This is a genomic window from Atopobium sp. oral taxon 199 str. F0494 (assembly GCF_000411555.1).
Taxonomy (GTDB): domain Bacteria; phylum Actinomycetota; class Coriobacteriia; order Coriobacteriales; family Atopobiaceae; genus Lancefieldella.
The window spans coordinates 57,672-173,014 of record NZ_KE150486.1 but is presented as its reverse complement, the minus strand read 5'-3'; the positions used below and the strand labels follow the sequence as shown (position 1 = coordinate 173,014).

Genomic DNA, 115,343 nt, shown 5'->3' with positions numbered 1-115,343 from the left:
GGCGCTCAAAACACAAGCGCCGGCTCGCCAATCCATAACAATACGCAGGACAAATACGCTAATTAATACCCATAGTCCCCAAGGGGAAGGTAAGCGCCATGATAACGATGCAAATAATAAAAATTGCAGTGGTGATAACAGTCAGACGGTCAAGATTTTTTTCAAGAATGCCGGTGCCCGCATTGGAATTGTACATGGACGCGGCAATCATGTCCGAGATGCCCGTTCCCTTGCCTGAGTGCGCCAGCACCAGAAAAACGGTCAGAATGCCGGAAATGAAAAGCAGCACAAGCAAAATAGTATTCAGTACGCCCACGAAAAGTCTCCTTTTGATGCTTACATTTTTGCCGCGCAGGCCGGTCGGCGAGAAGCTCGTACATCGGCAAGCGCAAACTGACGTAATAGAATAACACATGCCGTGCCCTTTTGAGACACGACATGTGTGTATTTACGCAAAATGCGTATGTCCACGCTTCAGTGCGTAGCACCTTAGGCTCGCAGCGCATAGCGCCTTAAGCTCGTGGCGCATAACGGCCTCAGACTCGCAGCGCATAACAACCTTCAGCGCATAGCGCCTTAAGCCCAGTGCCTACGCCGTCCCGTCCTTAGTTCATGGCGCTCTTTACCATAGCGGCAAAGGAATCGGTCTTGAGCGACGCGCCGCCCACCAAAGCGCCGTCGACGTCCTCCTTCTCAAGGAAGCCGTTGATGTTCTCGGGCTTTGCCGAGCCGCCGTACAGAATACGGATGCTCTGTGCCGTCTCAGCGCCAAAGATCTCGACGAGCGTCTTGCGGATAGCACCGCAGACTTCCTGCGCGTCATCAGCCGTAGCGGTCTTGCCGGTGCCGATAGCCCAAATAGGCTCATATGCGATAACATACTTGGACGGGTCAGTAATTGTAAGACCTGCGGTATCAGCCTTGATCTGCTCGACGACAAACGCAACGTGACCACCGGCTTCACGAACCTCCAAAGGCTCGCCACAGCAGGAAATGGGCGTAATGCCGTGAGCCATCAACGCCTTGGCCTTGCGATTGACGTCCTCGTCGGTCTCACCAAAGTAGCCGCGACGCTCAGAGTGACCAATGATGCAGTAGGTTGCGCCAACAGATTCGAGCATCGCCGGAGCAAGCTCGCCGGTATACGCGCCCGACTCTTCCCAATACACGTTCTGCGCGGAAAGAGCCACAGAAGAACCGGCCTGATTGAGCACCTCCGAAACGCCCTTGAGGTCGACCGCGGGAGGAGCAATGACAACGTCAACGGCGCCGGTCCCTCCTGCAAGCTCGTCGACAATGCCCTGAGCAAGGACAACGCCCTCGGAGAACGTCTTGTTCATCTTCCAATTGCCGGCAATCATACGGTTACGCATCGAGAAGCGCCTCCACTCCAGGAAGAGCCTTGCCTTCAACGAGCTCCATAGAGGCGCCACCGCCCGTGGAAATCCAGCTCATCTTATCGGCAAGACCAAACTTATTGATAGCGGCAACAGAATCGCCACCGCCGATGATGGACGTACAATCAGAATCCGCGATAGCACGAGCAACCGCTTCAGTTCCTTTTGCAAACTGATCAAACTCGAAAACGCCCATCGGACCGTTCCAGAAAACGGTTTTCGCGCCCTCGATGGCATCGGTATACAGCTGCACGGTCTTAGGACCGATGTCCATACCCATGCGGTCAGCGGGAATGTTGTCAGAATTGACAGCCTCCCCTTGCGCGTCCTCGCCAAAGTGGTCAGCCACAATGTTGTCAACGGGGAGCAAAATCTTACAGCCCTTAGCCTCTGCTTTTTCAAGCATCTTCTTTGCCGGCTCAACCCAGTCGGGCTCCTGAAGAGAAGTTCCCACGGTATAGCCCTTAGCGAGGAAGAAAGTGTACGCCATGCCGCCGCCGATAATGAGCGTATCGGCAGAGTCAATCAGGTGATCGAGAACGCCAATCTTGGAAGAAACCTTAGAGCCGCCGACAATGGCGACGAAAGGACGGGCGGGATCCGCGAAGATAGAGGTCAGTGTATCTACCTCTTTTTCAAGCAGGAAGCCGGCGTAAGCAGGCAGGTACGCGGCAGGTCCAACCACAGAGCCCTGCGCGCGGTGAGCGGTACCGAAGGCGTCGAGGACAAAGATGTCGCCATAGGAGGCAAGAATCTTTGCGATCTCCGGGTCATTTTTCTTCTCGCGCTTGTCAAAGCGGACGTTCTCAAGAACGAGAACCTGGCCATTCTCAAGGGAATCAACGGCTTCTTTGGCCTTCTCGCCATAGGTATCTTCCACAAACAGAACGGGCTTGCCCAAAAGCTCGGAGAGCTTCTCGGCGGCAGGACGCAGTGAAAGCTCGGGCTGGAAGCCGGTACCGTCAGGGCGTCCGAGGTGGCTCATCAAAATAACCTTGGCGTTGTGATCAAGCAGATACTGAATAGTAGGCAGGGCTGCACGGACACGGGTGTCATCGGTCACGACGCCGTCCTTCAAAGGCACGTTGAAATCAACGCGCATCAGGACACGCTTACCGTCGACATCGGCGTCACGAACGGTCTTCTTTGTGAAAGCCATGTCAATCCTCTTTCTCTCAAAACTTTTTGGACTCCGGCACGTCTTATCTCGCGAGAAGCGCCCGCGGTCCATTATTCACAGACAAACAGTTCTAAACAGTTCTAATAAAAAGGCGCAGTCGCGGCAGATGCTGCGACCGCGCCAAGGCGTCACATATGCGTGCGCTTACGCAACGAACTTCTCGAAGTACTTGATGGTACGGACCATCTGAGAAGTGTAGGAGTTCTCGTTGTCGTACCAAGAGGTAACCTGAACGAGAGTCTGGCCGTTGCCAAGATCGTTGCACATGGTCTGCGTAGCGTCAAAGATGGAACCATGGGTCTCGCCGACGATATCGCGAGAAACGATCTGGTCCTCGTTGTAGCCGAACGTCTCAGGAATGGTCTGGGCATACGCCTTCATAGCAGCGTTGACCTCATCAGCGGTGACCTTCTTGTCAACAACGGCATAGAGGTTGGTAAGGGAGCCGGTAGGCGTAGGAACGCGCTGAGCGGCGCCAATAAGCTTGCCGTTGAGCTCAGGAAGAACAAGGCCGATTGCCTTGGCGGCACCGGTGGAGTTGGGAACGATGTTCTCAGCGCCCGCACGAGAGCGGCGGAAATTGCCCTTGCGCTGCGGACCGTCCAAAATCATCTGATCGCCCGTGTACGCGTGGATGGTAGTCATGATGCCGGAAACGATGTGGGCAAAATCATTGAGGCCCTTTGCCATAGGAGCAAGGCAGTTGGTGGTGCAGGAAGCCGCGGAGATGATGTTGTCATCTGCGGTCAGGGTCTCATGGTTGACGTTGTATACGATGGTTGGCAAATCATTGCCCGCAGGAGCGGAGATGACGACCTTCTTGGCGCCAGCGTTGATGTGGGCCTGTGCCTTCTCTTTGGAAGTGTAGAAGCCGGTGCACTCAAGTACGACGTCAACGTTGAGATTGCCCCAAGGAAGATTGTTTGCGTCCGCCTCCTTGTAGATGATAATCTCATGGCCGTCAACAACAATGGAGTGGTCGGTGGACTCAACCTTGTGGTCGCGAGCGTAATTGCCCTGAGTGGAGTCATACTTCAGAAGGTAGGCAAGCATCTCAGGGGATGTAAGATCGTTGATAGCAACAATCTCGGAACCCTCATGGCCGAACATCTGCCTGAAAGCAAGACGACCAATGCGGCCAAAGCCGTTAATAGCAACCTTTACTGCCATATGTAATGCTCCTTTCGATGACGTCAGGGCTTCTCCCCAACGACCATACAACATTTACACCATACACCGTTTATATTACCGCACTCGCCGAAAAGTTAAACGGAGTTATTGAAATTTTCTGCGTCTTCAACAATTTTTTCCAAGCGCAGCAGCCGGTGGTACATGGCTGATTTTGAGACAGGTGGCACAAAAGAGTCACCTAACGCTGCAAGAGACAGTTCGGGGCTTTCACGGCGAGCGCGGCAAAACTCCTGAAGCGCAGGGGGAAGGTTCTCGATACCCACGATTTTCTCGACACGCTCAATCAGACGAAGCTGAGAGGCGGCCGCGTCGGAGGAGCGCTTTTGATTTGCCACTTCAGCGTTGACGCCGCGATTAACATTGTTGCGCACGAGCTTCATCTGACGCGCCGCGAACACCACCTTTGCCATGTTTTCGGCGCCGATGAGGCGTAAAAAAGCGATAATGTCGTCGGAACTCTTCAGGTACACCGCATACAGTTCTTTCGTCCGATCCAGTCGCTGTACATGGCGGTTGCGGTGATTGAGTCGTGCGGTAATGCCTGCGGTAGCGATAAGTGCCACAAGGTCGCGAGCAAAACGCTCGCCTGTCACCGCAATCTCTAAATGAAAATCTTTGCGCGGGTCGGCAACGAAACCTCCCGCCATAAAAGCGCCCCGTACAAATGCTGCCCGAGCCTGCTTGGTATACAAAAGCTGGCGCGGAATTCCCTGTTGAATACCTGTTTCGGGCGTCAAAATGCCAAGAGCCACCAGAGCGTCTCCGAGCGCCTGCTGATTGGAAATCTCCAATAGATAGTTGCGTTTTTTATGCATGATAGAGCGTCGATACTCAATCGACGTGCCCAAACCAAAGAGCTGACGCGCAAGCGCTACCACAGTGCGGGCAACAGTACCTGTCTCAGTTACGATGCGCACGGTATAGTTGCGAGCTCCATGAAAGGACAGCGTGCCCGTAACGCGCATGAGCGCTGAAAGCTGCGCGAGATCAGCTTCCTGTGACGAGGAAGGCACACGCGAAAGTTCGTTTTTCACCTCAGCGGTAAATGACATAGACCCTCTTTATCGCTCCCCTTTTGCTGCTTTACCAACGTGCGAGCGCAATCGCGCACACGTTGTCGCTGCCGCACGCGCGCTATCCGCTATCCATCTGTTCGCGTATTGGCGCGTGCAAGATCACGATGTGAAAGTGTAGCACGGTACCCCGCCTGCAGAAGATGCTCGGCGGTCGCCTTTGCGATAGCCACACTCCGGTGCTGACCTCCCGTGCAACCAACGGCGATAGAGAGGTGCGACTTCCCTTCAGCGACATAGCCCGGCATAATTACGTCTAAAAGTTCAAACCACGATTTCAAGAATTTCTTGGCCGTCGGATTATCGAGCACATAGGCGGCAACGCGCTTGTCAAGCCCCGTCATCACACGCATTTCCGGATCGTAAAACGGATTGGGTAAGAAGCGCACGTCAATCATAAGATCCGCTTCAACGGGCATGCCATGCTTAAAGCCGAACGAGAAAACGCTTACTTCAAGAAGCTGCTGGTCGGAAAGTTTCGAAAAGATACGGCGCAGACGATTACGAAGCGTTGTCGTGCGCATGGTAGACGTATCAATCACCACATCGGCCGCTTCACGCACCGCTGCAAGCTGCTTGCGCTCACGCCTGATGGCTTTTTCCAGTGTTTCTCCCCGGTGCGCCACCGGATGCCGGCGACGGTTCTCGTCATAGCGGCGCATGATGACCTCGTCGGTCGAGTCGAGAAAGACCATGCTGTAGGTCAGCTCATGATCAGCAAGCGAATGCAGGACCTCAAGCATGTCGTCAAAGAGACCCTGTGAGCGTAAATCACAGGTAACGGCCAGATGTCGCCCGATGCTTGAATTGATTCCCACCACATGAGCAAGCTGCAGGATGAGCGCCGGCGGCAGGTTATCGATGCAGTAATAGCCCATGTCTTCAAAGACATGCAGCGCCTGCGTACGCCCGGACCCCGACATGCCGGTAATAATCACGATGTCGGGCACGGAAACCTTCCCCGCTGAGACAGGCTTGTCTTGGCTCATGAGTCACTCCCTCTTTGAAAAGGTTGACGGCGAGAAGTACTTCTCGCCAACGCCTACGCTTCAATCGCCGCCTTGAACCACGAAGTAATTGAGGTTGGATGTGTGATGCCTGTACCGGAAACGACCGCCCACGCGCCGGCGTCAATGGCAGCCTTCGCATCCACGGGTGTATGCACATGCCCCTCACAAATGATGGCAATGCCGGGGAATTCGGTTGTTGCCTGGCGGAGCAGCGGCAAATCGGGACCGTCATCGAGGGTGGTATCGATTGCCGCCTTGTTATGCGAAAGCGTGGTTGAGACCAAGTCGCAACCGCACGCTACGGCGCGATGTATATCGTCCATAGTCATGCAATCAGCCATGACGAGCGCATCGGTTGCCTCACGGAGCGAGCGAATTGTCTCTGCAAACGTCCTACCGTCAGGACGCGCGCGATCGGTCGCGTCCAGCGCCACCACATCTGCTCCGGCATTGACAACCGCGAGGGCGTGGCGCAGGGTGGGCGTGATGTAAACGCCTTCGTGTCCCTCCTTCCAAAGACCAATGACGGGGATTTCCACCCGCCCTTTAATGGCGGCGATATCAGAAAGCCCCTGGCACCTGATGGCAGCGGCTCCTCCCAGCTCACAAGCGCGCGCCATTTGCGCCATGGTCTCGGGGTGGCGAAGCGGCTCTCCAGGATAAGCCTGCACACTGACTATGAGTTTGCCTTTGAGAGACTGTACAAGCGGATTTAATGACATGTGTTTCTCGTTTCAAAATACGCGGGATCAAAGAGATTTTCGACAGCGCCTATAAGCGGGGCTTCGGCACCCAGCGCTCCTTGTATGATGGGCGTCGTCTTGACCGGAGGCATCGCCTGGCTCTCAAACGCCGCATGCAAAGCGTTGTGCCAATACGGTCCGCACTCCGCCACAGAGCCTGAAAGAATGATGGCTGAAGGGTCAAGCATATTGCACATACTGCCCAAAACCTCCCCCAGCGCCCGTCCGGAGAGCTCCTCCGCCGCTTGGGCGCGTATGTCTCCATTGTTTGCGCGAAAATCAATTTCCGCGCCGTCTATAGGAGAACCGTCATCGCGGCTGTCAATACCTCCCAGCCGTACATATTCGCGGATGATGCCGGGGCCTGCGGCGACAGGTTCAAGGTGTCCTGTAGCTCCGCAAGAACAAGCCACGCCCGCGGCTGCCAAAGCGGCGACGTGTCCTATATGACCGGCTTCGTCATGAGCGCCGAGCATGATGGTGCCGTGGTCTACGAATGCGCCGCCGATACCCGTTCCCACGGCGACCACCAATACGGAAGATACGTCTTTGCCGGCACCATGGCGCGCTTCGCCAAGCGCATGGGCATGCACGTCATTGAGCACCGTGCACGGAAGACCGCACGCTTCGGTGACGGCGCGGGCAAGAGGAGTACCGCCCCAACCGGGCATCAAATTATTGGCGAAGGTAATATCGCCGCTGCGCGGATCCACGACACCTGCCGAAGAAATGCCGACCCCCACGGGCTTCTCGCCGCGCTCTGCCGCACGGGAAAGAGCGCTTTTAACCGACTCAATCACCAGCTCAAGCACATGGGCGCCACCTTGATCCGCCTCCGTGGAAATCTTTGTGACATCGTGCACCCGCGGGACCTCTTTCGCACTCAGATCAACAAGACCGCAGGCAATCTTTGTGCCACCGATATCAACGGCCACAGCAATTTTTCGAGCATCGCATTCGTAAGACACAGCTATCCCTCCCTGAAAGGTCAAAAAGGTTACAGCAGCTCATTTTTAACAAGAACCGCGCGGATCGCCTCGACGTTCTCAGCAGAAAGTGGCTTCACGGGGCGAGGCATCTGCGGCGTGTCAAAAATTCCCATAAGGTGAAGAGCGCACTTGAAGGCGCCAACGCCGGCGCCGTATCCCTGTACGCCCGAAGTAACGTCAAAAATGTGGGATATTTCGTTCAGCCGATCCTGTTCGCGCTTGACCGAGGTCCAATCCTCCCTCTGCGCAGCCTTCCACATACGGACGTAGCCTTCGGGCTCAATGTTGGCAAGACCCGGAACGGAGCCGTCTGCGCCAGACAAAAGCGCGCCATCGACCACAATTTCGTGACCGGTCAGAAGCGCCATAGGATGGCCGTTCTTTTCGTTTTCCTGCACCAGATAACGGAACGATATGTCGTCACCGGACGAATCTTTTACGCCCGCGAGAACCCCTTCCGCGCCCAAGCGCGCAAGCAGCTTCCAGGGAAGCTTCGTATGCACGCACACGGGAATGTCGTAGGCAAACAGGGGCGCACCCAGCTCGGCGTGGATGATGCGGAAGTGTTCTTCCGTCTCGACCTCTCCTTCCAGGGCATAGAATGGCGCTGTTGCCACAAGCGCATCGGCTCCCAGCTCAAGTGCACGATAACCGTGCTCAAGCACGCGCTCAGTTTGCGTATCGATAATGCCCACCAATACCGGAACGCGGCCTGCGACAATACGGACCGCCTCGCGGACAATCTGATCGCGGCGATCATCGGTGGCAAAAACAACTTCCCCTGACGAACCGAGGAAAAACAAACCATCAACGCCGGCGTCAATCATGCGCTCAATGGAGCGCTCCAGTGAAGCTACGTCAAGCTGACGGTCTTCGGTATCCGGAGTAACAACGGGGGGAATGACTCCTCTGAATACAAAATCTGTGGACATGCACCGTATCCTTTCCTGTTGAACGCTGCTTACCCAGACAGTTAAAGTCTACCGCCTGAGCGCGTCAGCAAAAAGTCAATTTGCAAGTTTTCAAAATCGTTGATGCGCTCATGCGCATGTTTGGGATACACCGCTATCCGCTTGCACGTCGCAGGAATGCGATTGTATGCCGCAAACGTTCCTTCAGGTGGAGACGCCTGATCTTCCAGCGAGCACGCCATAAGCGTCGGGCAGGTGACTTTTTCCGCGAAACTAGTCGTGTCGAGAAGACTGAAAGCGGAGATAACCTGCGCGTTCTTCAGCGCTGCCTCAGCGCCAAAGAGCTTCTCCGCCGCGATGTCCACGCTGTCGGCAAAGAAGGGATTTTGCGCCATCATTCCCGCACATTCGGGGCCGAGCAGAGCCGCGATGTCCAAAGCAAGCGTGCCACCAAGTCCTTCTCCCCAGGTCATAAGACAGTCGGCAGCAACATATGGAAGCGATTGCGCCGCACGAGCCACTGCATACGCGTCAGATATCAGCTGAAAGAGTGGGGTCGCACGCGCGAGCTCAGTGATGGCGGCGTCCGTTGCGGCTGCCGCGCTCATCGCGCCTGCCATGTCCATCGCGGCTGGCGCGTCCTCCGCGCCCGCCACGCGCGTTGCGCTTGTACTGAAGCCATATGCCGCCAATTCAGGGGCACTAACCTCGCCTTTCCATGCTTTTTCGAAAAGCGCGTGCGCCTTTGCGGGAAGTTCTCGAGTTTCGGGGGCCACAACGGCAAAGCCCAGAGAAGCGAAGCGCGCCAGGTGTAACCAGCCGCGCGCTTTTCGGCCAAGATCGGTATAGAGCACAACGGTTGGCCTAGGAGTCGCTCCAGCAGGACGCAGCGTATGCACTTTGAGAAAAACGCCGTCAGAAGCGCGGCAGGTGAACTCTTCGCATACGAGGCTCGCAGAGCTCACAGGGGCCTTCTGCACCTCTGTCACCTCCGGCTCATTGAGCGAGCAGGTCTGCGCCCAAAACGCATCAAACACATCTGGCCGTGAAGCGCGCCCGCGATAGTTTTGAAGCATTTCCCTATATGACGAAACGGTCCTCATGAGCGCGCCTCCTCTGCAAGCCAGGAGCGCGCGTCCTGCGCGTCAAAAAAGCCGATGATCCTGTCGTCAAAGGCTTGAATTTCCTCATGCCCATAGCCTTCAAACAACAGATGCCGCTTGGGACATTCCAGCGCGTTATACACCGCAAACTGCGTAGGCAAAGGGCATACCTCGTCATCAAGACCGGATCCAAAAAGCACCGGACAGCGCACAAAACGCGCGAAGTTTGCGCTGTCTACATACGCAAGCTTGCCAAAGATTTCATCTACGCGCTCCCCGCGCGGATCAAACCAATGTGTGTAGTAGCGAATACCCTCGTAGGCCTGCTTGTCGGCGCCCAGCTCCCAAACGGCTCTGAAGTCCGAAAGAAACGGGAAAAGAATGGCTGCACGGTTGACGAGCTCTTGGTTGAGAGCACAGCACGCGATACCCATGCCGCCTCCCTGTGACTGCCCGTTGACAAAAACGCGCTTCAGATCGATACCATCCATAGCACACACAATACGGCAGAGAATCCGAACGTTTTGATAGAGGCGCACGTAGTAGAGATCCTTCGCAGGACCGTCAAGTCCTGCAACAAGATGACCCGCTACGGTTGTTCCTGCATACCCGTCTCCGTCATAGCTCCGCCCGCCCTGTCCGGGATTATCAAGCGCGAGAAGCGCGCAGCCTGCGCCTACAAAAGACGCCTGCTCAAACCAGGAGCGAGAAGCACCTGGATACCCGTGGAACTGCAGTACCAAGGGTACGTTCTTCTCGCCATGCGGATAGAGAAATTTGGCGTAGAGCTTCGCACCTTTCATGCCGTCAAACCAAAGATCGCAAAAGGCGCACGTTTTTGCCTGCGCTACCTCATCAGAAGGCTCAAGCCGCCAGCTCAGCGGCACAGCGTCAGCCTCAGCCATACGAGCTTCCCAGAATTCGCTGAAGTCAGCCGGCATCGGCGTCAGCGCACGGGCGGCGCGCAGCTCCCTATAATCAAGCTTTGAAAGAGACATCCGGGTCCTTATCAATCGTTTGAGATACAAGGAGGGCGCATCCTTTCGGATACGCCCTCGACATGTGATTATTCGCCAAGCTTCGGATGAAGCAGCGAGGGCGCGGCTCCAAGGAGCGTCTTGGTATAGGGGTCTTGAGGGTGTTCAAACACCTGCTTCGCAGAACCGTCCTCCATGATCTGCCCGTGATTCATAACGATAATACGGTCGGACACGTAGCGTACGGTCTGAATATCATGCGAGATGAAAATCATAGAAAGCCCTAGGTCTCGCTTGAGATCGGTAAGCAGGTTCAGGATTTGCGCTCGCACAGAAACGTCAAGCGCCGATGTAGGCTCATCAGCAATGATGGCGGACGGATTGAGCGACATGGCGCGCGCGATGGCTACGCGCTGGCGCTGACCGCCCGAAAGCTGTCCGGGAAGCGCACGAAGCGCCGATTTTGGAAGCCCGACAAGACCCACAAGTTCGTTAATGCGTTTTTCCCGCTCGTCAGGCGTTCCCACCTTGTGCACCAAAAGCGGATCGAGGAGCTGGTCGCGCACGATCATCCGAGGATTTAAGGCTGTAGCGGGATCTTGAAAGACCACCGAAACTACACGCCCAATCTGTTTGCGCAGCTCAGGCGTGCGCTTGGTAACATCGTGCCCCTTGAAAAAGACTTTACCTGACGTTGGCGACTGAAGTCCGCACATCACGTTAGCCGTAGTGGACTTGCCGCATCCCGACTCGCCGACAATGCCGATGGTTTCGCCGGGCATCAGTTTAATTGTCACGTGCTGAACCGCGTGGACCTTATGAGGATGAAAAACGGAGCCGGTACGCGTCTTAAACGTCACGGAAATATCATCGAGGAAGATGATGGGCTGCTGTTCGCTCACTTACTCCACCTCCTTTTTCTGTACACGCTCAAGATACGGCACAAGTCCATGCTCTTTCAGATACTCGTCGGGCAACTCCGAGAAGCTATGGTGGCGCCCGGGAATCTGCTTGAGCAGCGGATGAACCTCAAGACCAAGTTCCGGATGGCTTGAGCGAGGCGCGAAGCGGTCTCCTCTTGGAAAATCCTCGGGAGAGGGCACCGAGCCCGGAACCTGATGAAGACGCGTTCCATCCTGAGCGCCTTCCTCGATGGAAAGGACGGAGCCTAAAAGGCCGCGGGTATATTCGTGCACCGGATTGGTCAAAAGCTCCGTTGTCGGCGCCTGCTCAATTACCTGCCCGGCGTACATAACGGTAATCTCAGAAGCTACCTCCGCCACAAGCGCAAGGTCATGACTTACAAAGATCATGGCAAAACCAAGACGGTCCTGCAAATCATTGAGGAGCTTGATGACCTGCTTTTGAACGGTCACGTCAAGCGCGGTTGTAGGTTCATCGCAGATGACCAGCGATGGATCACGCGTCAGAGCCATAGCGATAAGCACACGCTGACGCTGACCGCCAGAAAGCTCATGGGGATAGGATTCCAAGGTGCGCTTAGGGTCAAGACCTACCAGCTCAAGAAGCTCTTCGGCCGAGCGTGTACCGCCTCGGCTTGTCAGCTGTTTCATCTGAGAAGCGATAAGCATCGAGGGGTTGAGCGAGGACAGAGCGTCCTGATACACCATGGCAAGCTCATGGCCAAGCAGCCTGCGGTGTTCATCTTTGGATATCGCTACAAGATCCTGGCCTTTATAGAGCACCTCGCCAGTAATAGTTTCTTTCGGATCCGTAAGACCCATAATTACTTTTGTGGTAATTGACTTGCCGCAGCCCGACTCACCCACCAGCGCCATACACTGACCGGGGCGGACGTCAAAGCTCACGCCGTCAACAACCTTTACCTCGCCGTGTGACTCAAAGCTGATGGAAAGATCCTTAACTTGCAGAATCGGGTCAACCGTGAAGTTGGGCTTATGCCTGTCTGTTCTCGCTAGCTCGACCACCTTGAGATCAGACAGACGCCGATTTAGGGATTTCTCCTGTTCAGCATAGGCGCGCACGGGGTCTGAAGCGAGAATATCGTCAGCTCGCCGAGACTCCGAGGTATCCGCGTCAACAGGAGCTCCCGGTGCCGCGGCCATGGCATCGGTCAGACCCTCGGAGAGGATGTTGAGCGCCAGGCAGGTCAGCATGATGGCAAGGCCGGGGAAAAACGCCTGCCACCAGCGGCCGGCCAGAACGCCGCCGCGAGCATCAGCCAGGATATTGCCCCATGTGGGAGTGGGCTCTTGAATGCCGGCTCCGATAAAGGTAAGCGACGCCTCAAAGATGATGGCATCTGCTACCAGCGTAACCGTAAAGACCATAATGGGTGCGATGCAGTTCCGAAGCACATGCTTCCACAAAATCCAGGGCGCACGGGCGCCGGAAACGATGGTGGCGCGCACGTAATCCTCGCCATATTCGCTCACGATATTAGCGCGCACGATGCGGGCAATCTGAGGCGTGTACATAAACCCAATCGCGAAAATAATGGACGGAATGCTGTTGCCGAGAATGGAGACGAACACCGCGGCAAGCGCGATGCCCGGAAAGGACATGATGATATCGAGCAGGCGCATAATAACTTCGGAAACCGCTTTTCTCGACACCGCCGCAACGGCGCCGATAATAGATCCGAGCACCAGCGCCATACCGGTAGCGCCAAAGCCGATGACCAACGAATACCGTCCGCCGTACAACATGCGGGACAGGATATCGCGACCCTTATCGTCAGTGCCGAAGAGAAATCCGTTGCCGGGAGCCTGTCGAGCATTAAAGATGTCAAGCGGATTATGAGGCGCGAGCAGTGCGGCAAGCACTGAAGCGAGCACTACAAGTACCAGAATGGCCAGAGCGATTTTCGAGGTGGTCCTCATGTTTTTGAAGCCGCCGAACTTGAGTCCTTTTGCCGCGGCCTCCTCAAGCTTTTCAGTCTGTTTTTTTCGTATCTCAATCATGGCTACACCGTCCTGATACGCGGATTGATGAGGATGTAGAGCATGTCAACCACGATATTGATAATGATGAAGGACAGCGCGACAACGATAACAACACCCTGTACAAGCATGGTTTCGTTGCCCTGAATGCCCTCGAGGATGGCCATGCCCATACCCGGTAGGTTGAAAATAACCTCAATAACTACGGCGCCGCCCATAAGATAGCCAATCTTGAGTCCGAGCGTAGTGACCGGAGTAATGAGGGCATTGCGCAAGACGTTACGCGCGATGACGATGGGTTCTGGGATACCCGCGCCGCGAGCAGTGCGAACGTAATCGCGGTCCAGCTCTTCTACCATCGCCGTACGGACAATACGCGTCATTTGACCAGTCAGCGGAACGGCTAGAGCGACAGCCGGCATAATCATGCGCGCCATGTAGCCACCGAAGTTTTTGGAGGGGTCGGGCAGCATGCCTGACGCGGGAAGTACTCCGAGGGTAGTTGCAAAGAGCAGGATGAGAAGAACCGCAAGCCAGAACGAAGGCGTCGCGAGTCCCGCGATGGAAAACACTCGAATGATTTGGTCGGGCCATCTGTCTCGATAGAGCGCCGCAAGGACGCCGAATAAAAATGAAACAACGGCGCCGATGATGAGGCCGATAAAGGTGAGCTGCATGGTTACCGGAAGCGCCCGCGCGATGCGATCCGCCACCGAATAGCTGGCGGCTCCATAGGAGCCCAGGTCACCATGGAGCAGGTTGCCCATGTAGCGCACATACCGGACTGGCCACGGATCGTCTAAGCCGTGCTCGGTGTGATACTGCGCAATGGCCTCCGGAGTAGCGCTTTCTCCCAGCGCGTTGTACGCGGGATCTACATGTGAAAACGACATCAGGAAGAATACGAGAAACGTGACTCCCAAAGCCATAATCGGCAACGCGATAAGACGACGACCGATAAGTCGAAGCAGGTTATTCACAGTCTCCCCTCTCTTGAACGAAATGAAACCGAACAAAAGGGCTCGAGCGAAGCTGCGTCCGCCCGAGCCCCACAAATCACCCGCAGCTGGTTCCCGCAGTTATTTCTGGGTTACCGTATTGACGTCAATGAAGGACATGCCTGTGGTGCCAATGCCCTTGAAGCCCTGAAGCGCCACGCCGTTTCCGTTGGGCTTCTCGCTCCAGGAAGCCGTAGAAGTCTTCGCAAAGAGTACCGGATAGAGAGGCACGTTCTCCGCGATAATATCGAAGCACTCGTTCCAGGTAGACTGCTGATCGGCGCCGGACTGAGTCAGAGCCTTGTCCATGAGCTCATGGAGCTTCTTCCACTCATCGGAAGCACCCCACGGGCAGCGCGTCTTCATCCAGATATTATCGCCGTACCACCAGTTGAGAAGCAGGTCGGTATCGCCGCCGAAGCAGGAAGGATCTCCCGGCGCCAAGAGCATGTCCCAGGATCCGTCAGCGGCGTCAATGGCGGAATAGGTAGCAGGCGAAGTATCGGTCTGAATGGTGACCGTAAAGCCGAGCGCGTCAAGATCGTTCTTGACCTGCGTGGCCATATTCTTAACCTGCTCGTTGTCGGTCGTGCGCAGGACAACCTCGCCCGGCGTGATGCCTGAATCTTTGATAAGGCTCTTCGCCTTATCAGTGTCATGCGTATAGACCGTGGCGGCCTTGTGGTAATTGGAGAACGAAGACGGCAGATAGCAGGTAGCGGCTTCAGCCTGACCGGACAGGGCGTTGGAAATCATCTTGTCGGTATCCAGAGCGTAGAGCACCGCCTGGCGAACCTTGACGTTATCCCAGGGAGCCTTGGTCACGTTATACATCAGGAAGCGAACACCGAAGCCCTGCACGGTATCAACGGTGCAGCCGGCGTTTTTAAGCTGGTCGATAGCGTCAGCGGGAACCATCTCCATAGCAAGCGTGGTGCCGTCGGTCTGAGCGGTCAGACGAGCCGTCGGGTCCTTCAAAATGTCATAGTGAAGCGCCTTATCCTTGGCGGGAGTAGCGCCGTTGTAATTGGGGTTGGGCTCAAGATCAAGTGTGTTATCCGAAATCGTCTTATACATCCACGGACCGGAGCCGACCGGCATCTTCTTCATGTCTTCCTGATTCGATGACGCAGGAACAACACGAACGATGGACAGACGCTCTTTCAAAAGCGAGAAATTAGGCACGTTAGTCTTGATGGTAACCGTAGCGTCATCTTTCTTCTCAATGGACGCAATGGGGGTCAGCATAGAAACGTAAATGTTCTTTTCGGCTGTTGCGCGCTTGAAAGATTCCACAACGTCATCGGCGGTAACTGCCGCGCCGTCAGAGAACTTTGCCTCTTTTCTGATGCTCACTTCAAAGGTAGTATCGTCGACCTGCTGAGGATCTGCGGTAGCAAGCTCGTTAAAGGTGTGGTAGTCATGGTAATTCATGCCATACAGGCCCTCTGAGACCTGCCAGTTGACACCAAGTGCAAGAGCAGATGACGTGGAGGATGGATCGTAGTTCTGCGTCGAGTACGCCGCTCCGGCGCTGATAGTACCGCCGCCGGCCTCGCCCTTTTGCTCGGTACCTGAAGTATTGTTAGCGTTGTTGTTGCCACCACACGCCGTCAGGCCCAATCCAGCAGCAGCAGCTCCACCGAGGAAGGTTCGACGTGAAAGCTGACGACCGAAAAGTTTGCTCATTTCTGCCTCTTTCTTAGTGCTATCAAGCCACAGACGTGGCACCGCGCCACAACCGTGGCTTTTACCTTTTTTATCATACGCACAGGTGAACGGGAAAGAAATGATCATTCGGCCGAACGGATGCTTTTGAAATGCACTCAAGAGAAGCACTATCACAGACGCCGGCGCCTACGCTATAATAGTAAGATTACCAGAAAACTTGCCGATCAAATAAGTCGCTGTACAGCGGGTTTATGCATTTGCTACCAAGCTATATATCAATAAGTTAACTAAGCCGTTTACAGAATAGTAATACCAGTCCTACCGCTTACCGAAGGAACTATACCGTTTACCGCCATATATCGGGTTACCTGGTTTCAAATTTAATACCAGGTGGTTTTGAATAAACATACCAGATTGCAACATTTAGGATTGCGGCAGAGCACCGTAAAACAAGAAGTGAGCCCTTCTCGCCACGCGAGAAGGGCCTTAAAAATCGCGTATCTATTCTCTGCGAACGGCGTCGAGCAAATCGTCGACTCGATTGGTCTGCTCCCACGTGAAGTCATCATCATTCCGGCCAAAGTGCCCGTAGGCGGCAGTCTTCTCAAAGATGGGGCGACGCAACTTGAGGTCACGAATGATGGCACCCGGACGCAGGTCAAAAACCCTTTGAACGGCGGCTTCAATGACCTCGTCAGAAACCGTGCCGGTGCCGAAGGTGTCCACCATGACCGAAAGCGGACGCGAAACGCCAATGGCGTAGGCAAGCTCAATTTCACAGGTATGCGCAAGACCCGCCGCAACCACGTTTTTGGCTACCCAGCGAGCAGCGTAGGCCGCCGAACGGTCAACCTTGGTGCAATCTTTGCCCGAAAAGGCTCCGCCGCCATGACGACCCATGCCGCCGTAGGTGTCCACGATAATCTTACGACCTGTAAGACCGGTGTCACCCATCGGACCTCCAACGACAAAGCGACCCGTCGGATTAACGTAGATGTCGGCTTTATCCCACGCAATGCCGACTTTGGCGAATACAGGCTCGATGACATGAGAAATCATATCCTTCTTGATAACGCTCATGTCTTCAATCTCAGGCGCGTGCTGCGTTGAAATAACAATCTCCGTTACCTCAACGGGCCGGCCTCCCTCATAACCAACTGTCACCTGTGTCTTTCCGTCAGGCCGCAGGTAGTCAAGCTCGCCGGTTTTACGCACTTCCGCCAGACGTTCGGCCAGCCGCTGCGACAAATACGCGGGCATCGGCATCAATACGTCAGTCTCATCGGTGGCATAGCCGAACATCATGCCCTGGTCGCCAGCACCGATACGATCAAGAGGGTCGGTCGTGTGTCCTGCCTGCACGTCATAGGATTCATCAACGCCCTTGGCGATATCGGGACTCTGCTCATGGATGAGGTTCAGCACACCGCACGTCTCGCAGTCAAACCCGTACTTGGCGCGGTCGTAGCCGATACGCTTCAGCGTCTTGCGAGCGATATCCTGCACGTCGATGTAAGCTTGCGTGCGAATCTCACCGGCAATGATGATGGTGCCGGTCGTCGCGAAAGTCTCGCACGCGCAGCGAACATGATCCACATTAGCTGGCTCTCCGGTCGGCGAAATGTAACCGCGCTCCTGCAGCGCTATCTCCTTTGCCAAAATAGCGTCGAGCACGGCGTCGGAGATTTGATCGCACACCTTATCGGGGTGACCTTCCGTAACCGCTTCAGAAGTAAAGTAATACCTATTGCGAGCCATGACCGTTCCTTTCTTACGCGGTAGTATTCGAAAAGGGAATTGCGAGAAGAACTCACAATTCCCTGTGGTATAACACCTGACACGAGGTATGTATACCCCAACTAGGCTGATAATTTTGAATCAATTCCTATTCCGTTCAAAATCATTGCCAGCAGATGATCGACAAGCTCATCAACGGTCATCTCGTGGCCATGATGACCCATCAACCCGATGGCGGAAAGCACAAGCGAACCCGTTATCGCGCAGGCAGCAAGCCTCGTATCCGCGTCTTCCCTGATGAACTTCTCGCTTTTTCCTCGCTCAAGCTGAGCCGCAAGCAACACGATGACACGGGACAAATGGGAATCCATCGTGGGAATCAAGTCTCGCTCAGAGCCTGCGAACTTATTGATGAGGGCAAGCACCAACGGAGAGCCAGGCATAATATGAGACGCAAGCTCACACATGATTGCACGAAGCGAATCAACGGAAGCGGAAACTCCTACCGATACCTGGGCCACCGCTTCAGTCAAATCATCAACCGAGCTGTCAAAAATCGCTTGGACAAGCGCATCGCGATCAGCAAAGTAATAATACAGGGCGCCTTTGCTAAGCTGCGCGCGAGAAGACACTTCGCTCATCTTAAAATCGGTATTTCCCCGCTCCGTCATAATCTTGGTTGCCTCGGACATAATGCGCCGCCGCGTCTCGATACTCTTTTTTGTACGGTTCTCCGCACGCTTATGCGTTACGGCAACTACGGCGTCGTGGACAAGCTCATGCGCCTGGGCGTGAGCGGCAACAATATGCGCGCCTGCCTCTTCCAAAGGATGAGCGTCTCTTTCAATCATGGCAAAATCCCCCAGTGTCTATCGGTCGGTCGCAACGGTTCAAAATAGAAATTTTGAACATTATTTAAAAAACAGTCAATTCTTCTATTATGATGACGGTAGGTAGGGTAAAGTTCAACAGTCAGCCAAACGGTACCAAAGGGGCATCTGTGAAAAACATAGCTCGCATTTTTATACGAGACCTTAGCAGGATCCTCAAAAATCCCATCGCAGTCATCGTTACAATTGGCGTCTGCATTATCCCCTCGCTCTACGCATGGTTCAATATCGCCGCTAACTGGGATCCATACAAAAATACTCAAACGATGCCCGTGGCTGTCGTAACGGAAGACAAAGGCGCTGAGGTGGGCGATCAGGGTCATCTCAATGCGGGCGCCATGGTCATCGATAAGCTTAAGGAAAACAACCAGCTCCAGTGGACGTTCGTATCCAAAGAGGAGGCGCTCCAAGGCGTTTCTTCCGGCACCTACTACGCCGCCATCATTATTCCAAAGAATTTCACCGCTGAGCTGGCATCCGTTCTTTCAGGGAATCTGGAAAAGGCCCATATCCAATACTACGTCAACGAAAAGCTTAATCCCGTAGCTCCCAAGGTCACTGATTCCGGCGCAAAGACAATTACCACACAGATCAACGAAACCTTCATATCAAAAGCCAGCGAAGTCGTTTCCGAGAAGTTCGTCGGTGTCGCCGAAACCGTAACATCCAAGGCAGACGGCGCCGTTGAGACAATCTCCTCTGAGCTCGGCGGTACCAAACAAGATCTCGACGGCATTGCAAAGAGCATTGAGTCTTCTCAGGCCACTATCGACAGCGCGCGCAACGCCGTTGCCAGCGCACAAAACACCGTTGACGCGCTTATAACAAGCGTTGACGCCTCCTCAGAAACCCTCGCTCAAGCAACCTCGCAGCTTCCTCAGGTAAAAAAAGATACCAATACGCTTTCAGCAAAACTCTTCTCGTCACTGACGCAAGGCGGCGTCTCAATGAGCAACGTCGCAAGCCACGCTAACTCCGCTATCGGCCAGATTACCGGATCGGTTGGTGGCGCGCTCGGTACCGTTGACAGCACGCTTGCCTCCGTAAGAAGCCTGATTGCCACCAATCGGCAGCTCGTCGCTGACCTTGAGGCTATACGAGACACGCTACCCACAACTGCTCAGAAACATCTCAATAATCTGATCGATGAGCTCAAGAGCTCCATTTCTCAAGAAGAGACTCTTCTCGCCCGCCTGCAGACGGCTTCAAACGACGCGCATGCGAACAATGACGCGCTGGCCGGCGTATCGAGCGCGCTGAACTCAACGGTCACGACAAGCGTTGACGCTCTCAATACAACAACTTCAACGCTTTCCGCCACGTCCATTCCTGAGCTCAACGATTCGCTTGATTCGTTCAGCGACGCCACCGGGAGCCTCGCTTCCGCCGTGCATGCAATCAAGCCGACGCTCGTCCATCTCAAAGGCATCCTGACTCAACTTGACAACACGCTCTCTGAAGCGAGAAAAGCAACCGCCCTGACGCAAGAATCACTCTCTTCTACCGCGTCAACTGTAGGAAATCTCGCCTCTGACGTGGAGGTTATTCAAAACTCGCAACTCATGGGACAACTCAGGGACGTCACCAATCTTGACTCGAAAAACATCGCCGCATTCATGGCATCTCCCGTTAAAATCGCCGATGACGCGGTCTATCCCATAGCCAATTACGGTTCAAGCGTCACGCCGTTCTATACGAACCTCGCGCTTTGGGTAGGCGGCTTTGTGCTGATAGCCATCTATAAGCTTGAGGTAGACAACGAAGGTATCGGCCGATTCGCGCCTTGGCAGGGCTATTTTGGCCGCTGGCTCCTCTTGATGGTCCTCGCGGTGCTCCAGGCGCTCATCTGCTGCGTAGGCGATTTGTTTATGGGCATTCAGTGCGTCAATCCCCTCGCCTTTCTTTTCGCGGGTGTCGTTGAATCCGTGGTGTACGTCAACATCATCTACGCGTTTTCCGTCGCCTTTAAGCACATCGGCAAAGCTCTCTGCGTTCTTCTGGTCATTCTGCAAATCCCGGGAGCCGCGGGTCTCTATCCTATCGAAATGATGCCCGGCTTTTTCCAGGCCATCCATCCTTGGCTGCCCTTCACCTACGGCATCGCTGCCATGCGCGAGTCTATCGGCGGGTTCTATGGAACGTTCTACGGCTGGAACCTCTTCATGCTCTCGCTGTTCATTCTTCCCTCCCTGGTTATCGGTATCGCGCTTCGCCGTCATCTTCTCAACATCAACTTCCTCTTTGACCGCCGCCTCGCCGCGACAGGCTTCATGGCGCACGAGCGTGACGGCATCAGCGTTGAGCACTATCGCCTTTCCTCCCTTGTCCGCGCCCTTCAGAACAGCGATGACTACGCGCAGGATGTCGAGAAGCGCGCTCAGCAGTTTGAGAAACGCTATCCCACCTGCGTGCGCCTGGGGCTTATAGCGCTTCTCGCCCTTCCGATTGGCCTGCTCCTTGTTATGTTCATCGCTCACAACAAGCTGCCGTGGCTCATCACATGGGTCGTTGTTCTGGTACTTATCTGCGCTTACCTTATCGTCCTTGAATACCTACACGAAACCATGAGGAGAAGAAAATCAATGGTAGGTCTTGGCAAACAGCAGATGACCGAGATGATCAGCTCTCAACTTGAGCGAGAAGAACAGGGTGAGTAACATGGAGAAAATCAAAACGCTCTTCCTGCATGACTTCCGCGCCGTTTCACGCAATGTCATCGCCCTTGTTGTATGCGTGGGTCTTATCGTTCTTCCCTCCCTGTACGCCTGGCTCAATATAGAGGGCAGCTGGGACCCCTACGGACACACCAACGAGCTTAAAATCGCCGTTGCAAATGACGACGACGGCTATAAGAGCAAGCTCGTTCCCGTCAGCGTCAACATCGGTGAGCGAGCCGCGTCAAAACTTCGTGAAAGCACTTCCATCAGCTACGTGTACACCACCCACGACGACGCCGTGGAGGGAGTGCGCAGCGGCCGCTATTATGCGGCGCTCATCATTCCGCCGGATTTCTCCCAAAAACTCCTTGGCGGCCTTGGCAACGCTCACAGCGAACCCGCGACAATCACCTACATAAGTAACGAGAAAATCGGCGCTATCGCACCTATCGTTACCGATAAAGCGGCGGAATCCGCACGCACGGAAATTGAATCCGGCTTTACCGACGCCCTAACCGAAGTCGGAGCCGGCGTGCTTGACGAAATGTCAACGTCTCTTGACGATCCTCATCTCATGAACGCCGCGGCGTCCTTAGACAGTGCGCTGACGCGGGGCAGCACCGACCTGAGGGGCGTTTCGCGCCATATGAAACTCTACGGAGATCTCATCACTTCCGCTCAGTCCATCGTTTCGAGTACCTCCGATCTTATGAACTCAGACAACAGCGCGACGCAAGACGCGGGCGATGCACTCAATGCCGCCTCAAGTGGCGTCCATAAGTTGAGCGGCAGCGTGCAAAGCGCCGGAGATACCGTTGACAGCGCGCTTGCCTCAACCCAGTCAAGCTTTGACACGCTTGGTAACGCGATTTCCACCTCACTCGACAGCGCCACCACAACCGCTCAACACACCTCATCTGATATGCGCGACCTTTCGGGAAAAGTCAGCTCGGTCGCTTCGGGGTATGAATCGCTTTTGAGCGACATGAAGGCTGTGCAGGCGGCGCTTCCGTCAGGAGCGCAGTCCCTTCTCGATTCCCCCATCGCACGCATACAGAACGTCGTTGATACGCAGCGGGCTTTGCAGAAGCACCTTGATGCCGCGGCAGACGCCATTGACAGCGGAGTTACCCTTTCCCAAGACGACCGCGCCGCTATAACGTCTTTGGTTACGCAGGCTCAAACAGACGTCTCTTCCGCGCGCACGGAGCTCAAAGGCACCCTTGACGCACAGCTCGATTCCCTCTCCGTGTCACTTGACAGTGTCAGCGGCGACACATCCGCCATCGCCGGTTCTCTGCAAGCTACCGTATCGCAGCTCAAGGACGTGTCGGCTTCCACTAATACGAGTCTCGACGCTCTGAAAAACGACTTCGCGCGCGCCCAAAATCGTATCAATCTGCTTGCCGATAAGCTTGACGCTATACACACCTCTCTCTCCGAGGCGCTTGCAAGCAACGATCTTGTCACCGTTCGCCGCATTCTCAGCGCCAACAGCGAAGACCTCGCGTCGTTTGTGGCGGCGCCGACAACGCTTGATCGTACGGCTGTCTATCCGGTTGAAAACAACGGCTCGGCTATGGCCGGTTTCTACACTACGCTTTCTCTTTGGGTAGGCGCCATTATCCTCGTAGCCATGCTTCTCACAGGATCTGACCAGGCACTTCTCGACTCAATCGGCGCCCAGCCTCGTCATGCCTATATGGCTCGCCTTCTTACCTTCAGCGTGTTCGGATTCCTGCAAGCTACGCTGGTTGGTCTCGGCGACCTCTATTACCTGGGAATTCAATGCGTTGATCCCGTGCGTTTCATGCTGACGCTTTGGATATCGTCGTTTGTCTTCGTCAATATCATGTACGCGCTTACCTATTCTTTTGGCGACGTAGGCAAGGCAATCGCGGTGTTTCTTCTCGTCATTCAAGTTGCGGGCGCCGGCGGCACGTTCCCAGTGCAAATGCTTCCGCAGAGCTTCCAAAACATCAACATTCTGCTGCCCTTTGTGCACGCCATCAACGCCATGCACGAAACGATTGCCGGCTATTACGGTACTATTTGGCTGCAGGAACTAGGCATCCTCTGCGTCTATCTCGCCTGTGCCCTGCTCTTGGGACTGGTGCTCCGCAAACCCGTGGCGCGAGCCAACGCGTGGATTATCGAAAAGCTGGAATCGACCAAAATCATGTAGACATCGCGGGCGTCAAGAGGGCGAGAAGTGCTTCTCGCTCATTGGCAACCTCACTGGCAAGGTAGGCTTCAAAAAGCTGCCTGAGATACATGCCTACGGCAGGTCCAGGGGCAAGGTCGAGCGTCCGCATGACATCATCGCCTGAAACGGCCAGGTCGCGAGGGCTTTGCACGGCGCCAACGCGAATCTCGTCATGCAGCATGCGTGCAATGACGTCAAGCTTGACGGCATAAGTTCGACAATACGGCGTCTTTGCCAGCGCGTCGGCTCGCTTGAGTTCAATGATCTGCGTAGCCAGGCAGGCACCCCTCCCCGCGCAACCCTCATCAAGCGTCGCGATGAAGCGTCGAATGGACGAAGCGCTTGCGCTGACCTCCAAATCATGCCAGCGGATAAGCTGCGCGGCTTGAGCTACCAAAGACTGCGGCACGCCCATAGGCTCAAGAATCTCGTGAGCCATCCGGGCGCTCTCTTCAGGATGCCCGAAGAAATGACCGCGGCCGCCCTCGTCTTCGGAAAAGGTCATAGGCTTAGCAATGTCGTGGAGCAGCGCCGCCCAGCGCAACGCGCTCTGTGCGGTGCCGGCGGTAAAAGCCTCAACTCCCGCGCACACGCGAGCCGTATGTTCGCGCACGTCATAAGCATGAAAGGGACTTTGCTGATCAAAATCGTCCATGGGTGCGAGCTCGGGAATGGCTGCCGCGAGGGCGGGAAAACCAATACGAAGCGCGCGAGCGGTACGCCCCGTCTCTACGATAGCGCGCGTCTCCGCGCCGATGCGCTCACGCGCAATGGATGCAAGACGAGGCGCGCAAACCGCGAGCGCATGATCCGTTGCAGCCTCGATAGAAAAATCCAGTCGGCAGGCGAAGCGCACGGCCCTCAGCACCCGAAGCGCGTCTTCTTCAAAGCGCTCCCGCGCGTCTCCGACCGCGCGTATCAGACGCAGGCGAAGGTCACGCTGGCCCAGATACGGATCGAGCAATCCACGCGATGGATTAAACGCCATGGCGTTTACGGTAAAGTCGCGACGCGCGAGATCCAAACGTATGCTGTCGGAAAACCGGACATCGTCGGGATGGCGACTGTCGGAATACGAACTTTCTATACGATAGGTTGTAACTTCAAGAGGATGATTCTCAATGACAACCGTAACGGTGCCATAAGCGCTGCCCGTTTCATACACCGCGTATCCGGCACGCCTGAGCACCTCAGCCGCCTGTTTCCAATAAGCGTCCGTAGCGATGTCAACGTCATGAGCCGCGGATCCTAAAAGCGCATCGCGAATCCAACCTCCCACAACCCAGGCCTCATATCCAGCGCCTTCCAGCACGGCAAGAGCGTGCTTCGCATACCGTGGCAACACCTCGGACAGGGAAAGAGCAAGTGTATCTGCTGTGGTTTGTGCGTGGAGCGGCGCATCCATCACGACTCTCCCGTTTTCTCATCGTCCAAATACGTTGACAGTACGAGCATACAGAAAACGCTGTGGAACTGCAAAATAGAAAATTTGTTCTGTTTTTCTCCCTGTCCGCGCCGAAAATGCGGTACAGTATAGATAGAACTTATGTTCTATCTGACGAGAAGGGCCTCGCGTGGATACCTTAGACAAGCTTTCCATCCTTGCCGACGCTGCGAAATATGATGCCGCCTGCACTTCCTCCGGCGTCAACCGCGCGCCACAAAAAGGCAGCCTTGGCATGGCTTCGGCCGCCGGCTGCTGTCACTCTTTCGCGCCTGACGGACGCTGCATCACCTTGCTGAAAGTACTCTTCTCAAATGCCTGCTCATACGACTGCGCATACTGTGTCAACAGGCGTTCAGCCTCGTGCGAGCGCGCGTCGTTTACACCGCAAGAACTTGCCGATCTTACGGTCGACTTTTATAAACGCAACTACATAGAAGGGCTCTTTCTTTCGTCCGGCGTTGTAGGAACGCCTGACCACACAACGGAACTCATGATTGCCTGCCTGCGCATTTTGCGCGTACAGCACCGTTTTCGCGGCTACATTCACGCCAAAATCATTCCGGGAACCGCGCCGGAGCTTATCGGCACCATCGGCCTTCTGGCCGACAGGCTCAGCGTTAATCTGGAGCTTCCAAGCTCCAAATCGCTGCAGCTGCTTTGTCCGGATAAAGACGGCAAAGCGGTTACGGAGCCCATGAAACTCATACACCGCACCCGCGTAGAAGAAGAAACGTCTCTCTTGGAGGCTACGCAGAACAAAACATCAACGCTCGCAAAATATGCGCCGCGCCAACGCGCGCTTTCGGAAGGCCGCAAGCTTTATGGCAACGCGGCAGCCTATACGCTCCGCCCTCGACCCCGCGTTTCTTCCGCAAAGAGGTCCTTCTCACCAGCAGGACAATCAACACAAATTATCATCGGCGCCACTCCGGAAAGTGACAACCAGATACTTCGCCTTTCGCAGGCGCTCTACGAACGCTACGACATGAAGCGCGTCTTTTTCTCGGCCTATATGCCCATGCTGGACGATAAGCGTCTGCCCGCGCCCGATACGCCCGTGCCACTCAGACGGGAGCACAGGCTATATCAGGCAGACTGGCTGATGCGCTACTACGCGTTCACTCCTGACGAGCTTGTTTCTCCAGAAGCTCCCTGGCTTGATTTAGACGTTGACCCCAAACTCGCGTGGGCGCTTGCCCATATTGACCAATTCCCTGTCGAGATTATAGACGCCCCACTTGAGCTGCTCCTTCGCATTCCCGGGGTAGGTCCTGTAGGCGCAAGAAGGATTATCGCCGCCCGCAGGAAGCGCCCGTTGAGTTTTGAGGATCTCGCGAGACTCAACATTACCTTAAAGCGGGCGCGGCATTTCATGTGCTGCCAAGGCAGGCGCGACCGCAACTTCCCGCTCGACGCCGAGCTCATCAGAAAGCTGGTGATAGAAGATGCCAGAAAAAGCTCCTATAACAAGACGAGAAGAGCAATTGAATACTCACAGCCAACGCTCTTTTGATGACGGCTCTCCCCTTCTTGCGCACGCCATACGTCAGCTTCGCGAACTCGACTCCTCCTCCAACGTGGCGCTGACCTGCGAGCCCTCCGTTGAAGGCGTCGTTTCCTCGGTCGGCCTTACTTATTTGGCACGCCTGCCGCCTTCTCGCGTTCGTCTTGTGAGAGAAACCGGGTGCCAGGCGCGCCTTGGTGAAGTCATCGTGCAAGGTCTTAATCCATCTTGGGATGAAACGGTCGTCTTGGCGCGCCGGGTCCTTGTGGGGTTTGAACAGAAACAAAATCGCGAAGCCGTCAGGCGTCTGGTACTGGCCTGCGCGTCAGATGATCCTCGTATGCCTGAAACGGTCCATCGCTTTATGAGAGCGGGCTTTTCACGGTCAACGCTCCTCGTTGAAGATCCTGCGGACGAAGTCTGCCACGCGCTTAACGCGTTGGCTCGACAGGTTGACAATGAGCGCGAGCATATGCGGCAATTCGTACGTTTCTCGCGCATGGCAGACGGTTCGTTCATGTCGGTATTTCGGCCTAACGCAAACGTGCTACCTCTGACAACCGGCTACTTTGTCCAACGCCTTGGCAACGAGCGCTTTCTCATCGTTGACCCGCTGCACCACATCGCCACGTTCTACACTCCCAAGCAGAAACGCTTTGGCACTGTAAAACTTGATCAGAGCGGCATTGATAAGCTTGTGGCGCGCAGCGACCTTGCTGACAACGAAGCCTCTATCCAGGCCCTGTGGCAGTGCTTTTACGAGAGAGTTGGGCTCCCCGGCAGAGACGCCTCACAGCGTGGATACGACTTGCGGACACACTGGATGCCTCAGCGGTTTTGGAGCGAGCTTACCGAGCTTGCTGTGAACGTCCACGAAAAAACGGCACCAGGCGTAACCCGATGCCGTCGTATTACTTCGTAGAACTGTTGCTACATGCCACCGCTCACGTCGGCGTTCATATCGCCACGGTCGTACTAGTCAAGATCGCTGAAATCAGTTGCCGAAGGCGCAGGAGCGTTTTGCGCAGGAGCTCCGGCAGGTGTTGTTGCAGCAGGAACCTCAGGCGTATGCGCATTGTTGAGCACGCCCTGCGGGAAAACGGAATCGGCATCGTCCATGAAGTGCTGGAGAAGCTTGCGGTACTCGGCGCGGAAATCCTCGCGGGACTGTTTGAGACGATCAATCTCATCAAGCTCGGTTTGCTTCTCGGCAAGCGCCTGACGAATGACCTCACGAGCCTTCTGGTCGGCCTCGTTGCGAATGCGCTCGGCATTGTCGCGAGCGTCAGCTACGAGCTTGTCAGCAGAAGCCTGCGCCACAATAAGCACCTGGGAAATCTGGTGCTCGGAGGCAGCCACGGCCTGAGCGTTTGTTTTGTCTGCCGCAGCCTTCTCTGAATTCTCCTCAAGACTTGCCACCTGAGCCTGAGCCGCAGCAAGTTGCTGCTCGGAGTTGGTCAGACGACCCTTGAGATCGGCGATTTTCTGGAGCATTGCGTCAATCTCAGAAGAAACTTGCTCCAAGAAGGAATCCACTTCTTCAGGATTGTAGCCAAGCTCAGAGGGAGAGAAAGACTGTTTTTCGATGTCTGCCGGTGTGATTGCCATTCTTGTTCCCTTTCGTTGTGCGTAGTATCGCAAATACCTGCAGTTAGTAAAACCCCTATCGAGGCACGCAAAGAAGCTGCCTAGACAAGTATATTCCAAATAAGGCGTTCAGCCACCTGAAGCACGAGTAATGCCACAATCGGCGAAAAATCCATACCTGAAAACGTTGGAATGATGCGCCTGAAAATCGAGAGGTACGGCCCGACAAGAACGCCAAGAGCATCATGGAACGATCTGATTTGACGGCTGTTTGACGGAATCCAAGACAGCACACACCAGATAAAAACCAGCAGTTCATATACTTCTATCAGACGCACGATAAGTGACGCCAGCCGTAGACCAAACACGTAAAACCTCCGTCGAATCCTTCGTAAACAAAATTATCTTGTAATATCCCCATCGGCGGCAAGTTTATCCAGATCGGCCTGAGAAAGTTCCATTCCCTGCGGAAGGACTACGAAAACGCGCTCTCCTATTGCCTCAACCGCGCCTTCAAGTCCATATGAAAGACCAAAACTGAAGTCAAGGATTCTTTTAGCGATCTCGGTATTGGTGTTCTTAAAGACAAGAACTACCGGCTGTCCTGTGCGTACACGGCGCACTACAGACTGAACGTCTTCATAGGCAACGGGACGCAGCACGTAGGGCGGCAGCTGCCCGGATCTCATGCGGGAAACCGGTCTGAGGCCGGCATCGCCCGGCGTCTGCACCGTGGTTCCGGAGGCAAACTGAGTAGTTGGCTGCGGGCGCTGATATTCATGAGCCGCCGCGGACGCAGGAGCTGGAGACACCGGACGGCCGGAACGGGTATACACAGAAACGCTCTCCGCCTCAGGGCGAGAAGGATTGCCTAAAAGCCTGTTGGACGAAGCTGCCTCACGGGTATGTGGCTGACCCGCGCCCTCCTCGTCAAACTCATCGTCCTCATAGTACTCATCGTCATAGTAATCGTCATCCTGCGGACCTCTGAACCGATCCCGTAATGTATCAAGAATGCTCATCTCTACACCTTTCGCTTGTCATAGAGCAACACTGCAATCAAATCATTTCTATTGTAGAACGCTTGCCATAGTATGTTCGGGGCTAAATACCAAGCGACCCAGCCGAATCATGGTCGAACCTTCCTCAATAGCCAACGGAAAATCATCACTCATACCGCAGGAAAGCGCGGGAAGCGTGTGTCCTGTTTTTTGCGTAAGCTCATCTCTAAGCTCACGCAATCCGGAAAACGTTCTGCGCGCCGCGGAAGCGTCATCTTTTGGAGCCATCGTCATCAGGCCGCATATCTCAAGGCCGGGAAGGCCAAAGAGCTCATCTGCCGCAGCTCGTATATCCTGGGGAGAAAATCCCGATTTTGACTCCTCACCGGAGACATTGACCTCAAGCAAAACCTTACACGTCAGACTCCGCGCTTGAGAACGCACGGATATCGCATGAGCCAGGTGGGCTGAAGAAACAGAATGAATAAGTCCCACCCTGCCGATGACGTGATTGATTTTATTCGTCTGAAGATTGCCAATCATGTCAAAGCGGGCGTCACTCATGTCGGGCCAGGCCTTGAGCGCCTCAATCTTTCTTCCGAGCTCTTGAGGGCGATTCTCGCCAAAGATACGATACCCTACCTGATAAGCGCCTCGGACCGCCTCAGGCTGAACGGTCTTTGTCACTGCCACCAGTTCAATCTCTGAAGCATCGCGTCCGGAGCGTTTTGCGGCGTTGGCGACAACCTCAAGAATCTCTGAGCGGCGCTCGGCAAGAAAAGACTCGTAATCCACCTTAGCTCCTCAACTTCACGGCAACCGCTCCATGACGGCCGCACTGCCCCTGCTCGGCGCGATAGGAAAAGAAGCGATCCGTATGGGCTGCCGTAGATTCCGTAACTTCAGCGATGTTTTCGGCGAGAACACCCGCCTCTGTCAGGCAAATGCGAACCGCGGCGCCCAAATCAAGGTGACGGCCACCTGCGTCAGGCGCCACTATTCCCGATCCAAATTCACGCGTAAAGCGGTCGATAACTTCTTGAGAAACCTCATACTCACGCGGTCCTATATGAGGCCCGATATAGGCGAGAAGGTCCTCAACGTTTGCACCCGTCTCCGCCGTCAAAACATGAACCGCCTTTGACGCAATGCGAAGGAGCGTACCTCGCCAGCCCGAATGAACGACTGCAAACCCCTTGGGCGCCGCCAATATGACAGGCACGCAATCGGCAAAACACAAAAGAACCGGTACGTTTTCCGCACAACAGACAATCGCGTCAGCGCCCTGGACGCATTCGACTCGTACGGCCGCCAACTCATCGGCGGCTGACGTGCGGACGACAAGAATCTTATCACCATGAACCTGATGAGGATTGATTAGATTGTCCGCGCACGCGTGCGCGTCAAGCGCTGAAAGGACGCGCGACCTGTTCTCACGCACCGCCTCAGGCGCGTCTCCACAGGCGCCACCCAAGTTAAGGGATGTAAAAGCACCCTTTGACACCCCTTGCTGCCGCTCGGTAAAAGCGAGCGTGACCCCGTACGGACGCCTCACGTCCGTAATCAGAGCCACGCCTTGCCTACGCTGTGTCTCCAGCGCAATCATGCTAGATTCTGCTACGCTTCAGAAAATCAGGAATATCAAATTCCTTGTCGTTTGAAGAAGCGGCGGGACGCGAGGGTTCCGGCGCAGGAGCCGGACGGGACGGCTGCTGCCGAGCCGCAGGACGCGCGGCGCGAGTACCGGGACGGGAAGCCGTCACATTGCGAGCCGTCGGCAAAGACCCCTGCTGCACATTGTTGTCGTTGAAGCCAGTGGCAATGACCGTCACACGCACCTGATCGCCAAGGGACTCGTCCACAACCGTACCGAAGATGATATTCGCTTCAGGGTCAACGTTTTTGGCGACAAGGTCGGCAGCATCGTTAATCTCCTGAATACCCAGATCCTTGTTGCCGGCAACCGAAAGCAGCACGCGCGTCGCGCCATCAATGGAGCTCTCAAGCAGGCGGCTGGAGATGGCCTCGGTAGCCGCGTCAGCAGCGCGATTGTCGCCGGCGGCGATGCCGATGCCCATCATTGCAGTGCCGGCGCCCTTCATAATGGTGCACACGTCGGCAAAGTCGAGGTTGATGAGGCCCGGAACGGTAATCAAATCGGTAATGCCTTGGGTTCCCTGGCACAGCACGTCGTCAGCCATGCGGAACGCCTCAAGCATGGTGGTCTTCTTTTCGGAAAGATCCAGCAGACGGTCGTTAGGGATTACGATGAGCGTGTCAACGTTCTCGGAAAGGTTCTTGATGCCGTCAGAAGCAGACTGATACCGGCGGCGACCCTCAAAGGTAAAGGGCTTGGTGACTACGCCTACCGTAAGAGCGCCGACATCATTTTTGGCGATATCCGCGACAACAGGAGCAGCGCCGGTGCCGGTGCCGCCGCCCTCGCCCGCGGTGATAAAGACCATATCCGCGCCAGCAAGCGCAGCCTTAATCTCATCACGGGAGTCCTCGGCTGACTCTTTGCCAACCTCAGGATTTGCGCCCGCGCCAAGACCCTTGGTGATATCAGTTCCGATGTGAACCTTGATATCCGCGTCGGAAATGGCAAGCGCCTGCGCGTCGGTATTGATTGCAACAAACTCAACGCCGCGGATGCCTTCCTCAATCATGCGGTTCACGGCGTTCGTACCGCCGCCGCCAACGCCTACAACTTTAATGACAGCAAGGTAGTTATTAAGGGTGTCAGTGTCCTTAACCATCTTTCCTCCTCGTGGCATAGTACCTCTATTCCTTCGGTCGTGAGCGCGTGTGCGCTTTCTTGCTACATTTTCGTGCGCTCGCAGGAACCGCAGGTAATAACCCTGAACCTCAAGTTAAGGCTTACGCTTCATGCAAAGCGGGGTATGATTGCATAACTTGAGGGTTTTCGTCAACAATTATGTAAAAATAATGGAAACAGCCGGTAAACGGTTAGTTTTTCTCGCTGGACGACGACGTGTCCTGCGTGTCATGATCCTTGAGATCAGTCAATGAGTCAGAAGAAGACCCCTGCTCTTGTGACGTAGCGTTGGAGATGCCTGTGCCGTTTTGCGTATTTCCGCTTGTGACCCTCCGGTAGGTGGGGCTTGCAGGTACGCGCACGTTCAGGTAGGTCATCTCGCCGGCATACTGGCGCACCATACTCAAGATGACTTTTTCCTTATCTTCAATTTGCGTGGGAGAACCAAGGGCTACCTGAATACCGTTGGACAACGTTATGTTAATGCTGTCCGCACTTGCCGCGGAATAGCTGACAATCTGAGAGGTAAGCTCTGACGTAAACGTCGATTGATACGCCAGTACGGCCTCAATCACTTCATCTGTCGCCTTCGCGCCTGCCACGGGGCTGACTGTCGCGGGCACGTCGCTCACCAAAAGCACGCCGTCCTTCTCGGCTTGCGCAAGCGCGGCGACGCCCACAGAGTTGTTCTCCCCTACAGACAGGTTGATCTGCTGCAGCCAGGTACCCTCATCGCTGAGATACCACGCCGTGGGACCAGTGGACATGGCTACAAGCGCGGAGACTTTATGCTCCTGTATGGTGATGTGCAGCGTATTGGGAAACTGACGCTCATAGGTAACCGACGCGACCCAGGGATCCTTTTTGAGGTTCTCCGTTATCTGCTGCTCATCCATGTTAAGAAGGGTTGTGCCTTCTGGAACCGCAACTAATTTTTGAATGTCCTCATTGGTCACGTGGGCAGTCGGCTCAACAGTAATGTTGGTAATGGCAAATACCGGAGCGCTCCGCAGGATAAAAAAGGCGATAAGCGCGACGATCGCGCAGGCCGCAAGACCTATGAGTACGTTTCGTACGGTCTTTCCGTTCCACCGGCGCGCATTGCGCTGCCGGGCGGCGCGCGCCTCAGACGGCGTGACGCGTGCCGCGCCGTTTTTCGTTCGCATCCGTGCGGAGACGCTCGCAGGAGACGTCTTCGTTGCGCGAGACGGCTTACTCGTGCGGGAAGCTCGCGTTGAGGCGCTTCTCTGCTCCTGAGATTTGGGCGCTTTTTTTGTGTTTGCCTTGCGTGGCGTACCACGACGGCTGGTATCGCGTGCCATAAGTGCTACCTGAGCCTTACCGTTCTCCTGTGCGCTCGGACAGCGCTTTGATATATGCCGGACCAATCTGGGTAACGTCTCCCGCTCCCTGCGTGATGACTAAATCACCCGGTTGACACAGCTCACAAAGCGTATCGACGAGCTTATGACGAGAAGGAATATAGCGAACGTCCGGCACATTGCCCGCAGCTTCCACGCGGCTGGCAATCGTCTTGCCGGAAATGCCGGGAATGGGCAGCTCTCCTGCGGAAAAGACATCCATCACCAGCAACTTGTCTATCCCATCAAAGGCATGCGCGAAGCTGTCCGCAAGGTCTTGAGTACGACTGTAGCGATGCGGTTGAAACACGCAGATGACACGCTTGAATCCCAGCGGAAGCGCGGCGGAAAGCGTCGCCTTGATTTCCGTGGGATGGTGTCCATAATCATCAACTACCGTAATACCGTTGCAATCGCCAACATGGGTAAAGCGGCGGCGGGCGCCCTTGAACTGAGAAAGCGCTGCGGCAGCGTCTGCAGGATCGTATCCCAAGCAGTCAGCCGCAGCGATGGCCGCGCAGGCGTTCGCAATATTGTGCTTGCCGGGATTTGCCGGGAGCGTCAGGTCAACCGTTACACCTGACGGAGTGGTCACTGACAGAGGATTTTCGATGCCCTTCTCGCGCTTACGAGGACGACATACATAGTCGCACTGCTCGCTAAAGCCATATGAGACCGTCTTGCGCCCTGTGGATTTCGCCAAATCGACCCAATGAGGATTGTCTCCGTTGATGATGACCGTTTCATCCTCATCCAGAAGGCCCATGAAATCGCAGAAGGCCTTCTCGATATTTTCAAGGGTGCCATAATGGTCAAGATGGTCAGCCTCGATGTTGGTAATCACAATCAAACTGGGATTGAGATACATAAACGAGCCGTCTGACTCATCGGCCTCGCATACGAAATAGTGACCCGAGCCGTTGCGACCGTTTGTGTCGTACCCCTCGACCACCCCTCCAATCAAAAATGACGGATCCGCGCCGAGTTTGTCGAGCATTGTGGCAATCATCGATGACGTCGTAGTCTTGCCATGCGTACCCGCCACGGCCACGGTCGTGCAGCCGCGCGAAAGATACGACAGCATCTTCGCCCGTGGCCAGATGGGAATAGTCAGCTCACGAGCGCGAATCACCTCGGGGTTAGTCTCGGGAACAGCGGTTGAAGTGACTACAACGTCTGGCCGGACCTCATCGATAGTAGCGGCGGTGTGTCCAATATGGACGCTCACGCCCGCCTCTTCAAGCTCACGCACATAGCGGGAGCTCTTAAGATCAGAGCCTGTAACGATGCAGCCACGCTCATGCAACACAAGCGCGATGCCGCTCATGCCAGCTCCACCAATGCCGATGAAGTGGGCGCGCGTAACCGTTGGTATATCCTGATTAGCCATGGTAAAGCTCCTCCGATAAAGCGATAAGGCTTATAACTTTAGCCGAATATCCTGTCATGAGCACGCTCGTGCGGCAAGTTCCACGCGGTTCGCAAGAAGACACGCCGCTTGGCCTTGGTTGAGTCCGCGCGCCGCTTCATGCATCAGCTCGCGTTTTTGCGCGTCTTCCACAAGTTCTAAAAGAGGTGACGATAAGGACGCCGTTGCTACCTGATCGTCCGGTACCAAAACGGCGGCTCCCGCATCCGAAAGCAAATGCGCGTTGGTAGTTTGATGATCAGCCGTAGCCAAGGGGAACGGCACAAGCACACTTGGAACGGCTCGCGCTGCAATCTCCGCCACAGAAGACGCTCCTGAGCGAGAAACGACAAGGTCAGCCGCAGCAAGCGCTTCTCCCATATTAGAAATATAGGGCCTTACATCCCACCGGCACGCCTCCTCATCAGAAAGCTTCAGCGCCGCGGACACCTCATCAAAGAGCTCAGCTCCGCATGATTGCAATATGCGCAGATGAGGGTGGCTTAACAGCTGATCTTTGAGGGCGACCACCGCGTTGTTCAGGCTGCGCGCCCCCAGGCTGCCGCCAAACACAAGCAGGAAAACCTCATCTTCAGCAATACCAAGAGCCTGGCGCGCTTTCGAGCGGTCGGCAAAAAGCACCGAGCGCCTCACGGGATTTCCGGTTACCACGATGCAGTCAGGATCTGCGACATGGTTTTCAAATGCGGCTCTTGCCTGCGGAAATGCAATGCATACGCAGGAGGCGTCTTTTGCTGATACGCGATTGGCAAGACCCGTCACAGAGTTCTGTTCATGCAGCACATAAGGAACCTTGTGCGCGGCGCAAAAACGCATGAGCGGCAGTTCCACATAGGCGCCGAAACCCACAGCTACGTCAGGGGCACCCTCTTGGGCAAAAAGCCGGCTGAGTCGCCGTTTCGCGCGCTCCATTTGAACGCCCGCCGATACGAGCGTCCAGGGCTTTCGGCGATTAAAACCGGAAACATGAATGGGCACCAGCTCAAAGCCGTTCTCAGGCACAAGTCTGCCCTCAAGCTTATCGCTCTGACCAAAAAAACGTACCTGGTGCCCGCGGTCCCTCAGCTCTTCCGCCAACGCGAGAGCCGGGTTGATGTGGCCTGCCGTGCCGCCGGCAGCAATTGCTATGGTAAGAAGCTTTTTCGTGTCAGTCACGGGAATTCCTTCCGTTGTTTCGATTGCGCTTTTTATCCGAGGAGGAGCGCAGGCGCTCACGAGCGCTTGGTCCCAAATCGATGCGATGGCGAGAAGTGCGCAGTGACTCTTTCGCGCCGCCCTCAACCATCGTGAATGACGCGGACGGAGAAGACGGCCGTACCGTTCCGATACCGGCGCTATATCCTGCGCCGTAATCGTCACCGTAGGCTTCTTCAAAAGAGTCGTCAATCCTCTCTCCTGCAATCTGCCAGGAGCGACGGCGAGAATCATGCTCTGTCTCGGGAAGACTTGACCGAAGCGAAATGGACATAAGCACGCCCACCGTCATTAAGCTAGACAAAAGCGTCGATCCGCCATAGGAGATGAAAGGAAGCGGCTTGCCGGTAAGAGGCAGCGCGCCCACAACACCGCCAACATTCAAAAGTGCCTGAAAAATAAACATTGACGTGAAGCCCGCCGCAACAAGGCGGCCGGTCAGATCAGGAGCATATCGAGCAATCTGATATCCCGCCCAAGCAACGAGCGCGAAGACGGCAAACAGACAGAGAATACCGATAAATCCCGTTTCCTCACCGATAACTGCGAAAATGAAGTCGTTATGAGCCATAGGAAGATAGGAATATTTCTGGCGGGAAAAGCCAATGCCCACGCCAAAAAGGCCGCCGGTTCCAAAGGCGTATTGTGCCTGAGCCAGCTGATAGCCCGTATTGTGGTAGTCGGCCCACGGATTGAGTCCAATCAAAAACCGCGCGCGTGAGTATTCGTCACGCGTGGCGAGAAACAGCAGGATTGCCGCGCCCACAATCGCGGTGAGCACCACAAAGCGCATGTCAAAACCGGCGAGAAAAGCCATGATGATGATGGCGGAAACGATGATGAGCGTTGTCCCCTTATCCGGCTGAAGCAAGATGAGCAGAAGCGGAATGCCGACAACAACGGCGCAGGTAATGAAAAAGCGCCGCTGGTCAAGGACGCCATCAACCAGGTACTGCTGAATCAAAAACGCAACCATCATAATGATGGTGATCTTTGCGAATTCGGACGGCTGGATAGTAAAGCCGCCTATGGAAATCCAGCGCGTAGCGCCCAGAGCGTCAGCGCCGGCAAAAGGCAGCAGCACCACACCAAGCATGGTCAGGGTAATAAGAAAAAGAATACGCCACCCCATGCAGATACGCCGATAATCAACGACTGCGATAAACACAGCGATACCAGTACCAACCAGCGCGATAATTGCCTGCTTCTTAACGTAATAAAAGGGACTGTTACCCATATCAGGATTGGTCATCGCCGTTACCGACGATGCTGAATAAATTATAAGCATGCCAAACAGCACCAGAAGTACCGTGGCAACCACTAAGATAATGCGCGGCTTCATAAACCGTTCAGGCACGCCAAACAGAGTGCGCTCCTTGCGACGGCTCTTCGTCATGAGAGAACACCCTCTCGTTCTGCAAGATCGTATACATACTGTTTGAAAACACGGCCTCTCTCGGCCATGCCGGAAAACTCGTCAAATGAAGAACATGCCGGGGAGAGAAGTACAACATCTCCTGGCGCGGCCGCTTTGACGGCGGCGTCAAAAGCGTCTTTCATATGAGGCGCTTCAATGATATCAAGACACGAGGCGCTCTTTTCCTTTTCAGTCGCAAGCGCCGCAGCAAGGCGCTTGCCCGCTGCTCCGTAGCAAAGCGCTGTTTTGCAGACGCGGTTGACAGCGGTGGCAAGCTGCGTCAAATCCGTACCTTTATCATGGCCACCTAAAAGAAGCACCACTCCCCGTCCGGAAAACGATGTGAGCGATTTTTCAACAGCGTCGGTATTGGTAGCCTTCGAATCGTTCACATAGAGCACGCCGCTAACCTCTTTAACCGGCTCAATACGGTGTTCAAGCGGAGCAAAATCAAGCAGCGCATGACGGATGGAAACCGGATCAACGCCAACCTCCAGCGCCAGCGCGGAAGCCGCAAGCGCGTTGAGCGCGTTATGAATTCCATGAATCTTCAGGTCATCTTTTCGCACCAACTCCGTTTCGCGCCCATTGCGGCGTATCACCAAAACCCCTTCGCGCACAAACGCCGCGCACGAAGTCTTTGGATCTTGGGTGCTTACGTGACAGACGCGCATGCCGCGCTCATCCAGACGCTTTCCGCAGGCGCGACAATACGCGTCCAGGTCGGAGATGACCGCCAGATCGCACGGATCAAGGTTCTCAAAGATGCGTTCTTTTGCCGCCGCATAAGCCTCAAGCGAACCGTGCCATTCAAGATGGTCGGGAGTGATATTTAAGAGCGCTGCTGCGCGGGGGTGCAGGCGCTTGATGGTCGCCAGCTGAAAACTTGAAAGCTCAGCGACAAACCACTCACTGTCTTGACGGCCGGCAAGCTCATCGGTAATAGTGCAGCCGATATTTCCTACAGCAACGGCGTCTTCGTCAGCGGTCTGCAGGATGCGCGTGGTAAGAGCGGTCGTAGTTGTCTTACCGTTCGTTCCCGTAATGGCAATCCACTTGTTGGGACTTTCACGATACGCAAACTCAGGCTCGCCGATAATCTCTTTTGAGCACGACGCGGCGGACAAGAACAGCTTTGAGGAATCAGGGATGCCCGGGGAGGCGATGCAGATATCAAACGCGCCGTCCACATCGTCGGTACCGGTGATGACACGCACGCCAAGCGCTTCAAGTTCAGCGGTCTTCTCGCCCGCGTGAGCATCGGATCCGCCGAAAAGCGTGACAGACTTCACCCGAGAGGCGTCGAGGCCAGCAAGATATGAACAGACGGACAGCGCCGTCTTGCCCAGACCAAGAACGCAGACGTCACCAAGTTTTTCAGGTACGTGCACCGACATGAGGTATGCCTCCTAGGCAGACATCTTATCCGAGTTGAAAATAGAGGGCGAAGCCAAGCGCAGCGAAGGCTCCGGAAATGATCCAGAAGCGGATAACTACCTTCGTCTCATTCCAGCCGAGCTTCTCAAAATGGTGGTGCAGGGGCGCCATCAAAAACACGCGCTTGCCTGTGAGCTTGAAACTGACCACCTGGATAATGACTGAAAGCGCTTCAATGATGAAGAGCCCACCCATCACCAAAGAGACCACTTCGGTCTTTGTGAGCACGGCCAAGGCCGCAAGAGCCGCTCCCCAGGCAAGAGAGCCGGTGTCGCCCATAAAAATTGAAGCGGGATAGCTGTTGAACCAGAGAAAACCGATGCAGGCGCCGGCGATAGCGGCGGCAAAGACAGCTAGATTGACCTCACCGTACCGAAAGGCCACGGCCGCCATGACCAGCATAACCACCATGACGCACCCGCCCGCGAGGCCATCAAGGCCATCAGTCAGATTGACGGCGTTAGACAAACCGGCCATCAGTAAAAAGACAAAGAAGAGATACAGCCACGGCACGTTCACTGTCGTGTTTCCAAACACAAACGTTGACGTCAAGACGCCTAAATTGATGCTGAACCCGCCCGGAAACGCAATTACGGGCGCGATGCCCAAGACGTTGACGGACAGCAGACAAAACACTACCGAAATGGTAATCAGACCCAGCATTTTCTGAGAAGGTGTCAGGCCCAGCGAGCGGCGATGCGCCACCGATTCAATGTCGTCAAGAAGACCCAGCGAGCCGGTCAGCAGCATAGCAGCCATCGCGAGAATAAGATCGGTACTCCAGGTAGAGCACAGGACGCAGGTGGCTACGGTCGCAAGCAGCATGACCACGCCGCCCATCGTAGGAGTTCCCTGCTTTTTCAGATGCTGCTGCGGACCGTCCGCACGTATCTGCTGCCCTACGCCCTCCTTGCGCATCATCCGTATGAAGAGCGGCATCCCTACAAGCGTGATAGCCGCTGAAATACCGAAGGCGAGAAATACCTGATAGGTTGGATAGGCCGGATTACCGATCATTCGCAACCACTCCTTTGACAAACGCATCAAGTCCGGCAGAACGAGACGCCTTAACCAGCACGACATCTCCGGCCTCTACTACAGGTGCAAATATCTTAGACAAATCTTCAACAGTATCAAATGTCTCAATGGCGTCTTCCGAAAGACCCATCACGCGCGCCGCCTCAGCCATCTCGCGCGCAGGACCCGTGCCGACAAAAACCGCCATATCGATGGGTTTCGCGGCGACATAAGCGCCCACATACGCGTGGAGGCGCTTCTCGTCAGCGCCAAGCTCTCCAATCTCGCCAAGAATAGCAATGCGCCGTCCCTTGGCCGGCATGTGACACAACACGTCAAGCGCCGCCGCGACAGAGTTCGGACTAGCGTTGTACGAGTCGTCAATAATGCGCGCACCGTTAGCGGCGGTAAGCACCGAAAGGCGCATGCTGACGGCAGGCATAGACGCAATGGCGTCAAGAGCGGCATCGCGGTCAAGCCCCAAGAGCGTGATTGTTTCCAGGGCCATTAAGGCATCGTCCACCACGGCGCGACCCGGCACCGAAAGCGTTACCGTCTTTTTCCAGCCATCACAGGCTACAAAGGTTGCGGTAGGAAGACTCTCCTCATTGACGGATATGTCTTCAGCTCTCAAAACGTCTTCAGCTCGCGTTCCCACGCACACCGTGGAGACACCCGCAGGACGCGCGAACTGCTCGCTGATAAATGAGGTAAAATCGCCCGCGCTTCCCAGAATGAGCGTAGGTTGAATGCTTCCGTGAGCCTCCATGCCTTCCACAATCTCAGCCTTGGCGCACGCGATATTCTCGCGGCTGCCGAGAAAACCGATGTGGCTGGTACCAACATTCGTAATGACGGCAAGAGCCGGACGACAGCAGCGTGTAAGGCGCGAAATCTCGCCTTTGTGGTTCATGCCGCATTCGCAGACCAGCACCTCCGTGTCCTCGGGAGCCGAAAGCACGGTCATCGGAAGGCCAATGAGGTTGTTGTGATTGCCTGAAGTCGCATGCACGCGCTTGGCCGTCGCGATGCCTGTTTTCAGCATGTCTTTGGTAGTGGTCTTGCCGACAGAACCGGTCACGGCAACCACCGTCCAGCTCGGATGCAGGCGCCGCCACTCCCCCGCAAGGCACAAGAGAAACTCTTCGCAATCATCGTCAACCGCGCGAAGTACACTTGCTCCCATCGCACCGGCGTGGTCGAGTGTGGCCGCCGCGGGCTCAGCGCTGACGCATACGATTGCGGCTCCTGCGTCAAGCGCCGCGTCAACATAGGAGTTTCCGTCGACCTTCTCGCCAGCAAACGCGACAAAAAGCGAGTCCTTGTCAACGCGGCGGGAATCAATCTCCACCTCGCCGGCAAGCGGGCGCGTTCCCTCTACAAGAAGCGCGGCTTGTGTAGCCTTGGCTACGTCCCGCGCAGACATGCGAATCATATGACCTCCCACTTACTGTGTCGCAGGCGGAATGCCCAGCTGCGTGACAGTCGCTTTCATGAATGTTGAAAACGTTACCGCAGCCGACTGGGACGCCAGCTGGGACGTATCGTTAAGACCAACATATACCAAGACGTCAGGATCTTGCGCATTGGCGAAGCCACAAAGCGAAGAGACGTAGTGGCCAGAGTTGTCATAGGCGCTCGTCTTTTTGTCCACCTGCTGACCGGTTCCCGTCTTACCGGCGACGTCATACCCCTGCACCTGCGCGCGGACGCCGGTTCCCTCCCGGATGACTGTGCGGAGCATGTCCTTCTCGCCGTCGCACGTCGCCTCACTCAAGACGCCTTCTTTGACCGGCCAGTCAATATCCTTGCCGCCCATGGAGGTAGCAAAGTGGGGCGTTACCAGATTTCCACCGTTGGCGACGGCCGCGTAGACGCGCGTGACCTGAATGAGCGGGATGGCAAGCCCCTGCCCAAACGACATGTTGCCGCCCGTATACGACTCATATTTGTCAATCGGTTTCACAATGCCGTCCGCTTCTCCGGGAAAATCAATGCCGGTCGCGTGGCCGATGCCGAGGTTCTCAACGCCTTGAGCAAAGCGTTCATCACCGATGATTTGAGTCTCAAGGGTTGCCATGCCAACATTGGAAGAACGGCGCATCATTTCGGTGACCGTCATGTCCATGGCGCTGCCGCGCCAGTCATCGTCTTCAACGGTATGGCCACCCACGTCGATGGTAAGCGGAACAGTAAAGGTGGAATTGGGCCCAAAGAGGTTGTTTTGCATGCCAATAGCCGTGGTTACAACCTTAAAGACCGAACCGGGCTCGTAGGAATTGGACACCAGCTTAAACGTCAGTGAATCAGGGTCAAGCTCAGTTTTGCCCGAGAAGTCCGGTAGCGGATACGAACATGCCGCGTAAATTTCGCCGTTTTTGGGGTTCATGGCGAGAAGAGAGCCGCCGTCTTTGGCTTCATTGTCCTTGACTGCCTGCGTGAGCTGTTTTTCCGCTTCCTGCTGCAAGGCGATGTCAAGCGACAGTACAATATCCTTGCCGTTTTGTGCTTCAGTTACCTGAGAAGATCCCCCGGCGATAGGCGTGCCACCAAGACCCGCCTCCATAATCATCTCGCCATCTTTGCCGGAAAGCTCTTTGTCGTAATAGTATTCGAGACCAGATATCCCCTTGCCCTCGCTGCCGACATAGCCCAGGATTTGGACACCAACGTTTCCATACGGATACACACGCTTGGTGTTGTCAACGTAGTACACGCCGGCAAGCTTCTTTTCCTCAAGCGCGGCTTTGACCTTCGCCGCCGCGTCTTTGTCCGCCTGACGCTTAACGTAGGCGAAGGTAGTATCTTGCTTGAGAGCGTCAAGATAGTCGCCCGGTTTTCCGCCGAGGTTGTCCGCAAGCACCTGCGCTACGCCGGAGGGGTCTTTAATCTCCTTCGGATTGCAATAGATATCTTTGCAGTCAACGCTCATAGCAAGGACGTTGCCGTTTCTGTCATAGATGGTGCCGCGCTTGGCGTGAAGCGTTATAACGTTCGTTCGATTTTCTTCAGCGCCTTTTGCAAGGCTTTTTTGATTGATGACCTGGTAGAAGAAGAGAAATCCCAAAATAACGACGGCGATAAAACCCATGATGGCAAAAAGCACGGTAAAGCGGCGCCCAAAAAGAGTATCGTCGCTTGCCGCGTTGCCGACAACGCCCGCGCGGGTGCGATAACGCACACGAGAGGCCTCGTCATACGAGGCCTCCGGAGCATTCCTCCGCCTGCGGCGGTTGTTATTTCTCGTCGTAGTACTCACAGCATATAGTTTACGCCTGCGGAGAGCCGTTGAGGTTCAGGACCGCACGGTTCTCAGAAAGTTTCATGCCATAGTTCTGCGTCGCGATTTTCTCGATTCGAGTATTGCTGGAGAGAAGGGAGCGAGAGATGCGAAGGTTGTCGTTTTCCGTTGTCATCTGACGCATCGTCACACGCGTCTCATTGTTCGCTTGGAGTTTTGAGACGGTCATTGTGGAGATTGCCACACGTCCCACGCCCACAGCGAAAACAAGTGCAAACGCGAGAACCGCCATCACAACGGCAGAGACAAATTGAGAGGACACGCCACGGCGCGCATGGGCATCAAGGCCACCGCCGGTAACCACTTCAAATGAGGGACGAGCAGATGTCTGACGGCGCTCGTAGGCCCTCTCTTCTGCGGTCATGTCAATCGCCTCTGATGCATAGCGTGCCATGTTGTTCAATCCTCTCGTGGGCTTTCACCCGGTGCGCAGGCTTCCCTGCTCTTCTTTCATATGTTCGCGTCGCGTTTTACCGCTACGCGCATGAGCGCGCTTCGCGCCCGTGGGTTTTTCGCAATCTCTTCCGGCGTGGCCGTCAGAGGTTTTTTGGTCTTCACATCGACTATCGACACTTGTCCGCACACGCAGACCGGAAGGTCAGGCGGACAGATACAACCCTGGCTGAGCTCGGAAAAAACATGCTTGACAATGCGATCTTCAAGCGAGTGATACGAAATCACGCAGATTCTGCCCTTGGGATTTGCCCATGCAATCGCAGAACGAAGACCGCGCTCAAGCACGTCAAGTTCATGATTGACCTCGATACGCAGCGCCTGAAAGGTCTTACGGGCGGGATGTCCGCCATGACGACGGGCCGCCGCGGGAATTCCTTCCTTGATAACCTCCACAAGTTGCAAGGTCGTCTCGATAGGAGCCTTCTTGCGCGCTTCCACAATGCTGCGCGCGATGCGCGGCGCAAACTTCTCGTCGCCAAAAACGCGAAGGATACGGGTGAGGTCGGCTTCGGTATAGGTGTTGATGACCTCTTGCGCGGTTGGAGTGTGTTTCCCCGGATCCATTCTCATATCCAACGGGGCGTCTTCGCGGTACGAAAAGCCCCTTTCTGGGATATCAAGCTGCGGTGACGACACGCCGATGTCAAAAAGGAAGCAGTCCACGCCGGGAACTTCCGCCTTGACGAGAAGTTCGTCAAGGTCCCCGAAGTTGCCCTTGAGCGGCAGAAACTCCGCGTCAGGAACTTCGCGCGCCATGCGGGCGGCTGCGGCCTCGTGCGCCATAGCATCCTGATCAATGCCAATGGAAAGGCCGTCGGGCACGATACGCTTTGCAAGTTCAATGGTGTGCCCAGCTCCGCCCAGCGTGCAGTCGCATACGATTTCGCCCGGCTTGGGATTAAGTTCTCGAAGCACTTCGGCGAGCATCACAGGTTGGTGCCGATATTCAACTGTCAAGTTGCTACGTTCCACGTTCTTCTCGCCTTTGCCCTACGAGCCGAAGATGAGATTCTCAAGAGCGTCGACACCGCTATCGGCATTGAAGTAGTCGTCCCACTTCTCGGTGTCCCAAATCTCAATGTGGTCACCGTTGCCAACGATAGTGACGTCGCGCTTGAGATCAAGATCCCCGCGGGCAGTCGGATCGGATTCGTCGATCTTGCCCAGAGCCACGCGGCCGGCCGAGTCGATATCGACCGTCGTCGCACGGGCATTGAGAGACCGCAAAGCCTTATCCACCTGACGGGGATCCTTACCTTCCATAGGAATGGACGCAACAAACGCCTCGTAGGCTTCAGGCGCGTAGCCGTGAAGCGCGTCCTTGCGGCGAATGAGAACGACAGAATCGCCCAGCTCTTTGCGCTGAGTTGCCGGAAGCGTGACACGAATCTTGGAGTCCAATGAGCGCTGATACTGACCAGTGAGCATGTCCTCCTCCTTTCGTATCGTCTCGAAGCCTTGAGCTTCAACGTCTTGGGTCCTTTGGGCCGCAAGACCGATGCCGGATCGTGTAGTCGCGTCTGCCGAGTGTGCCGCGCGTAGTGTGTTTAGGGTGTATGTGCGCGGCGGTCGTCGGCATAACGCTCATTCGCCATTCGAACGTGAGATAAATATAGCTCAATTCAACACTTTTAAACACTAGAAAACACTTTGCCCCACAAAATATTTTCTCCACTTTTAGCTGGGAGGATGTCGCTTGTATGAAATTTCGTCCTGTAACCACAATATCTAGTAGAAAACCCTGCTTCTCCATACAAGAAGCAGGGTTACCAGTACAAATGTACTATTTTTTAGAAATGTGTTTAGATTATGTGGGAATCACACACAACGCCTCCGCTATAGCGGCTTACGCTCCTCAGCGCTCAGGCTCTCGTCATACAAATGGCACGCACACACATGGCCCGATTTTGGTTCCAACAGCTCGGGCCTCCGCTTTGAGCAGACCTTCATAGCCTTGGGACAGCGCGTATGGAATACGCATCCCGAGGGCGGATCGGCCGGACTAGGAACATCTCCTTGCAGAATCTTTTTGTCCTGGATATGCTCATGACGAATGCGCGGAATGACGTCGAGAAGAGCCTGGGTATACGGGTGCAGCGGATCTTCGAACAGCTCTGACTTAGACGCAAACTCCATCTCATGGCCCAGATACATCACCATAACGGTATCGGCAATGTGGCGAACCACGGAAAGGTCGTGGCTGATGAAGATATACGACAGCCCGTGTTCGCACTGAAGCTGCTCAAGCAAGTTGATTACTTTTGCCTGCACAGAAACGTCTAAGGCTGATACGGGCTCATCACATACGACAATCTCAGGCTCAAGCACAATAGCGCGGGCGATACCAATACGCTGACGCTGGCCACCGGAGAACTCGTGCGGATAGCGGTACTTGAAGGCAAGGTCAAGTCCCACTTCCTGCATAACCTCTTCAATGCGGGCGTTACGCTCGGCGCGGGTCGGATATGCTTGTGCAATATCTATCGGCTCGCCGATGATATCCATGACCGTCATGCGAGGGTTCAAGGAGCTGTACGGGTCCTGAAAAATGAGTTTCATCTTCTGCCGGGCGTCTTTCAGCGCGGAACCCTTGAGGCTGGTAAAGTCCACTCCATCAAGCATCACTTTGCCTGAGGTAGGCTCAGTCAAACGAAGCACGCACTTGCCGGTTGTAGACTTGCCGCAGCCGGACTCCCCGACAATAGCAAGCGTCTCGCCCCGGTGCAGCTCAAACGAAACGTCCTCAACGGCGTGAATAACAGCGCTCGAACGGCTGAACACACCCGACTTGATAGGATAGTGTTTGACCAGATGTGCAACGCTCAGCACCACATCGGCTGAATCATTGTTTTTTTGCAAGCTGTCGGCCATTATTCACCCCACTCCTTACGATACTTCCAACATGAGACGGTGTGACACTCGTTTCCCTCAACCGGCTCCGACTGCGGACGCTTCTCGCGGCAGATATCTTTCGCAAACGGACAGCGCGGATGAAACGGACAACCCGTCGGCATCGCGGAAAGCATCGGCACGTTACCGGGAATGGCGTACAGTTCCTCAGAGCGCTCATCAAACGACGGAATGGACGCGATAAGACCCTGGGCGTAGGGATGTAAGGGATTCGTAAAGAGCTCCGCCGCCTGCGCATATTCAACACGGTGGCCCGCATACATAACAAGGACCCAGTCGGCCATCTCGGATACGACACCCATGTCATGCGTGATGAGCATAATCGCCGTACCCATCTCAGATTTCATGCGGTCAATAATCTGCAGGATTTGAGCTTGTACGGTCACGTCGAGCGCAGTCGTAGGCTCATCGCAAATCAGAAGCGATGGCTGGCACGCCAGAGCCATGGCAATCATGACGCGCTGCCGCATACCGCCGGACAACTCATGCGGATAGCTGCCAAAGACCTTCTCGGGCGCGGGAATACCCACAAGCCTAATCATGTCGAGCGCGCGGGCTCCCGCCTCCTTCTTTCCCATTTTGGGATTGTGTACCAAGATACCCTCGCGGATCTGATCTCCCGCTTTCATAACAGGATTAAGCGAGGTCATGGGCTCCTGAAAAATCATGCCAATGCGGTTCCCGCGGAAAGGTCGCATGCCGTCACGCGAAAGCCCAGCTAGGTCAATGCCTTCAAAAACGATACTGCCGCCCGTGATCTTTGCCGGCGGCTGAGGCAGAAGTCCCATCACCGAAAGCGCAGTCATCGATTTGCCGCAGCCCGACTCACCCACCACAGCCAGCGTTTCACCGCGACGCATACTGAACGAAAGGTCGTCAACGGCGGGCAGCATTCCATCTTCGGTAAACAGCGTAACGTCCAAGTGACTGACGTCGAGAAGAACGTCTCTGTTGCGCTGTTCTTCTCGCTGCTCACGCGCTGTCTTTTTGGCAAGTTCACGCTCTTTAAGGCTGCAAAAGTCAGCGATTTTGGTAGTGTTTTCCATGGTGTCCCTCCCCTACGAGCGCATCTTCGGGTCAAGCGCGTCGCGCAGGGCATCGCCGAGCAGGTTGAACGCCATAACAGTAATGATAATGGCAATACCCGGGATAATACTGTACGTTGGGTTGCTTTGGATGTAGGGCTGTGAGGCCGAAATCATCTGCCCCCAACTTGCCGTCGGCGGCTGCACGCCAAGACCCAAAAACGAAAGGGAGGCCTCAGACAGAATGGCGCTTGGGATGCCGAGCGTCGAAACCACAATCAGCGTCGACACGCAGTTAGGAAGCAGGTGGCGCAAAATAATGCGCAGGTCGTTGCCACCGGATAAAACGCATGACTGAATGTACTCGGAATTTTTGAGCCGCATGACATCGCCACGAATCAGCCGCGCTGTAGTTGTCCACATCAAAAGGCCAAGCGCCACATAAAGGTTAATGAGACCTGGTCCCATCACAAACATGATGAGAATGGCAAACAGCAAGAACGGGAAGCTAGAGAAGACCTGAATAACAAAGGAGATAACCGCATCAACGCGGCCGCCGTAATAGCCGGCCACAACACCGGCGGTAAACCCAATCAACAGGGCTATCAGCTGCGAAACAACGCCTACGGAAAGCGAAATCTGGCAACCGTAAATGACGCGCGACAAAATGTCACGGCCAAACTCATCGGTGCCAAAGGGGTGCGCCGCACCTGGAGCCGCCAGCATATTGGAGAGCTCCTGCGTCTTGAAGTCATAGGGCGCAAGCACCGGCGCGAGAAGCGCCACCAGCACCAAAATACCCACGATACCGAGGCAGAACACGCCCAAACGATTGCGCTTGAAAATGTTCCAACTTACCGCCCAATAGCTGGTTGCCCGAGTCTTGCCGGTGCGGACGGTTTCGGCTTGCTGAGCCTGCATGGCGTCGGCGGCAATGCGCTCCGCTTTTTGGACGCTCTTGCTGTTATTGTCTCCGGTAAATATCGCCATTACTCCGACGCCTCCCCTCCGAGCCGAATACGCGGGTCGACAACTGCGTACAGGATATCCACCACAAGATAGATTGCCACGCAGATGACCGCGATGTACATGACGCTTCCTTCAATGAGCGGCAGGTCACGCGCGTTAATTGCATCAAGTAGAAGCTTACCCATGCCGGGCATGGCAAAAATGGACTCAATCAGAATTGATCCCGTAAGAATGTCTCCCAGCTGCGTTCCCGCGATGGTAATGATGGGAATCAAGGCGTTGCGCAAACCGTGCTTGATAATGATTGACCAGCGGGAAAGACCTTTTGCCTCAGCGGTTCGTATGTAATCTTGGTTGAGTACGTCCAACATGCTCGTGCGCGTAACGCGAGCAATGCTTGCAGCATAGCGGGTACCCAGCGCGATAATCGGCAGTACATACGCGGCAGACGTCTTGACGCCAGATAGCGGAAACCATTTCAGATTCAGCGCGAACACAATCTGAAGCACGATAGCCACCCAAAACACCGGAGCCGAGATGCCAAAGACCGCCAGTGACATAAGCGTACGGTCCAGCCATTTTCCATGATTGACAGCAGCGATAATGCCCATCAGCAGACCAAACACCACCGCAAACACATAGGCAAAAGCCGCCAGCTGCAGCGTTACCGTAAGCGCCTTGCTCATAAGCGCGATGACGGATTTTTTCTGCGTGTACGATGTGCCAAAATCGCCGTGCAGGATATTGCCAAACCAGTGCGCGTATTGCTCCGGCACGGGCCTATCGAGCCCCATGGTATGACGTACCTGCTGGACGGTTTGCTCGTCAGCCATATCACCCATCATAACGCGGACCGGATCTCCCGGAACCACATTCAAAATGAAAAAGGTCAGCGCGGAGATGCAGATAACAACTCCCACCGCCTGAAAGATTCGTTTGATGAGAAACGATCTCACCAGTGCTCCTCTCCTGGCCTTAAAGCGGACGGCGCGCGCGAAAAGCGTACGCCGCCGCCGGCTCAAACATAGGATATCGATTAGTCTTCAGGTACTTTGTATTCAGCGTCAGACGTATCAATATCAAGGTCGAAGAAGTGGTAAATCAGGTTTCCTACTTTAGCACCTTTGACGTAGCTCTTTGCCACAAAAGAGTTCTTTGGCCAAAACAGCGGAAGAGTCGCATACTCGGTGCGGGTCAGCAAATTATCCGCGGCCTTATAATCCTCCGCGCGTTTATCCTTGTCCGTTTCCTTGCGAGCATCCTCCAGATACTTGTCAAAGTCAGCGTTGTTATAAAACGATGATTTCTTTACCGCATTCTTGCTGGAGAAATAGGTATCCAGATGCTGAGAGCCATCGGCAAAGAGCGCGTACCAGCCCAGCGTCGTTATCTGAAGATTGCCGTTCGCCCAATCCTGGTTCCACACGGCGTTATCTTCTACCTGCACGTCAAGCGTCACGCCTGCCTTTTGCCAGTAGTCTTGCACGGCAATGAGGAGTTTCTCGCTTGATTTTCGAACCTTGCCGGTCAGTTTGAGGTCGGAAACTCCCGCCTCAGCGAGAAGGGCCTTAGCCTTGTCAACATCATAGGCAAAGACCGGCGCATTCACATCGAAACCGGGAATTTGCTGCGGCAGCCATCCGGAACAGGCAATGCCATTGCCATTGGCGAAGGTGTCCACGAGCTCCTGACGGTTAATCGCATATGAAAGGGCCTGACGAACCCTTACGTCAGTAAGGCCGTTGTCTTCCTTGAGATTCAGATTGATAAAATTCACACCAAGCGTCGGATAGCTGGTGATCTGGTCTTTGAGATCCGCGTCACCGGAGTATTGCTTAAAGAGGGCCGCCGGCAAATCGCACCAGTCGAGGTCCCCGTTTTTGTACGCCAACAGCTTTGTGTTGTCATCGTCATAATACGTAATGCGAATTTCATCAAGCGCGGGCGCACCATCATGATAGTCATCGAACCGTGTGAGCTTGACGGCCGTAGTGTCATCGTTTTCAGCAAGCCGATACTTGCCGGTACCGACAAGATTTGTACCGGTGCCCCAGTTCTTGCCGGCCGCCTCACAAGCCGCTTCCGGATAAATGCAGGCATACGAGATGCCAAGCACACTGATAAAAGCCATATTTGGTGCAGTAAGCGTAAAGGTAAGATGCGTATCGTCTTTGATACTCAGACCTTCAAGCTCTGTAGCGGTTCCCGCGAGCATCTCCTGAGCGCCTTTGATACCAGAAAAGAAACTGGTGGAAAGCGCTCCTGTTTCGGGCCTGAACATACGCTCAAAGGTGTATTTGACATCCGTTGCCTTAAGTTCAGTACCGTCGTGAAACTTCACGCCGCTTTTGAGCTCAACGTTTAGCGTAATGCCATCGGGCTCAAAGGAAGGAACCGTCTTCGCAAGGCAGGGCACGAGTTCGTTTTCCTCGGTCCAGCGCAAGAGACCCTCACAGATAGAATCGGCCACGGCTGCTGATTGTGAGTTGTTCGCACGCTGCATATCCAGCCCCTGCTTGGAGTTGGTGGAACCAAAGCGCAGAATCTTCTTTTTATCACTGCCGCCGCTCTTCTCGCCTTCACCACCGCCGCATGCAGCAAGCATCATAGATGCGCCACCACCTGCTGCTGTCATAGCGGATGCCTTCAAGAACTCACGACGGCTTACAGAATTGTCCAGCATTGCGCACCTCTTTCATAATCGACGTTGATAGGCTACCCTGCTGGGGCCTGATTACTATACAAAAGCGCGCGGACTTCGTTTGCGAAAGCGAGTCGTGCGAAATAACCCGGTAACAAACTATGAAATTGAAGGGTCTCTTAAAAACCACTATGCTTGACTAGATTTTGATATATCAACGCCAATGCAAGGAGAATCTATGGAACGCCCTAGCGCATGGAAGTCTTACTCACCAGAACAGCTTGACGAGCTGCACTACTTCAGTGAAGGATACAAGGCGTTCATCTCCGACAACAAAACCGAACGCGAGTGCGCCGCAGCGGCTATCCGTCTTGCCGAAGAGGCTGGCTACATTCGCCTTTCTGATGCCATAGCAGCCGACCAAAAACTCAAACCCGGTGATAAGGTCTACGCCGACATTCGCGGTAAATCCGTCATCTTTATACAACTAGGGACACAGCCGCTTCAGAGCGGCCTCAATATTCTCGGAGCTCATATTGATTCGCCACGACTCGACGTCAAGCAAAATCCTCTGGAGGAGCGCAGCGAAATCGCAACGCTCGACACGCATTACTACGGCGGCGTAAAGAAGTATCAGTGGGTTACCATTCCCTTGGCCATTCACGGTGTCGTTGCTCTGAAAGACGGTTCAACCATCACTGTCACAGTTGGCGAAGACGACGAAGACCCTGTTTTTTGCATCTCTGACCTGCTTATCCATCTAAGCCGTGAGCAACTCGGCAAGAAGGCTTCCGACGTTATCGAAGGAGAAATGCTCGATTTGATTGTCGGCAACCGCCCTCTTGTTCTTGACGAGAAGAGCCGTGAAACTGACGGCGGCGGTGCTGGCGCAGGTGCCCATAACGCCTCTACTGACAGCGCGTGCAAAGCCGATAGACCCTCTGCACAAGAGGCTGTTAAAGCCTCTATACTCTCACTGCTCAAAGACACCTACGGCATTGAGGAAGAAGATTTCCTTTCGGCCGAACTTGAAATCGTTCCCGCAGGCGCCGCGCGCGACATGGGCTTTGACCGCTCAATGATTCTAGGTTATGGCCATGACGATCGCTCCTGCGCTTATCCGTCGCTCATCGCTCAACTTGACTCGGGAACAACCGAGCGCGCTGCCGTTACCGTGCTTGCCGACAAAGAAGAAATCGGATCGCGCGGCGCAACGGGTATGACCAGCCGTTTCTTTGAAAATACGATTGCTGAGGTCCTAGAGCTCGCAGGCGAAGGCGGCAGCCTGGCACTCCGGAGATGCCTCGAAAACTCCCGCATGCTTTCAAGCGATGTATCCGCCGCATTCGATCCTAATTTCCCAAACAGCTTTGAAGCAAAGAACTCGGCGTTTATGGGTCACGGCCTTGCATTCAACAAGTACACAGGCAGCGGCGGCAAGGGCAACTCAAACGATGCAGATGCCGAATATATCGCGCTGATTCGCCAAATCATGGACGGAGCCGGCATTGCGTGGCAGACTGCTGAGCTGGGTCGCGTTGACGCAGGCGGCGGCGGAACCATCGCCTATATGCTTGCCCGCTACGGCATGCAGGTCATTGACTGCGGTGTTCCGGTACTTTCCATGCACGCTCCTTGGGAAATCGCAAGCAAGGCGGATCTCTACGAAGCCTATCGAGGATATGTAGCGTTTTTGCGCCGCTCTGTGTAGGCTTCAAGACAGACGCGCGTGTGTGACTTTATCATATAACTCCTTATGAAAAGCCCTTGCAGCATCTTTGTTAGAAAACGCATGAAGCGGAACAATAAGCGCCTCATCGCCTCGTTGGAATATGAACATGTCAGGATATGAACTGAAACAAGTGAATTCACCATAGGGAACTAGGTGTCGTTTCTTCCTTTCTGCTGTTTTCTCTGTAACGAGAAGTCCATTGTCCTGAATGGTATATATGACCGGATACACCGCTTGAACAACCGGCGTATCCTTTTGCGCTTTACAAATTGTTTGGTACATGATGTAAGACCATAAAGACTTTGCGACCACCATGATCCACATGACGCAAATCAGTAATACCGATAGGACAATCCAGGTATTTTTAGATGCATTGAAGAAAAAGAGAAGGCTTACCAACAGACACGGCGGGGCAATGTAAAAGAAAAGCCGTATGCCACGTACACTCTTCTCACTTTCAGCTCTATGAGCCAGAAAGTGAAGATATTCATCAGATGTAAGCAGCACCTCAACCGAGGTGCTGCTTTTTGGAGCAAATACTGTCACAGAAACTCTTTTCCAACTTCCAACAACTTATACAGCAAGAATGGTAGTAAAGTAACCGACGATAGCTATGGCAAGAAACAGGAGCATCGTCTTGCCTGCTGACCAACTCTTTTTCACCATAAGCCAATAGGTAAAGAACGCAAAGAGAAGTACTGGCAAGCCCGGCAAAATGGAATTGAAGATAGCGGCAAGATTTACTTGCAAATCGCCACTGGTATACACAAGACCAATGTTGAACTTAGCATAGAGCGCCGTAATGGCGCCAACCACAATGAGTCCCACTGTTTCTGCGGCACGTGTCACGATATCCTTGACTCCGCCCGAAAGCACCAACTCAGCCGCATTTGCGCCAGCCTTAACGCCGTAGGAAAAGAGGAACCAGGTCAAAGGAATCATTATGGCTAAAAAGGTCACGATATAGAAGAGAGGACCGATAACCTCGCCATGCTGACACATGCCAAGCGCAATGCTCAGCAGAATCGGAATGAGCGTACCGGGAAGCAGCGAATCGCCGATTCCGGCAAACGGTCCCATAAGCGCCGTTTTGATAGCATTTATAAACTCAGCAGAAACTTCATCATTACCTTCAGCCTTGGACTTTTCCATGCCAAGCACAATACCCGGAACGATAGCACCTAAAAACGGTTCGGTATTAAAGAAGACTTCGTGGCGCTCCAACATCTCCTTTTGCGCTTCTTTGTCCCCGGGGTACAGGTCATCTCCTACATCGGCAAGCATCTTGATGATGGCTGGTCCTTCCATCCTTTCAAAGTTCTGAACTGAAAGATTGAAAAACATCCAGTCCATATATGCGCGCCTGATAGCAGCTTTACTCAATTTACCCTGAGTTTCAGTGATTTTCTCGTCAATCATGTTATCAGCCATGTTTATTCACCATCCTTAACAGCCTGCGCCGCTGCGTTTCCCTTGTATTCAAGATAAGCAACGCCAAGAGCGAGAATAACAATCGGCACCATGCCAAGCTGTAACACTGACACAAGTACAAAACCGATTGCAAAGAAGATAAGATCGAGATCTTTTTTGCAAATCATACGCATCAACAGCATGAAGCCCACGAGTGGTAACATGTTGGCAAAGATCTGGAGGATAGCAGTGACTTGCTCAGGCATCATACCTACAAGCTGAGCAATAAGATCGGCACCAAAATAGTTAATGAGGAAAATTGGGAAGAAACGCAGAACAAAGTTGGTAACCTGTCCAACAACAGGAATCATCGCAGCTCCCTTGAGATCTCCTGCCTCGATGAGAGCGTCTTGCCGATGAACAAAGAAAAGGTTAATAGCACAAAGACCATATACTGCAAGAACACCAAGAGAGCTCAGAGGCACCGCTAGGGCAAGAGCATATTCCTTTCCGGCGCCTGCAACCATTGCAAGCGGAATGCCAATCCATGCGGCAAAGTTGACATCAGCCGGCATCGTACCACCGGGAGTAACAAGGCCAATATAGAGCATCTGAATAGCTGCACCCATGATAATACCTGTGGGGATATCGCCCAAAATTGCACCGATAATGAAGCCTGATACCAACGGGCGACCAATGGTGTACCAGCCTCCTAGCCCACCGATAAGCACCGGCGAATAGATGGAGCCCATCCATCCAAAAAGAGCAAGGAGTAGCGCCTGAATGATACTCATAACGATCCTTTCTCCTACATCCGCTAAAAGCGGTCTTTAACATCGTTCCACTCAACCACTGGCTGAGAAGGAATCTGCTGGAAATAAACGTGCGCGCCCTTTGCAACCACATCCTTGATGGCCTGTGCTTCATCAGGAAGCAGGTGCGCAGCCGGATGCACCTCAGTTGTACCCTTCCGCTTGGAGACAGGTCCCACATTAAGTTCAAGCGGAAGCTCGGGAACTTTCTCCAATAAGTCGCGATAGGTAACGGGGGTCTTCATAAGCACGAGCGTCGGAACATCATTAGCAAGAGCTGCCTCGATCTTTGGTACAGCTTCGTCGACGGTATACACGCCCGCCTTCATGTTGGCGGGGACCGCTGTTTTGAAAACCGCCTTCAATATCGAATTGCTGGCAGTAAGATTATCAACCACAATAATGTCTTGAATGTGATTGATCTTAACAACCACCGTCATAGTCTGCCCATGAATCAGTCGGTCATCGCAACGAACAAGCGTAATCATGCAAACTCCTTCTCTTAGGCGTCAGCCTTTTCCTAATACACATCCTGAGTTGACAGAATGTCGTAATACAACGCGCTTTGACGCAGCTGACTCACCATTAAAAAAACGTTATCAATATCGGAAACCGCCATTGGCACAAGACTGGGATATGTCTTCTTTCCTGTCGAACCCTGTATCGAAGAAATAAAATTCTTAATCACTTTAAAGGTTTCCTGCCGCTCATCCCTATACAGAAGATATACTGCGCAGATATTAAAAAGCGTAGCGAGAAGAGCTAGAGACTGCGAAAGATGCTCGATTACCTTTGCCTGAGTCTCTCCAGTCCCGAATACCTGGCTGGTTATATCAGTCTGAATCCCATCTTTAAAAGTAACAGGTTCACCGTCTTGCGTAATGGTTAGTAAAATTCTTGATCCAAAGCTGACCACAGCATGATTAAGAGGAGCCTGGTCATCTTGAGTTGCAGCCGTCGCATTGGTACGTATCATTTGCTCAATTCCTGCATTGCCTTCTTCCTCAATAACGGGCACGTCCAAGTGGGATGAAATGAGTTTGACAAGCTGAGCTTTATCAAAAGATATTGCAGAAGGTTCGCCAAAAGATTTATCACAACTGTTTTCTGAAGAGTTATCGAACGTATCTCCAAAAAGGATACCGAAAGCACGAAGTGGGGCTAAAGAACGCCCTGCACTTGAAACCCTCAGCTGCTTCAGGGTTGCAGTGGAAACTGACATTGCATCGAAAACTTCAAGCTCAAAGGTTGTTTTAGAAAGCTGATTGAGCCCCATATCAAACTCAAAAAGCGTTGCCTTGTCTGAGTTGATTGAAAGAACTCCTAGACTCCCAAAACTTGCATTGATAACAAGTGGTATGCGGCTTCTTCCGACCGTCCGTATGTGGTTAGTATCCTCTGCAATAACACCGCGTGTCATAAGTGCAGCTATAACCCGCGTCACGGTACTCGGCGAAAGTCCTGTTTTCTCAGCAAGCTCAACGCGGGACAGAGAGCCATTATCCAGAATGGTTTGAACAACAATACGCCGATTGTTGATGGCAACATCTTTTGTACTTTGTTGCTTCACCCTCATATCTCCTGCGTACACTCAAAAACCTATAGATATACTGAGCTCCTTGCTCATTAGAGCGCATCCCTTAATTTCACTCTGAAAATTAGCATTTAAAAGGAAGATTTTTAATGATTTTTTACAAGCACTACGGTAAACGGTAGGTCTAGTACTTGTAAGCGGTATCTTACTTTATGTCTATGCATATCCCATGCACATCCGGTCTCTGTTTTTCAGTACCACATAAACCTATCGCTGTCCAAACCGCTACAATAGACAACATTGGCATGAAAGATTGCTCCTTTAGCTATATTCACGCTCAGGAGCTTATGATTGGAGTTTACATGTGCGGTATCGTTGGCTTTACTGGTCACCAGCGCGCAAAGAACATTCTCATCCAGGGTCTTGAGCGCCTGGAATATCGCGGCTATGATTCCGCCGGCATCGCACTTCAAAACGCTTCCGACAAAGAACTCACCGTAGTACACCGTGTCGGAAAAGTCGCGGGACTTGCCGAAGCGGTCAAGTATCTCGATAATGAAAGCCCCTGTGGCATCGGACATACTCGTTGGGCAACGCACGGCGCTCCAAGTGAGCGCAACGCCCATCCTCACACCTCCTGCGACAATACAATCGCTGTCGTACACAACGGCATTATCGAAAATTTCGCCGAGCTCCGCGAGCAACTTGAATCACGCGGACACAAATTCCGCAGCGACACGGATACCGAAGTCGTAGCCCATCTTGTGGAGGAAGCTTACAACGGCAACCTTCGCAACGCCGTCGCCAAGGCATGCTCACAGATTGTAGGCACCTACGGCCTCGCCGTTATATGCTCCCAAGAGCCCGGACGCATTGTGGTTACCCGCAAAGATTCCCCTATCGTCCTTGCTCATGGTGAGAAGGGCAGCTATGTTGCATCCGACATCATTGCGGTCATTGAAGCCTCCCGAGACGTTGCTGTCCTTGGCGACAATGAGTTTGCCATTATGGAGCCTGACGGCATCAGCTATACCGACGCTGAAGGCAATCCCGTTCAACCTAAAATTATGCATGTTGATTGGGACGTTGATGTTGCCGAGAAGGGCGGCTACCCCGACTTTATGCTCAAGGAAATCCATGAGCAGCCGCGCGTCATTCGCGACACGCTTGCGGGACGCCTGACTAACGGCGTGCTTTCCATTGACGAGCTGGGCATGACCCTGGAGCAACTTCGTTTAATCGACCGCGTCTACATCATTGCTTGCGGCACCAGCTACCACGCCGGTCTTATCGCCCGCCAACTTATCGAGGGTTGGGCGCGCATACCTGTTGAAGTTGAAGCCGCAAGCGAGTTTCGTTATCGCAATCCTATTATCACTCCGTCAACGCTAGTAGTTGCTGTATCTCAGTCTGGCGAGACCGCTGATACCCTAGCTGCCATCCGCGATGCTCGCATCAAGGGCGCCAAGGTCTTTGGTATCACCAACGTCATCGGCAGTCCTGTAGCACGCGAGTCTGACGGTGTTATCTACACCAAGGCCAACAAGGAAATTGCCGTCGCTTCCACCAAATCATTTTTGGGGCAGATTGTCAGCCTGACACTTCTTGCCATGGTGCTTGCGCAGGCAAAAGGTAAGCTGTCAGTTGCGCAGATACGTCTGCTCTTTAAGGAGCTCGCAGACACCGCCGAGCAAGTTGAAGAAGTCCTCAGTGACACGAAGGCTATCGACGTCGCGGCGCAGGCCTGCAAAGACGCCAATGACGCTCTGTTTATTGGACGCGGTATGGGCGCCGCTATCTGCTATGAGGGAGCTCTCAAGCTCAAAGAGATCAGCTACCTGCATGCCGAGGCATACGCTGCCGGAGAAATGAAGCACGGCCCTATTGCGCTTCTATCTGAAGGCTATCCTGTCATTGCTGTAGCAACAAATTCTCCGGTTTATGACAAGATGATCTCCAATATCCAGGAATCCCGAGCACGCGGCGCCATGATTATTGCCATTGCAACCGAGGGTGATCAGGAAATCAAGAAGCATGCTGACTATATCATCTACGTGCCAAAAGTCAGAGACGCATTCTCACCGATCATTGCCTCGGTACCTCTTCAGCTTTTTGCGCGCTCTGTGGCTCTTGCCCGCGGCTGCGATGTCGATAAGCCAAGAAATCTTGCGAAGTCAGTAACGGTTGAATAACACACGAAGCAAAACGAGACAAAAACTCTTTCAAAAGCCTAACAAATCACGATAAAACGACCCCGAACACCATGTAGATGTTCGGGGTCTCTTCCGGGAAGCAGATTAAAACTCAATACATCAGAACCCGCTCAACGCACGATGTGGTTGCCACCAGACCGATACAGCCTAGTTCCAACCCTTGCCGTCAGAGCCGAACTGCTTGATGAGTTCTTCTGTGCGGGCAGTAATAGCTTCACGACCAGGCTTCAGGAGCTTACGCGGATCGTAGCCCTTGCCCTCTTCAATCTTTCCAGCCTCAACATACTTCTTAGTTGCATCAGCAAAGACAAGCTGAAGATCGGTATTGACGTTAATCTTGGAGACACCCATGGTGATAGCCTTTTGCACCTGCTCAACAGGAATACCCGAGCCTCCGTGCAGAACGAGCGGCAAATCGCCGACCTTATCCTTAATCTTCTGGAGCTGCTCAAAGGAGAGGCCCTCCCAGTTTGCAGGATAAATGCCGTGAATATTGCCAATGCCGCATGCGAGGAAATCAACGCCGAGATTGGCGATCTTCTCGCATTCTTCAGGATCGGCAAGCTCGCCCCTTGCAGTCACGCCATCTTCTGTGCCACCGATGCCACCGACCTCTGCCTCAACAGAAATGCCCTTAGCGTGCGCGGCCTTGATGACTTCTTCGGTGCGCTTGAGATTGGTCTCAAAATCGGGCTCATGGGAGCCATCGTACATAACGGAAGTAAATCCTGCCTCAATCGCCTTGAATGCGTCCTCATAGGAACCATGGTCAAGGTGCATAGCAACGGGAACGGTAATGTTCATATCCTCTACGAGGTCACGAACAAGGTCAGCAACGACGCGATAGCTGATTTGCCACTTTGCCGCGCCGCCGGTGCACTGGATGATAACAGGAGACTGAGTCTTCTCCGCCGCATCTAAAATGGCAGCTGCCCACTCAAGGTTGTTAGTGTTGAATGCGCCGATGCCATAATGACCCTTTTCAGCACTTTGGAGCATAGCTTTTGCGCTTACTAACATAGTAAAACCTCCGTTTGACGGACGACCAATACAACTAAATGATACCGCTATTCTGGGAAAATTATTCCCCGTAATCAAGCTTTGGAAAATTATTTAATCCTGGCTGCGCCGGTTGACATCTTTGAGAAGCGGCGTAACATCAAGTGCTCTACGATTACATCGCCCCCGTTTACCCGGGCTCCTTGTAGTGCGTAGGGAGGAGATACTATGACTTCTTTTAATCGTGAGCGCAACAGTGTGCAAGAACCTCATCACACCTCATGCGACACTTCGAGCGCTGCACGCCATTTTACAGGCTCCGTTGCCGAGAAGAACCCTGCAACCGACAGCTCTGACGAATCCCCCTCACTTTTGAAAGATTTGTCCCTAGCCCAAGTTATCGCTTCATCCTTGGCTGCCGTAACGGCTTTCGCTCTATCGTCACGCATAGGCATTGCAGGCTCCGTCATTGGCGTCGCTGTCGGCGCAGCAGCATCTGGCATCGCGTCTCAAATCTATCAGAATATTCTTAAGAAATCCGCATATACGTTGCGTGGTCTTGCCAACAGCGACAACGATGGTAGCAACGGCAGCAATGACGGTGACGGCAGCAACTCCCCTGCTCGCAGAGTATATGCTGCGGCCTCTGAAAATCATGGTCGTATGACACCGGATAGTCTGTGCCAGCAGGCGGCTCATAACCATAAGGTCAGAATTGCTCGACGCGCAGCCATTGTGTCGGCACTTTTTGCCATTGTCGCGGTACTGCTATATGCACTTCTCGTCAACGTCTTTACACAAGGAACGGGCATCGGTCCTCAAATACACGTTTCGTCAATCGTTTCTTCTTCCGGCAGCGACGCAGGCGAGCAATCCGGCACCTCGGCAGACGACTCAAACAAAAATGACACTCAAGACACGACAGCCGACAAAGAGTTTTCCGACACCAGCGACTCAGAGACTTCAAAGAGCACGTCTAACAAAGACTCGAACAACACTGATACATCATCCACGGACAGCAATTCAACCGATTCGAAAAAGGATTCCGGATCTTCGTCAGATAGCGAATCGACAAGTGATACTTCGAAAACATCACCGTCCAATCAGGGAACTGCCGGCTCCGATTCAACAAACAGCGGAGGCGCAACGGCCAACTCTGACAGCTCTACTTCAAAAACGTCAAACTGAGACCTGAAAACTCAGCGTAAAACTTGAACGCCTGCGTCCTTAAATTCATGGTCGATGAGGGCCTCCACAGTGGCGTGGTTTATTCCCACCGTATAGTCTTGCATGAGATAGGTCTTGAAACCATTTTTTACCGCGTCAAATGCAGTTTCCTTAACGCAATAATCAGTGGCAATACCGCTGATGTAGACGGTATCTACGCCAAGTTTTTTGAGCGTCTCAGCAAGCGAGCTGCCCGTAGCTTCATCTACGCCATCAAAGCCCGAGTATGCCGCCTCATACATACCCTTATGGATACACGCGTCTCTCCCATGTGCCTGTATTGACGATGCGAGTGGCTCCACGATTTTTGCGCCATGCGTATCGGCGACACAGTGACGGGGCCACGTATCAACGTAATCCGGCATATCGGCAAAATGTCTACCTGGATCAATATGCCAGTCCTGCGTGGTAACAATATGCGCGATTCCATTTGCGCCGGCATCGACAAAAGCTGCCAGTCGCCGTGCAAGATCTGTACCACCTTCGACCGCAAGACTGCCGCCTTCCACAAAGTCATACTGAACATCTACGATTATCAGCGTTTCATTATTGCGTGCCATATGACCCCTATCGCCTTCTTTTGTGACTGTCCTTAAGAATCCTAACAGTGTTTCAGTATTTCGTGTTTCAGTATTTCAGTATTTCATGCTTTGTGTTTCAGTATGTACATCTCACATGAAAAAAGGGGCGGTCGAAACCGCCCCTTACTATGCGCATTATAAAGCTGCTTCCACAGCGTTCGTGCTAACAGATGCTGCGCTGCATTTGAGCTTATTTGAAGCCCTTGCGCCAAACTTGAAGCTCTTGCGCCAAACGCTTACTCAGCGCTCTCTTCAGTCACTTCAGCCTCGACGTTCTTCTCGGCCTCGGCCTCAGTGGCCTCAGTCTCCGTATCCGCGGCTTCTTCGGCTTCCATTGCCTCAGCAGCGGCTTCGTCCGCTTCAATGGCTGCCTCTGCTTCAGCGGCGGCAGCCTCAGCTGCGGCGCGCTCCTCTTCCGGAAGAGGCTTAACGTCAATGTCAATGCCAAGCGTCTCAGCAGCAGCTTTCATGGACAGAGAAATGCGGCGGCGATCAAGATCAATCTCCATGACCTTGACCTGTACCTTGTCGCCCACAGTGCATACCTGAGAAGGAGCAGTGACGTGCTGCTTTGCCATCTCGGAAATGTGGACAAGGCCCTCAACACCGTCGCCGAGGTCAACAAAGGCGCCAAAGGTAACGAGCTTGGTAACGGTGCCCTCAACAATAGCGTCAACGGGGAACTTGGAAACGAGAACGCGCCACGGATCCTCGGTTGTCTGCTTGAGACCAAGGGAGATGCGCTCACGGTTCAGGTCAACGTCGAGAACCTGAACCTCAACTTCCTGACCGACCTTAACGACCTCGGACGGGTGATTAACGTGATTCCAAGAAAGCTCGGAAATGTGAACCAGACCGTCAATGCCGCCCAAATCAACGAAGGCGCCAAACTCAACGATGGAAGAAACGGTGCCCTGAAGCTTCATGCCAACCTTGAGCTTGCCCAGGATGTCCTGACGCTCCGCCTTACGAGCCTCTTCAAGAACCACACGACGGGAAAGAACAACGTTGTTGCGGTTGCGATCCATCTCAATAACGCGTGCCTCAATGCGTGTGCCCATAAAGGTGCTGAGATCCTTCACGCGGCGAAGGTCGACAAGGGATGCGGGCAAGAAGCCGCGAAGACCGATGTCAAGGATCAAGCCGCCCTTAACAACCTCAATGACTTCACCCTCAACAGTCTCGCCAGCATTGAACTTCTCTTCAACGGCCTTCCAAGCGCGCTCGTACTCAGCACGCTTCTTTGAAAGGACCAAGCGGCCCTCTTTGTCCTCTTTCTGAAGGACAAGAGCCTCGACCTCTTCGCCCATGGAAACAAGCTCGGAGGGCTCGACATCCTTGCGAATAGAAAGCTCACGAGCAGGGATGACTCCTTCGGACTTATATCCGATGTCAAGCAGGACCTCATCGCGTTCAATCTTGACGACGGTGCCGTTAACAAGGTCTCCCTCGTTAAAATCGGTGACAGTGCCGTCGATGAGATTGTTCATCTCCTCATCGGAGATGTCATCCAGCGCAAAGATGGACGAATTCTGAATCTCACTCAAAGGTGGACCCCTTCCAAAACGGGGCCCCGGTCGTCATGGTCGCTGCCTGCAGTGCCAAATCCTAGTGGGCGTCTACGGAAACTTACATGCTCTCGGGGGCCAATAGATACGGTGCATGTCCTTGTGGGCATGCAGTTCATAAGCATAGCGAAAAGTACCTCTAGCGGCAAGTGTTTCTCGCGAAAAACGCATGAAAACCCGGAGGTTTCACATAAAGCTTTTACACGCTTTTATAAGTTTTTACACAGGCCCCGCGCGAAAGATTGCAGAGGTTTACGCGGAGTTTATCGGGCTTGTGTAAGTCGGCGCGGAGCTTGTACGAAGCTCACGCGGAGGATTGAGCGAGTCTGTGCGGAGTTTTTGTGACCGTTGTGATGATTCGGTGCGGCTGCTGCAATGATTTGGCACGGCAGCAGCGGAGATTCGCCGTGGCGTTTACGCAAGAAGCCTATAGCCTGCGGATTCGACGGCCTTCCTATACGCGTCAACATCAAGCGGAGACTTTGAACGAACGCGAGCCTGACCGCCCGCAAGCGTAACTGTCGCCCAAGTTCCCGGTACGGAATCAAGCGCTGCAGTCACATGGCGAACGCAGTTCTCGCACGTCATTCCGCCGATTTCGTAGGTTGCTACATACGGATAATGGGACTCGTCCTGATCCTTCGGGGCCGCAACCTCAGGGGCTTTTGCGGTATTGCAGGTTGAGACGCCGGTGCCTTCATCGCTGCAGCAGCCCTTTTTACCCGAGGCAACGCCTACAAATCTGCGTACCGCAATAACAAGTATCAACACGACAATGATGCCGATAACGATATTGATATCCATAGTCACCGCTCCCCTTCTTGTATGCGCGCTTCGCACGTCTTCTGGTGTACCACAACACCGTTTGTGTGCACTGCACGCCGTTCTCGTACACTGCGTGCGCCTCACGCGTCATTCCCGCACGTCGCTTCCGTCCACCGCACGCGTATCTTAGTTATATATGGTGAACTTTCTTTCACCTCTCTGCAAGTGAATATGCCAGAGGATACCTACTGCACGCGCAAAGCTTGCGATAGTACTCCTACGCAAAGAAGAACCCGGAAATTCCGGGTTCTTCTCGCCAAGTCAATTTCAAGCAGAGGGACTCGGAGCTAGGCCGAAAGCTTCGCGCCAAGCGCCTGCAGCGCAGTGATTGCCTCGTCATCGGGCTCAAGGTTGCAGATGAGCGTCTCGACAACATTGACGCCTGCTGCCTCGGCATTCTCGCGCCATGTGTCCATCCAGTCACCGGTACCCCAGTCATACGAACCAAAAAGGGCAACGGGCTTACCGTCAAATTTGGAAGCGCAGTCGTTCCAAATTTCCTCGAAATCGGGATCGAGCTCTTCGTCGCCCATCGCAGGGCAGCCAAACGCAAAGGCGTCATAGTCAGCTACGGAATCCGGCGAGAAGGTTGAAACCTCAATGGCCTCGGTTCCGGCGGCAGAAGCAAGTTCATTAGCCATGGCCTCGGTGTTTCCGGTCTGGGACCAGTACACAACAGCAACTTTACTCATGTTTCCTCCTTTTGCCCGAATTATCGGGCCTCGCCCAAGCTTAGTCGCATAAGCTCGGGAATTTCCATCTTATGCAGCAGATACATTGGTATCGCCTGAAGACTGAAGTAATGCGAAAAGTGACTCTCCTTGAGAAAATCTTGTGCGAAAAGCCTGTTCAGCAGTGGCAAGCCTTTTGAAGCGCACGCGAGCAGCCTCCACGTTTCCGTAAGCTCGCCACGGACCGCGGCAAGTCTCGCGCCCTCCTGATATAAAACCTTTAACGTCTTCAAGGGGATATCCGAGAATAACCCCAATTTCATGCGGATACTTCTGTGACAAGCCGCAGTGATATCGTGTCAGTCTCGCGCGGAAGTCCCTTATGACGCGCTGCCAGGAAGACGGCATGAAACCGCGCTCACGCAAAAACTCTTGCGTCTGAACATCTGAAATGATGCGCTCTACCTGATCGGCTCGGTATACGAGAAAATGAACCCTCGTACTCACGGGACTGATCGGTAAAATTTTTATACCAAAAAGCTCCACTTCATAAGCAAAATCGCACATCATCGACCGATACTGCGCCACAGGGCATGCTCGCAAAACACATGACGAACACCGGGAAGTGATTTTAAATGAATACACGGCAGCAGGTTTTACTCCGGCAATAACACCGGCAGCGGAACGCACGAAAGCGCCTATGAACTCTTGGCAAAAATCTGACGAGAAGAGCTTCTCGCAATGCGATGGCGCGTGCATATCAGAACTATCTGACAGAGGCGTAACGTCCACAAAGCTCCTTTCGCACAAAGTGGCGACGCCAGCCAGGTAGGAGCTGGCATCGCCGAGAGGTACCGGTTGCTTGGGGAGAGGGGTCCAAGTTCCGGTCGGATAAAACAGACTCGAAAACCAAGACTACACAGATTAGAAGACAGGCCGCAGCCAGCGCTCACCGTGCGAGTTAGTCTCGGTTAACATGAAAAGTGTAAACCATGTTTAACTATTTGCCTAGAGTCTTTTTTAACTTTTGAGCATTCGGCGCTGGGGCCGGATAAGAAGTCTATTAGCATTTCCAAAAAAGTGCCACAGTTGTGATAAAAATACTTCACAACTCATGGCATTTTTAGGGGATTTATCACAACTGATGCCTTTTTTAGGAGTTTTCATATCACAACTCATGCACTTTTTTGGAATCGCCTCGCGCAAACACCTACATGCAAGTACTTCTCGCCTCGCGTGCACCTACATGCAAGTACTTCTCGCCTCTGCATGGCACCTACACGCAAGTACATTTACGTGAGAGCGCCTGTCAACAATGGTCGCGTATTAGCCACCGTCACCGCAAAGGTCAACTCATTATGCAGCGACGCCGCCGTTGTCGTAGTGATAAGCCCGGTCACGCCTCCGGCAATAAATCCCGTGTTCAAAGCGACAATGGCTCGATAATCACGATGAATGCGCTGCATCACGCGCTGCGAAAGCAGGCGCATAACAACCAGCGATTCAAGCGACGCATTGCGAATGGAAATGTCCGCGACGGCTCGCGCGATATCGCTTGCGTCCGACATTGCCAGCGACACGTCCGATGCCGCCAGCGCTGGCGAGTCGTTGATGCCATCGCCGACCATAGCGACGGTATAACCTTCCGCCCGGTACTTCTCGACGTAAGAGCGCTTGTCCTCCGGAAGCACACGCGAAATGTATTCGTCAAGGCCAAGCTGCGCCGCCACATTTGCAGCGACATTTTCGGAATCGCCTGTCAACATCACAAAGCGCTTGACGCCCAATGCACGCAGCCGCGAGATGACCGAAGCAGCCTCTTCGCGCAGCGGGTCACTGATGCAGATTGCGCCTACCAGCTTTCCGTCTTCCGCCATGTAAATAATGGACGCGGTTGGCGCCGATGCGTAAATGCGCTCACGTGCGCCGTCCGGATACACCACGCCCTCATCGTCAAACAGAAAGTGCGAGGAGCCTATGCAGACTTCCTTACCGTTGACCTGCGTGCGAATACCATGTGCCACAACATATTTGACCTCAGCGTGGAGCTCTTTTTGGTGATCAAGGCCACGGCGCTCGGCCTCGGAGACAATCGCGCGAGCCATGCTGTGCGGAAAGTGCTCCTCAATACAGGCAGCCAGCTTCAAAAGCTCGTTTTCAGAGCGGTCGTCAAAGCTAATGACACCCTCAACATGCGGTACGGCTCGGGTCAGAGTGCCCGTTTTGTCAAAAACGATAAGATCGGCGGCGGCGAACTTCTCGAGATATTTACCGCCTTTGACAGTCATTCCAAACTTGGCGGCCTCATCCATCGCGCTGCCCACGGCAACCGGCGTCGACAGCTTAATGGCGCACGAATAATCGACCATCAACACCGTCATGGCCTTTTGGATGTTGCGCGTTATAGCGAGAAGAGCGAAGAACGCCACGAAGTTATAGGGAACCAGCGCGTCAGACAGACGTTCAGCCTTTGACTGAGCTCCAGCTTTAAGCTGAGCCGACTGCTCAACCATCTCAACGATACCGTCAATGCGAGAAACGCCGGGAGGCGCGGTAACCCGAATCTTCAAATCACCGTCTTCAAGAGCTGTACCTGCATAAACGGTAGAACCTTCATGCTTGTGCACAAGACGGGACTCTCCGGTCATGGACGCTTCGTTAAGCTCGCCCTCACCCTCCACGACACTGCCATCAACAGGCAAAACACTGCCCGCGTTAAGATGCAGAATCTGTCCTTTTGTGACGGATGCAATAGGGATGCGAACGTCCTGACCGTCAATAACTACCCAGACGTTATCGGCTCGGGTAATCAAGCCGTTGCGCAGCGCAAGACGCGCGCGGCTGGCTACATGATCTTCCATAACGCCCGACAGGTTAAGCAGGAACATGATTTGGCCTGCTTCTCCCCAATTACCGCTCATGATGGATGCGGAAATGGCCGCCGCGTCAAGAAGTTCAACCTTGAGCTCGCGCTGCACAAGACGCTGCCAGCCCGCTCTCAAAAACGGAACGGCGCGAAGCATCACCCAAACGCGCTGCATAACCAAAGGAAGTGGCAGGAAGCGGAACAGCCACCGGCGCATAAAGACATAGACCAGCTGCATCTGAAAGCGGTTATTCTCGCTTGCCATCTCAATGGCATTGCAAAAGTCTTCAAGGCCCGCTTCGTCTTCGCGAGGAAGTTTAAGCGGGTCAAAGGCCGCTATAAAAGCCAGAACCTCCGCGCGCTTCGCGGGGTCGAACCGCACCAGCAACGAGCAGTTGGCGGGATGGACTTCCGCATGCCGCACCAGCCCCGAACGCATAAGGTCATAGGCGATACCGCGAGCTTCTCCCTCATCAATGAAACCAAGGTCGCACCGCATACGGATGCGACCGGCTATTTCATTTGTAATGGTAAAACGCATGCGTTATGCCTGAGCGCCTTCGGTATCAATCTGCTTGATGACCTCTTCGCGAATACCTTCTTCCAGCTGAGCCAGGCGGGCGTCAACCGCTGCCTGAATCTTAGCCTCACGACGAGCTTCGGCAACGACGTCGTTAGCCTCATCGACAACATTTTGCGTTTCCGCAGCGACACAATCAGAAACACGCAGACCGCAGGCGGTCGCCTTCACCGCTGCCTTATGAAGCGTTCCGTTTGACGCGAAACCTGCGACAACGCCAGCAAGAGCCGCACCAGCAGCGCCAATACAAAAGCCAGTTCTCTTCTTCATAGCAACTCCTTATCCTTTATGCTTCCCTTCCCGCGCAAGACTGCACGACAAGAAGTAGTGCAACAAAATAGCGTATTTGACCATACGAAGTTTTTCGCCACAATGCAAGACTCAATTTCACTTTTTTGGATTCTGGAATTCTGAATTCTGGAAATTTAAATTGTGCACAATTTATCTCTTGCACAAGCGAGAAAACCGCTACACTTCTCTTGTCCCCACTAACGGAGACAAGAGATTCACTACGAAAGGATCACCATGAGCACCAACATATATGATTTGTCTGTTACCGACCGCACGGGCACGTCCGTTCCTCTTTCCTCCTATAAGGGAAAGGTGCTGCTTGTTGTCAACACCGCGACCGGCTGCGGTTTCACCCCGCAGTACGAGGACCTGGAGAAGATTTATTCCGAGTTTCGCGACAAGGGCTTTGAGATTCTCGACTTCCCGTGCAACCAATTTGCCGGCCAGGCTCCTGAATCTGACGATGAAATTCATCAATTCTGCACCATGAAATTCGGGACTGAGTTTCCACAGTTCAAGAAAATTGATGTCAACGGCGAGACAGCAGATCCACTCTTTTCTCGCCTTGCCACCACGCTGCCGTTTAAGGGATTCGGCCACAGCCCCAAAGCGCTTCTGCTCAAGCCTTTCTCGGATAAGAACAACAAACAATTTGGCGACAAGGCCTACATCATGTGGAACTTCACCAAGTTTTTGATTGACCGAAAGGGCAATCTTGTCTCGCGCTTTGAACCAACGGTCGACATGAAAAAGGTTGAAGCCGCCGTTAAGGACCTCGTTGAGACCAATGTCGAATAAGAGCGAGCTTTCCGTGAATGACACATCCCCGCAAGACGCGCCCGAAAGCAGTATGTCCCTCGAGGACATGCTGCTTCTCGACAATCAACTGTGCTTTCCGCTCTACGCGACAGCTAAAGAGGTGGTGAGGCGCTACACACCATTTCTGGCGCCGTTTGACCTCACCTACACGCAATACATCGCTATGATGGTTTTGTGGGAGACAAAAACCGTCGGCGTTAGCGAGCTTGGCGAGCGCCTCATGCTTGACTCGGGAACCTTAACTCCCCTGCTTCGTAAGCTTGAAGACAAGAAGTATCTGGTTCGCGAGAAGAGCAAAGTAGACGGTCGTCGGCTGGTTGTCTCACTTACGCAAGAGGGAGCCTCCCTCAAGCACAAAATGACTGTCGTTCCGCAAGAAATGGGGAGCTGCGTGCACTTATCGCCAGCAGAAATCTCCGAGTTGAAAAGGCTGCTCAAAAAGGTAACGGACAATATTCTCAAGAGCGCGGACAGCCGCGAGTAAAGAAGGCGTCATGAGCGATACCTCACATACCTCACATCATCCCGGAACAAACTCCGCGGCAGGCCGTGTCCATGTGCGAAATCGCGAGAAGGTCATTGTTCGCACCAGCATTATCGGCATCGCAGTAAATGTGGCGCTTGCCGCGTTCAAAGCCGCGGTCGGGCTGCTTTCAAATTCCATCGCGGTAGTGCTTGACGCTGTCAACAACCTGTCCGATGCCATCTCGTCCATCATCACGATTGCGGGCACCAAGCTTTCCAACCGCGAAGCTGACCGTGAGCATCCGTTTGGCCACGGGCGCATCGAATACATCACCACGACCGTTATCGCCGCAATTATCATGTACGCGGGCATCTCTTCGCTGATAGAGTCCATTAAAGGGATTGTGAACCCTGAAACGCCCGCCTACTCCACCACCTCATTAGTCATCATTGCCGTGGCGGTTGTCGTAAAAATTCTTCTCGGGCGCTTTGTGCAGGCCAAGGGCCGGCAAGTCCACTCCGACACGCTCATTGCTTCAGGCTCCGATGCCCTGTTCGACGCTGTGATTTCCACGTCAGTCCTCGCCGCCGCGTTGATTTTCACGTTCACGAGCATCAGCTTGGAAGCGTACGTTGGCGTCGTGATTGCGGGCTTCATCATCAAGGCTGCCATTGAGATGTTCAGAGACGCCATGAAAGAGATCATCGGCATGCGCTCGGACTCCGAGCTTTCCATCCGCGTTGCCGAAATTGTCGCGAATGATCCCGAAGCTGAAGGAGTATACGACCTCATCCTGCACAGCTACGGACCCGACCGCTATGTTGGCTCATTTCACACCGAGATTTCCGACCAGATGACGGCAAGCGAGATTGACACCATGACACGCCGTCTGACCAATGAAATCTATGACCAGACGGACGGCCAGATTATCATGGCCGCAATCGGCATCTACGCGCGCAACACGCAGGACAACGCCGTCATCGAAATGCGCACGGAAGTCACCAAAATTGCCATGCAGCATGGCGGCGTCATTCAGGTCCACGGATTCACGGCCAACATGGACGAAAAATACATGGCGTTCGATATGGTCGTTGTCTTTGGCATTGACTCCGAAGCACTTATGCACCATATCATGAACGACATTAGCGAGAAGTACCCGGATTTCTCGCTCAACATTAAAATCGACCGCGATACCAGCGATCTTGCTTCCATGTCCTGCGAGTTGGATGCCGATCCATACCGGAAGTAAGCCGGCAGCACACCGTTTGCAGCGCGAGCACGCTTGCGGCCGCAGGTACACTTGCGCTGCGAGTGCGTTTGCGTTGTGGGTACGTTTGCGGTCGCGGGTACACTTGCGGCTGCGAACACGTTTGCAGTCGCCTATAGCGTGCGCACATGCCGCGACACTCTCCCCAATATCTCCCTCTCTTTCACAACATCTTCTAAAATCGCTGTAAAAAGGGGCGAGCCGCCGACACCCAGAGTCAGCGGCTCGTGTTCTTTGCCTAGAAAGTAGGGAGAGGGTCTACCATCTCAGGCATGTGGAACCAAAGAAGAGAACGATTAGGGAAATCGTCTCCCGGAAAGGAAGTAATCCGTTCCGTGGTGTAAGAATAAGTTAACCTGATGATACTTTCTAGTCAGAAGGCACTTCTCGCTATTCCTTCACAAAATCTCCAAAGTTAGATTTGACTTACTTCGTATTGTCCCACTCAATCCTGCTGCTTTGCTTGGCAGCCCTTCTGAATTCCATATTCTTTTCAAAGAGATACATGAGCTGCGACAGAAGATTCCAGATTTAGGCATGAGTTGTGATATGAAAACTCCTAAAAAAGGCATCAGTTGTGATAAATCCCCTAAAAATGCCATGAGTTGTGAAGTATTTTTATCACAACTGTGGCACTTTTTTGGAATTGCGAGCGGAACTGTGAAGATACAACCAGCGTATCGGAAATACAGCCAAAGCCTCGATAAACGCGCATGAAAAAGCATGAGAAAACAACAGGAAGCGAGAGAAAAAGTAAGCTTACTTGTAAAACAGACTGCAAGCACACTAAATGCCTGCAGCCTGTTTGAAAATCCTCGTTGATCCCCTATCCCCTAGACACGGGTACCGTAGGTGACCTGAACGCCGTGAGCAGCCCGGGTACTCCAAATACCCTAGGACGCCCAGACGCGATTCTCGCCTTTAGCCTTTACTTCGCAGAAGCAACGTTCAGGCTGGAGAGAATCTTGTCGTCTTTTTTATCCCACTTGGGAACCGGACGGAAGAGCTGGAAGAGAATGGCCGCCAGGAAGATCAACGCGACCACGGTCCACACGCCAAACGTGCCGAGAACAAAGAGTTCCCAAAGCTGATTGATAATCAAGCCGACGACCCAGGCAAAGATGCACTGATAGCCAATGGCAAACCAGAACCACTTGGGGCTGTCCATCTGACGACGGATAGTACCAATTGCGGCGAAGCACGGAGCGTCAAGCATATTGAACGCCACAAACGCGCACATAGCGCCGACGTGGAGAACGCCGTTGGGATCGGTAAACATGCTGCCGAAGCCGGTCCACATGGTAACGGACTTCTCCGAAGCTTCACCCAGACCGTACAGAACGCCAAAGGTGGAAACAAGGTTCTCCTTCGCGATAAGCGCGGAGATAGACGCCGCGGTGGCTTGCCAGTTTGCAAAACCAAGCGGTGCGAAAATAACGCTCAGGAAGCCGCCAACAGCCGCAAGCAGCGAGTAGTCCATAACAGCGTCAGGAGCGCCGTCAAAGCCGGGAAGGAACCCGAAGGCGCCATTGCCACCGTCCCAGGTAGCCCAGCCGAAGTTGGAAAGAGCCCAGATACCGACAGCTGCGGCAAAGATAATCGTACCCGCTTTTACGATATAAGCGGAGATGCGCTCCCACACGTGCATGGCCCACGATCTGATGGACGGCATGTGGTAGTCCGGCAGCTCCATGACGAACGGAGCGGGCTCGCCGGCAAAGGGCTTCGTCTTCTTCAGCATAATCGCCGAAATGATAATAGCGGCAACGCCCATGAAGTAGAACATGGGGGCAATCCACCAGTCGCTGGAGCCACCGATAAGAACGCCCATGACTAAGGCGATGATCGGCTGCTTAGCAGAGCACGGAATCATCGTGGTAAGCATGGCGGTCATACGACGGTCCTTCTCGTTTTCAATAGTACGCGTAGAAAGAACGCCGGGAACGCCACAGCCAGAAGAAATCAGAAGCGGAATGAAGGACTTGCCGGACAGACCAAAGCGACGGAACACACGGTCCATAACGAAGGCCACACGGCTCATGTAGCCGCAGTCCTCAAGGAAGGACAGCAAGATGAAGAAGACGAGCATCTGCGGAATGAAGCCAAGAACGGCACCAACGCCGCCAATGATACCGTCAACGACCAGGCTGACAACAGCAGGACTTGCACCTGCTCCCTCAAGAGCATCCTTCACCACGTCAGGAATACTTGGTGACCAGACGCCGTAATCGGAAGCCTCGGGTTCAGTGGCCGCGCCCTCGATAGCAGTCTTAAAGCCATCAGCGGTTACGCCGCCGGCTGTCTTGAGCACCTGACCTTCAGCAAGAATCGGCTGACCATCAGCATCCAGTCTGACCGGATTATCATCGGTATCAATCAGGTTGCCGTCCTCATCATGCAGTGGCGTGGTTGTCGCAATGACATTTTGCTTGGAGGCTTCCTCAATGAAATTCGCGAGGTCCTCAGAGTCCCATTCCTTTGCCTCAACCGCAGCTTTAGCGGCCTCAACATCAATGCCAGCCTCTTCAGCGGCGTCAAAGTAGGCGTCGATGGTATCTCCGTAGTGGTGCTCATCAAATTCTTCTTTGGCCTCGTTATATTCAGCATCACCAATGCCAAACACATGGAAGCCTTCACCGAACAGGTTATCGTTCACCCAGTCGGTCGCGGCGGTGCCCACCGTTGAAATGGCCAGGAAATATACGAGTGTCATAACCGCGATAAAGATAGGAAGACCCAGGATACGATTGGTAACGATGCGGTCGATCTTCTCGGAACGCGTCAGCTTCTTGGGAGCCTTCTTAACGGCCGCCGCCATGACCGTTGCAATCCACTCGTAGCGGTCAGACGTAATAATCGACTCCGCGTCATCATCGCGAGACTTCTCGACAGCAGAAATAATGTCTTCAAGCTGGGCGTCCTTCTCGGCAGAAAGACCGAGAGGAGCGATGGCAGACGCGTCGCGCTCAAAGACCTTAATGGAGTACCAGCGAGAAAGCGCGGCGGGAGCGGCGTCGGCGATAAGGTCGGCAATCTTTTCGAGCGCCTTTTCCACCTCTGGCGAGAAGCACTTGGGACCCTGCGAAGGCACACCCTTCTTGCCAGCCTCAACTGCGGTCTTAACGAGTTCCGTAACGTTTGTGTTGCGCAGCGCTGAAACCTCGACGACAGGTACGCCGAGCTTCTCGGACAACACTGCCGTATCAATGACGTCGCCGCGCTCCTTGAGCAGGTCGATCATGTTCAGACCGACAACTACCGGACGACCCGCCTCAAGAACCTGCGTCGTCAGATAGAGGTTGCGCTCGAGGTTGGTAACGTCAAGCAGGTTGATGATGGCGTCGGGGCGCTCGTTTACGATGTAGTCTCGCGAAACCGTTTCTTCAGGAGAGTACGGTGACAACGAGTAAATGCCAGGCAAATCGACAAAGGTGACGTTTTTATCGGCGCGCCATGTCGCCTGCTTCTTTTCAACGGTAACGCCCGGCCAGTTGCCAACGTATCCGTTTGAGCCAGTAAGCTCGTTAAACAAAGTGGTCTTACCGCAGTTTGGGTTACCTGCGAGACCGATGATGGTTTTATCGGACATCCGCTACTCCTCTAGTGAACATCGGTGACTTCGATACTTGCCGCTTCATCCTTGCGGATGGAGAGCTCATAGCCGCGAACGGTGAGCTCAATAGGGTCACCGAGCGGGGCAACCTTTTTTACATGAACCTCAGTTCCTTTGGTAAGGCCCATATCCATGATGCGGCGCTTCACCGCACCGGTGCCAGTCAATTTGGCAACAGTGCAACTCTGCCCCACCTTCACTTCCTTCAGAGTGGACATGTTTCCTCCTTTTGCCAGCTTTCTGGCACATCAAGCCGCAAAATGCAGCGTTATACAACGATTAAAGAGTCACCATGATGTGACTGGACATTTGACGATTGAGACCTAAGCGAGCGCCTTTAACGCTCACAATCACGTCTCCATTGACGCGTGAAGCGACCGTCACCTCAGCTCCCTCGACAAATCCCAAAGTTGCCAGATGCTGGCGCAGCTCAGACGCTCCTTTAACCTGCACGATACGGGCAGTCTCGCCCTCGCCAAGCATTGCCAGCGGAAGCTGAGACGTCCCTTGAGTGTCTGTATGTTCTACGGCCATACCTCTCCCAACATGTAACAGCAAGCTCACTAAGTTCGCCATAATGAACTTTTATCAGAGTTAGTATAGGCGCATAAGTTATACAAATTCAACTTTAATTATCAAAAAGTTAGCCAACTTCATCTTTGCTGCATATCAGCCGGTATTTTGCAAGCCCGCAGCTACGCCGGACACCGTGCAGAGAATGAGATAGAGGAAGCGTTCGCGCTCTTCCGGCGTCAGCGTCTCCTTGCGAATGCGCAGTTCAGACAAGGCGTGTACCTGCGTGACAGAAAGCACGTTCACAAAGGGAAGGCGCAAACGGATAACCGGACCAAGCACGCGACGGTTCTCGAGCGGCCATTTATTACCCGTAATGGCCAGCACCCATTTGCGGGTCAAAGCCATTTCCGAGAGCACCATTTCCGCAAGATCATCGCGATTGTCCAGCGAGAGATACAGTCGAGCTATGCGCGTATCAACTTTTGAAAGCGACATCTCTATGTTGTCGATAAACGTTGTAAACAGTGGCCATTCCTTATATGCCGAACGCAAGCGGCCCAAATCTCCCACCGCCTCGCACGCGGTGCCCAAACCATACCAGGCAGCCAGATTGATGCGCGCCTGCGACCAAGAAAAAATCCACGGAATCGCGCGAAGATCTTCCAGCGACTTCGCGCCAAGACCGCGCTTGGCAGGTCGTGATCCGATGGGGAGAAGACCAATCTCCGTCAGCGGAGTCACCGCGGAAAACCACTCGGCAAAACCTTCGGCGTCCAAAAGACTATGGAATCGTTCCTGAGAGGTGCGGTCAAGCTCAATCGCAAGGTCAGTATATTTATCCGTCGTTTCGGTGATACGTCGCTCCACAGATGGAGCCGACTGCAAAAGCGTGGCGCCGGCGACCGACTCCACATGGCGGCGAGCCAGTGTCGGATCTCCATAGCGAGCAAAAATAACCTCTCCCTGCTCGGTAAGCTTAAAGCGACAGTTCACCGAACCCTTTGGCTGGGACAGGACGGCGCGGTTCGCAGGTCCTCCTCCGCGTCCGACAGCGCCGCCACGCCCGTGCATCAAAACGAGGTCGATATCGTGCTTCTCGGCCCATTGCGCAAGGGCTGCCTGCGTAGCATGAAGTACCAACGTAGCTGAGGTAGGACCGGCTTCCTTGGAAGAGTCGGAATACCCCAGCATCACTTCGAGCCGGCGATGCGTCTGCGCAAGACGGCGCTGCACGTCTGGCAGCTGGATAACCTTTTCCATTGTCGTTACAGCGCTTTCAAGGTCCTCAAGCTGCTCAAATAAAGGAATGACGTCAAGCACGGGAGCGTCTTCCTCATGCGAAAACGAGAGGCGCGCCAATTTGTAGACGTTTTCTATATCCTCAGCCGTTCTCGTGAAAGAAATGATATAGCGCCGTGCCGCGTTGACGCCGTTCTTGCGTTGGATAGAGCCGATGGCACGGAAGGTGTCCATCACCTCGTGCGTCATATGGTCAAGCTCGCCCTTCTCTCCCGCTCGGCCATGCTTGAGGATATCCTCAAGCGCGCGCTTGTGCACCAGCGAATGCTGACGGAATTCCATCTCAACAAGGTGGAACCCAAAGGTTTGCGCTTGCCAGATAAGCTTTTGCATGGGGCCGTACGCGGCGCGGACAGCACCGGCCTGAGCCAGAGAATCCTGAACAATGCGCAGATCAGCAATGTACTCGTCCGCGTTTTGATACATGAGATCGGAATTGCGTTTGATAGTAGCGTTCAGACGGTCGGAAATGACGCGCATCGTGGCGCGATGCAGCTCGGACCCCGCCTTGTCAAACGCGTGAGATGACAGTGACTCACTCATTTCGGTCTGATGACTCCACAGCTGCGCAAGCTCGTCTGAAGGCGGCGTTGAAATGCCATCAAGCGTCAAAGAGCGAGAAATTTCATGCGTCGCTCGGGCAAGGGCGTCCAGCACGTGCACACGATACTTCTCGGCAACCTTGCGAGAAACCCGCGCGGTCACGTTAGGATTTCCATCCCTATCAGAACCAATCCAGCTGCCCGGGTGGAAAAACGGCGGACAGACGGGAGGCACTGTACCGGCAAGCTCTCCGAGTTCCCAATCATCAAAGCGACGATACACGCTGGGCACCATCTCAAAAAGCGTTGCATCAAAGATGTTCAAAATGGTATCGGCTTCTTCGAGAGGCGTTGGTTTTTTGTGGGCAATCGGAGACGTGCGGAACAGCGCGTCAATCTCCTCAAGCATGCGGCGCTCGTTCTCAAGACGCGCGATGCCGCCCAAATCGGAGCGCTCATCCAACAGCTCGGAGATAGTGCGGATACGCTTCTCGATAGTTTTTCGGCGCGCTTCCGTAGGATGGGCGGTAAAGACAGGATGGAACTCCAGGCGCTCAAGGCGCTTTCGAGCGACTTCTTCACCGCATTCATCAATGAGCTGGCGGTATGCCACGGTAATATCATTGATAGGGTCATCGACCGACGTAGTAGACACCGATGCCTCACGGGCGCGCAGACTCTGTACGCGGTAGTTTTCCTCGCAGAGGTTAGCGAGGTGGAAGTAGGTTACAAACGCCCGCATCAAAAGGGTGGATTTTCCGACCGAAAGATCATCAATCTTTGAAGCAAACTGCAAAAACGAGTTGAGCGACTTTTTCTCCGCGTCAGCCGTCCGCGCGGAGTCGATAGCCGCCGCAATGGAAGCCACAAAGCCCGCCGGCGACCCTTTTCCACTCACACGCATCTCTTCAAGGCGCGCCGCCGTATCATCGGGGCCGGCGGCAATGGCGTTTATCAGCAGCGTATCAAAGCTCACACGAAGTTCGACATCATACTCAGACAGCACCTTGCGCACCAGGCGCAAAAAAAGCGCCAGATTATCACGCAGCTCAGCCGGAGCGTTCACCGCGTCAATGACTGTGCGAGCCGCCGCAATCTCAGCGTCGCGACGCTCTATACCATAGTCACCGCGATGCACAGCGCCTCGAATCTCATCAAGATCCTGGCGAACAGCACGCGCCTCTTCTCTGCCGGAGCGAATCGTATCTCTACCACTGTCAGACATTGCAAGGAGTTCCCTTCAAATCCGAACACGCGTTATCAATATTCTCTCTATACCGTACTTCTCTCTATACCCTACTCGTTTGTGGCGACTTTTACACAAAATTGCGTCATTCGTAATCAGATGTACATCGTGCCGTACAATCAAGAGAGAACACGGGTAAGAAGAACATGTAATCCATACGCTTCTTATCCGCAGCAGGCACTCCACCCGAAAGGACCTTCGCTCGTTTATGTTTGGCCGTACACCTCAGAAAACCGAAGCACCCAGATATCGCACCCCTCGCTACTCAGATCGCGCTGCCACTGATACTTCTGGCAAAGATACCTCAAACGCGTTCACATCACTCGTTGGGCAGTGGTGGGACCGTGTAATCTCTTCGATTTTTTCCGGCGGGCTTGCCAAACAGAGCGCGCAATACCTCGCTCATCAAACCAAACGAGACTACCTCGCCAACATCGTAGGGCAAAGTTCGTGGGGGGCGCTTTTTCCCTTGCTTGCCGTTGTCTGTTCGCAACTCGTCGGCGTTGAGCAGGCGGGACTCTTTTCTATGGCTTTTGTCATAGGCATGCTCCTGCTTTTTGTGGCGCAGTACGGCGTACGCACCTTCCAGGTCTCTGACCTTGACGAGCTGCTGTCCTTCTCCGATTACCAGGCACAGCGCCTTTTGTCCTGCCTTGCGATGCTGGCGCTCGGAGGTATGTGGTGCCTGTTTCGCGGCTACGGCGAGCCTATGTTTTCACTATGTACAGGCGTCTTTGTATTTCGATTTGCCGATGGCATGGCTGACGTATACGAAGGAAGACTTCAGCAAAAAGACAAACTGTATCTGGCTGGCATTTCACAGGCTCTTCGGTGCATCCTGGGAGGTGTCATCTTTTCCCTCACGCTCTTGATAACGAGAAATCTCACCTGGGCCTCATGGGCAATGGGCATCATCGCAATGCTGACCCTTGTTGCGGTAACCATTCCGCTTGCGCTTCTGGAAACAGAGAAGAGCGCACCTTTAACCATACAAGGCGTTAAGAAAATCTTTGTCCAATGCTGGCCCCTCTTTTTGGGACTCTTTTTGTACAACCTTATTGATTCAATACCAAAGTTCGCTATGGAGGGAACGCTCTCCTACGACAATCAGCTTTATTTCAATGCGCTCTACTTCCCTGCTCATATGATTTTAATGGCATCGATTTTGATATACCGTCCGCAGCTGGTAAGGCTTGCCAATATATGGGAAGATCCCGATTCCAAACATCGGTTTGGACTGGTAGTGCTTGCTATGCTTGGCGTCATCGTCCTCATTACCGCGGCTACTGTTCTTTTTGTTGACCTTATCGGCATCCCTCTTAATACCTTTTTGTACGGCACCGATTTTGAGCAGTATCGAAATCTTGCCCGCGTCATGGTAGTTACCGGCGGGCTTTGCGCTGGCATCGATTATCTCTATCAGATTATTACAATTCTCCGGGCTCAACGCGACGTGACGCGTATCTACGTTATTTCGTTTATTATCGCAATTCCCGTCATATATATGATGGTTGGATTCGACGGACTTAACGGCGCTGTCATCGGCAGCTTTACCACTATGGCAATCCTCTTTTTATTGCTGGTCAGCGACTATATCAGTCTTCGGCGCCGGTATAGAAATGAATAGGCTCGAACACCTGAGTGCCGAGCCTAAATTTCTTACAACCTTTTTCGTTTTAGAAAGAACAGCCGCCACCGATGGTGCATGAGCCGCCGGTCGAAGTGCTGCTGTCCTTCTCGCCCTCGCCCGTGCTGCTAGCGCCGAACGTCTTTTTCAGATACTCAATGATGTCATTGGACTCATAGAGCGCCGTACCATCGATAAAAAGACAGGGAACCTGACGCTTACCTCCCTCGTTGATAAGACGCTCACGAGACGCCTCATCAGCTTCAATATCGTGCAGGGGCAACTTGATGTTGTTGGCGTCCATAAAAGACAGAACCTTATGGCAATACGGACAGGATGGCTTAAAGAAGAGTTCAAGATTGGCTGTAGCCATGATATAGCTCACTTTCTGTCAGACAGCGCATGCGCTGCAATGGTCAAACTATCCCTCGTATACCCGCTTCACAGCAAGCCTTTCAGCGCCGTCTTGCATCTCAGCCCGCCCTCAGCGGCCGATGCTTGCGTTCACCGGAAAATGCCGCCGCATCACCGATGATTCGCCACGCATCAATTCAAATAGCTATACTTGGAATACATCAGAAAAGTCGTTTCGCAGAAACGCCCTGTGCAATGTGCGCCTTACCCCTTGCACTTTGCAAAATGTATTTGATGAGGTATTCGAAGGAGAGAATATGTTATTCAACGTCTATGGCGATCATGCCGCTTTTCAGTGGCTTGGTTGGATTGCTGTCTTTGTGGCTCTTATCGTCACAAATGAAATCGCGCGACGCTCAAAAGCCGGCGGCATCTTTATGTTCGTTGTCTTGCCCGTTGCCATGACCATCTACTGCGTCGCAATTGCCGTAGGCGTTGCAAACGGCCAGGAATGGGCTATCAATAACCCTACGAACATCTATCAAAACAGCTGGTTTCACTATGCCAAGGTGTACGCAGCTCTTGCGGGTTGTTTGGGCTTTATGGTTATCAAGTATCACTGGGGCGCACTGGGTAAAGCGCACTGGTTTAAGGCATTTCCCTTTGTCATTGTCGCTATCAATATCTTGATTGCCGTTGTCTCAGACTTCGAGAGCGCGTATCACTTCTTTGCGCTTGGTGAGCAGACATGGGTTACCTCCGAGGGAGCCACGCAGGTCGCCGGCTGGAACAACGTATTTAACGGCATCGCGGGACTTTTGAACATCTTTTGCATGACCGCCTGGTGGAACGTCTATTCCTCCAAGGACGGACACGATATGCTTTGGCCCGACATGACGTGGGTCTTCATCATCGCCTACGACATCTGGAACTTCTGCTACACCTATAACTGCCTGCCGCACCACGCGTTCTTCTGCGGCTTCGCGCTCTTGCTTGCCCCAACCGTTGCTAACGCGATTTGGAATAAGGGCGCGTGGATTCAAAACCGCGCTAATACGCTTGCTATCTGGTGTATGTTCGCGCAGGTCTTCCCTGCTTTTCAGGAGAACAGCGTGTTTGTCACGCACTCCGTGCTGAACTACAACACCAACGTCATTGTCTCAGTCATCGCTTTGGTGACAAACGTTTTGGCGCTCGGCTACATCATCTATCGCTCCAAGATGCAAGACATCAATCCCTACACGCACGATGTCTTCCGCAGCACCCGCGATTACGATCAGGCGCTGGCTCGCGTCGCTCCGGGCGAAATTGACTAGCCGCCACGAGCAAAGTCGCATAACCGCTACATAACGTTTGCTACCGTAGTCCAACGGGCAAATGACGGTTCATATTTCACGGTTCTGCTCGCAATTCCAAGTTCGTAATTCCAAGCTCGCAATTCCAAAAAAATGCCACAGTTGTGATAAAAATACTTCACAACTCATGGCATTTTTAGGGGATTTATCACAACTGATGCCTTTTTTAGGAGTTTTCATATCACAACTCATGCCTAAATCTGGAATCTTCTTCTATAGCTCACGCGACTCTTTGAGAAGAATATAGAATTGCGTCATCATCGCGCAGGAGCAACGCCTCAAACGTAAGGTAGCCGTTGAGGTTGATCCCCTGCGCAATTACATCCTTGCTGAGAACTACCATCAAAGCCACCTCAAGAAGAACCCAGGAGGTTACTGTCACATTGATGTCAATGCGGCAGGTAAACCGCTCACTTCTGAGGAGTAGCTCTTACTCGCCTTCTCAAATTGTTCACAAGCGCTCAGAGGCGCCTGGCGCTAGTTGACAAACAGCGAAACCAGTCCCGAGAGCATCCTGTAAAAAGAAGTTACAATCTTTTCAAAAATAGTGAGTTGGTCGAACTTGTCCTTATAAATCCGATCAGATCCGTCGACGCCCAAAAGGTGGTCGATAAGCTCGTTGACCGGATCAATCTTATTGGTATTCTCGCGAGAATCATTTGGTGATTCAGAGTCGTCCTCAGTATCACCCTCAACGTCGCCTTCGCCTTCCTCGCCTTCTTCGCCTTCCTGATCGTCTTGATCCTGATTTTTCTGTTTAAGACTATTCGGAGTGTTATCTTCACCCTTCTTCTTCAGGCTACTCAAAGCCTCATCAGAGCCAAGAGTTACCTTGAACGTCTTGCTCTCGCCGTCTCGAATAACATCAACTGTAACGACATCGCCAATCGAATGAGAACGCACTTCCACCAGGACCTCATCAGAGGACGAAATTTTCTTACCATTAATGGAGATGATGATATCGCCGTTTTTAATTCCCGCTTTTGTCGCTGGCCCTGTGGGATCTGAATCGGCAACATAGGCGCCATAATCGATGTCCAGGTCGTTTGACTTGGCGTTTCGCTCGTTTACCGTCTGCATCGACAGACCCAGATACGCATGGGTCACCTGCTTACCGGAAATAATCTGCCTCGCGATATCCACCGCGTAATTTCCCGGAATAGCAAAGCCTATGCCGGCAAACGACTTGGTATCTGACGAGAAGAGCGTGCAAATTCCCACCAGCTTACCGTTGGAGTCAACGAGCGCTCCGCCGGAGTTCCCCGGATTGATAGCCGCGTCCACCTGAATGAGGTTTGCATACACGGCAATCTCGCCGCTCTCGGTTTGCATAAGGTCCCCGCGGGAAAGCGCTGATACGATGCCGGCGGAAACGGAATGCTCCAGTCCAAACGGACTTCCAACGCTCATCACCCAACTGCCGGGAACAAGCTTAGAGGAATCGCCTATCTCAATGGGAACGATTGAAGTTCCCTTGAAGTCCGCGTGGAGAACCGCCAGGTCAGAAGAGGCGTCATATCCCACAACAGTCGCGTCGTACTCCGTGTTTCCCATCGATACCGTTACTTTTTCGCAATTTTCTATAACGTGATAATTGGTAACGATATTTCCGTCTTTATCAAAGATGACACCTGAGCCTGATCCTTGCTTTCCGTCTTTATAGGTGACATATACCGACACAACCGAAGGGAGAGCCTTGGATGCGACAGCTTCGCTTACGTCTGCATTTTGCCGACTGGCGTTGATGGTCACATCCTGTACGGGCTGATTTGAACCACTCACTGTTACATTGGTAGACCGGTTGACCACCTGTCCGGATTGACCAAAGACACCTGCCGCAAAAAGGATGCCCACAATGAGCGCCGCGCCAATGCCGCCTCCCAGCACACTTACCAGAAAACGAAGCGCCATCCCGCCCCCGCCGCGTTTCTCTGGCGTTGGCTTCGGTGCTAGCGTTGGCTCTTCTGGTTGCCCTTGCGCCTGCACATGCGACATCTCAAGCGTTTGCTCTGCTTGAGGTGACGTCTCTGAAGGCGACACAACGGCGCCGGGTATCTCTGACATGCCGTTTTCGTGGCTGTCCATGATACATCTCCCTTACGTTCTTATCGAACAAACCGATAGGCTGTCACCACATGACAGGACTATCAGCCATCGTTTCTCGTGCGCATACCTCATACTCATACGCGTACATGTTATACGCATACGCTTTATGCGCATACTATTCTACAAAAGGATTTCATTTCCATGCGCGCGCGTTACACGCGGAATAGGTAACCGACGCCGCGCACTGTTTCGATATGAGCCGCCGCCTGTGGGCCAATCTTGGAGCGAACACGACGAACATGCACGTCAACGGTGCGAGTGCCACCGCAATATTCAAATCCCCACACGCGCTGCAAAAGCACTTCTCGAGAATACGCGCGCGATGGGTGACTTGCCAAAAACGAAAGCAACAAATACTCCATATACGTTAAATCAACCGGAGCATCGTCAATATAGACCTGATACGTTGCAAGGTTGATTTTGATATTGTCCACAATCACCAAATCGCGAGAGGTACTTTCGGCCCCCGGCCAAAGCAGCAACGAACAGCGCAAGCTGAGTTCCGGAAGACCCGCCGTCGCGACAATGAAATCATTGTGTCCCTGAGATGGAGGAGTAAAACTGACAAGCGCCTCCAAATCACAAACAAACAGCCGTGGAATGGAGCTGTTTTGCGTACAGAACGCATCAACGGCAGTAGCAAACTCGGACGATAGGCCCTTCTCGTCAATGATAACAAGGTCAAAGGTGCGTCCTGATATCGGTACCTGCGAAAACGTCGCTTCAGTAGCAAGGGCGACAGAAACATCAATCACACGCGTAAGCTCACGCATGCGCTCATGCAGACGCGCGGTAGCTGAAATGAGCAGGATGTTCTTATGGTGCATGAAACTCTCCTCGGAAGCGTACGTTTAGCTAGCGTAGCACAAATGCAGCGCTCAGACGCCCGCGTAATACTTCATACGATCCCAATCGGTCACGGCAATGCAGCTCTCGCGCCATTCCTGCTCCTTGCGCTCACACAAATAGCCAAAGATGTGATCACCCAACGTCTTACGCATGAGCTCGGACTCTTTGAAGCGAACAAGGGCTTCTCCCAGCGTTGCTGGCAGAGGCTCGCCAAAATCGGCGGGATTCCCTCCCTCATATTCAGGAGGAAGCGGGAGTTCGTCCTCAATGCCCTTCAACCCCGCCATCAACGTCGCTGCAAGCGCGAGATACGGGTTTGCACAGGGATCGGGATTGAGAAGCTCCGCGCGCGTGGCAATATGCTTGCCCGGCTTATGCGCAGGAATGCGAACCAAAGCCGCCCGATTCTTGCAGCCCCACGTTGTGTAATGTGGAATAGCCTCGCGATCAAAGCGCTTGTACGAGTTGACCGTCGGATTGGTAATCAACATGAATTCCGGCGCGTATTTCAGAAGGCCGGCAACATAGTGCTGCGCCAACGGCGACAGATGCGCCGGATGACTTGATTTAGGAGCCCAGAACAGATTTTCGCCTTTGTGGTCAAGGAGCGACTCATACAAAAACATCGCGGACCCCGGCACACCCTGCAGGGGCTTGGGCATAAAGGTTGCAAAGACGCCGTGAAGCGTTGCAATGTGACGGATGACCAAACGTGCGGTCATGATACTGTCAGCGCAGCTCACAGCTTCGGAATAACGCAGCTCCACGCCATTTTGCGACGGGCCGGCCGCATGGAAGGAATACTGCACCGGAACGGACATGGCTTCAAGCGCTCGCGCTGTGGCGTAGCGCAAATCATGCGATAAGTCCGCCGAGGCGAGATCAAGATAGCCCGCATGATCGATAGGGGTCGGGTGCACGCTGTCGGTAAAATAAAAATACTCGAGCTTAGGACCAACGTTCATGGCGTAGCCCTTCTCGTCAGCCTTCATAAACGCGCGCTCAAGCACACGGCGCGGGTCCCCCTCAAAAGGTTCGCGCGATGGCGTTTGAATATCGCAAAACACATTGGCGACCGTTTCGCCATCGTTTTCCCAGGGCAGGACTTGAAACGTTGCTACATCGGGAAACGCCAAAAGATCAGACTGTTCATGGGACGCGAAGCCCTCGACAGCGGAACCGTCAAAGCCAATGCCCTCAACAAAAGCTTCTTCAAGTTCCTCCGGCGAAATCGACAGCGCCTTCAGATTCCCCTGCACATCCGTAAAGCAAAGACGCAGGTAGCGAATGTCGCGTTCTTCGACCGTGCGTAGTATATAGTCAATTTTCTTATCGTCAGTCATAAGTTCCTCCGAGACAGCTGCACAATGCGACACCTATACATTCTCACAAAAATGTTTCGTGACTGTTTCGTCTTTTTGGGACACTACGCTAAAGCCGGCCTCAACTATGCTGAAACTCCATCATGCGCGGATATGGCCGCGTCCGCGTCTGCAATCATCTTTTCGGCAACACCACAGTGTCCGTCTCCGGTTTCATGAGCAGAGCAGCTCTTTGACGAAGCACAGCCGGAGCACTTCCCTCCTTTGAAACCTTTGACCAGCGAGCGGATACAAAAAGCAACTGCAGCTACAACCACAAGCACAACTACAATGTCAATCACGTGCATAACCAAGACCTTTCATTTGCGCGGCAAAAAAATACCACACATGATTTTGATGTTAACTGGAGCAAACTATACCCAAGTGAGGCATACTAATACCTGTAAAGAGTCGCTCACACATAATTCGGTGAGCGGCGGCGCGGCTGGCGTCGCGCAGATTTCTAGAGAAGGGACACCTTCATGGCAAAAGACGAGTACATGCACCTTGTTATTGTGCGCCACGGCGAATCTGAGTGGAACAAGCTCAATCTCTTTACCGGCTGGACCGATGTTGATCTTACTGAGACCGGCCACGAGGAGGCAATCGCAGGCGGCAAGGCTCTCCATGAGGCCGGCTACGACTTTGACGTTTGCTATACCTCCCTTCTGAAGCGCGCAATCCACACGCTCAATCATGTCCTTGACGAGCTCGACCGCAATTGGCTACCCGTTCACAAGACCTGGCGTTTGAACGAGCGTCACTACGGCGCGCTCCAGGGCCTCAACAAGGCTGACGCTGCCGCTGAGCACGGCGAAGATCAAGTTAAGATTTGGCGCCGCTCCTTTGACGTCCAGCCCCCGGCGCTTGAGCCCGGTGATGAGCGCGACCCCCACGTACAGGAAATGTTCCGCGAGGTTCCCAAAGAAGATCTGCCTTACACCGAGTGCCTGAAAGACACTATCGCTCGCGCATGGCCGTATTTTGAGTCTGAGATTAAACCCCAGATGGAAGCTGGCAAGCGTGTCCTCATTGCTGCCCACGGCAACAGCCTGCGCGCTCTTGTGATGCAGTTTGAGCATCTTACTCCTGAGCAAATTCTTGAGGTCAACATCCCTACCGGCATTCCTTGCGCGTACACCTTCAACAAAGACTGGAACGTAGTCGACAAGCACTATATCGGCGATCCGGCAACCATCGAAGCTAAAATTAACGCCGTAGCTAACCAGGGAAAAGTTAAAAAGTAGTTGTTCTTCTCGGCATGTAAGATTGCAACGGAGTCGTATCGTTTGATGCGACTCCGTTTTGCGTTTTGTGCATCTTGTACGTTTTGACGCAACTCGCCACCCGTGAGCCCTTTCTTAGCAGGTTTTGCAAGCAAGCGAACAAGCGCAAACTGCCAAGCGCAAGTTGCCCTTACTCTGCCCTTACTCCAGCTCGCGGGAACCGGTATAGAGTTGGTAGTATTCGCCGTGTTGGGCGAGAAGTTCCTCGTGAGTGCCGCGCTCGATGATGCACCCGTGCTCAAGCACCATGATGGCGTCAGCGTTGCGCACGGTGGACAGGCGATGCGCAATTACAAAGACGGTACGTCCTGCCATAAGAGCGTCCATGCCACGCTCAATCAGCGCCTCAGTGCGAGTATCAATACTAGATGTTGCCTCGTCCAGTATGAGGACCGGCGGGTCAGCGATAGCCGCGCGAGCAATAGCTAAAAGCTGGCGCTGGCCTTGAGAAAGATTGGCGCCGTCAGAGGTAAGCATAGTCTGGTACCCCTTGGGCATACGGCGAATGAACTTATCAGCGTTGGCTATCTTAGCGGCAGCCACTACCTCATCATCGCTGGCGTCGAGCTTGCCAAAGCGAATATTGTCCGCAATGGTGCCGATAAACAGGTGCGTATCCTGGAGCACGATGCCAAGTGAGGACCGCAGCGCCGCCTTTTTGATGTCATTTACGGGAATACCGTCATAGGTGATGGCACCGCTACGCACATCATAGAAACGGTTGATTAGGTTGGTAATCGTTGTCTTGCCGGCGCCGGTAGAGCCGACAAACGCGATTTTCTGACCCGGCTTCGCAAAAAGCGAAAGATTGGCAAGAACCGTCTGGCCCTCGTCGTAACCAAAGGTCACATGGTCAAAACGAACGTCTCCGGCAAGCGGGATCTTCTCGCCATCGGGCTTTCGCCATGCCCATCGCTCATCACCCGTATCGTAGCCGCTTGTACGAACCAAGGTAACGCTACCATCATCTACCTCGGACGAGAGTTCCATAACGCCAAAGATACGCTCCGCGCCGGCAAGCGCCGTCATGAGAAAGTTGCCAAGCTGCGTGAACTGGTTGAAAGGCATAGCGGCTTGTCGAACAAAGACCAGATACGAGGCGAGGCTTGCCACATCGGCGTAACCATTGACGGCAAGAACAGCGCCCACAACGGTAACCACGGCATAATTGATGTACGTCAATGACACTGTAATGGGAACCATAGTTGCCACATACATCTGGGCGCTGGTGCCAGCAGCTCGAAGCTCTTCATTACGCTTCTGGAATTTCTTGAGATTTTCAGCCTCGTGATTGAATACCTTTACCACTTTCAGCCCCGAGATGCTTTCTTCAGAGTACCCGTTAAGCGCCGCGAGCGATGTTTGCTGCCTGGCATAATACGCTGCCGAACGTCCGCTTGAATAGCGCGCATACCAAGCAATCAGCACGTCAAAGGCCACGGTAATGATAGTGAGGCGCCAATTCAAAACAAACAGCAGGACAAGCGTGCCAACCATCTGGATAGATGCCAAAACGAGATTGGCAAAGCTGTTATTGAGCGCCTCGGAAATAGTGTCGACATCGTTGGTAAAGTAACTCATGATGTCGCCGCGAGTCTGTCCATCAAAGAATTTCAGGGGCAAGGTCAGAATATGCTCAAAAAGGTCGCGGCGAATGTCAAATACGATTGTCTGGGCTGCTCGAACCATAACCTGCGTATAGCCTACGCTGGCAAGAGAGCCCAGCAGATAGACGACCGCCGTAAAAATCACCAGATGCGTAAAGCCGGAAACATCGCCTGTTCCTACCGCGGTGACGACCGGTTTGATCATATAGGTACCGAGAAGCGCGGCAAGGCCGCTCACGGTCACAAGAAACGCCACCAGAAGCAGGCGTTTCTTCGCATGGTCAAGATACGTTATAAAGCGGCGCAGCGTGTGGCCAACATCTTGAGGACGGGCAACCGCTCCGCGAGAAGCTGCGACTCCGCCTCCCTGAGCAGTTGAACCTCCGCGGTTAGCCATGGCGCACCTCCCCCTTCACCGCAGCAGTCTCCTGCGCATCAGAGCTGTGCAGCTGCGACTCGTACAACTCCCTGTAGATAGGGCTTACGGCGAGAAGTTCCTCATGCGTTCCTGTCATATGAACGCGACCGTTATCGAGAACGACAATCTGGTCCGCCTCCATAACGGAGTTCACGCGCTGAGCGATAATGATCTTCGTCGTCCCCTTAAGACGCGCGAGACCGCTTCTGATTTTGGCGTCAGTCGCCATGTCAACGGCGCTTGTTGAGTCGTCACAAACAATAATCTTGGGGTGTTTCAAAAGCGCTCGTGCAATACACAGGCGCTGCTTTTGACCACCGGAAACGTTCACGCCACCTTGACCCAAATCACCATCAAGGCCGCCAATACGATCGAGAAACTCATCCACACAGGCAATTCTACAAGCTTCAAGCAGCTCTTCGTCAGTTGCCTGAGAATCACCCCACTGCAGATTGTCACGAACGGTTCCTGAGAACAGAACGTTTTTCTGGAGCACCACGGCCACAGCATCACGGAGAGCAGCCAGATCATAGGCGCGGACATCATGGCCGCCAACCTCAACCACGCCCGTCGTCGCGTCGTAGAGGCGCGCAATCAACTGTACCAGCGTAGTCTTGCCCGAACCGGTTCCGCCAAGGATTCCAACGGTAGACCCGGCTGCAAAAGAAAGCGTAACGTCTTCGAGAACGTCTTCTTCAGCATCAAGGCTGTACTTGAAAGAAACGTCTCTAAACGCAACTGCGCCATCTGAAACCTCAGTCAAACCGTCTTGTGGCGACTGAATGACAGGTACCTCTAAAAGTATCTCGCCAATACGATGCACGCTGGTAATGGCGCGAGCGGTAAGTAGAAAAATGCCGGAAATCATCATGAGCGAGTTCATAATAAGCAGGACATAGCTCATGAAACCAGTAAGCTCTCCAACGCCAAGCGTACCTGCCATAATCATCTGACCGCCAAAAAGCAGGATGGCAACGTTTGCCACATACATGGCCGTCTGAAATGCCGGAACATTCATAACCGATGTACCAAATGTGCGCGTTGCCGTTTGAGCGTAAGCGCCGTTAACAGCGGCAAGTCGATCAGACACAAAGCCTTCGCGCACATACGCCTTAATCGCGCGGATAGCGGCGAAGTCCTCCTGAAGCGCCTCGTTGATTTTATCCATGGAGCCTTGGAGCGCCTGGTAGAGCGGACTCACGCGGGTCACAATAAAGACGAGGCAAAGCGCCAGAAAAGGCAGGACAGTAAAGTAAACGAAAGCCAGCTCAGGGCTCATTAAAAACGCCAAAAGGACGCCCATGACCAGCATGATAGGTCCGCGCATAAACGGACGCGTACCCATAGCGACAGCGTTTTGAATAACCGTAATATCGGAGGTCAGACGAGTCACCAGAGAAGACGTATCGAACCGGTCAAGGTTTGCAAAAGCGAAGCCTTGCATGCGGGCAAACTCATCCTCACGAAGGCGCGCACCAAGCCCCATGGCGGCACGAGCCGAGAAGCGCGCGTAACCAATGCCTGCTCCCATGGCGAGAAGCGCGAAAGCAACCATGGCAATACCGTTTACCAGCACCGTTTGCAAATTGGCCCGCATGATACCGTCATCAACGATACGCGCCATCAAAAATGGAATGAAAATCTCCAGCACGGACTCCGCAAACACGCAGAGTCCTGACTTGATAAAGTCGCTGCGATACGCGCCCAGATGTGAAACGAGCACTTTGATGTCGGAAAGCGCCGTAGCGTTTCCAGAAGCCGCAACGACGTTGTTCTTCTCGCTAGATGAAATGGTTGCCGTATAAGAAACGTCTTCAGACACAACAGTCTCCCCTACAACGTGCGGAGAGACACCTCCTTCAGCTGATCGTCAGTCACCGGCGACGGCGCGGCGGACATGAGATCCGAGCCGGAGGTCGTCTTAGGAAATGCCATGACGTCACGGATGGAATCGGCACCCGCCAGCAGCATACACACACGGTCGAGACCGAGCGCGAAGCCGCCCATAGGAGGCGCGCCGTAGGTCAGCGCTTCCATCAAAAAGCCAAACTGAGCCTCAGCGCGCTCCCTAGTAAAGCCAAGTTTCTCAAGAATACGAAGCTGCAAGTCTGCATTGTGAATACGCATGCCACCGCCGCCGGCTTCAAAGCCGTCCATAACAAAGTCGTAGGTATGAGAACCGATAGACAAAGGATCTGTATCCAGAAGGTCAATCTGGTTTTCATTCGGCTGTGTAAAGGGCATATGTTCGGAGGCGTAGCTTTGCGTTTCCTCGTCCCAATGGAAGAGCGGGAAATTAACTACCCAGAGAAAATCATGACCTTCGCGAGGAATCTCCAGCACGCGCGCCATGTGCAAGCGCATGCCACCCAAAATCTCATCCGTCTCAAGTCGAGCGCCAACCGCAAAGAGGATAAGGTCACCCGGCTGCGCCTTCATCTCTAAACGCAAAGCGTCACGCTCTTCTGACGAGAAGAACTTGGCAATGGGGCCACCCACGCTGCCGTCTTCCTTGTACGCAATCCATGCGAGGCCTTTAGCGCCAAAGGTAGCGGCGATGTCGCTAAGCTTATCAATTTGCGAACGGGGCCAACTACCGGCGCCACGCGCGTTGATAGCCTTTACATAGCTGCCTTCGGCAGACGCGGCGCTGCTGAAGAGCTTGAAACCGGAATTCTTAAAAATCTCGGACACATCGTGAAGCTCCATTCCAAACCGTGTATCGGGCTTGTCGGTGCCGTAGGTATCCAACGCGTCCCAATACTGCATGCGGCGCAGCGGAGTCTGCATGCGAATACCCATCTTTTCAAAAGCATCAGAGAGGATATCCTCAAGCTCAGACATCACGTCGTCCTGGGTGACAAAGGACATCTCCATATCAACCTGGGTAAATTCAGGCTGACGATCCGCACGGAGGTCCTCATCGCGGAAGCACTTGGCAATCTGGTAATAACGCTCCACGCCGCCAATCATCAGAAGCTGCTTTAAGAGCTGCGGAGATTGCGGAAGTGCGTAGAAGCTGCCTCCCTGCATGCGGGAGGGTACCAGAAAGTCTCGCGCGCCTTCAGGCGTCGACTTAAACAGCGCGGGAGTTTCCACCTCGGTGAAGTCACGTTTGTGGAAGGCCTCACGGAGCGCGAAGGCAAAATCCGAACGCAGACGAAGGTTGCGCGCCATGTGCGGCCTGCGCAGGTCAACGTAGCGATACTTGAGGCGCAGGTCCTCGTTCACGTCAATATGATTTTCAATTTGAAACGGCGGGGTCTGAGCGGTATTCAGCACCTCAATCTCAGATGCCAAAACCTCAACTTCGCCGGTTGCCAGCAATTCATTAGTCTGCCCCTCGGAGCGATGCTGAACCGCGCCTTCGATAAGAACAGGCCACTCGGGACGGATGCCCTCAGCCGTCTTAAATGCCGCGGGCGCTACGTCAGGATCAAAAAGCACCTGCGTCAGTCCTTCACGATCGCGAAGGTCGACAAAAACGAGACCGCCGAAGTCACGGCGCCGCCAAACCCATCCGGTCAGCGTAACAACTTCGCCGATATTCTCGGCACGCAACTCGCCGCAGGTGTGCGTATGCATGCTGTGCTGATCTACAGCGCTATGCTGTTCAGCGGCGATGTGCCGACCAACGGCGCCATGTTGCTCGGCGGCGTCATGCGAAATTGTATCTGTCTGGAGTGTTGAAAAAGCGTCGCTTGAGTTGGATATAGCCACTAAAAATCCTTTCGTCTCTCTGCCCTGTGTCAAATCGGGCAGTGCTCAGCAGACGGCAAACGTGCGTAGACGGCGCACCCTTGCACTGGTTTGACATTGTACTCCGCAGAGGTGACTTTCGAGTGGGTAACTACTATATTGGTAACGGTTTCACGCAATTGTTACGTTAACGCATCGCCGCGGCTCAGGCTTTTTCTTCCACGGCGAGAAGAGCGAGGTTTTGGCTATGCCCTATAAAGCTGCAATATTTGATCTTGACGGAACGCTTCTAAACACAATCACCGATCTTACCTGGGCAACTAATTATGCTCTCAAGCACTACCATATGCCTACCTATACCGTTGAAGACGTCAAGCACATGGTAGGCAATGGCGTCGCAAAGCTCATTCGCGATGCCGTACCTGCGAACACTTCGGAAGAGCTTTATCAGAAAGTCCTCGCGACGTTTAAGGAGCATTATGCTGACCATAGCCTCGACACCACCGCTCCCTATCCCGGCGTTACTGAAGCTGTAGACCAACTGCGCGCCGCAGGCGTAAAGTGCGCCGTTGTTTCCAACAAACCCGATTTTGCCATCGCGGATCTTATGAACCACTTCTTCCCAAACAAATTTGACTTCGCCTTGGGCCAGCGCGACAATCTCAAGCGAAAACCGGACGCGGAACCGGTTCTCTTTGCGCTCAAGCAGATTGGAGTTTCCCCAAACGATGCCGTCTACATCGGAGACTCAGAGGTTGATATCGCAACCGCACGCAACAGTGGCATGCCGTGCATTAGCGTCACCTGGGGATTTAGGGATAAAGAGGTTCTTCTCGCCGCAGGAGCAACCGCATGCGCAGACACTGCCGACGAGATGACCGCTCTGATTCTCGGACATGAAGTGTAAGCCGCAAGCCGCACGCTCGCTGCGCAGATAGTACGCCTACCGTGCAAAAGCGTACGTTTGACCGATGAATCAAAAACGTTTGAATAGTGAAGCCTGGTAGGCGGTATATTCAGTAAAAGTGCGTCCCACAAGATGGTTTTGCCATCTACGGAGAAAGGATAGCATCATGGGCAAGAAAAGTTCTGAGGCACTTGAAATCTCTTACGAGAACCTGGCCGACTACCTGCATAATCATCATTCGGTATATATGAAGGTCGGCAACCAGGTATACTATCTCACAGACGTTAATTTTGAAGCATGGCGCGCGCAAGACACCAGCATTCGTAATTCCAAGAACCATTTCGTTGATTGTTCTGAACTTGTCCCTACCGTTGACGAGTTCCTCAGTCTTCCTTTCATTAACGGAAAAACTATCCAGGACGTATTTTCACATGCGACCTTCTATGAGTCCGTTAAAGATACGAAGGACTAACCCTATTTTTTTCTTCATGCTCGTAACTTAATCGGAAACCCTGACTTCGGCTTTGATTGTTTCGCGCAACCGCGTCTGAATCTCAGCCGAAGTTTTTTGTGTCATTTTCCGCCATCGCCGAGCAGTGCCAAACTCATGTTTTTCTCGGCGCAAGCACCGCAGTCTGAAACCAGCCACTTTGCAGAATCAGTCACTTTGCAGAGTCAACACTTTTCAAAGTCGCTTACTTTGTTTTAGGTTTCTGTACCTCTCTGACCTCAGCGATTTCAACCTCAGGAGAAACGGAGCCGGCAAGCTCGGGAATGAGCGGGTTGTACTCGTTTTTGGTGGCAACATCTAAAGCCGCCGTCTTCGCGTAGCGCTTTACCGCAGCAGAAGCTCGATTGATAGCGGAAAGCGTGCCGGCACCGGCAACGCAGCCTCCCGGGCACGCCATGCCCTCCAGCAAATATCCCGGATACTTGCCTTTAACGGCGTCTTTCATCATCGATCGGCAGTTATCGAGGCCTTCCGCCGCCATAACATGGACCTCAAGATCGGGATGTTTGTCGTGAATGGCGTTGACTACGGCCGTAGCGACGCCACCAGAAACAGCAAACCCTCGGCCGTCCCGTGATGACGCTGCAAAATCGCTCTTATCGTCAGCAAGTGACTCGAACTTGATATCCTTTGCCTCCATCATGCCGGCAAGCTCTTCAAAGGTCAGAACAAAATCGACCTCGGATTTAACGGAACGACGCATGGCTTCCAACTTCTTGGCAGAACACGGTCCTACAAAGACAATCTTCGCTTTGGGGTGCTGTTTGCGTATCAGACGCGCCGACAAAACCATGGGCGTCAGCGCCATCGAAATGGCGTCCGCATTATCGGGAAATTCCATCTTTGCCATGACTGACCAGGACGGACAGCAGCTTGTACCCATAAACGGAAGTTTCTCAGGCACCTCATCTAAAAAGTCTTCGGCTTCCTGCACTGTACACATGTCAGCACCGGTTGCAACCTCTTCAAGACCAGCAAAGCCAAGCTGCTTGAACGCCTCGCGGAGCTTACCGACACTGCCTTTGCCAAACTGACCGACAAATGAAGGCGCGACTGTCGCGATGACCTCGTTTCCCTGGTTGATAGCGGTAATAACCTGAAAGATCTGGCTCTTGTCGGCAATGGCGCCGAAGGGGCAGTTGACCAGACATTGTCCGCAGGAAACGCACTTCTCGTAATCAATGTCTGCGCGGCCGTACTCATCGGAGCCAATAGCATGCATGCCGCACGCCTCGGCGCAGGGACGCAGGTGGTGCAAGATAGCATGATACGGACAGACCTTCTCGCACATACCGCACTTGATGCACTTTTCCTGATCGATAAAGGCTTTTTTGTCGACAAAGCTGATGGCGCCCTTGGGACAGATTTCGCGGCACGGGTGCGCAAGGCAACCCTGACAGGCGTTTGACACGCGAAACACATTATCTTCGCAGGCATTGCAGGCGAATTTGATGATATTGATGAGCGGGGGCTGGTAGTACACCTCAGGAATAGCGGCTTTTTCAATGCCTTCGGAGAGGTGCTCGGGATGGTCGACACCCTGCATCGGCATACCCATAGTCATGCGCACGCGCTCTCCGGCCACCGCGCGCTCCAAAAACACGCTTTCGCGATAGGTTGCAATTTCTCCCGGAACGATAGCATACGGGAGATTTTCCATCTTGTGAGCTACGTCCTCAAGGGGCTTCTCGCCACTTTCATAGGCAAGTTTGGAAACCTCTCGAAACACCTTACGGCGAATCTCCGTAAGATTAGTGTACACACCACGCATAGTACCTGGCATGAAATCCCCCTCGCTTTGTCTCGGCGGCGCATCCCTCATACGCTGCCGACAGAAATCGTCTACCTGCCTGTACGCGCGTCAACAATCATCACACGCGCAACGATTTCACCTTATGGTCTAGTATGACCGACTTTTAGAGATTCTGCACGCTCCAGCCGGAAAAAAGCGCGGGCCACTCCGTCCGCAACGTATGATTCTCACCCGTTACAGGATGAATAAACACGAGCTCATAGGCGTGCAGCATAAGCGGCTCCCGAGAAGCGGCGTCTCCATACAGGCAATCCCCGACAATCGGAAAGCCCAATGCCGAGAAGTGCACGCGAATCTGATGCTTTCTTCCCGTACCCAACTCGATGAGCATAAGAGAGCGTTTACCTGAATCCTCACAGCGCACCTCAAGACGTCTGACATGTGTCAACGCTGGCTTTCCCGTCTTTGATACGCGCATCTTCCGGGCATCGTGGCGGTCTTTTCCAAGCGGCAACGCGATGTCACGCTCCTTTTCCGGAAATTCTCCCCTCACTATCGCGAGATAGTATTTGTGCAGGTCACGGTTGCTTATCAGCGCGTCAAACAGCGACTGCGTTTCCTTGTTAAGCGAGAAGAGCACGATGCCCGTGGTATCCCTGTCAAGACGGTGCAGCGCTTGAAGATTGCGCGCCTGTTGCAAACAGCCGTTGCCCTCCAGGTACGCGCGGACTTGATCGGTCAGAGTTTCAGCGGCAACGCCGGAGGTACGCGCTGTACCGTCGCTATGGATAAGTGTGCCAGCGCGCTTATCAACCGCAAGGATGTAGTCGTCCTGGTAGATGACACTCACGGGAGCACTCATGAAGTTACTCACGGGGCCGCTCATGAAGCGCTCGTCTCAGAAGCGACTTCCGTAAGCTGTTCTTTAAGCACCTCGTCAAAAGACGTGATGGCGCTCCATACATGTTCGGCCTTTCGCCATGCAACACTTACGGAATAGGTCATGTTTCGGCCAAGCTCTATCACATACAAGCCCGCGTCCTCGGGATTTGCGAATGTAGAGGCAATCAGCTCGGATGGCAGAAAACAAGCGCCGACACCGCGCAATGCCAGAGCCAAAAGGGTTTCCGAGTTTCGAGACATGACTTTGATATGCGGCGTAATGCCCGCACTCGCAAACGCTTGTCGAGCCAAATTGCCCGCGACATCTCGCTTCCCCACCGTCAAAAACGGAAGATCCGCAAAAGATGAGAGATTGTTGGTTTTCTCAACCTTGGCGACAAGCCCCTCAGCGTCGTTTCCATACAGTTCGCTCAGAAGACTATGGGCTACGACCAGCACGATTTTCTCGCGAAAAAGATCATGAATCACTAAATCATAGGCATGATCTTTTATAGTAGCCACCACAAGGTCAAGCTGGCCGCCTGAAAGCCATTCCACAAGCTGGTCATTCTCCCCTTCATGCAACTCGATGGAGATGAGAGGATGTTGCTTTTGAAAGGCTGCTATCGAGCGCGGCATGATGATATGGCCGCGTGTCGCCGTTACGCCAACACGCAGGCGTCCACGCTCATTGCCCGAAATATCTCTGAACTCCTGACGCATGGCACGGCGTGTGGTCTGGAAGCGCCGCGCGTATTTGAGAAACTCTTCCCCCGCGTAGGTCAACGTCAGCGGTACGCTGCGATCAAGCAGCCTGGTACCGAGCTCCTTTTCTGCCTGAGCGATATTTGCCGAAAGCGTCTGCTGCGTTACATTAAGCCGCTCGGCGGCCCGCGTAAAACTGCGCTCCTCAGCAACAGCTACAAAGTAGTCCATGGTTTGGAAGTTCATACCGTCTCCAAGCGTATGTTCTCTTGTTTTCCAGTTCAACTTAACACAAATTTTATCTGTAATAATGACCAATGAAAACAGTTAGACATATCTTTTTTGAGCACGTACGCTATACCTTGAAAGGCAGGGTTTCAGGGAGTTGGTTGCATGACAGAATTTGTGGTTATTGGCGCCTTTGCCGTGTTGCTTATTATCGGCACTGTCCTGTCCGTTCCACTTATCTCTATCTTACTTATCGGCTTCTTCCTCTTTTTTGGCTATGGCGTTTCCCGCGGCATCTCCGCAAAAACGCTTTTGCTTTCCGCGGCAGAATCAATCTGGGAAGTCCGCGCCGTCATTGCGCTTTTTGCTATTGTGGGCGCTATGAGCGCTGCATGGCGGGCGTCGGGGACCATCCCTGAGATTGTCAGCATTTCATCCAACCTGCTCTCACCTTCAATTTTTGTACTGGCAACCTTCCTTCTGTGCTCCATGATGTCAATGCTTATCGGTACCGCCTTTGGAACTGCGGCTACCATGGGCATTATCTGCATGTCCATAGGTCGCGCCATCAATGCTAATGAACTGATTATCGGTGGCGCGGTACTCGCCGGCAGCTATTTTGGCGACCGCTGCTCCCCTATGTCCACAAGCGCCCTGCTGGTTTCTCAGCTCACCGACACCAACCTATCCAAAAATATCGGCCGCATGCTCCGGACTAGTGTTGTTCCCTTTATCATTGCCTGCCTCATCTATGTTGCCTGGGATACGTTCATGGGCGGCTCAGGGGCAGTGCCTGATGTCACCGCCATTCTTTCACGCGCATTTCGTCTTTCATGGGTCGCGCTCGCACCCGCTATTTTGGTAATTGTTCTTGCCCTTTTGAAGGTCGATGTCATTATTACCATGCTCTCCAGCCTCCTGCTCGCCTGTGGCATCTGTATCTTTGTCCAGCACGTTCCCATCATGGAGCTCCCTCGAATCCTGCTTTTTGGTCTACGCGCCCCGGGAGCTACCGTCGCCAACATGGTCAACGGCGGCGGGGTATTCTCGATGCTGAACGTAGTGCTTATTGTTGCCATTTCTTCAAGCTACGCCGGACTCTTCCAAAGCACGCATCTACTCAGACGTATGTGCGAAATGGTCGCCGACCTCAGCGATAAATCCACGCCTTTCCTGAGCATCCTTATTACCAGCATGTTTACTTCAATGGTCTCCTGTAATCAAACGCTTTCCATCATGTTGACCAACAACCTTTGCGAGCATACGGAAAAATCTTCAAGCGCACTTGCCCTTGATATCGAAAATAGTGCCGTTATCTTGGCTCCTTTGGTTCCCTGGTCCATCTCAAACATCTCGGTACTTTCAGCTATTGGTGCGCCCTCTATGAGCCTTCTGGCAGCATCATTTTTGTATCTGTTGCCTCTGTGGTCGCTGGGGATTTCCATTTGGCTGCACCACCGCCCCGAGAACATCAATTGCCGCCGCGCTCGCTTGCTTGGACTTTCACCTGACGACCTTGCGTCCTCTGCATGGGCGCGAGCACATCAAGAGGCTGATCTGGAGAAATGCCTGGAAGTGCAAACGGCGTAAGGTCTCTTATGAACCCTCCCTATGCTCTCTCTTATCAGTATGTATCTTTGGTGTTTGCTCATCTTCCCACACCCGATCTCGCTGTTCGTCAAAGATTTCGATAGAATCGGCATCAATATATGATCCTTTACGATCATAGGGAAAATAACTTATCGTGACACGGTCCCCAATTTTGTAGTCAGATACATTTACCAGAACACCGCTCACAGGTTTTTCACCAAAATGCACGGTTAAGACTCTCTCAGAGCCATCCTCGACGAGCACGCGTAGTTGAAAGGTATTTACCTCCTCGTCAATGCTGACAATATGACCCGTTACACAAAGCAGGTAAGAGTCTCCCACCTTATGACCTATACTTCTTTCTTCATCAACCTTTTTGTAGATCATACAAATGGTTCCAATCAAAAGAAAGACTACTGTAATTAAAAATATATGGAAATACTTCCTTAAAATACTCATGGACACACTGTCTATCGTGAAAAAAATACACCGAAAGTATCAGTATATCTTGCATAGTTAGGGTTAAGGTATCGAGCTGTGCCATACCATCCGTCCGACACACAAAGAGCGGCCATAAAACTCCCCATAGACTCTGCAATTTGAAACCGCATATATCCTTCAACTGGCATGATATGTCCTTTACGCTGTCCATTTTGATTAATTCCACAACCAAAGATTCCAAAGTTTTTGCTAATAACTGTATTTTTAAATTTTAAAAATACAGGAGTTGTCGAAGATTCAAACTGTATCGTTTGCCAATACTGCGAACAATATGAAACTAATGCGGGACCCAAGTCACTAAAATTAGTAGAGCCAAATTTAACTCCACCTGACGAATAGATCTCTTTAGTATTAGAAAGTGACCAAAGAGTATCGTAATGGTATTTTGTTCCATACTTAAAAAATGATTCAGCTGGAATATAGAACTCTGCGCAGCATAACAAAGCCGAAACACCACATGCATAACTTTTTGTTTTTTGTTTGATGATATCTTCTCGATAAGCAATAAACTCTCCTGAGGAATATGCTTTCTCAATAATCTTGAATCTAGGATTTACTGAGAGATTGTCTGCAAAAAATATATCATTCCAACTGCCCGAATCAGGAGTACTACTCAGCGGAATAACCGCATCCGAATCATACCCATACGGCTCTGGAGCGCTAAGGACTATCCCAGAATCCCTCTCAACAGCAACGTAGGAGAACGGTCCTGTCTTGAGAGCAATTACCGAAGAGTCATCATCACGATAAAGCATAGGTACATCTTGAGAAACTGATGCATACGGACTAATCACATCAGGTTCAAAAGAGTATTCGGAAATCAAACTGTCATCAGTCACGTCGTAAATAATATATCCATGAGGACTTCCGAACGTATCAGCTATATCAACTATATATCCGATGGCACCCAAATCAGGATCATAGATTTTCGTAGTCCCAGTAGGCACAAGGCCAGAAGTTTCTCCCATACCTTGGACGAATGTCTTAGCGAACTCAAGCGCCATTTCTTCTGTAAACTGAACCCTGTTCGATTCTTTCTTTCCCGCCGCAAGCACAGTCCTTGGCGCTCCGATAAGAGAAGCGGCATATGCTGCAATAAGAAGAAACGCCCGTCTACTAACCTTCATGACAACTTCCTTTCCGCCTGACACTACCATGCCTTTTCTGTCACCGGAAAAACGAACTTAAAGCCATCACAATCAGCTGCGACATATCATTCGTAGCTCAGTATTTAAAACATCATTATACCTCCACATCCGCACTGTTGGAAAGATGTCGAGAAGGTCTTGGGGCTTAAACATTTAACGGATAAGCTTAAATCCCCGTCCCGAATGCAGGTACGGCAAAAATTCCATATCAGCAGCAACCACGTGTCCTGCAACGGTGTCACGGGCATCCAAGGGACGTTCGGTACGCGCAATGGAGAGCTCACCGGCATAGCGTCCGTAGGCGGAATTGCTTACCAGCACCGTACCCGCAGGCACGCTTTCAACAGTGCTTTCAACAGGTTTGACAGTCGGTCCATAAACCGGAGCATCCTTCCACAGACGCGACTCCTGCGACCTAATAAAGTACTCTGACGAATCAGGACGGTCATGCTGATCTCTGTCGTACAGATACTCATATTCCGGCGACAACTTTGCTCGGATCTCCAAGCAATTCTCGCCAAGTTGTCTTATACGGTTCCAAACCTCATGCGATACGTCAGAATCTCCAATCATTACCACATCGGCAGCGGCATCATATAATGCCAGCATATCGCACACCAACTTGTCGCCGGTATCTCCACGATGACTTTCAACGGTGGGCAGCCCCTCATGTAGGGGTCCTCGATAGGTTTCTCCCGGCACAAACGCTATGGTCTGAAAGCCCTGTGTTTTAAGGCGCTCATTGATTGTAGCCACGCGCTCAAGCGAAAGTGCGCTAAATCGCTTGGGGTAAAAATTATGACACGCCGTAAAACGCGTAAAGTCCGCTCCTGCCGCCTGCCATGCAATAATATCCTTATGCAAAATAGTAGATGCGTTGAACACTATGTGGAATCTCTTTGACAGCGTCACCGTCTCTTTGGCTGAAAACCCAAAATCAAGACGCACGTACGTAATTCCAAACTCTTTAAGGCAGGTAAAATCCGTAATGCCTAATTTCCCCAAAGTGACCGGAGAGATGTCAGCGATAAGATCAATACCGGCATCTTTACAAAGCTTCAGCAAACGCACGGTCTCCGCGCGATAATCAATCCCCTCTTCTTCCGGTATGTGCAAAGAAGTGAATGCGTACCGACAACCGGCGGCTTTTGCTTTCGCAACAACTGTCACATTTGTTTCATATCCGTTTGCGCAATAAAGCGAAAAACCCGTGTTCATCTATGCTCCAAAAATCTTTCAATGGCGAGAAGGGCACAGCGCTCGCGTTCTTCTCGCAAAATCCCCTCACCCAGTATGCCTGAGCGAGGGGAAGTATGTACGAAAAAACAATCGCCCGGCGTTATATGTTACTTGCCAAAGACGTCGTCAATGCGATTTTCGTCAACGCCAAAGAACCACGTAAGCACAAAACCCGATGCATACGCAACAATCATGGCAAGCGCGTAGAAGACCTGATTTCCTGGCTGGACGATTAAGAGGCCAAAGAGACCCGAGACACCTTGGGAGACCGTACCGAGGTGGAAAAGGTAAGCCACAACGGAACCGATACCTGAACCAAGGCAGGCAGTGATAAACGGCTTTCCAAGAGGCAGGGTAACCGCATACATCAAAGGCTCGCCAATACCGAGAATACCAACAGGAATAGATTCGGTCAGGTATTTCTTAACGCGCGTGTTTTTGGTCTTAAGAAGCAGTGCAAGACCGGCTCCTACTTGACCACCACCGGCCATCATCAAAAGAGGCAAAAGGAAGTTGATACCTTGAGTCGGACCCTCCGGATTGTTCAGCATAACGTGAATTGGAGTCAGTGCCTGGTGAAGGCCCACAGAAACTAGAGGCAGGAATGTAGAGCCAAGAAGATAGGCGCCAAAAACGCCGAGCTTGTCGTAGAAGAACTGAAGAATGAAGAAGATTGCCTGAGTCAGGAATGCGCCGAGCGGCTGAAGTACAAAAACCGCTGCAATGACGCCAACGATAACCGTGCAAAGCGGCGTTAAGAACGTATCCAAAACATTCGGCATAATCTTGTGGAAGTTCTTCTCGAGCCACGCAAAGAAAATGGCACAGATAATTGCACCAATCATGCCTCCGGCAGCTGCGTTAAAAAGATTGGAAGCGCCAACCGTAAACGTACCGTTTGCAAACGCCACTGACGGAAGTTCAAAAGGAAGGTGTACAAGGCGAACCGCTTTACCGTCAACCATCTGAGTAGCAAGAAGCGGCATACCGGCGTTAGCGATGGAGAGTGCACCGGCCATGGCTCCCAGCACTCGAGAGCCACCAAACTCTTTGGCGGCATTCTCACCGGCTAGGATGGGAAGATATGCAAAGAGTGCCCAACCCATGGTCCAAATGGCTGCAAACCACCACTCACCAACGAAAGCCTTTTTGGTTGAGAAGTTAATGACGTTGATGATACCGTTGATTAAACCTGCAGAAATGATACCGGGCAACAATGGGACAAAGATGTTCGCGATCTTTTTGAGAAAGCGCTGCACGGGTTTATTCTCATAGGTAGCTTTTTGAGCAGCCTTATTACCTTCTGCTGCCTGAGAAGCACTCTCATCAGAAACGTCGCCTGCGGCAATGCCGGTAAGTTTCGCAAACTCAACGATTACTTTATTCACGACGCCAGGTCCAAGAACCACCTCAAGCCTATCGCCATCCTCGACCAAACCCATAACGCCGTCAATGGCTTTAACAGCCTCGGAATTCACTTTCGCAGGATTGGCTACTTTAATACGAAGTCGTGTCATACAAACCATATTACCTAGGACATTTTCCTTACCACCTACCGCAGCAAGGATGTCACCTGAAAGTTTGGTGTAATCCATATGCTTCCTTCTTTCTCTCAGTTACCTTAGCACGCTTACATTTCATGCAATTAAACACACTCAATTGAAATTTTAATCATCGTTATATAAAGCGTTACTCCATGTATAAAACACTCGGTGAACGGTAACTTTATGACAATTGCCAGATCCGATTGCTAGATCCGACTGACAAATCCGATTGCTAGATCCGACTGACAAATATGTGCGTACAGAGGCTTTTATAGAGCATCTCTCACATGACCTTGAGCGGCATCAAGTTGGTTTTGTGCTTCTTTGGCCGAAACCTTGGTAAGAAGCATTACAATCGCAACTTTTGCGCTCCCATTTGCTTCATGTAAGGCTGCAGCTGCCTCATCCCGTGCACAGCCGGTAGCTGCCATAGTGATATTTTGGGCTCGTACTACAAGCTTGTTATTAGTTTGTTGCACGTCAACCATCAAATTCTGATACGCCTTTCCAATGCCTACCATTGAACCCGTTGAGATCATATTGAGAATCATTTTCTGGGCAGTACCCGCTTTTAGGCGAGTGGATCCGGTAAGAACTTCCGGACCTGGCGTTGGCTCGATGGCTAAATCTGCTTCCTTTCCTATGGCAGAGTTTTTGTTACATGCTATGGCAACGGTTCTGCAACCAATTTCTTTGGCGTACCGCAAGCCTCCAATGACATATGGTGTGCGCCCGCTTGCCGCAAGACCAACAGCCAAGTCACTTTCTTTCAAATTGATGGCAATAAGCTCTTTTTTACAGAGTTCAGGATCATCTTCAGCACCTTCAACGGCTCGTACGAAAGCTCTTTCGCCACCTGCTATGAGACCAACAACCACATCAGATGACACGCCAAACGTTGGCGGACACTCAACTGCATCCAATACTCCCAAACGTCCCGATGTCCCCGCTCCAAAATAGATAAGGCGGCCACCCACTTCAAAGGCTTCCTTCGCCCATTGAACAGCAATGGCAACTTGAGGTAGAACTGTCTTAACGGCGGATACAACGCACAAGTCTTCCTGATTCATTACGCTCACAAGCTGAAGCGGACTCATTTCATCCAAATTCATAGTTCGAGGATTTCTCGATTCCGTCGTCAGTTTTGCTAAATCAATCACACACTTCACCTTCTGTGAGCTACGTAATTCTCGCCATTTGAGCCGGAAGTCTCAAAGCTACGCCAAGCGTTGACGCACCTCTTCAACAAGTTGATCTGCAGGAACCTGTACTTGCTCGTGAGTTGTCATATCCCGAAGCGTCGCTACACCCGCAGCTACCTCATCGGGTCCGAGCACGACACAAAGCTTTGCTCCCAACTTATCTGCCTGCTTGAACTGAGCTTTGAGAGAGCGGCCTGTACGATCAGCTTCCGTGCGGATGCCGGCACCACGAAGTGCGAGCACGACAGAAAATGCCTCACGCGCCTCTTCGGCAGAGGTAGTTGCAACGTACACGCAACAAGGAGCTGCGATATCCGTTTCAATGCCCTGTGTCGCCAGCGCCAACATGATGCGCTCAAAGCCGACGGCAAAGCCAACGCCTGGCGTAGGCTTTCCACCTTCAAGCTCCATAAGACCATCGTATCGGCCGCCACCGCCGATGGCACCGACGCCTGCGTCCAGCGCCTCGACTTCAAACACGGTGCGCGTATAGTAATCGAGACCGCGCACCAGTGTTGGATCTTCAACATACGCAATACCGGCTGCATCAAGATATGCCTTAACCTGCTCGTAATGTGCTCGGCAGTCGTCGCAGAGATTGTCGGAAATGAGAGGAGCACTCATCATGACAGCGCGGCAACCTTCGTTTTTACAGTCAAAGGCGCGCAACGGATTGACCTCAGCGCGCTCTAGACAGTCATCGCACATCTGATTGGCATGATCAAGAATGAACCGCCTGACCTTCTTGCGGTATGTCGGCCGGCACGCGGCATCACCCATCGAATTAATCGCAAGTCGCAGACGCGACGTATCAAAGCCCAACTCGCGGAAGAACTGCATGAGCATGATAATGGACTCAGCGTCAGAGGCGGGATCGGACGCGCCAAGCCACTCCACACCTACCTGGTGGAACTGGCGAAGCCTTCCTTTTTGCGGACGTTCTCCGCGAAACATCGCTTCCGCGTACCACATCTTGGCGGGAGCCGCCCCCTGCGGCACGAAGTTATGCTCGACAGCCGCACGCACGACGCCTGCAGTCCCTTCAGGGCGCATGGCCATGCGCTGACGAGCCTTCAAGCCCCTCTCGCTTCCCGAAGCCAGAAGGTCTTCCAAAAGCGCGCCGGAAAATACACGGAATATCTCCTTGCGCACCACATCAGTTGACTCGCCGATACCGTGAACAAAGGTGTCTACCTGCTCGATTGCAGGCGTTTCAATACGGTCAAAGCCATAGGTGCCAAACAAATGGCGCGCGATATCCTGCATGCGCTCCCATGAGCGCATATAACCGCCGTACAGATCCTCGGTGCCTTGAATTCGCTGGCCCATGTACCCTCCCGTCGTGATTCACAGATGGTGCAAGTATACCCGCATGCGCAAAAGGTTGCGCAAAAAGATTGCGCATCGCATAAAGATCGCTCCACATTTTTCGACAAACTGTCCCCCGAGGCTTGTTTTTTAATTCCTATAACTTAGTATGAATTAGTCAGCCTTCGGGTATGACTCAGTCGTTACCAGTATGCGCATACCAACCCAGGGCCTGCGTATAGCGATACAGGAGAGATATATGACAGATACACTCCTCCGCGTAAGCGGTGTCTCTGCAGGTATAGAAGATAAACCTATTCTGCATGACATTAATCTCACCGTCGGTTTCGGTGAAACCCATGTGCTCATGGGGCCGAACGGCGCGGGCAAGTCAACGCTTGGCCGTGTTGTTATGGGAGACCCGACATACGGCGTCACGTCCGGCTCCATCGTATTTGACGGCCAGGACGTCACCGACGTTTCTCCCGACAAGCGTTCTCTTGCCGGCATGTTCCTTTCATATCAGGCGCCCGTGGAAATTCCCGGCGTGCCTCTCTATTCCTTCCTACGTACCATCACGCAGATGCGCCCGGAACTCAAGGCTACCGCTCGCAGCTTCCGCAAGCGCGTAGGAGAGATTTCCGACCAGCTTGAGCTTGACCAGAGTTTTCTGATGCGCGAGCTTAACGTAGGCTTCTCAGGCGGTGAGAAGAAAAAGATTGAAATGCTTCAGCTTCTGCTGTTGAAGCCCAAGCTCGCCATTCTCGACGAAACCGATTCCGGCCTGGATATCGATGCGCTCGCTGTCGTTTCGCGCGGCATCGAAGCTTACCGCACATCCTGCGACGGCTCGCTCTTGATCATCACCCACAACACCCGCATCCTTGAGCGCCTGGACGTTGATCACACGCACGTGATGGTTAAAGGCTATCTTGTGGCCGACGGTCCCGCCTCTCTCATTGACGAGATTGACCGCACCGGATTCGAACGTTTTGAGCGCGAGAAGGACGTCGAAGTTTCCGAAGGCGGTGCCCACGAGTGAGCGAGAAGAAGCGGTCAGAGGTCGCTGACATTAACCGCTCCCTGTATGACTTCACCAAGTCCGAAGAGGGCTATGAGCGCTATGAAGACGGCCTTACTCCTGAGATTGTACGTGCCATCTCGGCCAAAAAAGACGAACCGGAATGGATGCTTCAGTTCCGCCTTTCGGCGCTGGAAACCTATCATGCGCGCGCCATGGCGTCCAACTGGGGGCCATCCATTGCAGGACTTGATATGGATCATATCTCCACGTACGTCTCGCCTCAAACAAAGCAATCAAACAACTGGGAAGACGTTCCCGAAGATATTCGTGACACCTTTGAGCGTCTGGGCATCCCTAAGGCGGAGGCAGAAAGCCTTGCCGGCGTCGGCGCTCAATACGATTCCGAGATTGTCTACCACAACATGCGTGAAGAGGTCGCCAAACAGGGCGTCATTTACACCACGATTGAAGATGCTCTGCATGACCCTGTGTGGGAGCCCGTTGTTAAACAGTACTTCGGCACGTTGATTCCTCCTTCCGACCATAAGTTCGCGGCGCTTCATTATGCCGTCTGGTCAGGCGGATCATTTGTCTTTGTGCCGGCCAGCGTGAGCCTTGACTATCCGCTGCAAAGCTACTTCCGTCTGAACGCCCAGGGTGCCGGACAGTTTGAGCATACGCTCATTATTGTTGAGGAAGGCGCTGACCTGCACTTCATTGAAGGTTGTTCTGCACCGAAGTACTATGCCGCAAACCTCCACGCGGGGGCCGTTGAGCTCTTTGTCAAAGACGGAGCGCGACTGCGCTACTCAACCATCGAAAATTGGTCCAAGAACATGTACAACCTCAACACCAAGCGCGCTCTTATCGGCTCTGACGCCCGCATGGAGTGGGTCTCCGGCTCTTTTGGCAGCCACGTTTCGTATCTCTACCCATCGACCATTCTCAAGGGCGACCGCTCCAACTGCGATTTTACGGGCATTACCTTTGCCGGCGCTACGCAGGATCTGGACACTGGTTGCAAGGTCATCATTAACGGCGCTGACAATACGGCGTCAGTTGACACGAAGTCCATCTCCAAGGACGGCGGCATCAATACCTTCCGCTCCGCCGTCACGATTGGACGCAAAGCGGCCAACGCCCGTGTATCTGTTTCTTGTCAATCGCTCATGCTCGACGATATCAGCCGCTCAGACACTATTCCGGAAATGGACGTCCGAAACGCCACCGCGCAGGTTGGCCATGAGGCAACTATCGGTCGCATTTCTGACGACACCATCCTCTATCTCATGAGCCGCGGCTGTTCTGAATCCGAGGCGCGTACGCTCGTGGTTAACGGTTTCGCAAATCCCGTCTCAAAAGAACTCCCTATGGAATACGCCGTTGAGATGAACAATCTTATTAAACTAGAAATGGAAGGAGCGATTGGCTAATGGCTGAACACAGAGCTGAAAACATCCGTATCGAATCCGCCAATGTTCCTCCCGCGCAAACATGGAACCGCCTGCACGCTAACGCGCTGACGCTGACAGTCCCAAAGACAACCAATGCGGGAACGGTATATCTTCCACTCCCCCGTCTTTTTGAGCGTATTGAATGTGGCATGGGAGCTGAGGTCACAAGCTACATAGACTCTCAGGTCTTTGAAGCAGCCTACTATGAAGTTCCCGCTCATACCAAGCGCGAAGAACCTGTTGTCATCTCGGTATCGGCTGCCACAAACGAATGCGCAAACGCGGGCATTATGGTGTGCGAAGGCGCTGAAGCAACTGTCGTTGTCGTTGCTCGCGCTGGCGAGAAGAACGCCGAAGCCGCAGGCGGCAATAACAACACAAACGGCGCGGACAATACGGACGTTCCAGCGACAAGCGGAGCTCTCGTGCGTATTGTCGCCGAAGCAGGCGCTCATGTGCACCTCATAGAAATGCTCGGCATTGATGATGATCAGCAGCATCTTGAAAGCATCGGCATTGAAGCGCATAAGGACGCCCTTATTGACGTGCACCAATATGCGCTTGGCGGAGGCGCTCTCGGCATAGGATTTGCAGTCAACCTCGCGGGTGACCGTGCGCATCTTGACTTGAACAGCCGCTATCATGCCGATCACGAGGAACTTCTCGACATCAACCACGTCGCCCGCATGCGCGGACGGACCACGCGCGCCGAAATCGCCGAGTCCGGCATCTTGAACGACTCCGCGCGAAAGACCCTGCGCGCCACTATCGACCTCATCCGCGGCTCCAAGGACGCCAAGGGCAACGAGGCCGAGACGGTGCAGATTCTTGGCGATAACGTTGTCAGCAAAACCATGCCCGTCATCCTCTGCGACGAAGACGACGTTGCCGGAAACCACGGCGCCACTATCGGATCAGTTTCTCCCGAGCAGATCGAATATCTGCAGGCCCGCGGGCTTTCTCGCCGTGAAGCGGAGCGTCTCTTTGTACGCGCTCTCTTTGAAGACGCCATCATCCATGCGCCTGAAGCCCTCTCCCATGACGTTGCAGTCGAGCGTGCCGAGAAGGTCCTGGGTGCTGACGTTGCTCATGACTTCGACGATGCCTCAGAGCTGGCGTTTAAGGACGGTGTCGCGTAATGGCTTCTCGTCTTAGCGCCTCAGAGCTCGCTGAAATCACCGAAAGTCCCTATAAGAAAGACTTTCCTCTCCTGGCCCATAATCCCAAAATCGCTTATTTGGACAGCGCGGCAACCTCGCAGCGTCCCAGCGCAGTCATCGAGGCGCACAAACGCTTCTACGAGACCATCAACGCGAACGCCCTGCGTGGCCTGTACCGCCTTTCTGTTGAGGCAACCGCGGCTATCGGAGATGCCCGCAAGGCGTTGGCGCGCTTTATCGGAGCGGTGGATGCTGATGGCGCGCCGCGTGATCGCGAGATTATTTTTACCCGCAATACCTCGGAGTCATTGAATCTTGTGGCATCCAGCCTCGGACGCTTGGTGTTGAAGCCCGGTGATGACGTGGTCATTTCCATTATGGAGCATCATTCCAACCTCATTCCCTGGCAGCAAATCTGCGCCCAAACAGGCGCTCACCTTGTGTACCTATACATGAACGATGACTTTAAAATCACGCAAGAGGAGCTCGAGTCCAAAATCACTGAACGCGCCAAGATTGTTTCAGTCACGCAGGTATCCAATGTACTGGGAGTTTCCAACGATGTCTCCGCTCTGGCCAAACGCGCGCATGCCATGGGCGCTTATATGGTGGTCGACGCTGCTCAAAGCGCACCTCACCTCCCCATTAATGTTCGCGCGCTTGACTGCGATTTTTTGGCCTTCTCGGCTCATAAGATGTGCGGACCTATGGGTATCGGCGTGTTGTGGGGAAAGTCCGAGCTGCTTAACCAGATGCCTCCCTTCCTCACCGGCGGCGAGATGATTGATTCCGTCACAAAAACCGGTGCTGTCTGGGCTCCTATCCCCGAGAAATTTGAGGCTGGCACTCAAGACGGCGCGGGTATTTACGCTACAGGAGAAGCTGTCGCATATCTTGAGGGTCTCGGCATGGCAACCGTTGAGCGGCGAGAAGCACTTCTCGCCCGCTATCTGACTGAACAGCTTAATGAGCTGGATTTTATTGATATCATTGGCCCGCGCGATGGAACAAGGCACATCGGAGCTGTCTCCTTTAACGTGCGCGGCGTTCACCCGCACGACGTTTCGTCCATTCTCGATATGGACAACGTATGCATTCGCGCTGGACATCACTGCGCTGAGCCGCTTCTTACGGAGCTTGGTCAATCAAGCACCTGCCGAGCAAGCGTGGCGTTCTATAATGACGCGTCCGACATTGACCGACTTGTTCTTGGACTTGAGCGCGTCTGGTCTATCTTTAACGGTAACTAGCGCATTTGGTTTATCTTTAACGGTAACTAACACTGGCATGAAAGGGCGCCGAACAACAACATGACTGGTAACGACCTTTATAACGCAGAATTTATGGATCACGTCTCACATCCTGACTACAAGTATGAGATGGAGCATCCAACCTACACGCATGAAGGCATCAATCCCTCCTGCGGCGATGAGTTGACGTTTTCTGTCCGCCTTGCGGATAACGGAACTATTGAGGAAGCCGCGTTCACCGGTCATGGATGCGCCATCTCGCAGGCAAGCGCCGATATCATGAGCGATCTTATGGTCGGCCGCACACCCGCGGAGGCTATTGAGCTCTGTCAACTCTTTGGCCGCATGATACGCGGCGAGGAAACCGATGCCGCGTCATTGGAAAAGCTGGAGGATGCTAACATCCTCCACGACATCGCTCATATGCCCGCCCGTGTTAAATGTGCTGAGCTGGCATGGCGCACCTTGGAAGAGATGCTTGAGGCGCAGGGAGCTCAAAGTTCCGCTCAGGACGGGAAGTAACTATGGCAAACATGTTCTCGACAAAGGGCATGTATGCGCTGCGCGCTATGGCAGATTTAGCCGTGCATGACGGCTGGGTCTCGCTTGGCGACGTTTCCGAACGTCAGCATATCTCACGCAAATACCTTGAACAGGTCATTTCTCTTATGCACAAGGCTGGCTACGTTGAGTCTTTACGCGGCAAAGGCGGAGGTTATCGACTAACACGTAAGCCTGAGGATTACACGCTCGGCGAGATTTTGCGCGCCACCGAAGGAAACCTTGCTCCTGCAGCATGCTTAAGCTGCGCAAATGAGTCGCTCTGTCCGCAGATGGAGTCCTGTACCACCGTTAAGGTATGGCGCGATCTTGGCAAGATGACCTCAAGTTTTCTCGATAGTAAGACGCTGGCCGACATCGCACGTCAAGAAGAATTGCCAAAACACTGACGTCACAAGCTGTCACAGACAAAGCGCAAGCACTTCTCGCTTAGCCGCTAAGAACTCATCTGTAAGCTCAAAAGCCACAGGAGAGACTGCTGGACTAGCGCTCTTTGAAGTATCAGCTAAGCCGTCACGTGAAGTAACTTGCAGCAGAGGTCGCTTGGGCACGACCTCCCCTACGATTTTTGTCACAATGCCCTGTGCGGGATTTCCCTGCATCACAAAAATATGCGATGCCATGGAAACCGCTTCATCCACGTCATGGGTGATAACCAGCGCAGACATGTTCATCTTTGCCACCGCATCCATAAGCCACTCACGCATTTCTCGCCTGGTCAGCGCATCAAGTGCCGAGAAGGGCTCGTCCAAGAGAATTACATCGGTTCCCGTCAGGCTGGTACGCAAGAAAGCCGCGCGCTGTCTCATGCCACCCGAAAGCTCGGAAGGCCAGCTTTGTGCCACTTCCCCCAAACCCATACGTGCCAGTAATTCTTGAGCTCGCGCGCGAGCTTCTCGTCGAGAAACACCCTGAAGCACCAACGGAAGCGCAACATTGTCCACGATGCGCTTGTGTGGCAAGAGCAGATCCTTCTGAAGCATGTAGCCAATGCGCCCCGGCGTGCCCGTTACGTCTTCGCCATGCAAAAGCACCGAGCCCGATTGCGGCATGAGAAGTCCTGCGAGCGCATGTAAAAGCGTTGTCTTTCCACAGCCGGAGCGGCCGACCAGACAGCACACTTCGCCGGGGTTGATTGCAAGGCTGATATCGCGGACGACTTCTCGGCCATCGCCCCAAGCAAGTGCAAGATGCGCGGCCTCAAGGGCAGGTACCGAGGTTGCTTGTTCCCTGGCGGCTTGATCTCTGGCGGCTCTGTTTTCGTCTGCTTGCTCGCTCATTGTTGCCGTTGACGCTACCGTTGCTGCTGTTTTCGCCAATCCCATACCACTCACTTACTTCAGATACTCGGTGGTAAATCCTGCTGCAACGTCAATTTGCTTCTCAAGAAGCTTTTGATCGTTCAACCATTGGTAAAACTTTGACCAGCGGTTTTTATCAATCGCTCCCCAACTCTCCGCATCGTCAATATACTTAGCGGCGAGGAACTTCTGGCTCTTATGCACAAGATCTCGATCAAGCTCAGGAACGGCCTTCAGCAGTATGTCGGCCGCGTCCTCCGGATTGGAAACAGCATATTCATAGCCCTCTCTAACAGCCGCGAGGAAACCCCTCACTGCCTCGGGATTACTCTTCCGGTATTCATCGTTGGCGGCGATAACCGGCGTATAGATGTCAAAGACCGAATCAATCGACTGGAACGAGAAGTAATTGTAGGGAAAGCCCTGCACTTCGGCGTTTTGAACCGCCCACTGCTCGTAGACCCATACGGTATCGAACATATTGGCCTTAAGTCCCAAAACCTCATCGTCAACCTCATACGGCACCATCTTGATGCTTTCAGGATCTCCACCGTCAGTCTGAACCACAGACTTAACCGTCGCCTGTTCAACAGGCAGATTCCATGTTGCATATGTATGGTTTTGCATCTCACGCGGACGGGTAATGCCATCATCTTTACGACTCATAATACCTGAGAGATTGTGCTGAATAATGGCAGCCACGGCGGTATAGGGAAGCGGATGCTCGGAAGCTAGGTTATTGGCGATAAAATCTTGATACGAGACACCCATCTGCGCGCCGCCGGAACCAATCAGCGCGTCAGCTCCATCCGCGGGAGGCTGCTGAATCTCAACCTCAAGTCCGTGAGCTTTGAAGAGACCTTTTTCCCGGGCAACATAAATACCGGTATGGTTGGTGTTCGGAGTGTAATCCAACACAAACGTAATCTTGGAGCTTTCAGACGAGGAGTTCTTCTCGCCCAATGGAGCCTTTGGCTGTTCCGGCGTACATCCTCCAAGGGCAAGTCCAGCTGCCGAGAAGCCCGCCGCCCACAGAAAGTTTTTACGTGAAAGAATTCCGACAGGTTCGGTAGAAAGAACTCCGGTATGTGTATGACAATTCATTCCTTACCCCTATTCCACTTCATTTTTGATTGGTTTATCCCATGGTATAAGTTGCCTTTTAAGGCGGTTTACCAGCCACATCAACAAGAGAGAAAGCGCAGAAACCACCACAATGGCCGCAAACATCCGGTCATAGGCGAAGGCTTTTCTCACTCGCGTCATATAGACGCCAAGGCCCGAGTCTCCGCCAAGCCACTCCGCAATGACTGCTCCAATCACGGCATAGGTCACGCTGATTTGCAGTCCCGAGAAGAACTGGCGGGCGGCGGCGGGCAATTTTGCATGACGGAAAATCTGCGTGCGATTCGCACCCATGGTTTTCATAAGATCGATTACATCGGGATCAATTGATCGGAAGGCCGATATGAGCGCCACGGTAACCGGGAAAAAGGTAGATATCGCCACGAGAACTACCTTAGGCAAAATTCCGAACCCCATCCACAGCACCAAAAGCGGAGCGATAGCTACCACAGGAATGGTCTGCGATACCGTAATAAGCGGAGAAAATGCGTGATAGAGCCACTCAAAAAGGTCCATCATAACTGCGATTACAAAACCTAACGCTACGCCAATCGCAAGGCCCAGCAAGGCTTCTTCAAGTGTTACCCATGTGTGGAGCGCAAGCAAAGGAGCGTCTTTTACAAGCGCAAAAAAGACCTGATAGGGAGACGGCACTAGATAGTTAGGAATGATATTTGCCATAACGGCAATCTGCCAGATAATCAGCAATATCGCAACAGTCAGTGTTGGCAGAAGTGCTTGTTTCAACCTTGTCATGTCATCTCCTCTCAATACCGCCGCGCGGGACATGAGATGACATGATTCCTACGCTGGCATTATCCAGATCAGGTGCGAACAGCCCTTACTTTTTCGCAAAGGACTATTCCGGGTCAAGATCGCGCTGGATCTTATCTCAGCCGGCGTGCACCAGCTCCCCGCTTCTTTTTGAGTGTAGCACGATTTGCTACTCTAAACCAAAAAGTTCCTTCAGGCCAACACGATCCTTCTCGCCAATCTTACGAATTGGTTGTGCAGGAGACCCCATCGCGAGGGACCCCGCGGGAATGTCTTTGGTAACTAGGCTATTCGCGCCGATAACA

Annotated in this window: 101 protein-coding genes (1 of these 101 only partly in view); 23 read left to right on the top strand and 78 right to left on the bottom strand. The window is 53.3% G+C overall.

The genetic code is table 11. From position 1 onward, the window contains the following. Positions 1 to 58 precede the first annotated feature (58 nt). The 17 genes from secG to HMPREF1527_RS00625 all read right to left on the bottom strand — a co-directional run bounded on the left by secG (position 59) and on the right by HMPREF1527_RS00625 (position 18,755). A complete protein-coding gene (gene secG / locus HMPREF1527_RS00705; RefSeq protein ID WP_016476784.1) occupies positions 59 to 316 on the bottom strand; it encodes a preprotein translocase subunit SecG in 258 nt (85 codons plus the stop codon). Between the two features lie 289 nt (positions 317 to 605). After that, the gene (gene tpiA / locus HMPREF1527_RS00700) at positions 606 to 1,373 is read right to left on the bottom strand and encodes a triose-phosphate isomerase (RefSeq protein WP_016476783.1); all 768 of its coding nucleotides are present in this window, start codon (positions 1,371 to 1,373) and stop codon (positions 606 to 608) included. Next, a complete protein-coding gene (gene pgk / locus HMPREF1527_RS00695) occupies positions 1,366 to 2,556 on the bottom strand; it encodes a phosphoglycerate kinase (protein ID WP_016476782.1) in 1,191 nt (396 codons plus the stop codon). Before pgk ends, tpiA begins: the two co-directional genes overlap by 8 nt. Before the next feature lie 165 nt (positions 2,557 to 2,721). Continuing rightward, entirely contained in the window at positions 2,722 to 3,747 is a 1,026-nt protein-coding gene (gap, locus tag HMPREF1527_RS00690; protein ID WP_016476781.1) for a type I glyceraldehyde-3-phosphate dehydrogenase, read from the bottom strand. A gap of 95 nt (positions 3,748 to 3,842) precedes the next feature. Then, positions 3,843 to 4,820: a DNA-binding protein WhiA gene (gene whiA, locus HMPREF1527_RS00685; protein ID WP_016476780.1), complete on the bottom strand. Its 978-nt coding sequence runs from the start codon at positions 4,818 to 4,820 to the stop codon at positions 3,843 to 3,845. Between the two features lie 89 nt (positions 4,821 to 4,909). Beyond that, positions 4,910 to 5,830, bottom strand: a complete 921-nt coding sequence (gene rapZ, locus HMPREF1527_RS00680; protein ID WP_016476779.1) for an RNase adapter RapZ — start codon at positions 5,828 to 5,830, stop codon at positions 4,910 to 4,912. A gap of 53 nt (positions 5,831 to 5,883) precedes the next feature. Next, positions 5,884 to 6,573, bottom strand: coding sequence for an N-acetylmannosamine-6-phosphate 2-epimerase (locus tag HMPREF1527_RS00675; protein ID WP_016476778.1), 690 nt, complete (start codon positions 6,571 to 6,573; stop codon positions 5,884 to 5,886). Next, entirely contained in the window at positions 6,564 to 7,562 is a 999-nt protein-coding gene (locus tag HMPREF1527_RS00670) for an ROK family protein (protein ID WP_016476777.1), read from the bottom strand. The genes HMPREF1527_RS00675 and HMPREF1527_RS00670 overlap by 10 nt, the downstream gene beginning before the upstream one ends. A 29-nt stretch (positions 7,563 to 7,591) precedes the next feature. Beyond that, a complete protein-coding gene (locus HMPREF1527_RS00665) occupies positions 7,592 to 8,515 on the bottom strand; it encodes a dihydrodipicolinate synthase family protein (RefSeq protein ID WP_016476776.1) in 924 nt (307 codons plus the stop codon). A 41-nt stretch (positions 8,516 to 8,556) separates the two neighbouring features. Further along, the gene (locus tag HMPREF1527_RS00660; protein WP_016476775.1) at positions 8,557 to 9,597 is read right to left on the bottom strand and encodes an acetylxylan esterase; all 1,041 of its coding nucleotides are present in this window, start codon (positions 9,595 to 9,597) and stop codon (positions 8,557 to 8,559) included. Continuing rightward, the gene (locus HMPREF1527_RS00655) at positions 9,594 to 10,595 is read right to left on the bottom strand and encodes an alpha/beta fold hydrolase (RefSeq protein WP_016476774.1); all 1,002 of its coding nucleotides are present in this window, start codon (positions 10,593 to 10,595) and stop codon (positions 9,594 to 9,596) included. The genes HMPREF1527_RS00660 and HMPREF1527_RS00655 overlap by 4 nt, the downstream gene beginning before the upstream one ends. 68 nt (positions 10,596 to 10,663) lie before the next feature. Further along, entirely contained in the window at positions 10,664 to 11,476 is an 813-nt protein-coding gene (locus HMPREF1527_RS00650; RefSeq protein ID WP_016476773.1) for an ABC transporter ATP-binding protein, read from the bottom strand. Beyond that, positions 11,477 to 13,519: a dipeptide/oligopeptide/nickel ABC transporter permease/ATP-binding protein gene (locus HMPREF1527_RS00645; protein WP_016476772.1), complete on the bottom strand. Its 2,043-nt coding sequence runs from the start codon at positions 13,517 to 13,519 to the stop codon at positions 11,477 to 11,479. Between the two features lie 2 nt (positions 13,520 to 13,521). Further along, entirely contained in the window at positions 13,522 to 14,478 is a 957-nt protein-coding gene (locus tag HMPREF1527_RS00640) for an ABC transporter permease (RefSeq protein ID WP_016476771.1), read from the bottom strand. Between the two features lie 99 nt (positions 14,479 to 14,577). Continuing rightward, complete coding sequence (locus HMPREF1527_RS00635) at positions 14,578 to 16,185, bottom strand: ABC transporter substrate-binding protein (protein WP_035433572.1); 1,608 nt, start codon at positions 16,183 to 16,185, stop codon at positions 14,578 to 14,580. A 483-nt stretch (positions 16,186 to 16,668) separates the two neighbouring features. Continuing rightward, positions 16,669 to 17,925, bottom strand: a complete 1,257-nt coding sequence (gene metK, locus HMPREF1527_RS00630; RefSeq protein WP_016476769.1) for a methionine adenosyltransferase — start codon at positions 17,923 to 17,925, stop codon at positions 16,669 to 16,671. A 101-nt stretch (positions 17,926 to 18,026) separates the two neighbouring features. Further along, positions 18,027 to 18,755 carry a TetR/AcrR family transcriptional regulator gene (locus HMPREF1527_RS00625; RefSeq protein WP_016476768.1) on the bottom strand — a complete coding sequence of 243 codons (729 nt, stop codon included), beginning with the start codon at positions 18,753 to 18,755 and terminating at the stop codon, positions 18,027 to 18,029. A 149-nt stretch (positions 18,756 to 18,904) separates the two neighbouring features. Here HMPREF1527_RS00625 and HMPREF1527_RS00620 point away from each other — a divergent pair, with 149 nt between their 5' ends. Further along, complete coding sequence (locus HMPREF1527_RS00620) at positions 18,905 to 21,451, top strand: YhgE/Pip domain-containing protein (RefSeq protein ID WP_016476767.1); 2,547 nt, start codon at positions 18,905 to 18,907, stop codon at positions 21,449 to 21,451. Position 21,452: 1 nt separating this feature from the next. Further along, positions 21,453 to 23,636, top strand: a complete 2,184-nt coding sequence (locus tag HMPREF1527_RS00615) for a YhgE/Pip domain-containing protein (protein ID WP_016476766.1) — start codon at positions 21,453 to 21,455, stop codon at positions 23,634 to 23,636. Here HMPREF1527_RS00615 and HMPREF1527_RS00610 read toward each other — a convergent pair. After that, positions 23,629 to 25,062, bottom strand: coding sequence for a CCA tRNA nucleotidyltransferase (locus HMPREF1527_RS00610; protein WP_016476765.1), 1,434 nt, complete (start codon positions 25,060 to 25,062; stop codon positions 23,629 to 23,631). The genes HMPREF1527_RS00615 and HMPREF1527_RS00610 overlap by 8 nt on opposite strands. A 169-nt stretch (positions 25,063 to 25,231) precedes the next feature. On the opposite strand from HMPREF1527_RS00610, the gene HMPREF1527_RS00605 reads away from it, so the two are divergent. Both HMPREF1527_RS00605 and HMPREF1527_RS00600 read left to right on the top strand, forming a co-directional pair. Next, positions 25,232 to 26,617 carry a putative DNA modification/repair radical SAM protein gene (locus tag HMPREF1527_RS00605; RefSeq protein WP_016476764.1) on the top strand — a complete coding sequence of 462 codons (1,386 nt, stop codon included), beginning with the start codon at positions 25,232 to 25,234 and terminating at the stop codon, positions 26,615 to 26,617. Then, positions 26,589 to 27,530, top strand: a complete 942-nt coding sequence (locus HMPREF1527_RS00600; RefSeq protein WP_016476763.1) for a TIGR03915 family putative DNA repair protein — start codon at positions 26,589 to 26,591, stop codon at positions 27,528 to 27,530. The genes HMPREF1527_RS00605 and HMPREF1527_RS00600 overlap by 29 nt, the downstream gene beginning before the upstream one ends. A 53-nt stretch (positions 27,531 to 27,583) precedes the next feature. On the opposite strand, the gene HMPREF1527_RS00595 is transcribed toward HMPREF1527_RS00600, so the two are convergent. From HMPREF1527_RS00595 to HMPREF1527_RS00490, 22 genes are all read right to left on the bottom strand, one after another. Then, positions 27,584 to 28,216 carry a DivIVA domain-containing protein gene (locus HMPREF1527_RS00595; protein ID WP_016476762.1) on the bottom strand — a complete coding sequence of 211 codons (633 nt, stop codon included), beginning with the start codon at positions 28,214 to 28,216 and terminating at the stop codon, positions 27,584 to 27,586. 80 nt (positions 28,217 to 28,296) lie between these two features. Continuing rightward, the gene (locus HMPREF1527_RS00590) at positions 28,297 to 28,563 is read right to left on the bottom strand and encodes a YggT family protein (protein ID WP_016476761.1); all 267 of its coding nucleotides are present in this window, start codon (positions 28,561 to 28,563) and stop codon (positions 28,297 to 28,299) included. A gap of 33 nt (positions 28,564 to 28,596) precedes the next feature. Then, complete coding sequence (locus HMPREF1527_RS00585; protein ID WP_016476760.1) at positions 28,597 to 29,217, bottom strand: cell division protein SepF; 621 nt, start codon at positions 29,215 to 29,217, stop codon at positions 28,597 to 28,599. A 48-nt stretch (positions 29,218 to 29,265) separates the two neighbouring features. Next, entirely contained in the window at positions 29,266 to 29,991 is a 726-nt protein-coding gene (locus HMPREF1527_RS00580; RefSeq protein WP_016476759.1) for a YggS family pyridoxal phosphate-dependent enzyme, read from the bottom strand. Between the two features lies 1 nt (position 29,992). Continuing rightward, a complete protein-coding gene (locus tag HMPREF1527_RS00575) occupies positions 29,993 to 30,769 on the bottom strand; it encodes a polyphenol oxidase family protein (protein ID WP_232209510.1) in 777 nt (258 codons plus the stop codon). Positions 30,770 to 30,803: 34 nt separating this feature from the next. Beyond that, complete coding sequence (gene ftsZ, locus HMPREF1527_RS00570) at positions 30,804 to 31,955, bottom strand: cell division protein FtsZ (RefSeq protein WP_016476757.1); 1,152 nt, start codon at positions 31,953 to 31,955, stop codon at positions 30,804 to 30,806. Positions 31,956 to 32,166: 211 nt separating this feature from the next. Then, entirely contained in the window at positions 32,167 to 33,297 is a 1,131-nt protein-coding gene (locus HMPREF1527_RS00565; protein WP_016476756.1) for a cell division protein FtsQ/DivIB, read from the bottom strand. 16 nt (positions 33,298 to 33,313) lie between these two features. Then, complete coding sequence (gene murC / locus HMPREF1527_RS00560; protein ID WP_016476755.1) at positions 33,314 to 34,726, bottom strand: UDP-N-acetylmuramate--L-alanine ligase; 1,413 nt, start codon at positions 34,724 to 34,726, stop codon at positions 33,314 to 33,316. A 54-nt stretch (positions 34,727 to 34,780) separates the two neighbouring features. Beyond that, the gene (murG, locus tag HMPREF1527_RS00555; protein WP_016476754.1) at positions 34,781 to 35,920 is read right to left on the bottom strand and encodes an undecaprenyldiphospho-muramoylpentapeptide beta-N-acetylglucosaminyltransferase; all 1,140 of its coding nucleotides are present in this window, start codon (positions 35,918 to 35,920) and stop codon (positions 34,781 to 34,783) included. Then, a complete protein-coding gene (locus HMPREF1527_RS00550) occupies positions 35,913 to 37,355 on the bottom strand; it encodes an FtsW/RodA/SpoVE family cell cycle protein (RefSeq protein WP_016476753.1) in 1,443 nt (480 codons plus the stop codon). Before HMPREF1527_RS00550 ends, murG begins: the two co-directional genes overlap by 8 nt. Beyond that, entirely contained in the window at positions 37,352 to 38,773 is a 1,422-nt protein-coding gene (murD, locus tag HMPREF1527_RS00545; RefSeq protein WP_016476752.1) for a UDP-N-acetylmuramoyl-L-alanine--D-glutamate ligase, read from the bottom strand. Before murD ends, HMPREF1527_RS00550 begins: the two co-directional genes overlap by 4 nt. A 25-nt stretch (positions 38,774 to 38,798) precedes the next feature. Beyond that, positions 38,799 to 39,830: a phospho-N-acetylmuramoyl-pentapeptide-transferase gene (gene mraY, locus HMPREF1527_RS00540; protein ID WP_016476751.1), complete on the bottom strand. Its 1,032-nt coding sequence runs from the start codon at positions 39,828 to 39,830 to the stop codon at positions 38,799 to 38,801. Further along, on the bottom strand, positions 39,820 to 41,265 hold the full coding sequence (gene murF / locus HMPREF1527_RS00535; protein ID WP_016476750.1) for a UDP-N-acetylmuramoyl-tripeptide--D-alanyl-D-alanine ligase: 1,446 nt from the start codon (positions 41,263 to 41,265) through the stop codon (positions 39,820 to 39,822). The genes mraY and murF overlap by 11 nt, the downstream gene beginning before the upstream one ends. Positions 41,266 to 41,277: 12 nt before the next feature. Beyond that, positions 41,278 to 43,089, bottom strand: a complete 1,812-nt coding sequence (locus tag HMPREF1527_RS00530; protein WP_035433569.1) for a penicillin-binding protein 2 — start codon at positions 43,087 to 43,089, stop codon at positions 41,278 to 41,280. A 10-nt stretch (positions 43,090 to 43,099) separates the two neighbouring features. Further along, the gene (locus HMPREF1527_RS00525; protein ID WP_016476748.1) at positions 43,100 to 43,525 is read right to left on the bottom strand and encodes a cell division protein FtsL; all 426 of its coding nucleotides are present in this window, start codon (positions 43,523 to 43,525) and stop codon (positions 43,100 to 43,102) included. A gap of 56 nt (positions 43,526 to 43,581) precedes the next feature. Then, entirely contained in the window at positions 43,582 to 44,559 is a 978-nt protein-coding gene (rsmH, locus tag HMPREF1527_RS00520; RefSeq protein ID WP_016476747.1) for a 16S rRNA (cytosine(1402)-N(4))-methyltransferase RsmH, read from the bottom strand. 18 nt (positions 44,560 to 44,577) lie between these two features. Continuing rightward, positions 44,578 to 45,015, bottom strand: coding sequence for a division/cell wall cluster transcriptional repressor MraZ (locus HMPREF1527_RS00515; RefSeq protein ID WP_016476746.1), 438 nt, complete (start codon positions 45,013 to 45,015; stop codon positions 44,578 to 44,580). Positions 45,016 to 45,423: 408 nt separating this feature from the next. Then, positions 45,424 to 46,458, bottom strand: coding sequence for an ABC transporter ATP-binding protein (locus HMPREF1527_RS00510; protein ID WP_016476745.1), 1,035 nt, complete (start codon positions 46,456 to 46,458; stop codon positions 45,424 to 45,426). Further along, a complete protein-coding gene (locus HMPREF1527_RS00505; protein ID WP_016476744.1) occupies positions 46,458 to 47,543 on the bottom strand; it encodes an ABC transporter ATP-binding protein in 1,086 nt (361 codons plus the stop codon). The genes HMPREF1527_RS00510 and HMPREF1527_RS00505 overlap by 1 nt, the downstream gene beginning before the upstream one ends. 12 nt (positions 47,544 to 47,555) lie before the next feature. Continuing rightward, complete coding sequence (locus HMPREF1527_RS00500; protein ID WP_016476743.1) at positions 47,556 to 48,512, bottom strand: ABC transporter permease; 957 nt, start codon at positions 48,510 to 48,512, stop codon at positions 47,556 to 47,558. Further along, a complete protein-coding gene (locus tag HMPREF1527_RS00495) occupies positions 48,512 to 49,447 on the bottom strand; it encodes an ABC transporter permease (RefSeq protein ID WP_016476742.1) in 936 nt (311 codons plus the stop codon). Before HMPREF1527_RS00495 ends, HMPREF1527_RS00500 begins: the two co-directional genes overlap by 1 nt. Positions 49,448 to 49,527: 80 nt before the next feature. Beyond that, positions 49,528 to 51,174, bottom strand: a complete 1,647-nt coding sequence (locus HMPREF1527_RS00490; RefSeq protein ID WP_016476741.1) for an ABC transporter substrate-binding protein — start codon at positions 51,172 to 51,174, stop codon at positions 49,528 to 49,530. Positions 51,175 to 51,370: 196 nt separating this feature from the next. On the opposite strand from HMPREF1527_RS00490, the gene HMPREF1527_RS00485 reads away from it, so the two are divergent. Next, positions 51,371 to 52,843, top strand: a complete 1,473-nt coding sequence (locus tag HMPREF1527_RS00485; RefSeq protein WP_016476740.1) for an aminopeptidase — start codon at positions 51,371 to 51,373, stop codon at positions 52,841 to 52,843. Positions 52,844 to 52,846: 3 nt separating this feature from the next. Here HMPREF1527_RS00485 and HMPREF1527_RS00480 read toward each other — a convergent pair whose 3' ends face one another. The 5 genes from HMPREF1527_RS00480 to HMPREF1527_RS00460 are packed head-to-tail and all read right to left on the bottom strand — an operon-like array spanning position 52,847 to position 56,656. Then, complete coding sequence (locus tag HMPREF1527_RS00480) at positions 52,847 to 53,410, bottom strand: hypothetical protein (RefSeq protein WP_016476739.1); 564 nt, start codon at positions 53,408 to 53,410, stop codon at positions 52,847 to 52,849. A gap of 27 nt (positions 53,411 to 53,437) precedes the next feature. Further along, positions 53,438 to 54,295: a PTS system mannose/fructose/sorbose family transporter subunit IID gene (locus HMPREF1527_RS00475; RefSeq protein ID WP_016476738.1), complete on the bottom strand. Its 858-nt coding sequence runs from the start codon at positions 54,293 to 54,295 to the stop codon at positions 53,438 to 53,440. A gap of 2 nt (positions 54,296 to 54,297) precedes the next feature. Next, positions 54,298 to 55,068 (bottom strand): PTS sugar transporter subunit IIC, encoded by a 771-nt coding sequence (locus tag HMPREF1527_RS00470; protein ID WP_016476737.1) that lies wholly within the window; start codon positions 55,066 to 55,068, stop codon positions 54,298 to 54,300. 23 nt (positions 55,069 to 55,091) lie between these two features. After that, the gene (locus HMPREF1527_RS00465; RefSeq protein WP_016476736.1) at positions 55,092 to 55,574 is read right to left on the bottom strand and encodes a PTS sugar transporter subunit IIB; all 483 of its coding nucleotides are present in this window, start codon (positions 55,572 to 55,574) and stop codon (positions 55,092 to 55,094) included. 32 nt (positions 55,575 to 55,606) lie between these two features. Continuing rightward, positions 55,607 to 56,656, bottom strand: coding sequence for a winged helix-turn-helix domain-containing protein (locus HMPREF1527_RS00460; protein ID WP_016476735.1), 1,050 nt, complete (start codon positions 56,654 to 56,656; stop codon positions 55,607 to 55,609). 326 nt (positions 56,657 to 56,982) lie between these two features. On the opposite strand from HMPREF1527_RS00460, the gene glmS reads away from it, so the two are divergent. Next, the gene (gene glmS, locus HMPREF1527_RS00455) at positions 56,983 to 58,812 is read left to right on the top strand and encodes a glutamine--fructose-6-phosphate transaminase (isomerizing) (protein ID WP_035433770.1); all 1,830 of its coding nucleotides are present in this window, start codon (positions 56,983 to 56,985) and stop codon (positions 58,810 to 58,812) included. Between the two features lie 168 nt (positions 58,813 to 58,980). On the opposite strand, the gene fba is transcribed toward glmS, so the two are convergent. Continuing rightward, positions 58,981 to 59,853 (bottom strand): class II fructose-1,6-bisphosphate aldolase, encoded by an 873-nt coding sequence (gene fba / locus HMPREF1527_RS00450; protein WP_016476733.1) that lies wholly within the window; start codon positions 59,851 to 59,853, stop codon positions 58,981 to 58,983. 207 nt (positions 59,854 to 60,060) lie between these two features. Here fba and HMPREF1527_RS00445 point away from each other — a divergent pair, with 207 nt between their 5' ends. After that, a complete protein-coding gene (locus HMPREF1527_RS00445; RefSeq protein WP_016476732.1) occupies positions 60,061 to 61,020 on the top strand; it encodes a hypothetical protein in 960 nt (319 codons plus the stop codon). 11 nt (positions 61,021 to 61,031) lie between these two features. Here the strand turns inward: HMPREF1527_RS00445 and HMPREF1527_RS00440 are convergent, their stop codons facing one another. From HMPREF1527_RS00440 to HMPREF1527_RS00410, 7 genes are all read right to left on the bottom strand, one after another. Then, positions 61,032 to 61,619, bottom strand: coding sequence for an isochorismatase family protein (locus HMPREF1527_RS00440; protein WP_016476731.1), 588 nt, complete (start codon positions 61,617 to 61,619; stop codon positions 61,032 to 61,034). A 257-nt stretch (positions 61,620 to 61,876) separates the two neighbouring features. Then, on the bottom strand, positions 61,877 to 63,187 hold the full coding sequence (rpsA, locus tag HMPREF1527_RS00435; protein ID WP_016476730.1) for a 30S ribosomal protein S1: 1,311 nt from the start codon (positions 63,185 to 63,187) through the stop codon (positions 61,877 to 61,879). A gap of 435 nt (positions 63,188 to 63,622) precedes the next feature. Further along, positions 63,623 to 64,012 (bottom strand): heavy-metal-associated domain-containing protein, encoded by a 390-nt coding sequence (locus HMPREF1527_RS00430; RefSeq protein WP_016476729.1) that lies wholly within the window; start codon positions 64,010 to 64,012, stop codon positions 63,623 to 63,625. Between the two features lie 308 nt (positions 64,013 to 64,320). Then, complete coding sequence (locus HMPREF1527_RS00425) at positions 64,321 to 64,725, bottom strand: flavodoxin domain-containing protein (protein WP_016476728.1); 405 nt, start codon at positions 64,723 to 64,725, stop codon at positions 64,321 to 64,323. 69 nt (positions 64,726 to 64,794) lie between these two features. Further along, positions 64,795 to 65,496 carry a DUF3793 family protein gene (locus tag HMPREF1527_RS00420; protein ID WP_016476727.1) on the bottom strand — a complete coding sequence of 234 codons (702 nt, stop codon included), beginning with the start codon at positions 65,494 to 65,496 and terminating at the stop codon, positions 64,795 to 64,797. Between the two features lie 500 nt (positions 65,497 to 65,996). Beyond that, positions 65,997 to 68,111: a heavy metal translocating P-type ATPase gene (locus tag HMPREF1527_RS00415; protein WP_016476726.1), complete on the bottom strand. Its 2,115-nt coding sequence runs from the start codon at positions 68,109 to 68,111 to the stop codon at positions 65,997 to 65,999. 3 nt (positions 68,112 to 68,114) lie between these two features. Next, positions 68,115 to 68,420 (bottom strand): DUF1490 family protein, encoded by a 306-nt coding sequence (locus HMPREF1527_RS00410; protein WP_016476725.1) that lies wholly within the window; start codon positions 68,418 to 68,420, stop codon positions 68,115 to 68,117. 255 nt (positions 68,421 to 68,675) lie between these two features. Here HMPREF1527_RS00410 and HMPREF1527_RS00405 point away from each other — a divergent pair, with 255 nt between their 5' ends. From HMPREF1527_RS00405 to HMPREF1527_RS00395, 3 genes are read left to right on the top strand one after another with little or no spacing between them, the layout of a single operon-like run. Further along, a complete protein-coding gene (locus HMPREF1527_RS00405) occupies positions 68,676 to 69,239 on the top strand; it encodes a glutathione peroxidase (RefSeq protein WP_016476724.1) in 564 nt (187 codons plus the stop codon). A gap of 13 nt (positions 69,240 to 69,252) precedes the next feature. Continuing rightward, positions 69,253 to 69,744 (top strand): MarR family winged helix-turn-helix transcriptional regulator, encoded by a 492-nt coding sequence (locus HMPREF1527_RS00400; RefSeq protein WP_232209507.1) that lies wholly within the window; start codon positions 69,253 to 69,255, stop codon positions 69,742 to 69,744. Positions 69,745 to 69,754: 10 nt separating this feature from the next. Beyond that, positions 69,755 to 70,975 (top strand): cation diffusion facilitator family transporter, encoded by a 1,221-nt coding sequence (locus HMPREF1527_RS00395; protein WP_016476722.1) that lies wholly within the window; start codon positions 69,755 to 69,757, stop codon positions 70,973 to 70,975. A gap of 946 nt (positions 70,976 to 71,921) precedes the next feature. On the opposite strand, the gene HMPREF1527_RS00390 is transcribed toward HMPREF1527_RS00395, so the two are convergent. From HMPREF1527_RS00390 to HMPREF1527_RS00375, 4 genes are all read right to left on the bottom strand, one after another. After that, the gene (locus tag HMPREF1527_RS00390; protein ID WP_016476721.1) at positions 71,922 to 74,582 is read right to left on the bottom strand and encodes a ferrous iron transporter B; all 2,661 of its coding nucleotides are present in this window, start codon (positions 74,580 to 74,582) and stop codon (positions 71,922 to 71,924) included. An 11-nt stretch (positions 74,583 to 74,593) separates the two neighbouring features. Further along, a complete protein-coding gene (locus HMPREF1527_RS00385) occupies positions 74,594 to 74,824 on the bottom strand; it encodes a ferrous iron transport protein A (RefSeq protein ID WP_003150399.1) in 231 nt (76 codons plus the stop codon). A 61-nt stretch (positions 74,825 to 74,885) separates the two neighbouring features. Beyond that, positions 74,886 to 75,140, bottom strand: coding sequence for a FeoA family protein (locus tag HMPREF1527_RS00380; RefSeq protein ID WP_016476720.1), 255 nt, complete (start codon positions 75,138 to 75,140; stop codon positions 74,886 to 74,888). Positions 75,141 to 75,275: 135 nt separating this feature from the next. Continuing rightward, a complete protein-coding gene (locus HMPREF1527_RS00375; RefSeq protein ID WP_016476719.1) occupies positions 75,276 to 78,188 on the bottom strand; it encodes a phosphoenolpyruvate carboxylase in 2,913 nt (970 codons plus the stop codon). 229 nt (positions 78,189 to 78,417) lie between these two features. Here HMPREF1527_RS00375 and HMPREF1527_RS00370 point away from each other — a divergent pair, with 229 nt between their 5' ends. Then, positions 78,418 to 79,836: a lipopolysaccharide biosynthesis protein gene (locus tag HMPREF1527_RS00370; protein ID WP_016476718.1), complete on the top strand. Its 1,419-nt coding sequence runs from the start codon at positions 78,418 to 78,420 to the stop codon at positions 79,834 to 79,836. A 49-nt stretch (positions 79,837 to 79,885) separates the two neighbouring features. Here the strand turns inward: HMPREF1527_RS00370 and HMPREF1527_RS00365 are convergent, their stop codons facing one another. Continuing rightward, the gene (locus HMPREF1527_RS00365; RefSeq protein ID WP_016476717.1) at positions 79,886 to 80,209 is read right to left on the bottom strand and encodes a glutaredoxin; all 324 of its coding nucleotides are present in this window, start codon (positions 80,207 to 80,209) and stop codon (positions 79,886 to 79,888) included. Between the two features lie 298 nt (positions 80,210 to 80,507). Here HMPREF1527_RS00365 and HMPREF1527_RS00360 point away from each other — a divergent pair, with 298 nt between their 5' ends. Together HMPREF1527_RS00360 and HMPREF1527_RS07970 are read left to right on the top strand one after the other, a co-directional pair. Then, complete coding sequence (locus HMPREF1527_RS00360) at positions 80,508 to 81,506, top strand: DUF5692 family protein (RefSeq protein WP_016476716.1); 999 nt, start codon at positions 80,508 to 80,510, stop codon at positions 81,504 to 81,506. A 295-nt stretch (positions 81,507 to 81,801) separates the two neighbouring features. Continuing rightward, the gene (locus HMPREF1527_RS07970) at positions 81,802 to 81,972 is read left to right on the top strand and encodes a peptide-methionine (S)-S-oxide reductase (RefSeq protein WP_084594827.1); all 171 of its coding nucleotides are present in this window, start codon (positions 81,802 to 81,804) and stop codon (positions 81,970 to 81,972) included. 50 nt (positions 81,973 to 82,022) lie between these two features. Here HMPREF1527_RS07970 and HMPREF1527_RS00355 read toward each other — a convergent pair whose 3' ends face one another. The 4 genes from HMPREF1527_RS00355 to HMPREF1527_RS00340 form a co-directional block, all read right to left on the bottom strand. Then, the gene (locus HMPREF1527_RS00355; protein WP_016476715.1) at positions 82,023 to 83,630 is read right to left on the bottom strand and encodes a S1C family serine protease; all 1,608 of its coding nucleotides are present in this window, start codon (positions 83,628 to 83,630) and stop codon (positions 82,023 to 82,025) included. A 173-nt stretch (positions 83,631 to 83,803) separates the two neighbouring features. Next, on the bottom strand, positions 83,804 to 84,478 hold the full coding sequence (locus tag HMPREF1527_RS00350) for a winged helix family transcriptional regulator (protein WP_016476714.1): 675 nt from the start codon (positions 84,476 to 84,478) through the stop codon (positions 83,804 to 83,806). 51 nt (positions 84,479 to 84,529) lie between these two features. Further along, positions 84,530 to 85,843 (bottom strand): glutamine synthetase family protein, encoded by a 1,314-nt coding sequence (locus HMPREF1527_RS00345; RefSeq protein ID WP_016476713.1) that lies wholly within the window; start codon positions 85,841 to 85,843, stop codon positions 84,530 to 84,532. Positions 85,844 to 85,947: 104 nt separating this feature from the next. Next, positions 85,948 to 86,169, bottom strand: a complete 222-nt coding sequence (locus HMPREF1527_RS00340; protein ID WP_016476712.1) for a FeoB-associated Cys-rich membrane protein — start codon at positions 86,167 to 86,169, stop codon at positions 85,948 to 85,950. Positions 86,170 to 86,343: 174 nt separating this feature from the next. Here HMPREF1527_RS00340 and gpmA point away from each other — a divergent pair, with 174 nt between their 5' ends. After that, the gene (gene gpmA, locus HMPREF1527_RS00335; protein ID WP_016476711.1) at positions 86,344 to 87,108 is read left to right on the top strand and encodes a 2,3-diphosphoglycerate-dependent phosphoglycerate mutase; all 765 of its coding nucleotides are present in this window, start codon (positions 86,344 to 86,346) and stop codon (positions 87,106 to 87,108) included. Positions 87,109 to 87,288: 180 nt separating this feature from the next. Here the strand turns inward: gpmA and HMPREF1527_RS00330 are convergent, their stop codons facing one another. The 3 genes from HMPREF1527_RS00330 to aspS form a co-directional block, all read right to left on the bottom strand. Beyond that, on the bottom strand, positions 87,289 to 89,151 hold the full coding sequence (locus HMPREF1527_RS00330; RefSeq protein WP_016476710.1) for an ABC transporter ATP-binding protein: 1,863 nt from the start codon (positions 89,149 to 89,151) through the stop codon (positions 87,289 to 87,291). Next, positions 89,144 to 90,901, bottom strand: a complete 1,758-nt coding sequence (locus HMPREF1527_RS00325; protein WP_369745352.1) for an ABC transporter ATP-binding protein — start codon at positions 90,899 to 90,901, stop codon at positions 89,144 to 89,146. Before HMPREF1527_RS00325 ends, HMPREF1527_RS00330 begins: the two co-directional genes overlap by 8 nt. A 104-nt stretch (positions 90,902 to 91,005) precedes the next feature. Then, positions 91,006 to 92,757 carry an aspartate--tRNA ligase gene (gene aspS / locus HMPREF1527_RS00320; RefSeq protein WP_051113100.1) on the bottom strand — a complete coding sequence of 584 codons (1,752 nt, stop codon included), beginning with the start codon at positions 92,755 to 92,757 and terminating at the stop codon, positions 91,006 to 91,008. A 361-nt stretch (positions 92,758 to 93,118) separates the two neighbouring features. Between aspS and HMPREF1527_RS00315 the strand changes: the two genes are divergently transcribed. Together HMPREF1527_RS00315 and HMPREF1527_RS00310 are read left to right on the top strand one after the other, a co-directional pair. Beyond that, complete coding sequence (locus HMPREF1527_RS00315) at positions 93,119 to 93,778, top strand: HAD family hydrolase (RefSeq protein ID WP_016476707.1); 660 nt, start codon at positions 93,119 to 93,121, stop codon at positions 93,776 to 93,778. A 166-nt stretch (positions 93,779 to 93,944) separates the two neighbouring features. After that, positions 93,945 to 94,250 (top strand): hypothetical protein, encoded by a 306-nt coding sequence (locus tag HMPREF1527_RS00310; protein WP_016476706.1) that lies wholly within the window; start codon positions 93,945 to 93,947, stop codon positions 94,248 to 94,250. 223 nt (positions 94,251 to 94,473) lie between these two features. Here the strand turns inward: HMPREF1527_RS00310 and HMPREF1527_RS00305 are convergent, their stop codons facing one another. From HMPREF1527_RS00305 to HMPREF1527_RS00295, 3 genes are all read right to left on the bottom strand, one after another. Continuing rightward, a complete protein-coding gene (locus HMPREF1527_RS00305; protein WP_016476705.1) occupies positions 94,474 to 96,072 on the bottom strand; it encodes a 4Fe-4S dicluster domain-containing protein in 1,599 nt (532 codons plus the stop codon). Between the two features lie 133 nt (positions 96,073 to 96,205). Then, entirely contained in the window at positions 96,206 to 96,928 is a 723-nt protein-coding gene (locus tag HMPREF1527_RS00300; protein ID WP_016476704.1) for an RluA family pseudouridine synthase, read from the bottom strand. Beyond that, complete coding sequence (locus HMPREF1527_RS00295) at positions 96,925 to 97,875, bottom strand: LysR family transcriptional regulator (protein WP_016476703.1); 951 nt, start codon at positions 97,873 to 97,875, stop codon at positions 96,925 to 96,927. Before HMPREF1527_RS00295 ends, HMPREF1527_RS00300 begins: the two co-directional genes overlap by 4 nt. A 147-nt stretch (positions 97,876 to 98,022) precedes the next feature. Here HMPREF1527_RS00295 and HMPREF1527_RS00290 point away from each other — a divergent pair, with 147 nt between their 5' ends. Next, positions 98,023 to 99,447 (top strand): Na+/H+ antiporter NhaC family protein, encoded by a 1,425-nt coding sequence (locus HMPREF1527_RS00290; RefSeq protein WP_016476702.1) that lies wholly within the window; start codon positions 98,023 to 98,025, stop codon positions 99,445 to 99,447. 6 nt (positions 99,448 to 99,453) lie between these two features. On the opposite strand, the gene HMPREF1527_RS00285 is transcribed toward HMPREF1527_RS00290, so the two are convergent. The 6 genes from HMPREF1527_RS00285 to hisS form a co-directional block, all read right to left on the bottom strand. Next, entirely contained in the window at positions 99,454 to 99,834 is a 381-nt protein-coding gene (locus tag HMPREF1527_RS00285; RefSeq protein WP_016476701.1) for a hypothetical protein, read from the bottom strand. A gap of 83 nt (positions 99,835 to 99,917) precedes the next feature. Then, entirely contained in the window at positions 99,918 to 101,075 is a 1,158-nt protein-coding gene (locus HMPREF1527_RS00280) for a hypothetical protein (RefSeq protein WP_016476700.1), read from the bottom strand. Positions 101,076 to 101,249: 174 nt separating this feature from the next. Next, complete coding sequence (locus HMPREF1527_RS00275; protein ID WP_016476699.1) at positions 101,250 to 102,314, bottom strand: MupG family TIM beta-alpha barrel fold protein; 1,065 nt, start codon at positions 102,312 to 102,314, stop codon at positions 101,250 to 101,252. Positions 102,315 to 102,442: 128 nt separating this feature from the next. Continuing rightward, on the bottom strand, positions 102,443 to 103,930 hold the full coding sequence (locus tag HMPREF1527_RS00270; protein ID WP_016476698.1) for a PTS transporter subunit EIIC: 1,488 nt from the start codon (positions 103,928 to 103,930) through the stop codon (positions 102,443 to 102,445). A gap of 218 nt (positions 103,931 to 104,148) precedes the next feature. Further along, a complete protein-coding gene (gene murQ, locus HMPREF1527_RS00265) occupies positions 104,149 to 105,039 on the bottom strand; it encodes an N-acetylmuramic acid 6-phosphate etherase (protein WP_016476697.1) in 891 nt (296 codons plus the stop codon). Between the two features lie 57 nt (positions 105,040 to 105,096). Further along, positions 105,097 to 106,410: a histidine--tRNA ligase gene (gene hisS / locus HMPREF1527_RS00260; protein ID WP_016476696.1), complete on the bottom strand. Its 1,314-nt coding sequence runs from the start codon at positions 106,408 to 106,410 to the stop codon at positions 105,097 to 105,099. A 238-nt stretch (positions 106,411 to 106,648) separates the two neighbouring features. Here hisS and sufC point away from each other — a divergent pair, with 238 nt between their 5' ends. From sufC to HMPREF1527_RS00230, 6 genes are read left to right on the top strand one after another with little or no spacing between them, the layout of a single operon-like run. Beyond that, positions 106,649 to 107,431, top strand: a complete 783-nt coding sequence (sufC, locus tag HMPREF1527_RS00255; RefSeq protein ID WP_016476695.1) for a Fe-S cluster assembly ATPase SufC — start codon at positions 106,649 to 106,651, stop codon at positions 107,429 to 107,431. Continuing rightward, positions 107,428 to 108,846, top strand: a complete 1,419-nt coding sequence (gene sufB, locus HMPREF1527_RS00250) for a Fe-S cluster assembly protein SufB (protein WP_016476694.1) — start codon at positions 107,428 to 107,430, stop codon at positions 108,844 to 108,846. Before sufC ends, sufB begins: the two co-directional genes overlap by 4 nt. Then, positions 108,846 to 110,006 carry a SufD family Fe-S cluster assembly protein gene (locus HMPREF1527_RS00245; protein WP_016476693.1) on the top strand — a complete coding sequence of 387 codons (1,161 nt, stop codon included), beginning with the start codon at positions 108,846 to 108,848 and terminating at the stop codon, positions 110,004 to 110,006. The genes sufB and HMPREF1527_RS00245 overlap by 1 nt, the downstream gene beginning before the upstream one ends. Continuing rightward, positions 110,006 to 111,277: an aminotransferase class V-fold PLP-dependent enzyme gene (locus HMPREF1527_RS00240; RefSeq protein ID WP_016476692.1), complete on the top strand. Its 1,272-nt coding sequence runs from the start codon at positions 110,006 to 110,008 to the stop codon at positions 111,275 to 111,277. The genes HMPREF1527_RS00245 and HMPREF1527_RS00240 overlap by 1 nt, the downstream gene beginning before the upstream one ends. A 60-nt stretch (positions 111,278 to 111,337) precedes the next feature. Beyond that, the gene (sufU, locus tag HMPREF1527_RS00235) at positions 111,338 to 111,799 is read left to right on the top strand and encodes a Fe-S cluster assembly sulfur transfer protein SufU (RefSeq protein ID WP_016476691.1); all 462 of its coding nucleotides are present in this window, start codon (positions 111,338 to 111,340) and stop codon (positions 111,797 to 111,799) included. Positions 111,800 to 111,801: 2 nt separating this feature from the next. Then, the gene (locus HMPREF1527_RS00230; protein ID WP_016476690.1) at positions 111,802 to 112,227 is read left to right on the top strand and encodes an Rrf2 family transcriptional regulator; all 426 of its coding nucleotides are present in this window, start codon (positions 111,802 to 111,804) and stop codon (positions 112,225 to 112,227) included. A gap of 12 nt (positions 112,228 to 112,239) precedes the next feature. Here HMPREF1527_RS00230 and HMPREF1527_RS00225 read toward each other — a convergent pair whose 3' ends face one another. From HMPREF1527_RS00225 to HMPREF1527_RS00210, 4 genes are all read right to left on the bottom strand, one after another. Further along, positions 112,240 to 113,172 carry an ABC transporter ATP-binding protein gene (locus tag HMPREF1527_RS00225; RefSeq protein WP_016476689.1) on the bottom strand — a complete coding sequence of 311 codons (933 nt, stop codon included), beginning with the start codon at positions 113,170 to 113,172 and terminating at the stop codon, positions 112,240 to 112,242. After that, positions 113,173 to 114,243: an ABC transporter substrate-binding protein gene (locus HMPREF1527_RS00220; RefSeq protein ID WP_016476688.1), complete on the bottom strand. Its 1,071-nt coding sequence runs from the start codon at positions 114,241 to 114,243 to the stop codon at positions 113,173 to 113,175. It abuts the gene before it with no gap. 9 nt (positions 114,244 to 114,252) lie between these two features. Continuing rightward, entirely contained in the window at positions 114,253 to 115,020 is a 768-nt protein-coding gene (locus HMPREF1527_RS00215; RefSeq protein ID WP_016476687.1) for an ABC transporter permease, read from the bottom strand. A gap of 187 nt (positions 115,021 to 115,207) precedes the next feature. Then, on the bottom strand, positions 115,208 to 115,343 hold the end of the coding sequence (locus tag HMPREF1527_RS00210) for a sugar O-acetyltransferase (protein WP_016476686.1). It continues 473 nt past the right edge of the window; only the last 136 of its 609 coding nucleotides appear in the window; the start codon falls outside the window, past its right edge; its stop codon occupies positions 115,208 to 115,210.

What these genes read in the sequence shown, in the direction of transcription:
- tpiA (WP_016476783.1), bottom strand. Translation starts at nt 1,373, where the DNA reads ATGCGTAACCGTATGATTGCCGGCAATTGGAAGATGAACAAGACGTTC.
- pgk (WP_016476782.1), bottom strand. Translation starts at nt 2,556, where the DNA reads ATGGCTTTCACAAAGAAGACCGTTCGTGACGCCGATGTCGACGGTAAG.
- gap (WP_016476781.1), bottom strand. Translation starts at nt 3,747, where the DNA reads ATGGCAGTAAAGGTTGCTATTAACGGCTTTGGCCGCATTGGTCGTCTT.
- whiA (WP_016476780.1), bottom strand. Translation starts at nt 4,820, where the DNA reads ATGTCATTTACCGCTGAGGTGAAAAACGAACTTTCGCGTGTGCCTTCC.
- rapZ (WP_016476779.1), bottom strand. Translation starts at nt 5,830, where the DNA reads ATGAGCCAAGACAAGCCTGTCTCAGCGGGGAAGGTTTCCGTGCCCGAC.
- HMPREF1527_RS00675 (WP_016476778.1), bottom strand. Translation starts at nt 6,573, where the DNA reads ATGTCATTAAATCCGCTTGTACAGTCTCTCAAAGGCAAACTCATAGTC.
- HMPREF1527_RS00665 (WP_016476776.1), bottom strand. Translation starts at nt 8,515, where the DNA reads ATGTCCACAGATTTTGTATTCAGAGGAGTCATTCCCCCCGTTGTTACT.
- HMPREF1527_RS00660 (WP_016476775.1), bottom strand. Translation starts at nt 9,597, where the DNA reads ATGAGGACCGTTTCGTCATATAGGGAAATGCTTCAAAACTATCGCGGG.
- HMPREF1527_RS00655 (WP_016476774.1), bottom strand. Translation starts at nt 10,595, where the DNA reads ATGTCTCTTTCAAAGCTTGATTATAGGGAGCTGCGCGCCGCCCGTGCG.
- HMPREF1527_RS00645 (WP_016476772.1), bottom strand. Translation starts at nt 13,519, where the DNA reads ATGATTGAGATACGAAAAAAACAGACTGAAAAGCTTGAGGAGGCCGCG.
- HMPREF1527_RS00635 (WP_035433572.1), bottom strand. Translation starts at nt 16,185, where the DNA reads ATGAGCAAACTTTTCGGTCGTCAGCTTTCACGTCGAACCTTCCTCGGT.
- metK (WP_016476769.1), bottom strand. Translation starts at nt 17,925, where the DNA reads ATGGCTCGCAATAGGTATTACTTTACTTCTGAAGCGGTTACGGAAGGT.
- HMPREF1527_RS00625 (WP_016476768.1), bottom strand. Translation starts at nt 18,755, where the DNA reads ATGATTGAAAGAGACGCTCATCCTTTGGAAGAGGCAGGCGCGCATATT.
- HMPREF1527_RS00615 (WP_016476766.1), top strand. Translation starts at nt 21,453, where the DNA reads ATGGAGAAAATCAAAACGCTCTTCCTGCATGACTTCCGCGCCGTTTCA.
- HMPREF1527_RS00610 (WP_016476765.1), bottom strand. Translation starts at nt 25,062, where the DNA reads ATGGATGCGCCGCTCCACGCACAAACCACAGCAGATACACTTGCTCTT.
- HMPREF1527_RS00595 (WP_016476762.1), bottom strand. Translation starts at nt 28,216, where the DNA reads ATGGCAATCACACCGGCAGACATCGAAAAACAGTCTTTCTCTCCCTCT.
- HMPREF1527_RS00585 (WP_016476760.1), bottom strand. Translation starts at nt 29,217, where the DNA reads ATGAGCATTCTTGATACATTACGGGATCGGTTCAGAGGTCCGCAGGAT.
- ftsZ (WP_016476757.1), bottom strand. Translation starts at nt 31,955, where the DNA reads ATGGTTAAGGACACTGACACCCTTAATAACTACCTTGCTGTCATTAAA.
- HMPREF1527_RS00565 (WP_016476756.1), bottom strand. Translation starts at nt 33,297, where the DNA reads ATGGCACGCGATACCAGCCGTCGTGGTACGCCACGCAAGGCAAACACA.
- murC (WP_016476755.1), bottom strand. Translation starts at nt 34,726, where the DNA reads ATGGCTAATCAGGATATACCAACGGTTACGCGCGCCCACTTCATCGGC.
- HMPREF1527_RS00550 (WP_016476753.1), bottom strand. Translation starts at nt 37,355, where the DNA reads ATGACGAAGAGCCGTCGCAAGGAGCGCACTCTGTTTGGCGTGCCTGAA.
- murD (WP_016476752.1), bottom strand. Translation starts at nt 38,773, where the DNA reads ATGTCGGTGCACGTACCTGAAAAACTTGGTGACGTCTGCGTTCTTGGT.
- mraY (WP_016476751.1), bottom strand. Translation starts at nt 39,830, where the DNA reads ATGATCGGTAATCCGGCCTATCCAACCTATCAGGTATTTCTCGCCTTC.
- murF (WP_016476750.1), bottom strand. Translation starts at nt 41,265, where the DNA reads ATGATTCGCATGTCTGCGCGGGACGTAGCCAAGGCTACACAAGCCGCG.
- HMPREF1527_RS00525 (WP_016476748.1), bottom strand. Translation starts at nt 43,525, where the DNA reads ATGGCACGCTATGCATCAGAGGCGATTGACATGACCGCAGAAGAGAGG.
- HMPREF1527_RS00515 (WP_016476746.1), bottom strand. Translation starts at nt 45,015, where the DNA reads ATGCTCACTGGTCAGTATCAGCGCTCATTGGACTCCAAGATTCGTGTC.
- HMPREF1527_RS00510 (WP_016476745.1), bottom strand. Translation starts at nt 46,458, where the DNA reads ATGGCCGACAGCTTGCAAAAAAACAATGATTCAGCCGATGTGGTGCTG.
- HMPREF1527_RS00505 (WP_016476744.1), bottom strand. Translation starts at nt 47,543, where the DNA reads ATGGAAAACACTACCAAAATCGCTGACTTTTGCAGCCTTAAAGAGCGT.
- HMPREF1527_RS00500 (WP_016476743.1), bottom strand. Translation starts at nt 48,512, where the DNA reads ATGGCGATATTTACCGGAGACAATAACAGCAAGAGCGTCCAAAAAGCG.
- HMPREF1527_RS00490 (WP_016476741.1), bottom strand. Translation starts at nt 51,174, where the DNA reads ATGCTGGACAATTCTGTAAGCCGTCGTGAGTTCTTGAAGGCATCCGCT.
- HMPREF1527_RS00485 (WP_016476740.1), top strand. Translation starts at nt 51,371, where the DNA reads ATGGAACGCCCTAGCGCATGGAAGTCTTACTCACCAGAACAGCTTGAC.
- HMPREF1527_RS00475 (WP_016476738.1), bottom strand. Translation starts at nt 54,295, where the DNA reads ATGGCTGATAACATGATTGACGAGAAAATCACTGAAACTCAGGGTAAA.
- HMPREF1527_RS00470 (WP_016476737.1), bottom strand. Translation starts at nt 55,068, where the DNA reads ATGAGTATCATTCAGGCGCTACTCCTTGCTCTTTTTGGATGGATGGGC.
- HMPREF1527_RS00465 (WP_016476736.1), bottom strand. Translation starts at nt 55,574, where the DNA reads ATGATTACGCTTGTTCGTTGCGATGACCGACTGATTCATGGGCAGACT.
- glmS (WP_035433770.1), top strand. Translation starts at nt 56,983, where the DNA reads ATGTGCGGTATCGTTGGCTTTACTGGTCACCAGCGCGCAAAGAACATT.
- fba (WP_016476733.1), bottom strand. Translation starts at nt 59,853, where the DNA reads ATGTTAGTAAGCGCAAAAGCTATGCTCCAAAGTGCTGAAAAGGGTCAT.
- HMPREF1527_RS00445 (WP_016476732.1), top strand. Translation starts at nt 60,061, where the DNA reads ATGACTTCTTTTAATCGTGAGCGCAACAGTGTGCAAGAACCTCATCAC.
- HMPREF1527_RS00440 (WP_016476731.1), bottom strand. Translation starts at nt 61,619, where the DNA reads ATGGCACGCAATAATGAAACGCTGATAATCGTAGATGTTCAGTATGAC.
- HMPREF1527_RS00430 (WP_016476729.1), bottom strand. Translation starts at nt 64,012, where the DNA reads ATGGATATCAATATCGTTATCGGCATCATTGTCGTGTTGATACTTGTT.
- HMPREF1527_RS00425 (WP_016476728.1), bottom strand. Translation starts at nt 64,725, where the DNA reads ATGAGTAAAGTTGCTGTTGTGTACTGGTCCCAGACCGGAAACACCGAG.
- HMPREF1527_RS00415 (WP_016476726.1), bottom strand. Translation starts at nt 68,111, where the DNA reads ATGCGTTTTACCATTACAAATGAAATAGCCGGTCGCATCCGTATGCGG.
- HMPREF1527_RS00410 (WP_016476725.1), bottom strand. Translation starts at nt 68,420, where the DNA reads ATGAAGAAGAGAACTGGCTTTTGTATTGGCGCTGCTGGTGCGGCTCTT.
- HMPREF1527_RS00405 (WP_016476724.1), top strand. Translation starts at nt 68,676, where the DNA reads ATGAGCACCAACATATATGATTTGTCTGTTACCGACCGCACGGGCACG.
- HMPREF1527_RS00395 (WP_016476722.1), top strand. Translation starts at nt 69,755, where the DNA reads ATGAGCGATACCTCACATACCTCACATCATCCCGGAACAAACTCCGCG.
- HMPREF1527_RS00390 (WP_016476721.1), bottom strand. Translation starts at nt 74,582, where the DNA reads ATGTCCGATAAAACCATCATCGGTCTCGCAGGTAACCCAAACTGCGGT.
- HMPREF1527_RS00385 (WP_003150399.1), bottom strand. Translation starts at nt 74,824, where the DNA reads ATGTCCACTCTGAAGGAAGTGAAGGTGGGGCAGAGTTGCACTGTTGCC.
- HMPREF1527_RS00380 (WP_016476720.1), bottom strand. Translation starts at nt 75,140, where the DNA reads ATGGCCGTAGAACATACAGACACTCAAGGGACGTCTCAGCTTCCGCTG.
- HMPREF1527_RS00375 (WP_016476719.1), bottom strand. Translation starts at nt 78,188, where the DNA reads ATGTCTGACAGTGGTAGAGATACGATTCGCTCCGGCAGAGAAGAGGCG.
- HMPREF1527_RS00370 (WP_016476718.1), top strand. Translation starts at nt 78,418, where the DNA reads ATGTTTGGCCGTACACCTCAGAAAACCGAAGCACCCAGATATCGCACC.
- HMPREF1527_RS00365 (WP_016476717.1), bottom strand. Translation starts at nt 80,209, where the DNA reads ATGGCTACAGCCAATCTTGAACTCTTCTTTAAGCCATCCTGTCCGTAT.
- HMPREF1527_RS00360 (WP_016476716.1), top strand. Translation starts at nt 80,508, where the DNA reads ATGTTATTCAACGTCTATGGCGATCATGCCGCTTTTCAGTGGCTTGGT.
- HMPREF1527_RS00355 (WP_016476715.1), bottom strand. Translation starts at nt 83,630, where the DNA reads ATGGACAGCCACGAAAACGGCATGTCAGAGATACCCGGCGCCGTTGTG.
- HMPREF1527_RS00350 (WP_016476714.1), bottom strand. Translation starts at nt 84,478, where the DNA reads ATGCACCATAAGAACATCCTGCTCATTTCAGCTACCGCGCGTCTGCAT.
- HMPREF1527_RS00345 (WP_016476713.1), bottom strand. Translation starts at nt 85,843, where the DNA reads ATGACTGACGATAAGAAAATTGACTATATACTACGCACGGTCGAAGAA.
- HMPREF1527_RS00340 (WP_016476712.1), bottom strand. Translation starts at nt 86,169, where the DNA reads ATGCACGTGATTGACATTGTAGTTGTGCTTGTGGTTGTAGCTGCAGTT.
- gpmA (WP_016476711.1), top strand. Translation starts at nt 86,344, where the DNA reads ATGGCAAAAGACGAGTACATGCACCTTGTTATTGTGCGCCACGGCGAA.
- HMPREF1527_RS00330 (WP_016476710.1), bottom strand. Translation starts at nt 89,151, where the DNA reads ATGGCTAACCGCGGAGGTTCAACTGCTCAGGGAGGCGGAGTCGCAGCT.
- aspS (WP_051113100.1), bottom strand. Translation starts at nt 92,757, where the DNA reads ATGCATACGCACACCTGCGGCGAGTTGCGTGCCGAGAATATCGGCGAA.
- HMPREF1527_RS00315 (WP_016476707.1), top strand. Translation starts at nt 93,119, where the DNA reads ATGCCCTATAAAGCTGCAATATTTGATCTTGACGGAACGCTTCTAAAC.
- HMPREF1527_RS00310 (WP_016476706.1), top strand. Translation starts at nt 93,945, where the DNA reads ATGGGCAAGAAAAGTTCTGAGGCACTTGAAATCTCTTACGAGAACCTG.
- HMPREF1527_RS00305 (WP_016476705.1), bottom strand. Translation starts at nt 96,072, where the DNA reads ATGCCAGGTACTATGCGTGGTGTGTACACTAATCTTACGGAGATTCGC.
- HMPREF1527_RS00300 (WP_016476704.1), bottom strand. Translation starts at nt 96,928, where the DNA reads ATGAGCGGCCCCGTGAGTAACTTCATGAGTGCTCCCGTGAGTGTCATC.
- HMPREF1527_RS00295 (WP_016476703.1), bottom strand. Translation starts at nt 97,875, where the DNA reads ATGAACTTCCAAACCATGGACTACTTTGTAGCTGTTGCTGAGGAGCGC.
- HMPREF1527_RS00290 (WP_016476702.1), top strand. Translation starts at nt 98,023, where the DNA reads ATGACAGAATTTGTGGTTATTGGCGCCTTTGCCGTGTTGCTTATTATC.
- HMPREF1527_RS00285 (WP_016476701.1), bottom strand. Translation starts at nt 99,834, where the DNA reads ATGATCTACAAAAAGGTTGATGAAGAAAGAAGTATAGGTCATAAGGTG.
- HMPREF1527_RS00280 (WP_016476700.1), bottom strand. Translation starts at nt 101,075, where the DNA reads ATGAAGGTTAGTAGACGGGCGTTTCTTCTTATTGCAGCATATGCCGCT.
- HMPREF1527_RS00275 (WP_016476699.1), bottom strand. Translation starts at nt 102,314, where the DNA reads ATGAACACGGGTTTTTCGCTTTATTGCGCAAACGGATATGAAACAAAT.
- HMPREF1527_RS00270 (WP_016476698.1), bottom strand. Translation starts at nt 103,930, where the DNA reads ATGGATTACACCAAACTTTCAGGTGACATCCTTGCTGCGGTAGGTGGT.
- hisS (WP_016476696.1), bottom strand. Translation starts at nt 106,410, where the DNA reads ATGGGCCAGCGAATTCAAGGCACCGAGGATCTGTACGGCGGTTATATG.
- sufC (WP_016476695.1), top strand. Translation starts at nt 106,649, where the DNA reads ATGACAGATACACTCCTCCGCGTAAGCGGTGTCTCTGCAGGTATAGAA.
- HMPREF1527_RS00245 (WP_016476693.1), top strand. Translation starts at nt 108,846, where the DNA reads ATGGCTGAACACAGAGCTGAAAACATCCGTATCGAATCCGCCAATGTT.
- HMPREF1527_RS00240 (WP_016476692.1), top strand. Translation starts at nt 110,006, where the DNA reads ATGGCTTCTCGTCTTAGCGCCTCAGAGCTCGCTGAAATCACCGAAAGT.
- sufU (WP_016476691.1), top strand. Translation starts at nt 111,338, where the DNA reads ATGACTGGTAACGACCTTTATAACGCAGAATTTATGGATCACGTCTCA.
- HMPREF1527_RS00230 (WP_016476690.1), top strand. Translation starts at nt 111,802, where the DNA reads ATGGCAAACATGTTCTCGACAAAGGGCATGTATGCGCTGCGCGCTATG.
- HMPREF1527_RS00220 (WP_016476688.1), bottom strand. Translation starts at nt 114,243, where the DNA reads ATGAATTGTCATACACATACCGGAGTTCTTTCTACCGAACCTGTCGGA.
- HMPREF1527_RS00215 (WP_016476687.1), bottom strand. Translation starts at nt 115,020, where the DNA reads ATGACAAGGTTGAAACAAGCACTTCTGCCAACACTGACTGTTGCGATA.